This window comes from Pseudoalteromonas sp. MSK9-3 (genome assembly GCF_003590335.1).
Taxonomy (GTDB): Bacteria; Pseudomonadota; Gammaproteobacteria; order Enterobacterales; family Alteromonadaceae; genus Pseudoalteromonas.
On the sequence record NZ_MIET01000032.1, the window covers coordinates 57,672 to 173,014 of the forward strand.

Here is a 115,343-nt window from a genome sequence, read left to right on the forward strand (position 1 = left end):
TAAACCCAATAAACCTGAACCGCGCTTTAAACGCAGTAAAAATGTTTCCAGCTGATCATCCGCATGCTGGCCCAACACTAACAAAGCATCAGTGTCAGCCATTTGATCTAACGCTTGATACCTTAATTCTCGGGCTTGTGCTTCAATACTATGCCGAGGCTTATGCTCAATAACGACACGCTGTGACTGAAAAGGCACAGCAAGGCGTTCACATAACGCTTGGCAAAACTGTAGCCAATCACTGGCATGCTCTGACAAGCCATGATTAATATACACCGCAGAAAGTGCTATTTCAGGGTGTGAACTACGCAATGTAGCACATAAATGCAACAGTACAACGGAGTCAATGCCACCAGAGAGCGCCACACACAAAGGGCGTTGTGTAGGGTTAAGTTGCTCAATAGCCGTTTCAAACTGCTTGTATAAAAAACTAGATTTCATAATAATTAAAACGCAAAAAAGCCGCTAATGCGGCTTTTTACGCTAATTTTTCATACTTAGCAATAACCGAAAGACATAAGCCTTTGGTAACGCTGTTCAAGCATGTCTTCAGTGCTTAAAGCTTGAAGATCTGACAAATCGCGTTTTAATTGTGCTTTAAGGTTTTTAGCCATCACATCATAGTTTCGATGTGCACCACCTAACGGCTCATCAACAATGCTATTGATTAAATCAAGCTCTTTAACACGTGTAGCAGATACACCCATCGCTTCAGCAGCTAGCGGTGCTTTATCAGCACTTTTCCAAAGAATTGACGCACAGCCTTCTGGCGAGATCACTGAGTAAGTGCTGTATTGCAGCATATTTACTCTGTCACCTACACCAATCGCTAACGCACCACCAGATCCTCCTTCACCGATGACAGTACAGATAGTTGGTACTTTAAGTGCTGCCATAACTTTTAAGTTACGCGCTATAGCTTCACTTTGACCACGCTCTTCTGCACCAACACCAGGGTATGCCCCAGGTGTGTCAATGAAGGTGATAACTGGCATTTTAAAACGCTCAGCCATTTCCATTAAGCGTAATGCTTTACGGTAACCTTCAGGTTTTGGCATACCAAAGTTGCGCTTGATCTTCTCAGCAGTATCACGACCTTTTTGCTGGCCAATTATCATTACTGGCTGACCTTCAAAACGTGCCACACCACCAAGAATAGCAGGGTCATTTGCGAACGTACGATCGCCTGCAAACTCATCAAATTCAGTAAATATACGTTCAATGTAATCGCGAGTATATGGGCGCAGAGGATGACGCGCTAACTGAGAAACCTGCCAAGCACCTAAACCAGAAAAAATCTTCTGTGTTTGCTCAACATTTTTTTCTTTTAGACGACTAATTTCATCTTCCAAGCTCAGATCCAAACTACCTGAACGGCTAACATTTTGTAATTCTTTAATCTTTGCTTCCAATTCTGCAATTGGAAGTTCAAAGTCAAGATAATTGAGACTCATGCTCTAAACTACCTATTAATTAAAATTCGAGTTCTATTTCTTGCGCCGCCATTTGCGACAACCGAGTTAATAAGTCGTCAGTTGGCGTCACACACCATTCGGTCCCTAGTGTTAGCTCAGCTAACGCATCTGGACGCTGGTACATGATCTTTATCGGACATGTACCAAATTTATACGGTTCTAACACTTTTCGTAAATTATCGAAGAAGTTTTCGTCCATTTGCACCATGTTTAGTGTCATTTTAATTGCTCGAACTCGCTTTTCACGCGCTTGAGCTATGGTACAGACATCTCTGGCAGTCATTGTAATGCCACCAGAGAAGTTATCAAAGCTGACCTGTCCTGATATTACCAAGATTTGGTTAATTTGCAGCAATTCTTGGTATATTTCAAACTGTTCAGGGAATAAGCGTACATCAATTCGGGCGCTTTTGTCATCTAAAGTTATTAACCCCCAACGATTGCCTTTTTTATTTATTAACGTACGTGCATTAATCACTAAACCTGCAGCAGTTGATTGCACATCACGATTCGTTGGCTGCAAATCAACTAATTTACCCGATGTATAGTGCCTGAGTTCACGTCGATATTGATTTATTGGATGACCTGTTAAATAAAGGCCCAGTGTTTCTTTCTCGCCATCTAACCATTCGTTATCGGTAAGAGGCCTTGCCGGCACAAACGCTTGCTCAACTTCTTCAGGCTCTACGGCTAGTAAACCAAATAAATCTGATTGGCCAATCGCCTCCGCTTTATGGTGTTGTTCGGCCGACTTCATTGCATCTTTCACACTAGCGAGAAGTATTGCACGCCCTGCTTGCGTGCCATCAGGGCCAAGTCTATCTAATGCACCAGCGTAAATGAGCTTTTCTAAGACCCGTTTATTGAGGCGTTTTAAATCAACACGTGCACAAAAGTCGAATAAATCTTTAAACTCTCCCCCCTTTTCACGACATTCTAAAATAGTGTCAACAGGGGCTTCACCTACGCCCTTGATTGCCCCTATTCCATAGACGATCTCACCTTGCAAATTTACAGTAAATTTATATTCGCCAGCATTCACATCTGGGGGTAACAGCGTCAACTTCATGTTTTCACATTCATCGACCAGAATAACGATCTTTTCTGTGTTATCCATATCTGCCGACATTACCGCCGCCATAAATTCAGCCGGAAAGTGCGTTTTCATCCACAAGGTTTGATACGACACCAAGGCATAAGCTGCTGAGTGAGATTTGTTAAAGCCATATCCAGCGAATTTCTCTACCAAGTCGAAGATTTTCATCGCCAACTCGCCATCAACGCCGTTATTTACCGAGCCCTCTTCAAACGTCGAGCGCTGCTTGGCCATTTCTTCTGGCTTTTTCTTACCCATAGCCCGACGTAACATATCTGCGCCACCAAGCGTGTAACCGGCGAGAACCTGCGCAATCTGCATTACCTGCTCTTGATATAAGATAATACCGTAGGTCGGTTCTAAGATAGGGATAAGGCTATCGTGTTGCCACTGTACATCTGGGTATGATAGCTCTTCTCGGCCATGTTTACGGTCGATAAAGTTATCTACCATACCTGACTGAAGTGGACCAGGACGAAATAGTGCAACGAGGGCGATCATGTCTTCGAAGCAGTCAGGTTTCAGCCGTCGAACCAAGTCTTTCATACCACGAGATTCTAGCTGGAATACCGCGGTTGTTTCAGCGCGTAACAACAACTCAAAGCTCTTGCGGTCATCCAGTGGAATGGCTGCAATATCAACATGCTCTTTGCCTTCACGCGTAAGCCGCTCATTAGCCATATCGAGCGCCCACTGCAAGATAGTAAGCGTTCTCAAACCTAAGAAGTCAAATTTAACCAACCCTGCCGTTTCAACATCGTTCTTATCGAATTGGGTAACAGGAAATTTACCCTCATCATCACAATACAAAGCAGCAAAATCAGTAATGGTGGTCGGTGAAATAACAACACCACCGGCATGCTTACCTGCGTTTCGAGTACAGCCTTCCAAAATACGACACATATCGATGAGATCTCTCACTTCCTCATCACTGTCGTATACCTCAGGTAAACGCGGTTCTACATCAAATGCCTTGGCAAGCGTCATGCCCGGATCACCGGGCACTAATTTAGAGATCCGGTCAACAAAACCATACGGGTGACCTAATACTCGGCCAACATCACGAATTACCGCCTTTGCCGCCATAGTACCAAAGGTAATGATCTGAGATACGGCATCACGGCCATAAAGCATGGCCACATGGTCAATTACTTCATCACGCCTATCCATACAAAAGTCGACATCAAAGTCGGGCATTGATACCCGCTCTGGGTTCAAAAATCGCTCAAAAAGCAAATCAAATTCAAGAGGGTCTAAATCAGTAATTTTTAAGGCATATGCCACCAAGGAACCAGCACCAGATCCCCGCCCAGGCCCTACTGGAATATTGTTATCCTTACTCCACTGAATAAACTCCATTACGATCAAAAAGTAACCCGGAAAACCCATTTGGTTGATTACATCTAGCTCTAGCTGTAGACGGTCATCATACTCAACCCGTTTTACTTTTCGATCTTCTTCTTCTGGAAACAGAAATTGTAAACGCTCTTCTAATCCATCCCGTGAGACTTTAACTAAAAAGTCTTCAATATTTAGGTCGCCTGTTGGGTAATCTGGCAAAAAGTAAGTGCCTAACTGCACGGTCACATTACAACGCTTAGCGATTTCAACCGTATTTTGTAATGCTTCTGGTATGTCGCTGAACAGCGTTTGCATCTGCTCTGGCGTTTTTAAATATTGCTCTTTTGAAAAGCGTTTAGGTCGGCGTTTATCTTCTAGCGTATAGCCATCAAAAATAGCAACGCGGATTTCATGGGCATCAAAATCTTTTTCGTGTAAAAAGACCACTTCATTAGTTGCGACAACCGGTAAATTACGTTGTTGTGCAATCTCTACTGCTGCATGTAAATACGATTCTTCGTCAGCTCTGCCTGTGCGTATTAGTTCAAGGTAGAAGTTATCTGCAAAATGCTCTTCATAAAATTGCAGCGTATCTAATACGAGTTGTGGATTACCTTTTAATAACGCTTTACCCACATCGCCATCTTTGCCTGCAGACAGTAAAATAAGCCCTTCTTTATGCTGGGCTAACCACTGTTTATCAACCACTGGGCGGTGAAACACATGCCCTCGTTGATAGGCTTCAGAGATCAATAAAGTCAGGTTTTTATAGCCTGTATTATCTTTCGCTAGCACCACTAAACGACAAGGTTCGTCTGGAAACTGATCGCTTTTAAGCCAAATATCCGCTCCCACAATCGGCTTCATGCCAGCACCATGGGCCGTCCCATAAAACCGAACCAGACCACAGAAGTTCATTTGGTCTGTAATAGCAAGTGCGGGTAACGCTAACTCTTGTGCTCTAGCGACGATAGGCTTAGTTTTAGCTAAACCATCAACCATAGAAAAGTCACTGTGTACTCTTAAGTGAACAAAACTCGGCTCTGCCATTGTTATACCTTACCTGCAATAATACGTTGTACTGGCTTAAATGTGGTTCTATGATGTGGTGTTACACCATGTTCTTCTAATGCTGCAAAGTGCGCCTTTGTTGGATAACCTTTATGTGCTGCAAAACCATACTGCGGAAACTCGGTATCTAATGCGAGCATTTCAGCATCTCTGGTCACTTTTGCTAAAATAGACGCCGCACTGATCTCTGCAACTAAGCTATCTCCTTTAACCACACTTTGTGCATTCATCGATAATTTAGGTAAACGATTACCATCAACAAACACAAAATCTGGCTGAATGGATAACCCTTCAACAGCTCGGCTCATCGCCAGCATCGTTGCATGTAAAATATTAAGCTCGTCTATTTCTACTACCGATGAACGCGCCACAAAATAACACAAAGCTTTTTCTTTTATTTCTGCCGCAAGCGCAAGGCGTTTTTTCTCGGTTAGCTTTTTTGAGTCGGCCAATCCTGAAATCGGGTTATTAGGGTCTAAAATCACGGCTGCGGTCACAACATCACCAACTAAAGGCCCACGACCCACTTCATCTACACCTGCGATATACTGCACATCAGGACGTTCAACTTGCATCTATTAACTCCGCTATGGCTTTAGCAGCCTGCTTACTTGCATCTAATCTAATATTTTCGTGTATTTCATAAAAACGTTTTATTAACGTATCACTCTCACCGCGTAACATGGGTAATAGTGCATCAACCAAAGCATCAGCGTTACACTCTTGCTGCAAAAACTCAGGGACCAATGGCGCATCAGCGAGTAAATTTGGTAAAGAGAAATATTTAATATTAAACGTGAAAAAGTTTTTAAATATCCAGTAACTTGAAGGCTTAAATTTATAACCAACAACCATGGGTTTTTTATATAACATAGCTTCTAGCGTGGCGGTACCTGACGCCAATAACACTGCATTGGCAGCCAGCATCGCTTCACTTGACTGACCTTCTAATAAAATAGGTCTTAAATTAGGCGCTACATCCGCGAGCACAGCTTCAAATTGTGTCTTTCTTTTGTCATTAACCAATGGGACAACAATTTTCAGTTTTGGGAGTTTTTCTTTTAATAGTTTCGCCGTTTGTATGTATGTGCTACTTAACAAACCAACTTCAGACCCTCTGCTACCGGGCAACAAAGCCAAAACTAAATCATCAGCTTCCAAACCTAAGGTAGCTCTTGCCTCATTTGAGTCCATTTCAAGTGGAATTTCATCGGCTAATGTATGACCTACAAACGTACAAGGTACATCATGCTTATCGTAAAATGCCTTTTCGAAAGGGAGTAATGACAACACTAAATTGGTGGCTTCTGCAATAGTGAATATTCGTTTTTGACGCCAAGCCCAAACAGATGGACTAACATATTGTACCGTCTTTATTCCTGCTTGTTTTAATGGTTTTTCCACTCTTAAATTAAAATCGGGTGCATCTATGCCAATATAAACATCAGGCGGGTTGTCAATAAAGTACTGTACTAATTTCTTTCGAATTTTTAATAAACGAGGTAAGCGCCCGAGCACTTCGACCAGCCCCATCACTGCCAGCTCTTCCATATCAAATAATGTGCGGCACCCCGCTTGCTGCATTTTAGGCCCAGCAATGCCAACAAACTCTGCATGAGGATAATGTTGTTTCAATGCTTGGATAAGGCCTGCACCCAAAATGTCTCCTGACAGCTCTCCAGCCACAACACCTATGGTTAATTTTTTTTCATTCATCATGTTTATTATCTGAGTTTGTATAAATAAAAACGCCATACAAAATAACCTGTATGGCGTTCATCATAGTCTTTATTACACGGGCTGACTAACGAATAATACCGCGATCTGACGTATCTAAAAAGTCGATCATTTGTTTCACCGCACCAAACTGTTTAGCATCTTCCTCTAACGACAGAACGGCTTCTTCAAGGCTATAACCTTTACGATAAAACGCCTTGTATGCACGTCTCACAGCCATTATTTCATCGCTATCAAAACCTCGGCGTTTCATGCCTTCGGTATTAATTGCAGCCGGCTTAGCAGGGGTGCCTGTGGTTGTAACAAACGGTGGGACATCTTTATTAACGCCTGAGTACATACCAATAAATGCATGATCACCAATCTTGCAAAATTGATGAACCCCAGTATTACCAGCTAAAATCACCCAATCACCCACATGCACGTGCCCTGCAACACTGGCGCCATTGGCAAAAATAACATTACTACCAATTACAGCATCATGCGCAACATGCGTATATGCCATAAATAGGTTGTTACTGCCGATGCGAGTAATACCTTGATCTTGAATTGTGCCTCGATGAATCGTCGCACATTCTCGAATAACGTTATTATCACCAATAATTAGTTGTGTCGGCTCATCCTTGTACTTTTTATCTTGGCAAGCTTCACCCACTGAAGCAAACTGAAAAATATGATTGCCCGCTCCAATGGTCGATGGTCCTTTTATCACAACATGAGACTCGATAATACAATTATCACCTAGCACAACATCATGACCAATATAACTATATGGGCCAACTTTTACGTTGTTACCCAGCTTTGCACCCGATTCAATAATCGCAGTAGGATGGATCACTGTTATAACTCTCTTCTCGCACACATTAGCTCGGCGCTGCACACTACTTTGCCGTCTACCTTTGCTTCACCGTGAAACTTCCATATGTTTCGGCGCTCTTTCACAAAATCAATATGCAAATGCATGGTATCACCAGGTAAAACTGGTTGCTTAAATCGTGCATTATCGATTGCTGCAAATAAGTATAGTTCACCTTCGCTACGATGCTCTACGGTTTTAAAACCGAGTAACCCCGTGGCCTGTGCCATAGCTTCTAAAATCATCACACCAGGAAAGATAGGCTGTCCTGGAAAATGCCCGGTAAAAATAGGCTCATTTACTGTGACATTCTTAATTGCATGTAAATACTCACCAGCTTTATAGTCGATCACTTTGTCGACTAACAACATTGGGTAACGATGAGGTAATAGCTTTAATATCTCTTGTGTATCAAAGCTGTTTAATTCGTTTGCCAAAGTAGCATCCTTTTAATCATCAATGTTTTGTAGTTGCTCAGTCAGTGTTTCTAACGACTTCAAACGCTGCTTGAACTCTGATAAATTGCGAAAATGAGCGATATTACGACGCCATTCTTTATTCGCTGAGTGTGGTATTCCAGATGAATATACTCCAGATTCGGTAATCGCTTTAGTGACCATGGTCATACCCGTGATGATAACACCATCACAGATGTCTATATGACCATTGATACCAACTAAACCTGCAATTTGGCAATGTTTGCCAATCGTCGAGCTACCAGCGATAACCGTTGCTCCGGCTATCGCAGTACCTTCACCAATCTCAACGTTATGTGCAATTTGGATCAAGTTATCTAAAATTACATTGTCATGAATAACCGTATCATCCAGTGCACCTCGGTCAATAACCGTATTCGCACCAACTTCAACGCTATTGCCAATATTGACACTGCCAACTTGAGGGATTTTGATCCACTTTCCAGCTTCATTCGCGTAGCCAAAACCATCGCTACCAATAACAGCCCCTGATTGGAACAAGCAATTATCACCAATTACAACATCATGATAAACCGTTACATTGGCCCATAGCTTGGTATTGTTACCAATTTTGGTATTGCACCCAACAAAGCAACCAGGACCAATTTGAACGTTGTCGCCCAAAATAGCGCCCGCTTCAATCACCGCATTTGCACCGACACTCACACTGTCACTTAATTGAACGCTACCATGAATTACAGCAGAAGAATGTACATTCGACGCAGACGCAGGTGTCGTATCCATCATTTGAGCTAAGTGAGCATAGGCAATATAGGCATTCTTCACGACAATTTTATTACCTGAAAAATGCGCAGCCTCTTCTTGTGAAACAATCACCGCACCGGCACCTGTTTGCTCAAGTTGATTGCGATATTTTTTATTCGCTAAAAAGGCGATCTCTGTTGGGCCAGCCTTAGATAGTGTGGCAATTCTGTCAATTACATAATCACTATCACCAACTACGGACGCATCAATATGCGCCGCTAGTTGCCCCAAGGTATACTGCTTGGTCATTATTTTTTGCTTACCGCGTCAACAATTTTGCTTGAAAGGTCCGTTACTTTATCAGGATTGAAGTAAATAGTGGTATCTTTAACTCGTACTTCGTCAAACTTTCCTTTTTTGGCAACAGTTTGAATTGTGCTAATGATCACTTCCTGAACCTTTGCAAGCTCTTGGTTTTGTCTAACTTTAATCTCTTGCTCTAAAGGGCGGCCCTTTTCAGTCAACGTCTTTTGCATACCTTGAATTTTTTCACGTAGGGCTGCTTTTTGGTCGTCACTCATGGTCGCGCTTTCACGCTTGAACTTTTCAGCTTCAAAACGAATGTCGCCTTGGATTTTTTCAAGCTCTTGACGGCGCTCTGCAAACTCAGTTTGCAATTGCTGCTCAATTTTAGCCATTTGTGGAATTTGCTTGTAGACCTGTTGCATATCTACAATACCCACTTTATGAGCAAGTGCGCTCGCAGAAGTACCCATAATTAGTGCAGCCATTACTGTTACTGCTGTCGTTTTAAATAGTTTGTTCACAAATTAACTCCTTAGAATGTATTACTGATATTAAAGCTGATAGCTTTTGTTTCATCGTCTTCTTCTTGTCTTAACGGATGAGCAAAACTAATCAACATTGGTCCCATCGGTGAAATCCACTGAATGGATAAACCAGCTGAGACCCTCAATCTATTTGGATCAGAGTAATCATCAAGTTGATTAAACTGATGTTCAGGTAAATGCATGTAGCGATCTATATCAAACTCAGTGTCCCACACGTTCGCAGCATCCACAAAAAAGCTAGTTCGAACCGAACTGGTATTATCTTCATCTAAAAATGGCGTAGGTACAATCATTTCAATACCCGCAACAACCTTGGCATTACCACCAATTCGACCCCCTTGAATAAGTTGGTCAAATTCAGGGTTGCCACCAATATTTCCGCTTGGAGAGCCATCAGGTAATGTTGAACCTGGTAAAGGAAGTGGAGAGCGCTGTAACGCTCGAGGTAAGATAGTATTTCTATCAAAACCACGTAGTTCCATTTCGGTAATTTTAAAAAACTCTTGGAATGGTAATATTTGCTCAAAGCCGTTTGTCTCCCCATAGCCATTACCATAGCCAAGTGCCGCACGAGCAGAGAATACCCACCGGTGATCATTACTGATAGGCCAGTAAAAGCGCGAGTCGTAATTGATTTTAAAGTAGTTTAAGTCAGAGTTAGGTGTTGTCGCAGTTAAGCTCAATGATTGACGTGAGCCATCGGTTGGGAACATACCACGGTTAACCGTAACTCGAGACCAGCCTAGGCTTAATTCATACTTAGTAAAATCAAAATCTGCACCTGGGTTTTCTTCGTCAAGGAAACTCAATCGTAAAATTCGGGTCTGTTCATATTCAGCGATATCTGACAGAGACTCTTCTATCCAACGACCACTCAGGTTAATTCTATTAACCGCGTCAATAGGAAAACCAAAGCTCGTCCCTAAACCATAATTACGTTGTTTATAGTCAATTAAACTGTATTTGCTCGCATCTAAATTGCTGAAGAAAATACTACTACCTTGCGATACCCCATCCGGTGTAAAGTAAGGGTTTGTATAAGAAACACTGTAGCGGTCTGAACCTTTTGACGTATTAATATTAAACGCTACTTGGTTACCTGTACCCAAGAAGTTAGATTCGCTGACACCCACATTAAATTGCATGCCTCCATATGAACCATATGCAACACCTGCCTGAAAACTGCCTGCTGGTTGCTCTTTCACATCAAAATCAATATCAACCTGATCATCAATACCTGAAATTGGCTTAATATCAAACTCAACACTTTCCATGTAAGGTAAACGCTGGATTTGCAGTTTTGAGCGCTCTAAATTTCGGTTAGATAACCAAGCACCCTCTAGTTGTGTCATCTCACGGCGTACCACTTCGTCAGCTGTCACCTGGTTACCATTGACCATAATACGACGTACATAGACGCGCTTGCCTGGATTAACCGATAAGGTTAATTTAACTTCTTTGTTTTCATCATCAATTTCGGGGATAGTACGAACTTCAGCATTCGCATAACCAAACCGAGCTAAATAGCTCTTAATAAACTCTTCAGAGGAAGTAACGACTGAGCCATTATAGAGCTCACCCGCGCGTAATGGGATCACACTTTTAACAAGCTCTTCTCTGCCGAGTAAGTCACCGATAAAATCAAAGCTTTTAACCGAATACTTTTCACCTTCAGTCAAGTTAGCCGTAACATAAACAGACTCTCGCTCAGGGCTTACAGATACTTGTGTTGAGTCAATATTAAAGCGTAAATAGCCACGGTCTAAATAAAAGCTGCGGATCTTCTCAAGATCGCCTTCAACTGTTTGCTTTTGGTAACGGTCATTTGACATAAACTGCCACCAAGGTAAGTCTTGCTGAGACTCAGCAAGTTTAAGCAGCTCTTCATCAGAGAATAGCTCATTACCAACAAGGTTTATTTGTCGAATAGAGGCTGCATCCCCTTCGTCAAACTCTAATTTCAATCGTACTCGGTTACGCGGTAAATCGATAATACTCACATCAATTTTCGCATTATATTTACCAATACTGTGAAAGAACTCAATCAGTCCTTTTTCGATATTATCTAGCACCGTTTTATCTAGCGGCTCTCCAGCACGAATATCTTGACCTTCTAGACTTTCATTCAGTTGTTCATCTTTAATGTCTTTATTGCCATCAAATTCGATAGACGCGATCGTTGGCCTTTCACGCACTTTAAAAATAACTTGATTGCCATCGCGTAATACAGCTATGTCATCAAAATGTCCTGACTTATAAAGCGCTTTAATGGTTCTAGATATCGTGTATTCATCTACCGAATCCCCCACATTAATGGGGATATGAGTTAAAGCGGCACCCAACGCTACGCGCTGTAGCCCTTCAACTTTTAAATCTTCTACGATAAAGGAATTTTGCCCCAAAGCGGCAAAACTTGCGCCCAGTAAGCTGGTTACTGCGAGATGTTTTTTTATAGGCATTTTATTATCTTTATCCTTTACAACAATTAGCGTCATTACGCTTTGACGGGTGTTGTATACACCAATTCGAGCTACAGTCTCGATACATCATTTAATAAAGCAAAACATGTTAGAGCGATTAATAGCAAAGCACCAACCTTAAACCCTAACTCTTGTGTCTTTTCAGAGACTGGTTTTTTACGGATTAGTTCAATTAAGTAATACATTAAATGCCCACCATCTAAGACTGGCAGCGGCAATAAATTAAAAACACCTAAGTTAACACTAATCAGAGCTAAAAAGCCCAAAAAGGCAACAATACCATAGCTTACGCTATTGCCTGCTCCTACAGCGATACCTACTGGTCCACTTAAATTTTTGACGGATACTTGACCTGTAATTAGGTTGCCAATCATATCAAAACTAAGGCTAATTAGCTCATACGTCTTTTTTATGCCCAGCACCATACTATCCAATGGGCCATATTGTCTAGTTTCTATGTACCCTAGCGGCCATTCAGCTAGCTGAGGCACAACCCCTAAGTACCCAACCGTCTCGCCACTTTTCAGTGTATTAGCCCCTGGAATGACAGTTAAACTGATTTCTTCTTGAGCGCGCATAACCATAATACGTAACGGTTGTTTTGCTGACGCCTTCACTTTATCAACCAAGGACTGCCAACTTTGTACCGGTTCAGAATCAATTGAACGTATTGTATCGCCAACTTGTAAACCCGCTTTTTCTGCTGCGGAACCAGTTTGAACATGTGCCAGTGTTAACGTGATCTCTGGGCGAAAAGGCTGTATTCCTACAGATTGAAGGGGGGCTTCATCTTGTTTATCCAGCTTCCAATTGTTTAATGGTAAAGTTCTTAAGCGGATCTGCTGCTGCGCATCCTGAACCTTAACAACAACCTGCTCTTCACCCAAATTACTCATTAAACCAAACGTGACCTCTTGCCATGATGACACTGACTTATCACCCAGCTGTAATATGTGATCACCTACTTGTAAATTTGCAGTCGCAGCTCTGCTTTGTTCAGTAACACCACCCACCACAGGTTTTATATTTTGTACGCCAATCATATACATAGCGGCTAGAACAATAATAGCGAATAAAAAGTTAGCAATGGGACCAGCAGCCACGACGGCTATTTTTGATAATACGGGTTTACTATCGAAAGCGAGATGACGCTTATGTTCTGGCACCTCGTCAACTCTCCCATCCAACATTTTGACATAGCCGCCAAGTGGGATAAGGGCAATAACATACTCAGTGCCAAGCTTATCGTGCCATTTTAATAACGGTTTTCCAAAACCAATAGAGAAACGCTGTACTTCTACAGAGCACTTTCTTGCCACCCAGAAGTGGCCATATTCATGGACGGTTACTAATATGCCTAGCGCTACAATAAACGAACCGAGATTCCATAAAAACTCAAACATAGTTAATTCAACTCACTAATACACTGTCTTGCGATCGCACGTGCTTGTGCATCTTGTTCCATAATTGCTTGTACCGAGTTTAATGAGTTTAATGTCGACTTAGCAAGCACCTCTGAATTAATTCTGTAAATGTCACAAAAACCAATTTCATTGGCTAAAAATGCCGCCACCGATATTTCATTGGCAGCATTAATGGTTGTGGTTGCCGCTTGACCTGAACGACATGCCTCTATAGCTAACGCTAAGTTAGGATAACGCGTAAAGTCAGGCTTAGAGAAGGTAAAGTTAGCGATAGTAGAAAAGTCTAACGGTGCAACCCCAGCGTTTATCCGACCTGGATAAGCAAGGCCATACGCAATTGGTGTGCGCATATCTGGTTGCCCCATTTGGGCGATAACGGAACCATCTTTATATTGCACCATAGAGTGGATCATACTTTGTGGATGAATAACCACTTCAATGTCATCTACCGCACAATTAAATAGCCACTTAGCCTCTATAAACTCTAATCCTTTATTCATCATAGTCGCTGAGTCTACTGAGATTTTTTGACCCATTGACCAATTTGGATGAGCGACCGCTTCTTTGACCGTCACATGAGGTAATGTTTTTAGATCACGTGTTAAAAATGGGCCACCAGAACCAGTCAGTAGAATCTTGTTGATCCCTTGGCTATCCAGCCCAAGGTCTGTGTTTTGTTGCAATGTATAAGGCAAACATTGATAAATTGCATTATGTTCGCTGTCAATTGGCAATAAAGTGGCACCATATTTTGCTACTTTATCCATAAATAGCTGCCCTGACATTACAAGTGACTCTTTATTGGCCAACAATACCTTTTTACCTGCCTCTACCGCAGCAAGCGTTGGTAATAACCCCGCAGCGCCAACAATGGCTGACATTACAGTATCAACGTCGCTGTGAGCAGCAAGGTCACACATCGCCTGCGTTCCGCTCAACACTTCTATATGAGTGTGCTTGAGTGCTTCTTTAAGCTGTTTTGCAGCCACTTCACAGTGCATAACAGCATACTTAGGCTGATGTGTTACGCAAAGCTTTTGCATGCTCTCAACATTACTGCCCGCTGCCAAAGCAAAGATAGAATAACGCGCTTGATTTCTTTGAATCACATCAAGTGTTGATAAGCCAATAGAGCCCGTCGCACCGAGTATGACCACATTACTTTTCATACTCATAGAGTGACTGTCCATGCATAACACAAGGCAAAAATAGGCGCTGCAGCTGTTAAGCTATCGATCCTATCTAATATGCCACCGTGGCCCGGTAATATTGAACCTGAGTCCTTTAAACCTGCTTCACGCTTAAACATACTTTCAAGTAAGTCGCCAATGGCTGAAAATAATGCAATCACCACCGTTAGCCCACCAAATAACAGCCATTGCTTTGGCTCTACGTCGGCAAAGTAACAAAATATTAAAACAAAAATAACGGAGGTAAGTACGCCACCCAACAAGCCTTCAATGGTTTTATTCGGGCTCACTCTTGGCATCAGTTTGCGCTTACCAAAGTTTTTACCCGCAAAATATGCTCCAATATCAGCACTCCATACAATACCCAGTACCACCATGATAAGTGTTGAACCATATTGTTGAGCTTGCACATATTCGGCACTGCGCATCACATTTAGCGCTAACCACAGTGGGATCAATGTCAAGACACCCGCAATGGCTCTCATCACGATACCGTCGCTCCAAGCGCGACTCATGGAGGGGTATTTGAATATTAGAAAAGTAGCGACTAGCCACCAAGCAAAAGACAAGGTAAAAATATAGTTCGCATCAGCGACTAACTTGCCCTGTTGCCAGAGTGATTCTATGGGCCAATGTACATGCAATATGGAGATAATAATGCCCATAAGCCCCACAACACACAAGCGTTGACGGTTTTTAGCTAACCCCATGAAGGCAGACCATTCCCAGGCACCGAGTAATACAATAGCGGCCGCGATAAAACTAAATAAAGCCAGTGGCGTATAAAACACCAAAAGTAGAGCCAGCGGTGCAAGCACCACTGAAGTCAAGATTCGTTGTTTAAGCAAATTAATTACCTTTAACTTGTTACTTTAGACACAGCGAGTAGTTCTTTTATTTGATCGCCCGTGCAGCCAAAACGTCGCTCTCTAGATACATAACATGCAATCGCCTCTGCAAACGCCTCTTCATTAAAATCAGGCCAGAGTGTATCTGTGAAATAGAGTTCAGCATATGCTGCTTGCCAAAGCAAAAAATTACTTATACGACAGTCTCCACCAGTTCGTATTAGCAAATCTAGTTCGCTTTGATGTGCCATTGAAAGCTGTTTTGTTATTGCTTCTTCCGTGATATCACTTGGCTGAATTTTTCCTTCACTCGCCTGCATTGCAAGTTTTTGTGCCGCTTGCGTTATATCCCAACGACCACCATAGTTTGCTGCAATATTTAATTGTAAGCCGGTGTTATTCTCTGTTAACGCATGGGCTGCCTGCACCCGCTCTTGCAAAGAGCTTGGAAAACGAGATATTTCACCAATAACGTTTAATTTAACATTATTTTTATGAAGCTTTTTCACTTCTTTGGTCAGTACAAAAAGAAATAACTCCATTAATGTACTTACTTCATCTTCAGGTCGACGCCAATTTTCGCTACTAAATGCAAATAAAGTTAATGACTCTATTTTTAGCTTTGAACAAAATTGAACTGCGGAACGAACCGCATCAACGCCTTTTTTATGACCATATGTTCGTGGACGATTGCGAGATTGCGCCCACCGCCCATTGCCATCCATAATAATTGCGATGTGTTTTGGCAATGACTGCTGCGAAATTGTGTCAGCGTTTAAACTCATAAATCCCGATTTATATAAAAAAAAACGCCGCCTAGTATACCCCAGACAGCGTTGCAAAACTAATAATTTTGAATTGCTTAGATTTCCATCAACTCAGCTTCTTTTGCGCTCAATTGTGTATCCATTTCTTTAACAAACTTGTCAGTAAGCTTCTGAACTTCATCTTCAGCTTGACGTGCTTCATCTTCAGAAATGTCTTTATCTTTTAACAAAGACTTAACATCACCATTGGCATCACGACGAATATTACGAATAGCAACACGGCCACCCTCAACTTCACCACGAACAATTTTGATTAAGTCTTTACGACGCTCTTCAGTTAGCGGCGGTAATGGCACGCGAATTATAGTACCTGCTGACATTGGGTTCAAACCTAAGTCAGAAGACATAATTGCTTTTTCAACAGCTTGAGCCAAAGATTTATCGAATACACTAATTGTTAGTGTACGAGAGTCTTCTGTTGATACATTTGCAACCTGGTTTAACGGTGTATCAGCACCGTAATAAGATACCATGATGCCGTCTAGCAATGCAGGGTGTGCACGGCCAGTACGAATTTTAGAAAGTTGGCTAGCTAGGGCTGCCACACTTTTTTGCATGCGCTCTTGCGCGTCTTTTTTAATATCGTTAATCACAATTCAATCCTAGTCTTGTTTGATTATTCAGAAGGTGCTGAAGAGATAAGAGTGCCCTCTTCTTCGCCCATAATGACACGTTTTAACGCGCCAGGTTTATTCATGTTAAATACGCTTAAAGGCATATTATGGTCACGTGCTAGCGTAAATGCCGCTAAGTCCATCACCTTTAATTCTTGATCAATGATCTCATTGTACGTCAAATGACGATACAAGGTTGCGTCAGGGTTCTTAACTGGGTCATCACTAAATACGCCATCAACTTTTGTCGCTTTGATCACAGTATCGGCTTCAATTTCAATACCACGCAGACATGCAGCTGAATCAGTTGTGAAAAATGGATTACCCGTACCCGCTGAGAAAATAACAACTCGGCCAGACTTTAACAAGCTAATTGCTTCAGCCCAGTTGTACGCGTCACATACGCCGTTCAGTGGAATTGCCGACATTAAACGACAGTTTACAAACGCACGGTGCAGTGCGTCACGCATTGCTAAACCGTTCATCACGGTTGCAAGCATGCCCATGTGGTCGCCGACTACGCGGTTCATACCCGCTTCAGCCAATGAACCACCTCGTAAGAAGTTACCGCCCCCGATAACTAAACCCACTTCTACGTCGAGCTCTACTAATTCTTTTATTTCTTGTGCCATACGATCCAATACTTTTGGATCAATGCCAAAGCCTTCATCTCCCATTAAAGCTTCACCGCTTAGTTTGAGAAGAACGCGTCTAAAAACAGGTTTTCGATTGATAGTCATAGTTTCCGGGCCATTTGTAAAAGTGAGATAAAAAATAACCGCGCTTATGAAAGTCATAAATGCGCGGTTATTTTAAAGAATTTTCAGCGTTGAAGCAAAAGCAAATCCGCCATTACGACCTCATTGCTTTTTTTGCTGAGAAAAGAGAGATTACTCGCCTTTTGCAGCTGCGATTTGAGCAGCAACTTCAGCAGCGAAATCTTCTTCTTTCTTCTCGATACCTTCGCCAACTTCTAAACGTACGAAGTTAGATACTGTTGCGCCTTTTTCTTTAAGGATATCGCCAACAGATTTTTTAGGTTCCATGATGAACGCTTGACCAGTAAGAGAGATCTCACCAGTGAACTTCTTCATACGACCAACAACCATTTTCTCAGCGATTTCAGCAGGCTTGCCTTCGTTCATCGCGATGTCGATTTGAACCGCTTTTTCTTTTTCAACTACGTCTGCAGGTACGTCTTCAGGGTTTACGTACTCAGGCTTAGATGCAGCAACGTGCATAGCTACGTGCTTAAGCGTTTCCGCATCAGCTTCACCAGCAACAACAACACCGATACGCTCACCGTGACGGTATGTAGAAAGGCTTGCACCGTCGATGTACTCAACGCGACGAACGTTGATGTTTTCACCGATTTTAGCAACTAATGCAACACGTGCTTCTTCAAACTGTGCTTGAAGCTCAGCAACAGCAACTTTAGAAGTTGCAGCAACGTCTAGTACAGAGTTAGCGAACGCAAGGAAGCTCTCATCTTTAGCAACGAAGTCTGTTTGACAGTTAACTTCTAGAAGTGCAGCAAAACCTGCGCCTTCTTTGATAAGGATTGTGCCTTCAGCAGCAATGTTACCTGCTTTCTTAGCAGCCTTTGCAGCACCGCTCTTACGCATGTTTTCAATTGCTAGTTCAATGTCACCAGCAGTTTCAGTTAGCGCTTTTTTACAATCCATCATGCCAGCGCCAGTACGCTCGCGTAATTCTTTAACTAGGGCAGCAGTTACAGCCATTAGTATATCCTCAGATCTGAATATGTTTAGGGAAGCGGGATGACCGCTCTTCAAGAATATCAAGTCTTCATCACGAATTGATGAAGACTTGATGACAGCTAATTACTCAGCTTCAACGAAATCGTCGTTCTCTGCTTGAGCAACGATATTGCTTTCACGGCCTTCAGTGATAGCAGTTGCAACAGCGCCAGTGTAAAGCTGGATAGCACGGATTGCATCGTCGTTACCTGGGATGATGAAATCAACACCATCTGGGTTCGAGTTAGTATCAACTACTGATACTACTGGAATACCTAGGTTGTTAGCTTCGCGAATTGCAATGTGCTCGTGATCTGCATCGATAACGAAGATAGCGTCTGGAAGACCGCCCATATCTTTGATACCGCCAAGGCTCTTTTCAAGCTTTTCCATTTCACGAGTAAGCATTAACGCTTCTTTTTTAGTTAGCTTCTCGAAAGTACCGTCTTGGCTTTGAGTTTCAAGGTCTTTAAGACGCTTGATTGATTGACGAACTGTTTTCCAGTTAGTCAACATACCACCTAACCAACGGTGATTTACGTAGAACTGCTCACTTTGAAGAGCTGACTCTTTAACTGCTTCGCTTGCAGCGCGCTTAGTACCTACGAAAAGAATTTTACCTTTGTTAGAAGCAGCGTTCTGTAAGAACTTAAGTGCGTCGTTGAACATTGGTACAGTTTTTTCAAGGTTGATGATATGTACACGGTTACGAGCGCCGAAGATGAAAGGCTTCATCTTTGGGTTCCAGTAACGTGCTTGGTGACCGAAGTGAACACCAGCTTGAAGCATATCGCGCATTGAAACGTTTGCCATTTTAATTTCCTCTAAGTTAGTTAGGGTTAAGCCTCCACATATCCCATAGCACCAACATGTTCAGTATTTTACTAAGACATGCACCCAAGTGTATGTGTCGATATGTGTGTGTGTTAAAATAAAATTGTGGTTGCCTTAAATACAAACATCTCTAAGATAAATTTGTAAAAAGACGGCGCGCTTTATACCATATAAAATAACAGAACTCAACAATCAGTATAAAAATTGTGCGTTGTAACTAACTTAAAATAACCGACTTGGAGTCTGAATGAGTGCAGTGATTAAAACCCCTGAAGAAATCGAAAAAATGCGTATTGCCGGGCGTTTAGCCGCGGAAGTATTAGAAATGATTGAGCCGCATGTGAAGCCAGGGGTCACAACAGACGAGCTAAATACAATTTGTCATGATTACATTGTAAATAAGCAACAAGGCATACCTGCTCCGCTTAATTACCATGGTTTTCCAAAGTCGATTTGTACGTCCGTTAATCACGTAATTTGTCATGGTATTCCCAATGACAAAGCATTAAAAGATGGCGACAGTGTCAATATTGATATTACCGTCATCAAAGATGGCTACCACGGCGATACATCTAAAATGTTCCATGTAGGGACGCCAAATATTCAAGGCAAACGCCTTGCTGAAATTACCCAAGAAAGCCTTTACCTTGCCATTAAAATGGTTAAACCAGGTGCGCGTTTAGGTGACATTGGTGCAGCAATTCAAAAGTATGCTGAAGGTTTTAATTATTCAATCGTACGCGAATACTGCGGCCATGGTATTGGCGCTGAATTCCACGAAGAACCTCAAGTTATGCATTACGGTAAACCAGGCACGGGTGAAACATTAAAAGCGGGCATGTGTTTAACCATTGAACCTATGGTCAACGCAGGTAAGCGTCAATGTAAAGTGCTCAAAGACAACTGGACTGTCGTGACAAAAGACCGCAGCTTGTCTGCTCAGTGGGAGCACACTTTATTGGTTACAGACAATGGTGTGGAGATCTTAACGCACCGTAATGACGATACCATCGATAGAGTAATAGAGCACACAGCATAACAACCATGGTTCACTGCGAGTCATTCGTATTAACCATAATTTAGCGAAAAGTGAGTGAAGACTGGTCGGTACTTTACTCACTTCGCTCATATCTCAATAAAAAATGCGCTTCAAGCGTTGCCCTTTGTGCGCAAGTCAGTAAGCTAAGTAATACCTTTGCAAATGTATCGGGCCTGTATACATTACTGTGCTCACCATAACCGATAGCATAAACCTAAATAAGACGGATCAGGGGGCCTTAAGTGGCATTGCCTAATAAAGTAAAAACGCTGCTCGACAACGCGCAGCACCTTGGCGATTTAAAAGATTGTGCAAACTATTTTTATAAATGGTTAAGCAATGAGTTTTCCAAACAGCCAGTTCGTAATCTCATTAATTCTCGCGCTGAATTTATAGACCGATTGTTGATAAAGTTATTCAACGACACTGGTTTAGCCCATTACCCAGAATTGGCCCTTATTGCAGTTGGTGGATATGGTCGAGGTGAGTTACACCCTTATTCTGATATTGACTTCTTACTGCTGGTTAACGACACCCCCAACGCTGAAATGACCTCTGCACTTGAAGAATTTGTGACACTTCTGTGGGACCTAAACCTAGAAATTGGTCACAGCGTTCGTACCCATGATCAAGTATTAGAACAAAAACAAGAAGATGTACATTTCACCACCTGTTTACTCGAAAGTAGACTTATCTGTGGTAATCATGTCGAGTTTGAGCGATTGAGAAGTCATATTGTAGAAACCCCCATTTGGAAATCTGATGACTTTTTCATTGCCAAAACCAATGAGCAGCAAGTAAGGCATCGAAAGTGCCATGGCACCGCTTATAATTTAGAACCCAATATCAAAGAAAACCCTGGTGGCCTCAGAGATGTGCAAACTATTTTTTGGGTTGCTAAAAAGCATTTCCATGCTGAAACACTTGAAGAATTAATCAACCATGGTTACCTCACTCACGAGGAATATCAAGAACTATTAGAGTGCTTAGAAAACCTTTGGAATATACGATTTGCACTGCACTTGGCAGCGGGACGATGTGAAAACCGACTGTTGTTCGACTATCAACCCCATGCAGCTGAAATACTCGGGTTTGGGTCTGAAGGTAAAGCCTCTGTAGAGCGAATGATGAAGCGCTTATTCCGGATCATGAGCCGTGTACGTGAAATGAACCAAATGCTGTTGTCGTATTTTGAACAAAGCATTTTACCTGACCAAAGCGAGCAAAGCGCAGTTTCGTTAGACGACAACTTTGAACGTATTGGTAATAAAATCAGCGTTAAAAATCCTTCGGTCTTTTTTCGCAGAGAACAACTTCTGGTGTTATTCGAGCATATTGCCGACCACCCTGAAATCACCAATATCGAGCCCAGTACAATAAGAACAATGCGCCAAGTTCGTCGCCGGTTGCTCGGTGATTTGCAAGACTATGCCGGTTGTCGGGATGCTTTCTTACGGTTGCTAAAACATCCAAATGGCATGGGCAGAGCATTTACTTTGATGCATAAACATGGCTTAATCGCGGCGTATTTACCGCAATGGCGTAATATTTTTGGTCAAATGCAATTTGATTTATTCCACGCCTACACCGTAGATGAACACACTCATAAGCTGATCAACAATATTTATCTATATACCGATAAAGAGCGAAAAAAAGAATTCCCTTTATGCAGTGAAATCATCACCCGTATGGATAAGCCTGAGTTGCTTTATTTAGCCGCTATCTTCCATGATATTGCCAAAGGTCGTGGTGGCGATCACTCAGAGCTTGGCGCCGTTGATGCGCTCGCCTTCTGCAAAGTACATGGGTTCACTAATTCTGATGCTCGCTTAGTCTCTTGGCTGGTTGAGAATCACTTGTTGATGTCTGTCACCGCGCAGCGCAAAGATATTAACGACCCAGATGTCATCGCCGAATTTGCTTCTATTGTAAAAAATGAACGTCAACTTGATTACTTGTATTGCTTAACTGTGGCCGATATTCGCGCAACCAATGACAACCTCTGGAATGATTGGAAAAACACGCTCCTACGAGAGCTATACTTACACTCTCAACATGCATTACGTTTGGGTCTAGAAAACCCAATGGATATGCGCGACCAAATTCGAGACAAAAAAAAGCAAGCAAAACAACGGCTCATTAATTTAGAATTTGATGAAGAAAAGATTGATGCTATTTGGTCACGTTTAAAGGCCAACTACTTCACCGCATTCAGTGAACAGCAAATCTCATGGCATAGTGAACACTTACTTAAAATAAACGACTTAAACGCACCTTGCGTTGTTGTGGGTGAACAAGCCATGCATGGCGGCACACAAGTATTTGTGTATAGTCCATATAATGCCAATTTATTCTCAAAACTACTCACCGTCATCGGCTCCAAAAAAGCTCAAATACAGCACGCTCAAGTCATGACAACCAAAGATAACTCGGTGGTGTACAACTTCGTGATCTTAGAAGTAAGTGGCAACCCGATGAGCAGTAGCCGAGCTAAGTCGATACGCCGTGGCTTAGAAGTCATTTTAAAAGATCCTAAAAAGAAAATTCGTACCAAGAAAAATCGCTCGCAACGTTTTAAAGACTTTAATATTAAACCTAAAGTCATTGTACGGCCCCATGCCCGTGCGGATAGAAATTTAATTGAAATTCAAGCCATTGATATACCTGGACTGTTAACAAAAATTGCCGAGGTCTTTCAAGCGAATTCATTGCACATTCACGCCGCTAGAATTACAACTGTTGGCGAACGAGCAGAAGACTTTTTTGTAATATCAAATACTGATTATCAAGCGCTTGCAGAAGAGCATAAAGCTGCGCTACAACGCGATCTGATGAAAAAATTAAATGCAGAAACAGAGTAAAGAGGAAACTATGTCTGATTTAAAAAGCATTATTGAACAAGCTTGGGAGCAGAGAGACGGGATCTCACCTAACCAAGTAACGGATGAAGTATATAACGCTATCACCCAGTCTCTTGCCTTATTAGATTCGGGTGCTGCACGTGTAGCAGAAAAAATAAGTGGAGAGTGGGTTGTTCATCAATGGCTAAAAAAAGCCGTTTTACTGTCATTCAGAATTCGTGACAATCAGCCGATGAGTGATGGCGTCAATCAATTCTACGATAAAGTTCCGTTAAAGTTCAGCGATTATACGCCTGAGCAGTTTCAACAAGGGGGCATGCGTGTTGTACCAAACGCCGTTGCACGCCAAGGCAGCTTTGTTGGTAAAAATGTGGTCCTTATGCCGTCATATGTCAATATTGGTGCCTATGTTGATGAAGGCACGATGGTCGATACCTGGGCAACGGTTGGTTCATGTGCGCAAATAGGTAAGAATGTTCACCTATCAGGCGGTGTTGGCATCGGTGGGGTTTTAGAGCCTTTACAAGCGAATCCGACAATCATCGAAGATAACTGTTTCATTGGTGCACGTTCTGAAATTGTTGAAGGTGTAATTGTTGAAGAAGGCGCAGTCATTTCAATGGGTGTCTATATTTCTCAAAGCACCCGTATTTACGACCGTGAAACAGGCGAAGTCCATTACGGGCGAGTACCAGCCGGTGCCGTCGTTGTACCAGGCTCTTTGCCAAGTAAAGATGGCTCTCATAGCCTTTACGCTGCCATTATTGTGAAAAAAGTAGATCAGCAAACACGTGAAAAGGTTGGGATCAATGCCTTGTTACGTTCTATAGACGATTGATAATTTAGATTTTAAATACGTTTATAAAAAAGCACCTTATGAATTATTCAGTTACTGAAGTCCTTCATAAGGCGCTTTTTAAACTTACCTAATCGGTAAGCTGCTCAATAATTATAATGCAGCAAACACGTTGTCTGTTTTTGCGGCACAAACAAAATCATTTTTGTGCAGGCCTTTGATAGAGTGACTCCACCAAGTAACCGTTACTTTGCCCCATTCAGTCAACAAACCTGGGTGATGGCCTTCATCTTCCGCCATTGCGCCCACTTTATTGGTAAACTCTAATGCTAGCTTGAAGTTTTTAAATTTAAAAACGCGCTCTAATTGCATGATCCCATCGCGTACCTCAGGTACCCAGTCCGGAATTTGCTTTATCAATACTGCTAACTCTTCATCTGACACTTTAGGCGCATCAGCACGACACGCTTCACATTTTTGTGCACTTAAATCAGACATTTAAAATCCTTAACTTGCTAGTTTTTGTTTCGGTGGAAATTTTGGCTCAAATAAGCCTAATTCTTTTGCTTGGGCAACCAACGCCATAATATCCATTTGTGAGATATCAAATAAATCATTGATAGAGTTTATGGTGTAGTAGATTGGTTGCATAATATCAATTCGGTAAGGTGTGCGTAATACATCAATCACATTTAACGGCTGTATCTCAGGTTTATCTGAATACACATATTGTGTTTCACCCGGGCTTGATAACACCCCACCACCATAAATGCGCAGGCCGTCTTCAGTTTGCATCAAACCAAATTCAACCGTAAACCAATATAGACGCGCTAGGTAACCACGATCTTTCTTTTCGGCTGCATAGCCTAATTGACCATATTTATGGGTAAACTCTGCAAAAGCAGGGTTTGTTAACATGGCGCAATGACCAAATATCTCATGAAAAACATCAGGCTCTTGTAGATAGTCAAATTCTTCACGCGAACGAATAAACGTTGCCACAGGGAACTGCTTGTTTGCTAGCAGTCGAAAGAACTCATCAAAATCAATCAACGCGGGTACAGGGGCTACTTGCCAACCTGTTTCACGAGCGAGTACTTCGTTTAGCTCAGCAAGCTGTGGGATACGGTCATGCGGTAGGTTTATTTTTTTTAGCCCTTCCATGTACTCGTCACATGCTTTGCCTTCAATGCATTGCAGCTGGCGCGCCACTAGCTCAGACCAAATTTTATTTTCTTCATCGCTCCACGCAATAACCCCGTTTTCATCGGGTTGCTTAGAGGTGTACTTGCTCGATTTAGCCATAGAAACCTTCATTGTTACCTGCCACGAATGAACTTCAATCGTGTTTCAACTTGTGACAACGATACTATGTAAAAGTAAGCGAAAGTTTAATAGCAAAGCCTAATTACGGCTTTGCCATAAAACCAAAAAACGTAAAGATTAAAATACACCGAAGTAAACAAAAGATTACACCACTTAAATCAAAGGTATTCACCCCGCCGAAATGCACACTTAAGTTTACACTAAAAGGCTTTAAATGCAGATTCTAAATCAGCAATAATATCCTCCGCCGCCTCCAATCCTACCGAGATGCGGATCAGGCTATCGGAGATCCCAGCGGCTTGACGCTCTTCAGGCGTATACGGTGAGTGTGTCATCGATGCTGGATGCTGAATTAGCGTTTCAGGATCACCTAAACTCACGGCTAATGTGCATAGTTCGGTGGCATTAATAAACGCCTCACCTTGCGCTAATGTCCCTGCAATTTCAAAGGCTATGACACCTCCAGCCCCTTTCATTTGCTCACCCAAGTATTTATATCCAGGATGAGATGGTAATCCTGGATAAAATACCTGAGAGACCTTTGGGTGTTTTTCTAAAAACTCCGCTACTTTTTGCGCACTTTCACAATGCCTCGCCATACGCACAGCCAGCGTTTTTAATCCGCGATTAATAAGCCATGCATCATGTGGGCTAATGGTTGCACCAATGTCTTTTAATACCGTAAGCTTTATCAATTCAATATGTTCTGCACAACCACATACTAAACCCGCAACAACATCGCCATGTCCATTTAGATACTTGGTCGCACTGTGCACAACAATATCGATGCCAAACTGTTTTGGCTTTTGTAATAGCGGTGTCAAAAATGTATTGTCGATCACACTGAGCAATTTATGCTGCTTAGCAAAGCGCCCAATCATTGATAAATCAAGTACCGTCATGTTTGGGTTAATTGGCGTTTCAGCAAAAACCATTTTGGTCTTTGGCGTAACAGCAGCTTGGAGCTGAGCTTCATCGGTCATATCAACAAACGTGACGTCGATGCCAAACTTAGGCAGCATATGAGAAAATAACGCAAAGCTACAACCGTACAATGCACTGGATGCAATGAGATGATCGCCCTGTTCTAAGAAGCTTAACACAGAAGCAGATACAGCCCCCATCCCTGTTGCTGTTGCAGCTGCATCGTCCATTCCTTCAAGGGCCGCCACTTTTTGTTCCAGTTCGCGCGTTGTCGGGTTGCCTAATCGAGTATAGATATAACCAGGCTCTTCGCCGGCAAAACGCGCAGCTCCCTGCGCCGCGTCTTTAAACTTAAATGTGGAGGTTTGATACAGAGGTGCCGTTAATGCACCATGTGGGTCATCAAAATGGGCTGGGCCGTGGATACATTGCGTGTTGTCATCATACTTCTTCATAAAATAGCCTGTTAAATTGTTATTCTTAAATTTATTTACCTAATAAATAAATCAACGAATAATAATTCACAAGCACCCCAGATGGTAAGATGGCTAGCTTAATAGGATTAACTTTAACAGCTTGTATACAATTGTTGTCACTCGCTTTATTTGCTGCGACTCAATAACGCTTTAAATATCTGCTCAATCGACCCCTGCAATAAATTAGGCTTATTTGCTAATTTAGGTAATGGACGACATAATTCCATCGCTTTATAACCTAACCGAGCAGTAAATACACCGGCGCTCAGCCCTTGAGCAGCCCTAGCCGAAAGTTTACTAAGTAACTCGGCTCCCATGCTCGTTGCCGCTAAATCAGACACCAACTCCGCAGCTCCAGCAAATACCATTTGCTTTAATAGTAATTTATATAACGTAATACGACTGCGATATCCTAAGCGAATACCATAGTGCTGACTCAGCTTCTCAACAAGGTGCACGCCGCGCCATAGTACAGCTAACATATCCAACAGCGCCATAGGGCTTAAAGCCACCAGCATGGCACTGGTTGTTGCATGCGCATTAATGATCGCTTTAGCTTGCTGGTCTTGCGTATTCAATAGGGTATTTTGATAAAGCTCTAGTACTTCCCTATCGGTATGATGTGCTTTAATGGTCGCTTTAAACTCTTGCACACCATCAGGGTTATGCTGCTCAAGTAAAGGCGCTAACCATTGCTGAGCTTCGCCTATTTGTGTGCTACTCAATAAACGCTGTGCGTCACTTTGCATATGCTCACGTGTTGATAACGACTTAAGTGCACGGTATTCACTGAACAAAAAGCGTATCAGTGCCACCAAACCCAGTGACAATACCAAAATATATAAGCCACCTAACAGCCACGATTGCGTAATGGCTTCTATCACACCGTAAATAGCTTCGGCGGCAACTAAAACAACCAAGCTGAACAGCAGTAATTTTTTCACCGTTAGCAATGTACGGTTTGGCTTAAAAGTATGCTCAAGTTCTTGTTCTAATGCATCACTATTATTGAATACACCTTGATCGCCATCAGAACTTGAATTTTCCTGTGTCTGCTCGATGCGCTTTCCAGCCTCCATAGACTGGGGCACTGCTTGATGAAGTTCATCAGTGCTAATGCGCCTGCCTGCGCGCAAATTCTGTGGGTCGCTCATCGTAGCTTATCTCCTAATAAAAATTGCAGGACGTGATCTAATCGAACATGGCTCAAACAACCCTCTTGCGCAGGTAATGGTGCAAAAGATAAAAAGTCGAAGCCCTGTGCTGGCCACTGAGCGCGACTTAATCGATGTGATGGTGGCTCTGGGGGTAAAAATGTAATCGTGTGCTGTTCGTTATTGGGTTTACCTTGAATGCAATTGAGTGATTTCCCAGCTTCAACAACTTGCTTTTGTTGCGTACTTTGTACCGCTGAAATCGCCATAGTGTCTATCTCAACCCCTGCAAAGCGTAAATCATTACTTTGCTCATGTAACATGCTATGGAGCAGCTTTGCCAATAACGGTTGCTGCTCATAGCTTACGTGGTCACACTTATTTGCAGCAAATAAAACCTTATCTATCTTCGGATAAAACAGCCGCTTGAGTAACCCTGAGCGGCCATAATCAAATACTTGCACAATATTGCGCAGTGCATCTTCTTGCTCTTTTAATGTGTCGGGCCCATCTGATAAAGCACTTAATACATCAACCAACACTATCTGCCTATCAAACTGACAAAAATGTTGCTTATAAAATGGCGTTACCACTTGCTGTTTATAGGCATTAAAACGGCTCTGTAAATGACTATATTGACTATCATTCGAATGTTCGCCAGCACTAAAAAAAGGGAAAAACAAGAGCACTGGAGCCCCTGCTAAATCTCCAGGAATAAGCATTCTTCCGGGCTGTAACTGAGCTATGTTTGTCTGTGCTTTTAAAGTTACGAGTAATTGCTGATAGTGCTGAGATAGCTGCTTTAAAATAGACTCGTCAACCGGTGCATCACCATCAAAGCTTGCTAACATGTCTAAAAACTCTTTCGCATAATCCCGATACTGCGGTTGCTTTAATACATTAAGAACAGCTTGACTCCATGCCTGATAGTCTTGATTTAACATGGGTAAATCAACTAACCATTCACCAGGATAATCAATCAGTTCTAAATAGACGGTACTCACCGGTGATAAATGCTGTTTTAGTACATGCCGTGATTCAAATTTAAGTGCAAGGGTTAACGTATTTATACGCTGTGTTGATGACGGCCATGTTGGTGTTTCATTTAACAAGCAACCCACTGCACTGGCATAATCAAAAGTAGGAATGTCCAAAGCACGTTGTGGTATTTGCTTTACTGCTATTAAGCGCTGCTCTCTTATTACGTCAAAAAATGGCAGATTTGTTTTATTAGTTTGAGATGTTAAATGCTTGATAAGTGCAGTGATAAAAGCCGTCTTTCCGCTACCACTAAACCCAGTGACGGCAAGCTTTATATGTTGGTCAAGACTTCTATGTAAGGTCTTTTGTGCTGTATTTTTAAATTTATCGAACGTGTCTTTGCTAAAACGTTTAGTATTCATATAAGGGGCACACCTCCCGAGCAACATATTTACATGGATATTTATAGCGGTGGCGCAGAATACGCCACATAACGTTCAAAAAATTATAATTTATTAATTTCCCTACTGATTGTAAATTCGCTTGATGTTACGTACGTTTCCATACTTTGTACTCTGCCATCTAAACGATTTAAACGCTCTTTTAAATCAAACAAAGCTTGTCTGGGCGGCTCACCTTTTTGCCAAACTTTAAACTTTACTGAAATAGGATCTGCATCGTGATTGACTGACTGCTTGGTTTCATAATCGCTTTTCTTGTCTAAAATAAACCAACATGCGATATAAACAACAACGAATAAGGGCCCACCAGATAGCAACACTGCCGTAATGAACAGGATCCTGACCAACCACAATTCCATATTGAAGTAATCACTCAACCCAGCACATACACCTGCAAGCTTCCCTCTTTTTGGATCCCTGTAAAGTTCTCTTTTTATATTACTCATACTTTACGTCTCCACTCTGGTGCCTCTTGATCAAGTATTGCCTCTAGTGTGTCAACACGGTCAGCCATACTTTCAGCCTTACTTGCCAATTCCATAAGCTGACGATGTTCATGCTCGCTTAGGCCCTGGCTTACCTGCTTCTTACTGCGATAGTGAAGTACAAGCCATAATGGCGCCACTACCAACATAAAAATAATGATCGGTGCTACTAATACTTCAAGATCCATAACCCTATACTCCTGCGACTTGATTGTTCTGTTACCTAACACCCACTGCTTGGTCAGCGGGTGCAATTATTATATTTATTTGCCCGAAAGCTTTTTCTTAAGCTCTGCAAGCTCATCATCTACTTTTTCGTTCTTTTGTAAATCCGCAATTTCATCTGCTAAGGTCTTTTTCCCTAAGTCATATGACTCAACTTGCGACTCTAGTCCGTCAATCTTAGATTCATAACGCTCAAAACGATTTAAAGCATCTTCTACTTTTGAACTGTCTAATGCCTTTTTCACCTCTAAACGAGACTCAGCAGAACGCTGACGCAGCACAATGGCTTTTTGACGCGCTTTGGCATCAGCCAGCTTCTCTTGTAGTGTCGCAACTTCTTGTTGCAATTTCTCGATATGCGACTCTACATGCGTCAATTCACTTTGCACACTGGCAGCTGCATCCGCTGACTTTTGCTTTTCAAGTAACGCTGAACGTGCTAAATCTTCGCGCTCTTTGGTTAAAGCTAGCTCGGCTTTACTTTGCCACTGCGCAACTTCTTCATTTAATTGCTCAACACGACGTGTTAATTCTTTTTTCTCTGCTAACGTTTTTGCTGAAGTTGAACGTACTTCAACAAGCGTATCTTCCATTTCTTGGATGATAAGACGAACCATTTTTTCTGGGTCTTCAGCTTTATCTAAAATAGCATTGATATTAGAGTTAACGATATCTGCAAAACGTGAGAAAATTCCCATAATCTTTACCTCTTTGGTTTCTAAGTTTAAGTTGCTTGTATTAATAGTATCAATAAACTTGCCAACTTTTCTAAAAGATAAAAGCCTATAAATATCAATATATTAAACCATATCAGAAATTACTTTCGTTTGCATTAATTATCAAATACACTAAGTGTTAGCAAAAATAACTAAGAGTTAGCCAATATGAGCCAATTCCGCCAACAGGACAATTTACTCGGTCAATCTGACAGCTTTTTAACCGTGCTTGATAAGGTGTCGCAACTCGCGCCTTTAGAGAAACCAGTATTGATTATTGGTGAGCGTGGTACGGGTAAAGAGCTTATCGCTGCACGATTACACTTTCTTTCTGAGCGATGGGAACAAAACTACGTAAAACTCAATTGCGCCGCCCTAAATGAAAACTTGTTAGAGAGTGAGCTATTTGGTCATGAAAGTGGTGCATTTACTGGCGCCAGTAAACGCCATGAAGGTCGATTTGAACGGGCTAATGGCGGCACACTATTTCTTGATGAACTGGCCAATACCTCTGCCATGGTGCAAGAAAAGCTATTACGTGTGATTGAATATGGCGAATTTGAACGGGTCGGCGGTAAAAGTACGGTAAAAGTCGATACACGTTTAGTCTGCGCAACCAATGAAGATTTGCCATCTTTGGCTGACAGCGGTGAGTTTAGACACGATTTATTAGACCGACTGGCATTTGATGTGATCACATTGCCCCCATTACGAGCTCGCCAAGAAGACATCATGTTATTAGCGGAACAATTTGCAATCAACATGGCACGAGATTTAAGTTGGTCACTGTTCAGTGGTTTTACGCGAAAAGCCACTGAGGTACTATTGAGTTACGATTGGCCTGGTAATATTCGTGAACTCAAAAATACCGTAGAAAGAAGCTTATATCGTCATGGCAACGAGCACTTACCCGTGCACGAAATCATTCTCAACCCATTTGAGAGCCCATTTAGACCGACACAACGGGTAAAAGCCCGTGCAGCAATACAGCCTGAAGTAGCCCAACCATCTAGCCATGCCCCTGTGACGGAAGCTTCTAGCAACCATGCCTCACTCTCACCAGCGCAGCCCAACATTGCGTTTCCTTGTGACTTGAAAGAGCTCTCTAATGACTTTGAAATTGAGTTACTCAAAAAAGCGCTCGAGCAGAGTCAATTTAATCAAAAGAAAACTGCACAAATGCTCGGATTGACGTATCATCAACTTCGTGGTTATTTGAAAAAATACAACCTGTTAGAGTCAGGTCAAAAACAAGAGGCGTAAGGCGTGCGGAATCTAGTACTAGGTGCTTTATGTACCTATTTACTTGGCTGTGTTGATGCAAGCCAACAGCAAGCGAACGAAAAATCTCAGGGCTTAGTGTACTGCGCTGAAGCGAACCCGGTATCTTTTAACCCTCAAGTCACAACGACCGGATCCACCATAGACCTTATTGCCAGCCAGTTATACGATACGTTAATAAGTATTGACCCTGAAACCGCAGAATTTAAACCAGAACTGGCTACTAGCTGGGCAGTGAGCGACGAGGGTAAATCCATTACGTTCACATTGCGACAAGGTGTCGCGTTTCACAGCACTGACTACTTTCGCCCAAGCCGCACACTCAATGCTGATGACGTGGTTTTTTCATTTAGCCGCTTATTCGACGTGTATAACCCATATCATTTTGTCGGCGATGCTGAATACCCCTACTTTCAAAGCGTGGGTATTGACCAGCTCATTCGCAAAGTAGTTAAAGTTGATGAATATACGGTAAGGTTTGAGCTTTTCAACGCTGAAAGTAGCTTTCTATCGAATATTGCGACCGATTTTGCGGTTATCCTCTCACAAGAATATGCCCAGCAGCTTATCGCGCAAAAGAATAAACCTGCTTTTGATAACCTTCCGATTGGCACAGGTCCGTACAAATATAAAAATTTTTTACGCGATAACCTCATTCGTTACCACCGCAATGAGCAGTACTGGAAATATCCAGTCCCGATGCAGCAACTGGTTTTCGATATCACCACCAACGGCACCAGTCGTATTGCTAAGATGCTGACTAAAGAATGTGACATCACAGCACATCCCAGTGCAACACAACTGAGCGTACTCAAAGACCGTGAAGATATTCGCGTCGACAAAGCGGCAAACCTAAACATTGGCTATTGGGCATTTAATACCGAACGTCCTCCATTTGATAGCCTTTTGGTTCGCAAAGCCCTTGCGCACTCCGTTGATTTCGATAAAATAATGCAAGCGGTATATTACGGGAATGGCATTTTAGCGCGTTCGCACCTTCCCCCTTCATCTTGGGCCTTTCAAGCACAAGACAATATACCTCGCTATAACCCCGAATTAGCGAAACAGTTTTTAAAGGAAGCAGGTTATGAGAATGGGTTTAATATGACGCTATGGGCCATGCCGGTATCGCGTATATATAACCCCAATGCACGAAAAATGGCTGAGCTGATCCAAAGTGATTTAAAAGCCATAGGGATCTCTGCACAAATTATTGAATATGAATGGAACACGTTTGTTGAACGGATCGGAAAGCATGAACATGATAGTGTTTTACTCGGCTGGGCTGCTGATACACCAGATCCTGATAACTTTTTTAGTCCATTATTAAGCTGTACCGCGACATTTAGTGGTAAAAATCCGGCTAATTGGTGTCACCCTGAATTTGATTTATTACTCACTCAAGCTTTAGACACCACCGATATTGCACTGCGTAAAACTTACTATTATCAAGCACAGCAAATGCTTATCGATCAGCTACCGCTGATCCCCATCGCTCATGGGGTGCGATTTCAAGCAACCAGTAATGACGTGACAGGCGTTACCTTACGCCCATTTGGTGGTATCTCTCTTGGCCAAGTGAGGCGCAACTAATGTTATTTGAATACTTACTACGCCGCATTAGTTTACTGGTTTTTATGGTATTCACTTTAACGGTGTTCACCTTCTCTCTTAATTACCTCTTTCCTGGCGACTTGCTGACGAACTTCAGTGGCCAAGTTAACTCCAATTACAGCCAAACCCAAATCTTGGCCCAGAAGTACCATATAAACGAAAACCTACTTATGCAATATGGTGCTTTTTTAGTGCGTATCGCCAGTGGAGATTGGGGGGTGTCACTTTCCTCTGGACAAAGCGTCTTTGAACATGTTAGTCGGCTCTTTCCTGCAACGTTAGAGCTCTGTGTTTATGCGTTAGGGGTTGCCGTTTTACTTGGGATCCCCGCCGGGATTGTGGCATCCGCATATCATCGTCGCTGGCCTGACAGAGTTATCAACTCTCTGACTTTAATGGGGTTTTCTATACCTATTTTTTGGCTTGCGTTACTGCTTATAATGGTGTTCTGCCTGTCTTTTGGGCTATTCCCCATGTCAGGACGTATCGGCCTATTATACGAAATAGAACCAATCAGCAACTTTATTCTAATCGATATTGCTATCCAAGGTTTCCCGTATCACGGCCTCGCATTTTTTGACGCTCTACGACATTTGGCGTTACCCACAGTGGTCTTGGCTATGTACCCCACCACTGTGCTTGTGCGCTTCACCCGAGACTCAATGCTGCATGTCCTAGAACAAAACTATATTAAAACAGCCCGCGCAAAAGGCTTAAATCGCCGTCAGCTGATTTTACATCACGCACTACGTAATGCCTTACTCCCCGTCATAAAGCAGATTGGTTTACAATTTAGTACCCTGATCACACTGGCGATGGTGACAGAAGTCATATTCTCTTGGCCTGGTATAGGGCGGTGGCTCATCGACAGTATTTATCAACGTGACTACCCCGCAATACAGGGCGGACTACTGGCTGTTTCTATGTTTGTTATATTAGCAAATATGCTGGCTGAATTTAGCCACTCTCTTTTTGACCCTTTGTCACGGAATCAAGCCTATGGCAAAGTTTAGTTTATTCAGCGAAGAGTCTAACCGCTCTCCCCTTTCGCGGTTATGGCGAAAGTTTAAAAGTAACCACCCGGCGTTAGTCGCTCTGTGGGTGTTTATTGCGTTAACACTACTCGCTATGACAGCACCATTTATCGCGCCATATGGCATTAATCAACAGCATAGCGATGCATTACTGCTGCCTCCTTCCTGGCATGATTTAGGGGATGTCAGGTTTATTTTAGGCACTGATGATTTAGGCCGCGATGTCTTATCTCGACTCATGAACGGGGCTACATTTACCTTTGGGCTCTCAATCATCGCCGCCTTGATCACCACCCTAGTGGGGGTGTTTTTAGGGACTTTAGCGGGGGTAAGCCATGGCTTTCGTTCGAGTGCATTAAATCATTTATTGGATATTACGCTCTCGATCCCATCGTTATTATTAGCCATTATTATTATCGCTATACTCGGGCCTGGCTTGCTCAATACCGTATGGGCAATTATCTTTGCGTTATTACCCCAATACGTCCACTCAATTCGCAATTTGGTTGTTGATGAACTAAATAAAGACTATATCAGTGCCTTTCGTCTTGATGGCGCGTCTCAATGGCAATTATTAACCCGAGGTGTTTTGCCCAATATATACGAGCATATCGTGGTTATTTTTACTATGGCACTGTCCACAGCCATTCTAGACATTGCTGCACTGGGCTTTTTGAAACTTGGAGCCCAGCCGCCTACAACAGAATGGGGCGCTATTTTAGCCGAAAACTTAGGGCTAATTTATTTAGCTCCCTGGACGGTTGGCTTACCAGGAGTACTGCTGTTTATTGCGGTACTTTCTACCAACCTCGTTGGAGATGGCTTAAGACAAGTACTCAAAGAGCGTAAGGCTGATTAATGCAATTACTCGACATCCGTAACTTAACCATAGAGCTGCGCACTGAAGACGGTGTGATAAGAGCGGTTGATAAAGTTAACCTCAGCCTGAAAGAAGGTGAAGTACATGCATTGGTTGGCGAGTCGGGCTCGGGGAAAAGCCTAATTGCCAAAGCCATCGTAGGCGTTTTAAATTCTCGCTGGACCGTGACTGCAGATCGTATGCATTGGCAAGGTGTTGATCTAATGCGCTTAAGCCCTGAAAAACGCAGAAAGATAGTCAGCAGAGATATGGCTATGATCTATCAAGAACCCAGTCGTAGCCTAGACCCTACCGCTAAAATATTTGAACAAGTGGCTGAGTCATTACCCGATGATACCTTTAAAAAAGGGTTTTTCCGTCGTAATACAGAGCGTAAAGAAAAGGTCAAAGCACTCCTGCATAAAGTGGGGATCCGAGAACATATTCGGGTTGCTAGCAGCTACCCTCATGAACTTTCTGAAGGGGTATGCCAAAAGGTCATGATTGCCATGGCCATTGCCAGAAACCCTAAACTTTTAATCGCCGATGAGCCGACGACAGCATTAGAAAGCACCACGCGCGCACAAATTTTTCGTTTACTGAAAAGCTTAAACCAACTTAAGAACATGTCTGTGCTAATGATCTCCCATGAACTAGAAGAGATCACACACTGGTCTCATGCTATGCACGTTTTATACTGTGGGCAAATGGTTGAAGCAGGTCCAACGCAAAAGGTTTTTTATGAACCTCTACACCCTTACACACAAGCTTTAGTAAAAAGTTTACCTGATTACGCACAAGGCCTTGCGCACAAAGAACCTTTTTATGCACTAAAGGGCACCATTCCGCCTTTGCAGCATTTACCAATAGGCTGTCGGTTAGGACCACGCTGCCCGCAAGCACAAAAACAATGTGTCGTTACACCTAATCAAAGTAAAAGTCACGGCCATGCTTATGCATGTCATTTCCCTCTAATAAAGGAAAAGTCCAAATGCAACCCGTCTTAAAAGTTCAAGCTTTAAGCAAGTCTTTTCAAAGTAGAGCGGGCATTTTTAAACGTAAGCATATTGCTGTGCTAAGAGATATCTCATTCGCTGTGGGCCCAGGTGAAACATTGGCCGTTATTGGGGAGACGGGGTCAGGTAAAAGTACCCTTGCAAAATTACTCGCTGGTGCCGATGCTGCTGATTGTGGACAAATTCTATTAGACGGAAAAACCATTGAAGACAATGGGGTAAGAAAAAATCAGTGTCGTCATATTCGTATGATTTTTCAAGATCCTACCCGCTCGTTAAACCCAGGTTTAACCATCGGTGACATGCTGGATGACTGCTTGAAATACAATACAGATTTAACGTCCTCGCAGCGTGACAAAAAAATCAAACTCACTTTAAGCCGCGTTGGGTTACTTGGTGAGCATTATCAATACTACCCACATATGTTTAGTGGGGGCCAACTACAACGGGTTGCATTAGCCAGAGCACTCATTTTAGACCCTAAAGTCGTTGTACTCGACGAAGCACTCTCGTCTTTAGACCCATCAGTCAGAGCGCAAACCGTTAACTTATTATTGAAGCTACAAAAAGACTCAGGACTGAGCTTTATTCTCATCACACATCACTTAAGTTTAGTGAAACATATGAGCGATCAGCTGTTGGTGCTCAGTAGAGGAAAAATTGTAGAATACGGTAATACCGCGGCTATTTTTGCAAAGCCACAATCAAAAGTAACGCAACGCCTGCTTAATGTATAAGGTGCTCAGTTACACATTGTCTGTAATGAAAAGCCCCACTAAATAGTGGGGCGTGCTTTTAACGTACTAATTACTCTTCAAAATACAATTTAGCGCGAGGTTTTTTACCCACCTCTTGCATAGTCGCGGCATTAAACAACCGCCCATTGATCATAGTATAAGAGACTTTATCAGTATCACGAATGTTCTTTAATGGATCGCCATCAACCACCACTAAATCGGCAAGCTTACCCACTTCAATCGACCCTATATGCTGATCTAAACCAACATACTTAGCCGGATCCAGAGTTGCGGCACGAATTGCTTGAAGCGGTGACATTCCCCCTTGGGCGAACATCCAAATCTCCCAATGTGCAGCAAGTCCTTCACGTTGACCATGTGCTCCTAAGTTCACTAGCACACCTAAATCTTGTAGCTCTTTGGCAACGCGGGCATTATTAAAGTGATTATAGTGATGATCTGGTGATTTTATACGACGCATAGAACGCGGCAATAATTGGTTCTTTGGCACAAATTTACTCAGGCGTGGATGATTCCATACATCGGTTTTATCATACCAATAGTTTTCCCCCCAAATACCTCCATAAGCAACACCCAGCGTCGGGGTATAACCCACATCACTTTGTGACCAAAGCTGTTCAATATCATCATAAATGTTCGCCACGGGAATTGAGTGCTCAACCCCCGTATGACCGTCAACAACCATGGTTAGATTATGCTGTAACAATGAGCCACCTTCAGGCACCACCATCATACCTAGCTCTCTGCCCGCTTCGACCACTTGTTGACGTTGTTCTCGGCGAGGTTGATTGTATGATTTAACCGAAAAAGCGCCGACTTTCTGTAAGCGTTCTAAATGAAATTTCGCATCTTCGTAAGAGTCTATATGTGATGTATAGCCTGCAACATTTGCTCCGTATAAGATGGTCCCTGTAGAGAAGATCCTCGGTGCAACGATTTTACCCGCTTTTTGCAACTCACTGGCCGCAAACACTTCGGTGGTGTCATTTGACGGATCATGAATGGTGGTTACCCCGAGCGCTAAACCAGCTAGGTTCTTCCAGTTTTGCTGCGGAATAATTTCGTTACTGCCCTGTGATGTATGCGCATGAGCATCAACAAGGCCAGGCATAATGGTTTGTCCTGTAACATCGATGATTTCAGCCCCCTTTGGAATACTTACTTCATCGCTGCTACCCACGGCTTTGATATGCTTACCATCGGTCAATACCACGCCACCGTTAATCACTTTATCACCTTGCATGGTAATAATCGTTGCACCGACTAGCGCAGTTAACCCTTTAGGTTCTGCCATATCATGTTTAAAACCAATCGACTCACCACTTTTGGCTTTAAAGTCTGCGCCTTCGACTTTATTAATATCAAACATGCCATCTAAGCTCGCATGATAAAGCTCAGGCCCTAAACTCCAGTACAGAGTATCACTTGCTGCACTCCAGCTAATATTCTCTCCAGCACGTTGTGATAACTGCTCAATCGGGAATTTTTTGTCCGAAGGCGAAATGGCAATCGGTTTACCGCTTTCTACAAAGGGTGTGACAAATACTTTAAATCGTTCAGCAAATGCCAAGTATTTTCCATTCGGCGAGACTCTGAATTCAGTCGCGTGATTTGAGTTATAAAGCACTTTACTTTTTTTACTCTCAAGATCAACGGCCAATAATTGTGGCTTTGGTGCTTCATTCATCAAGAAGATACGGTTGTTATCATCTCCAAACTGCGGTTGGAAGCCTTGCTCTGTGATCAATTCAGCATCACCGCCTTTGGCCGATATTTTGTAAACACCCGCTTTTAAAGACCACTCACGAGCTAATAAGCTACTACCTAACACCTTTCGGTAAACCACCGTTTTACCATCAGGGCTAAATGTCGGCTCAACATACTTACCCACTTGCGAGGTGATCGCTTTGCCTTTACCACTTCTCGTTGATACAACTCGCACGCTACCTTGCTTTTTGTCATCCCACGTGACGTACACTATTTTTTTACCGTCTCTAGAAAACTGTGGGAACAATTCAAAGTGTTCGCTCTGACGCGTCAATCGCTTCACTTTACCAGACGAAAGGTCTCGTTTATAAATATGACCTAGCGCTTCAAAAATGGCAGTCTCACCATTGGGCGACACCTGAACATTACGCAGCATTTTTATATCAAAGGTTTCTTGGTCAATATTTTGTGCAAAACGCAGTGCTTTTTGGATTTTCTTTGTTGTGGTTACTTGAAAAGCAATTTCGTGATGCTTTTTACTCTCTACATCTACTTTATGCAGCTTACCCCCGGCCCAAAAAACAAGTTCTTCATTGTCTGGCGTCCATGCAATCGTCGGATAAACACCATGAATGGCCCATGTTTCCTGCATATCGCGCTCTAAGTTGCCATATACCTTGGTTTCTTTACCTGACGCTAAGTCGTATATATACAAACTTGATTGAAAGTCGTCACGCTTTACATAGGCTAAATGCTTGCCATCAGGAGACGGCGTTGGGCGAATAGCGCCTCCCATACCAGATAAAATTACCTTAATCTCACCCGTTTCTCTGTCTAGTTGTTTGATTTTGTATATGCCAGCAACAGAGTCTTTTGAGTAATGAAAGGTTTTGCCAGGTGTTGCATCTTGTGAAAAGTAAACATATCGACCATCTGGCGAAAATGCTGGTTCACCTAAATCTTTTTGATCGTTATCACGAGACGTTAAAGGCACGCCACTGCCACCCGCTTTGTGGTAAAGCCACACTTCACCCGCCCCCAAAGAGCGCGTGCCGGTGAAATGCTTACGCGCAGCAATAAAGTCACCGTCAGGGCTCCAAGTCGGGCTATTTAACAAACGGAAGGTTTCATTTGTGACTGCCGTTTGCTCTGAGCCATCAATATTCATAACCCAAATATTATCGCCACCACCTTGATCGGAGGTGAAAGCAATAGAACGTCCATCAGGACTAAAGCGAGGCTGCATTTGCCAGCCAATGTCACTGGTTAACTGCGTTGCTTGACCACCCGAGATAGGCATAATGTATATATCACCCAGTAAATCAAAAACCAGTGATGTACCATCAGGGCTGACATCAACGTTCATCCATGTGCCCTGTTCTACCGATATTTTAGCGTCTATAAACTCACCCGGCGGTGTATCAACTTGCCATTGAGTAGGTTTATTAACTGTTTCAGCCTGTACCGTGCTGGCAAGCGAGACCCCAAGCGCAAGTGCGCTTAATAAATACTGCTTCATGATTCTTAACCCTGTTATTTTGTTGCACCTATATCAACAAAATAACGCAAATATTGCCAGAAAAATGCCACCAACACCCAAAATTTGCACCTACCTAAGCCCGTTCAAAGGACTTAGCCCAATCGCTAGGATTAAACTGATAGTACTGGCATAGTAACGTGAAAAGCTCAGGATCGTAGCTTTTAAGTTCAGCGGGTTTTTCAATGAATGTTTCTGTTACTACCGCAAAAAACTCCGCTTCATTGGTTGCACCATAACTGTGGATCACATGTGGCATTTGATACGCAACATGACTTTTTAAATTACTATACGCGCGCTGAAACACCTTCGCCCAATGTGTGTACTGTTCACGACTGATGAGTGCGGGCGTGCCGTTAGTTTGGCCCGTTTGTTGATCTAACTGGTGAGCAAATTCATGAAAGACCAAATTATGGCCATCACCAGGTAAACGGTTTCCCTCCAAAACATCATGCCAGCTCAATACTAAAGTTCCGCCAGGCCAAGACTCGCCTTGTCGTACTGAGGTATGGTAGTTCACTAACCCTGCACCATCTTTGCTTGTTTGAGGAACGTAATAACTGCTGGGGTAAAGTAGTACCTCTTTGACATTTGGATATAATGGCCATGGTTTATTGAGTACCAGTAAACACGCATCCGCCGCAACCACCAACTCCATTGCCCGATTTACTTTCAGTCCATCACGACCAAGAATACGCTTTTCACCTAAAAACCATACAATATGGCGCTCTAATGAAGCCCTGTCTTTATCCGTCATATGTCGATAAATCGACATATACTTAAGTAGCACGGCTTTATCATTACGTGATAAACCCTGCGCTATATATTTTCTCTTCCATATATGGTGTTGGATCATACTCCAACGCCAATAAATCAGCACAAACAACACCAATGCGAGCAATAAAACACTGTTAATTATCATATTGAATACTTATTCACCTTTTTAAATTAAGTTGGTGCGAACTGCGGTGTTTTCAATATGTATTTGCTAAAATCGCGCACACTCACGATTGAAGTAATAAAAGACATACCATGACTCACTTGCCTATTGAAGCGATAAAACCGGAATTTTTGAGCACCATTACCCACTCAGATGTCATTGTGAGTGCAGCAACGGGTTCAGGAAAATCAACCTGCTTGCCCTTGTGGGCCAGTCAATCTGGTAGAGTCCTCGTCATTGAACCAAGGCGCATAGCATGTACGTCTTTGGCTGAATATTTAGCCCAGCAAAGTTCACAGCCCATTGGCGAAAGAATTGGCTATGCCATCCGCTTTGAAACACATTTTACTGCTCAAACTGAAATCGTTTTTGTTACACCGGGTGTGGCCCTTCGCTGGTTTTACGAAAGTAAACTCTCTGATTACAACGTGGTCATGATCGATGAGTTCCACGAACGACGTTGGGATATGGACTTAATCCTAGCAATGCTGAAGCAACATAATAAACACAGAATAATTGTCACGTCCGCTACCCTTAAAACGAATGTGCTACAAAATTACCTAAATGCAAAATTACTGCATAGTGAAGGGCGGGTCTATCCTGTAGAAGAAGTTTTTCAAGCTCACTCGGCAAACGCAATGCCAACCAAAGATCAGCTTTCTGAGCGTGTCATCGCGGCCTGTCAACAGGCACTCGCAAACACCCCAGGGGATATCTTAGTCTTTTTACCTGGTAAAGCAGAAATTCAAGCCGCTGCAGCCGCCGCAAAAAAACTAAACAAACTCATCGTTGAGTTATATGGTGGTTGCGCTAGGCAACAACAAGAATTAGCGCTAAAAGTACAAACTGAACAACGTATTATTTTTGCCACTAATGTTGCAGAAACATCACTCACTATACCTAATATCAGCTGTGTTATTGACTCAGGTTTAGAGCGTCGAACCCATTTACGAGGCGATAAAACCGTACTCGCTTTAGATACTATCGGCCGAGATTCCGCAAAACAACGCTTAGGTCGGGCTGGCCGAACGCAGAAAGGGTTATGTATTCGTCTATATGGAAAACATGCCCCACTAATTGACCGTACACCGCCTGAAATTACGCGAGAAAACCTTACTGAACTCGTACTTGCTGCGGCCTGCTCAAGTGACGGTATTGATTCCTTGAAATTTATTGAAACCCTGCCAGAAAAATCTAAATACACTGCAATAAATTCATTACAACGCATTGGTGCTATTGATGAACACAACAAAGCCACCAACTTAGGAAAAAAGTTATACCCACTGCCAGTAGAGGCAGAACTAGCACACCTTATTCACGGGATGCCTAATAACACGTTACGACAAGCTATGATCGATATTACGGCCCTATTAACTGTGCCAGCCAAAGTCTATCAGCTTCCAAAACAGTTCGAATCTCGCGAGCGTTTAGATAAACAGTATCCTAATTATTGTGACTTAGAATTAGCTACAGCTATCGTTCGTGGACAAACGCATGATATTCGGGTTGAGCCTGAAGCATTGCGTGAAGCAAGACAATTTAGTGAATTATTACGTGACGCGTTTTCCCTGCCCGAACTAAAATATGCAGCGAGCTATAAGCGAACTGAGTTGATTGATGCGATAGCAGTGTTAAAGCCAACATCTGTATTCATAAAAAGACAAAACAAACGCGGCGCATATGGCAATGGCACACTTGAAGTCGTACCTGCTAAAGAGTCTCGTATAAGCGAACAGTGCCAAGCTATGATCGTTTTAGATACTTACGCACTCGCGGGTAAAGGAAGTAAGCAAGCCGTTACACTAGCAACCCTTAATGCCCCCATTTCACACGCTACTATCAGTCGGTTGGATTTAGGAGAACATAAGCTTCTCAGTGCTGAGCTATGTGGCGATACCATCATGGTGAATTCTGCATATCAATACGCAGGGGTTACATTACATGAACAAAAAGTAGTCCCAAATAAAGCACTATTAGTTAAAGCCAGCAGTGAACTTATTCTCAACGATACACTGCTGCCTGGTGTCGGAAAGCAAATACAAGATGACCTTGCCTTAACCGCACTTTACTATCAAGCACATAATATAAACGAAACCCAGCCTTTGCCTTTTGATTATCTTTGCCAGCGCCTCATTCAACTCGGTGTCACAGAGCAATCAGACATCGAATTAATTGAAGCGAGCGATTTACATTACACCAAAATAGAAGCATGGGAACTCGATCCTTTTCGTGAGAAATATCCGCTACAAATTCAACTCAATGACTTATTTATGGATGTAGAGTACCACTTTAATGCAAGACGAATTACGTTACATCATATAAAAGGAGGGAGAAAAGAAACACCTAAACGGTGGGAACTGCCCGCATGGTCAGGCTTTAATATTCAATATAAAAAAGCGAGCCGTGTAATTGCAGTCAAAAGTTAATACTGAAATTTAACAAAAACTTATAAATAAGACATGTTTATAAATATTGGCGTTACGATATAAAAGAAGAGTTACCTGTATTGTTATTTTAGGGTATTTAAAGTTGAGGGTAACTCCATAGTTTATAATAGTGATAAATTAGTTAACTATAATAATACTCTAGCCCTTACCTGCTTTATGCCCACTCAAAACGCCCTGACGCTGTGAGTTTCTTAATGTATCTTGCCCGCGCTCTTTTAACTCATCGCGTTGTTTTTTTGTCGAGCAAAATCTCTTCGGAATACTGGTTCCTAGGGTTTTTATTTTCTCACACTTATAGCCATCATTATTTGCTAATTGCTCATTATCTGTCATATTACAACCGCTTAATATCACAGCTGAAAATAGTGTTATAATTATTTTTTTCATTATATATCCTTATTTACTTAGCGAGATTTACAAAAAGAGCCGCATAAAGCGGCTCATAATTTCAGTGATTAGAAGCTGTAATCGACACTTAGATAGTAAGTACGAAGGAACTGGTCATAATAACGTCCTTCATATCCAACTAAGTGACCTTCTGCATCACCAAGAGTCAGTGGTGGTGCTTTATCAAACAAGTTCTTCACACCAGCACTAATGACTACATCTTCAATGCCGTAATAATCAAACTTATAGCTCACAGTTGAATGAGATGGAACCTTAAGCTGTACAGAGCGAGTGTCTAATACATCAACTAAATCACCGTCTGCGTTATACTCTTGTACTGTCGCAGGGTTCGCGATAGTACCAGCTTGAACACTAGTGACTGCATCTCTATAGCTTGAACGGTAATTTAAACGCAATGTATGAGCAAAATCACCATGAGTTAAAGTCGTTTGAGCATTGATAACATTTCTAAAAATCACCTCTTCATCAGTACCGTAACGGCCTAAACTACTCGTCCAAACATCTGCTGTGCCTGGCTCAGTAAAGTCAGACTTCATCATGTACGCGCCTTGTACTGAAGACTTCAAAGTACCAAAGCTTAGTTCATTAACTAGACTTAATTTCCAGTCAATACCTGAGTTTCTGCTCACACCAATATTTACTGGCGTTCTCACACCGTGTATCAATTGACGGCTGGCATCATTTGGATCTGGTGCTAGGATAAATTGGTCATTATAGATTGTTGTTGCGTTGGCAAACATATATGGCTGACTTGGTCTTGAAACTTGGTTTTCAATATTTACTGACCAGTAATCCATTTCGAATGTAAATTCATTTGAAGGCGAATACACGAAACCAAATGACGTTTGCTCTGATGTTTCAGGTACTAAGCCTGCATTACCTTCATTAAATAAGTTGTACTGTAATTCAGTTAGGTGACAACCTGCAGCACGTGGATCAGGGCGCTGAATCGGACATGGGTAAGCTGCACCTGTAACACCGAAGCGTACTCTAGGTTCTGCAATCTGACGCAGTGTTGCCGCACGGAAACCTGTACCTACAGAACCACGAATTACAAAGTCATCATTTAGCGTGTAACGAAGGCTTACTTTATATGTAACGTCACTTTCATCATCGTTTGCTTTTTGGCCAATTGAATTGTCTTTTACGCCACCAATTTCGTCATAACGTACAGCTGTTGATAAACTTAGATCGTCAAGAAGAGGTACTTGAAATTCAACAAATGCACCCATAGTGCTTCTTTCTAGGTCGTAGTCACGTGTACCACCACCGTCACCCCAACGGTTGTTTTTCTTGTTCTCGTCAGATTCGGTTACTTTATAAGTATTTACACGGTAATCTAAACCATAACCTACATATACATCACCAGCAGGTAATTCAAATACCGGTTGAGATGCACGAAGATCCCAGCTAAGTGACTCTGTTTCTGTTGTAGCTTGAAGGCCTATCCACTTTGTTGCATTTAATGCTTGTAAGCTTTCGTCTGAAAATTCATCAGGTGTAGTAAATACATCAACAACACCAGAAGAAATTGCTTCTCTAAAGCTGTCACGATAAAAGTGTCCATCTAAGAAAGACTGCTCACGCTCAGTTGTTGAATATACAACAGCTGTGTTGAAGTCAATATTGTCAAATACAACACCTTCAAAACCAAATGTGCTGTTTAAACTGCCTGTATTCCATTCTTCAGTACGGTTTCCACCTGGTAGTGCACGCCAAGTTGCACGGAAATCAGTAACTTCAGCTGCTTCTGCATCTGTTAAATGTGGTAATACATATTTGTTGTATAAATCACCACCTACCTCTAGTGAAATACCACCAGTTGGGTTTGGAGCAATACGCGTAGTCATTGTGAAGTCTGTCATGCTCAAAGTCGCAAATGCGCCAATATCATCATTCACTTCATACTGACCGTGTACCATGAATGACAAACGCTCGCTTTCAGGTACTATTTCCAGGGTACTGGTATAGTCAAACATACACTGGTCACTAGTTGGACTTTTTGCATTATCTACAGCACAGCTACCACCAGCTTTGTAATACGGATTGAAGCCTAAGCCTCGAGCAGTTTCCCCTTCACCTAAAGTCAATATCGCATTAGCTGGAATTGCATTTGGTGAACCAGCTATGTTATAGAACTGCTGACCATCATGTTCAAATTCTAATAAACCAGTTTTCGCAAACTCACGGTCTTTAGAACGAAGACTCTCTTGTACGTCAAGACTTAAAGACGCAACTAAGCTAAAGCCATCACTATCAATATCACCGTAACCTGTTGTTACTGAGTAGTTGAATGTTTCACCGCCGTCACTTGGTTGGTCTGTACGGAATGAAAGTGTAGTTTGGTCAACTTCTTTTTTCAGAATGAAGTTAATTACACCTGCGATAGCATCAGAACCATATAACGCTGAAGCACCATCTGTTAAAACTTCTACACGTTGAATTGATGCTAAAGGAATGCTGTTCAAATCTACAGCACCTGAATCAAAAGCTGATGCTAAACGACGGCCATTTAACAACACAAGTGTATATTGATCACCTAAACCACGTAAACTTGCAGTCGCAATACCACCACCACCACCACCAACAGATGATGTTGGAGTCGTGAAGCCCTGCATTGAAGGAATTTGAGAAATTAAGTCAGGAACAGATGTTACACCTGTCTTTTTGATATCATCAGCACTAATAACATCAACTGGAAGAGCACCAGCTAGATCAGTACCTTTGATACTTGATCCTGTTACTTCAATACGCTCAACTTGATCATTTTCTGCAGCAATTGTATTTGCAGAAAATGCGACAGTAGAAGCTGCGCCAAACGCGAACGCTAAGCGAACCGCTTTTGAAACTTTGCTATTTAACATTTTATTTCTCCCTGGATCAATGAAAATTAAACCATTGATTTATATGATTTTTATTTTTTTGTTGAAACATGAAATTACTATTTCTTATATTTCAACTGACCGACATACTAATGCTTCAAAAAAGGCTTGGTCAATACCTATTTCCCTCAAGGAGATACAAACGGCCACTCAATAATCCTAATTAACGGGATTGTTGGGTAGGTAAAAGTTAAAACAAAAACATCAAGATTAAAAAACAAAAAACCAAGGCTTTGAAATTAATATAAAAAAAGCAAAAAAAAATTAAGTTCAAGATTAATAAAAAACACAACAATTGCATTTTATCGAAGTAAAAAAAATGCAATAGTTTCGTTTGTAGATACAGAGTAATGGGTGATTTTGTAACTAAAAGAGTGAAATTTTGATTTTCAGTAAATATATAAAAAAAAAACCTCACTAATGTGAGGTTTTTATACAATTAGCCAATCTAGCTGTTAAATAATTAACGATTGCTTAGAAAGTGTAATCAGCTTGAACATAGAAAGTACGTCCGTATGCATCAGCATAACGAGGATCGTAACCCACTTGGTGTCCAGCAGAGCCATTGAATGTCAATGGAGGCTCTTTATCGAATAAGTTCTTAATACCGAAAGTGAAGTTTGCATTGTCGCCATATGCATACCCTAAACGGTAATCAAACAATGTGTATACAGGAACTTGCTTTTGAATTAAGTTACCATCAACTGTTTTAGTTACGTCGTCAGCTTCAGACACTCGGAACGCTACACCTACAGCCGCATCTCTGTAACCACTGCGTGAACGAATGTTCAAGCTATGAGTAAAATCACCATGCGTTAAAGTATTGTTCACACTAATAATGTTACGGAATGCAACTTGTTCATCAGGTCCAACTTGCCCAAGGCTTGTATCCCACTCATCAGTAGTACCTACTTTCAAGCTCTCATCTTCAATTAAGTATGTACCTTGAACTGATGTTTTCAATGTACCAAATGAAAATTCATTTGTTAAATCAAAATGCCAGTCAATACCTGAAGTATTCGACTTACCTACGTTTTGAGCTGAACGTATGATCGCAAGTACTGTATCACCTGTACCATTGTCAATCTTTGTAACAAACTTATCTGCATACGTTGCTGAATCAAACCAAATCTGGTTTGCTTCCAAGCGATTCACCTGGTTTGTCATTTCAATGCTCCAGTAGTCAATACCGAAGCTTGTTCCTGAATCACCAGCCCATACAAAACCAGCAGAGAACTGCTCTGATTCTTCAGGAGATAGTTCAGCATTACCTTCACGGTATACATCATACTGAATTTTTTCTGGATTACAGTACTGTTTTAGTGGGTGATTAGTCGCACCCAATAGTGCATTACAATCATAAGCAGTTGATGTTACACCAAACTCTAAACGAGGTGCACCAATCTGACGCATTGTTGGTGCCTTAAAACCAGTACCATATGATGCACGAACTAGTAGCTCGTCCGTTGGACGGTAAGAGGCGCTGATCTTATACGTTGTATCATTTACGTCATCACTTACGCTTGTGTTACCAGTGCGCATTGAATCAGTAACACCGCCAATGCTATCGTAACGGATTGAACCTGTAACTTCTAAGTTCTCAAGTACAGGTACGATAATTTCTGCAAATGCACCGTAGCCATCACGGTCTAAATCAAATTCAGTACCAGCTGATTCAAACAGTACGATTTCATCGTTTTGACCTTTACCATTGGTAAGAGAATACTCTGATTGGCGATAGTCAAAACCAACACCTAAATAAACTGTACCAGCGTCCAGATCTGCAATTGCGCCTGACAATTTACCTTCAAGTGCTAGCATCGACGTATCAGTTGTATCCCACAAGCCACTGAACATTGTGTCAGCAACCATTTGACGTTGCTCATCAGACAGGTTTTCCGGTGCATCAAAGATATCAACGGCACCTGACGTCACAAGCTCCATAAACGGGGCAGTTAAAGGATAACCTGTTATACGTGTATTCTCTTGCTTTGAATCACCCGCTGTTAGAGCGATATCATAAGACCATTCTTCAATCTCACCACGTAAACCAGCAACGAAGTGACTAGTTTGAGTACTGCGTTCGTCTGTACGATTGCCACCTGGCAGCGTACGCCAGCGTGCAGCAACACGTGTCATATCAGCTAACACGTCAGCTGGTAGATGAGGAATAACATTAGTTTGCACAACACCAGAGTCTGTCGGCAGTGTAAATGTGCCTGTTGGGTAAGGTGCAATACGTGAAGTCAATGCAAAATCGGTATACGAGAATGAAGAGTATACTTCTGTCGTATCGTTAAGCTCAGCTACACCGCTTAGGAAGAAGCTTGTGCGCTCTGATTCCGGCTGAATTTGTAACGTACTTGTGTAGTCGAACTGACAAGCTGTGCCCGACGGTGCGCTTGTTTCGTGACATGTGTCATTATTATTTTTTGCATATGGGTTAAAAGAATGCGTTGCCGTAACGTTTCTCTTGTTCCCATCAGCATCAAGAATGAATTCGCCTGTATCTGAATCTGTTTGGTATACAAGGTTTCCGTCTGCATCACGCGTGTTATACGTTACATAAGCATTACCAGGGATCGCATTTACAGAACCTGCGGCAGCTAAATAATTTTGTCCACCATGTTCAAAATTGATGAAGCCTGTCTTAGCAAAATCACGGTCTACTGACTGTAGGTTATCCTGTTCTTCATAGCTGATTGACGCCAGGATATTAAAACCATCTGAACTTAAGTCACCAAAACCAGTCGTTAGTGAAATACTTGAGCTTGACGTATCTTTTGGTTTATCAAATCGAGCACTAACTGTCGTATCCTGTACGTCATCTTTTAAGATGAAGTTCACAACACCCGCGATAGCATCAGAACCATAAAGCGCAGATGCGCCATCTTTGAGGATCTCAACACGCTTAATTGCGGCCAAAGGAATGTTATTCAAGTTAATTGTGCCACCTGAATCTGCTGAAGGCATGCGGCGACCGTTAAGAAGTACTAGTGTATATTCTGCACCTAAATTTCTTAAAGAAGCAGATTGAATACCACCACCACCACCACCAACTGACTCACCAGCAGTTGTAAAACCCTGCATTGAAGGCAGTGTTGCGATCAGGTCAGGTACACTTGTCACACCTGTTTTTGCGATATCAGCAGCACTGATAACATCAATTGGTAACGCGCCTTCTAAATCTGTACGCTTGATTGCTGAACCAGTAACTTCAATACGTTCAACTTTTTCATCACCTTCTGCTGCAATCGTATTTGCAGAAAAAGCGGCTGTCGAAGCAGCACCAAATGCGATAGCTAAACGCACCGCCTTTGCAACTTTTTGATTTAACATTTGTATCTCCCAGGACCACTTGTTAGTAGCTTGTAATTTTTCGGGCTTAAGCCTCTATATTTAATTGCACAAAAGCAACATTCACCATGAATATTAAACAAGGCGTGACGTAAGCGTCAACACTAATTATTTAATAATTCACAATTACCCAAATTAAATACAAACAAAAAAACAACAAAAAGACAACAAACCAATGATATTAAAAAGAAAAACCACCCTGAACTGTTAACTTAAAAAAAACATCATCACATTGAGGAAGCATACGTAAAATAGGGTAAATCTGTTTATTTATGTAATGATCATAGTCTATCTCACAGCCTAAACAATCAACACGAGGCCCCTCCACTGTCACAACGTAGTTCACTTTTTGTCCTTTCCGGTACTTAATTGATGGGTTTTTCATCATGTGTTTTCGGGCAGCTTTAACATGCGGCGGGATATTTTTTGTATACATTTCGATCTCCCTCCCTAATCGTTTCGAATAGAGCAACAAACTATCAACTTTCCCTGATTTAATCCTCTCAACACAATGTTCCGTTATTTGCAGCAAGTCTTGATTTTGAAAAAAAGCTGTAAACAAATCTTGTTGATATTGCTGTGCTATCTTAGTCCAGTCACTCCTGACGGTCTCCATGCCTTTGTAAATCAACTCCTGTTTGCCCTCTTTCTCTATTTGTCCAACATAGCGTTTTTTAGAGCCTTTTTGCTCCCCTCTAAGTGTTGGTAAAAAGAAAGGGCTATAGTAAGTTTCAAATTCAATTTCTAAATGACTCTCTAAATCAAAATGTGCTCTACAATATACTTGCCAAGCATTATTTATAAGGTTGGTAAGGCGCTTACCGGCCTCATTACACCGACTAGCATTCCAATCAGGCGGTAAACAAACAAACGTTGAGTCCGTGTCGCCATAAATTACATCGTAGCCTTGCTCTTCAATCCAACTCTTCGTTTGCTGCATAATTTCATGACCGCGCAATGTTATAGAGCTAGCAAGCCTGGGATCATAAAAGCGGCACCCTGTAGAGCCTAAAACGCCGTAAAAGCTATTCATTATGATTTTTATCGCTTGAGATAGCATAGGGTCATTAGCTGACTTTGCTGTTTGACGAGAAAATAAGAGGTCTTCAACCAAACCAGGTAAGTGATGTTCTGTACGAGAAAAAACCCCGCCATTAAATCCAGTAATCGAGTTACCTGAGTCAGTTAACCCTTTAATTAAACCTAAAGGATCTACTAAAAATGTACGTATTATTGAGGGATATAAGCTCTTAAAATCAAGCACAATGACATTATTGAATAACCCAGGGGTTGATTCCATCACATACCCCCCAGGGCTATCAAAACTCAATCCATGTTCACCTAAATTTGGGGCTACGTACCCACTACGGTGTAATAATGGTAAATATAAATTTGTGAAAGCGGCGACAGAGCCACCCATTCGCTCAAGTTCTAAGCCCGTCAACCTCGTACGTGCTAATGCAAAGTCTAACAACTTTAACTTGTCGAATATGTCTAATACGAGTCGGCAATCTTGTAAATTGTATTCAGCCAAGCTTTGTTTATCTTCGTTAAACTGCCGAACTATTTCTTCCAATCTGTCGCCTTGGTCTATTAATTTACTCTGCCCTAAAACCTGTTTAGATACTTCAGATAAACGAAAACTATCGAAATGGTAAGTCGCATTTTTTAAGGTGTCTATTCCATCAATTACGACCCTTCCTGATATCAATACACGAACATAGTTACCTTTATAGATATGAATTGATTGTTCGTCTCGTCCTAAAATGAGCTCAATACCCAGTGCAAGGGCACGCTCAGCAAGCACGACACAATCAAACTCAATAATATTCCAACCAATAATGATATCTGGGTCTAACGCTTTCACTTTTGCCATTAAACTCACTAACAGCGCAACTTCATCCTCTACCCATTCGATATAATCAGGGCCTTCTTGAGGTTGTCCAATCATCACAACCCATTGCGTTGTTTCTGTGACTAAACCAACAGAAAACAACACTCCGTCACCGCTACACTCAATATCAAGAGACAATACCGACAACTTTGGAACATAATATTCATTTGCTTTAAACTGAGCATTTGAAACCTCTATATACCCGCTTTTTTGCGTCGTAATACCTTTTACCCATACACTCCCTTTTATGAAGCGCTCCATCAGGAATCGGTCACAATGTCGGATATCATCTTCATACAAAGGCATCGTTGTTTTTAAAAGCTGCTTAGCAAGAAAAAGTTGATGAGAGCTTGTGAAGTAACATGCGTACATGCTTTCTGAGTCAAAATGCTGCAGACAGACTTGGCGAATATCAACAGGGAGCTTATTTTCCTGTAATAAATTACTCGCTGCAGTAATGTCCCTCGCCCGAATAAAAAATAAAGTGTGCTCTCCCATTACAGTTACTTTACAGACACCTCTGTCTGTTTTAACCCAATAGCATAATTGAAGTTGACCTTTATGATTATTCTGTTGGCGTGATAATATAAACCCTGGGTAGACAGCTTGTGTCAAACCAATTCCCCATCTAGAATAACGCTCGATACTGTAAGTATATACATATATATAAATTTAGGCGATTAACATGCTCTCAGATGCATTGAAGAAAACAATTCGGCAAACTCATCAACATATAGCCGATAATTTAGAGGGCTATCACCCTCGCAGTAGCCAAAATTATCTTGTGGCTGAAATCGCTAAAACATTAGCTGGTGAATATCATAAATCACAAAGAATATGCGTTATTGAGGCCGGCACTGGTACAGGTAAATCACTTGCCTACTGCCTAAGTGCTTTACCTCTCGCGCTGGCTAAGAAAAAAAAGTTAATTATTTCAACTGCAACTGTCGCGCTACAAGAACAGTTAATAGAAAAAGAGCTCCCTTTTTTTAAAGAGCATTCAGGGCTCGATTTTAAATTTGATCTGGTTAAAGGCCGACAACGTTATGTGTGCGTACAAAAACTCAATGCTGCGCTTAACGAAGACATGGTGCAAGTGTCCATGCTACCAACTTTGTCATCACCTCTATCAGATATGGAGCAGAAATGTTTAAGAGACTTACAAAGCGCCTATCAAAATAAAAAATGGCAAGGCGATAGAGATAGTTGGGCAGATACCATCCCAGATAAAGTTTGGAACATCATTGCGTGTGACAAACATGCCTGCCAACGCCAAATGAAATCTCACCACTTATGCCCATTCCATTTGGCACGACAAAAAATGGCGCAAATGGACGTACTCGTCATAAACCATGCGTTATTACTCGCCGATTTAGAGCTTGGAGGCGGAAAAATACTGCCCGAATTGGATGAGTCATTCTATGTGATTGATGAGGCACATCACCTACCACATATTACACGAGACTTTTCATCTGCTGCGGCAACCATAAAAGGCACAATAGACTGGCTAGATAAGCTATTAAAATTTAGTGGCAAAATGGCCAATGTTATTGTTTCACAAAAAGCCATTGGCCAAAATTTTAAACTTAATGACGCTGCCAATGATGCCAATAAAGACTTAAGAGTCGTCAGAGACATCTTAGACAAAGCTGACTTTAATTATAACGACGACGATACGTTCCGATTTGAACATGGCGTCGTGCCTGAGTCGCTCACAGATAAGGCCAAAGACATCAGCGACGCAACGCTTGATGCATTGCGTGCACTGTCAAAAATGCATGATGCACTCACACTTGATGTCAGTGATGGAGATGTAAAGCCCTATCTTGCCGACCCGCTTTTAACTGAGAGTGGTCTATACATAAACCGGCTAGAGCAGTTAAACAAGTTGTGGTTTAGCTATGCGAGTAAGGGAGAAAGTACGCCTCACGCGCGCTGGATAAAGCGCTTAGAATATAAACATCATCATGACCACTTACTATGCGATTGCCCTATTGAAGTCGGTTATTATTTGAAAGATAAACTCTGGCAAGAGTGTGCCGGGGCTGTACTATGTTCTGCAACGCTCAGTGCGATGGGCACGTTTGACCATTTCTCCAAAGAAAGTGGGTTACGAAATGAACCGGGTGTAAAATACATCAAAGCCAATTCGCCATTTGATTACCTCAATCAAGCAACCTTACATTTGCCAGTAACTGAAAAAGATCCGACTGACAAAACATTTAGTGACTACTTGGCAAGTATACTGCCTACTTATCTAAATAAGGAGGCAGCTAATCTAGTGCTCTTTGCTTCTTATTGGCAAATGGACCATGTTGTAAAAATATTAAGAGCAAATCACTGGAAGATACTTGTTCAAGGTGAACAATCTCGCGATAGCCTCTTAAAAGCACATAAAAGTCACATAGACTCAGGTAAAGGCAGCGTTCTCTTTGGCACGCAGAGTTTATCTGAAGGTCTAGATCTGCCAGGCCATTACTTAGAAAATTTAATTATAACTAAGATCCCTTTTGCAGTACCAACCTCCCCAATTGAAGAGGCTCAGGCTGAGTTTGTACAAAGCAAAGGGGGAAATCCGTTTTTATCAATCACCGTGCCCGATGCTGCAAAGAAATTAGTCCAAAGCTGTGGTAGACTGCTGCGCAAAGAGTCAGATTCTGGCCGTATAACAGTGCTCGACAGACGCTTAGTCACAAAACGATACGGCAAAGCCATGCTGGATACTCTACCACCCTTTAAGAGACAAATTGATTGATCTATGTTTGAACTCGCACTTGACCCCATGACATGGGGATTATTATGTCTAGTCGCGCTTGCGGCCGGGTTTATAGACGCTGTCGCAGGCGGCGGTGGCATGCTCACCGTGCCCGCATTACTTACAGCTGGTTTACCTCCTCACTTAACACTCGGTACCAATAAGCTTGCGGCGAGCTTTGGCTCTATTACCGCAAGTATTACCTACTACAAAAAGCAATTATTTAACCCTAAGTTTTGGGCCGCTTCAGTTCTGGCAACAGCCATAGGTTCCATACTCGGCACCTTATTAGTGGATAAGTTAAGTATCGACTTTTTAAACAAACTGCTACCAATCATTATCATCTGTGTTGCTTGTTATAGTCTCTTTGGAAGTTTAAGCCCAACTGAGTCACATACGTTACCAGCCAAAAATAATGCGTTAAGAGTTAAGCAGTGGTTGCAGGGGTTATGCCTTGGCTTTTTCGACGGTTTGGCCGGCCCTGGAACTGGTACTTTTTGGACAGCATCCAATAGCTTACTTTATAAAATGAGTCTATTACTGAATTGTGGCTTAGCTCGCTCAATGAATTTTGTATCGAACTTTATCTCGCTGATCACCTTTGTCGCATTAGGCCATGTGAACTTCATACTGGGCGTTACCATGGGCATCTTTTTAATGTTCGGTGCCTGGTTAGGCGCTCATTCTGCTATCAAATTTGGCAGTAAGCTCATAAAACCTTTATTTAATACCATAGTGATAATTTTGGCAGGTAAGCTGATCGTCGAGGCATATTTAACATGACGACTGCTTTATCAAAACTACACCACCAAGTGGATTATTTAGCGCAGCAAGCTGAACAATTTGATAATGCTAAGTGGTTTGCAAAAAACCGCTATATTCAAGCTCAACCGAGCTTGTTCGACAGAACGGTGTTTGCAACCAAAAGCTTACAGTTAACTGATTACGTTGATGAAATAAAAGTAACACTCACAGCTTTACCTGAACCACAAAAAAGACACGCATATGCCTTCGCCCTTGAGAAAATTGCCACTCAAATAGAAGCAGTCATCAAAGTATTAAAATCTACCTCTGTGTGGGCAAAAGAAAATAAAGCCCATTACCCTAAAAAGGCCAAGGCATATCGCACCGCAGTAAAAAAAGTGATACAGAGCTCTCAAGAACTCTATCAAGAACTCTCTCAAAACCATGAATTTGAGCGTAGGTTAATAGAAATGGTAGAACTGAGAAAGGCTCAGTTAAATAGCGCAAACCCAACGCAAACACATGCACTTAATCAAGAAATCTTAACACTTCATGCAAGGCTCGGCCGATGTCGAAAAGCAATCTCAGCCACCGAAGAAAAAATCCAACTAGCTGAAAAACAACAAACACGTTGATTTAAGCAGAATCGCTAAGCCTGACTTACCCTAAGCTAGGCCTATTAGGTTTTTATTGTGTTAGTCGATAAGCACGTTATTATGGTATAAACTTAACCTAATTAACCCAGTCAGGCGGCGCAATGAAACTACATGATGATGTACATAATTATTATGAAAAAATTATGCTCGACCTACTTATTGAACGTGGGTTAAGTGCACAATATAGTGATGAAATAATGGCGGATTTTTGCTGCACCATTTTAAACCAATTACCAGCTAGATATATTCGCTATGATGTAGACATGGCATTTTATTTACCCCAGCACGAACGTATACAAATGGAACAACGCGTTAATATTGCAATCGATGTTGCCATAAGCCAAGTCGCCAAAAAACGGAAAACAGTTGAATGAGCAATACATTAGAAGCCGCTCCACCCCATATCAAATTAGCTGTTGACCTCATCATGTTGCTTGAACAACATGAACTACCCGCAGATCAAGTACTCGCAGCATTAGACATTGTAAAGTCTGATTATCAACAGAAATTATCAAATTGCGACACAGCAAAAAGTAGTACTTAACCTCAGGTTTGGATAAAGGTTTTGGAATAGAAAATGTTGTTGAAAACAAACTTAACTACAATCCAATAATGATATTTTGCTCAATATCAAGGCGTTTTTATGTAGTAATAGCGGGCTATTACAAATGAAAGCAATGCAGAGAGTGAGAGAAATAGCTTTATTGGGCAAATTCGCTTATCCAGAGCTGAGGTTATTTAGCCGCAGTGCGCTCGTCATATTAACCACATAAAAAGTTCATGCCTGAAAAGTACGATAGTGGTTTTGTGAGATACATATGACAACACGCTATAAACTCCCCATCTTCTTATGCACAACTTCACTCGTTACGGTTAGCCAAACTTCATTAGCAAATGATTTTGTTGCCTTAGATCAGGCGTTACCTGCAAACTTTATTATTAACAACACTGAGCCTGTTTTCGATTTCGATGGCGACGGCTGCCTCCCCAGTGCAGGGATTAGTCGCCAAGGACGACAAAACTCTGGACAATCTACATCCAGTAATTTAGGTGCAAAGTGTCGAGATAATAGATTCTTAGAAAGCTCGAATACTTTTCATCGTTATGCTTGCCACACTAACGGTGATGGTCAATTCTGCGGTCACTTTTACGCATTATATTTTAAAAAAGACCAAATATTTCCATATTTTGGTGGCGGACATCGCCATGACTGGGAGTATGCTGCCATTTGGACACATGATGGGGTTGTCACCCATGGCAGTGCCAGTGCTCATGGTGATTTAATTACCAAATCAGCCACAGAGCTGCCATTTTACAATGGTCACTTAAAAGTGGTTTATCACAAAGATGGTTTACTAACACACGCATTTCGCTTTGCTAAAAGCAATGAGTACGCCGAAAATGCTTACAACCGCTTTATAACACCAGTTATCGTTAGTTGGTATGAGATGCAAGGTGACGACGTTGATAATAACACTCTTAGAGAAAAGCTAAATCGCTATAACTACGGCTCAGCCACGTTACCAATAAAAGACAGCCGCTTTTTGATAAACTTAAACAAATTCAAACCTCACACCTACCCTGTGTTTTTAACGACTGATATCACGAGATAAAATGGATATTGCTAGACAAAAAAGAGAGGCTAACCACTCTCTTTTATCTTGTTTTCACTCAACTTATAACGTGTAAAGAAATGACTGTCGGTTTCAGAATAATCAGGACAGATAAAATATCCAACATCACTCCTCACCGCACAAGGCTGTTTATGATGCCCATCTTCCCAATACAGTACCGCATGACGTATAAATTCCGAAAAATATGAATGGTCCCACTCATAGTGGCAATAGCCATGGTGATCAGATAAATAAGGAGAGTAGTTCTCAACAGTTTCGTCTTGCTGTGTATTCTTATAATGCGCGAATACTTTGGCATCTTGCTCTGCGGTTTTTTCATCCACAAAATAAGCAATATCTCGCCGAGGAGGCAAAGCTTGCGGCAACCCAAACTTTTCAGTCACGGACGAACACTCAACAACAAGCCAAGATACAAAGTGTGCACCTATTTGATGATCCCACTTCAGTGCAATATACATAATTATTCCTTTATTAAAATAACGCGCACCAAAATAATGCGCGACTAAAATTTTTACGCTGTGAATATTACAAGAAAATTATAATAAACCTAACTCAATACTCTTTATTATAAAGAATATTTTATATTTACTTGTTTCAACTCATAAATTACGAACTTTTAATTCAGAAATATTAGATACACAGTAAATTTGTTACAAAACATTACACCAGCATGTTCAAATTACGATAAATCACGATAAGTGACAAGCCGATGAGTTTTTATATTTTTCAAACTAGTCAATAGCACAAATTTATTTAATAATTAAACTGCAACTGAATAATGGATATCGCGATGAACTTAACACGCAGTTCGCTAAAAAACCCAGCGAGTGTAATTGTCATATTGGTACTGATCATGCTTTTTGGCACCATCAGTATTTTTAAACTCCCTCTACAATTAACTCCTGACATTGAGCAACCTCAAATCACAATATTCTCAGGATGGCGGCAAGCGGCGCCTGAAGAGGTTGAATCAATGATCATTGAACCCATTGAAAATGCGGTAAAAAACACCCCCGGTGCATTAGAAGTTAGTACAAATATCAGTCGAGGTTCTGGCTTTATTACACTTACCTTTGCTGTTGATGCGAACATGCAACAAGCCATGCTAGATGTGCTTACTAGCCTGAATCAGGCCCCTCCTCTGCCGCTTGATGCGATAGACCCGGTTGTAACTGCTGGTGGAAATGGAGGCGCTGGCTCTGGCGGATCCACCGCAGCAAGTTTAATGGTTGTGCCTTTGGCTTATAGTTCAGAGTCACTCGACATGGCGCAATACCAAAAGCAAATAGAAGATATCATTGAGCCACGGCTTTCCCGTATTCCAGGGGTCTCTCATGTAAATATGTCAGGCGAGCGCCCTCGGGAGCTTAGGGTTACTTTTGATCCTTTCAAAGCAGCCTCTTTAGGTATTAGTTTAACAAATATTCAGCGCACTCTTTCTAGCTCGACTGACGTCTCTGGGGGTATCGCCGATGTAGGTCGGCGACAGTACACAGTTCGATTTACTGGTAAATACAATGCTGATACGCTCAGTGAAATGCGTGTAGGCTATTCAAATGAACGACCTATTTATTTAAAAGATATCGCCACAGTCGAAGATACCTTAACCGATAGGCGCTCAATGGCGCTACGTAATGGTAAACCTTCTTATTATCTAACGGTGTCAAGAAATAATGACGCGAACACCGTTGCGGTGCTTGATGAAATAAATCGCGCTATCGATGAATTAAATAACGGCGCTTTGTTAGAAGCAGGGTTAGCGCTTGAGCTAAGTTTTGACTCCTCAGTACACATTCGCAATGCCTTACAACTCGTAAAAGGCAATTTAGGACTCGGTGTTTTATTTGCATGTGGCATTATGTGGCTGTTTTTCAGAGGGTTAAAAACCACCTTAATTATTGCCGCAACGATCCCTGTATCATTAATGGTCGCTTTCTTTTCCCTCAATATTTTTGACCGTAGCTTAAATGTCATTTCACTGGCAGGCTTAGCGTTTGCGGTTGGCCTAGTGCTGGATGCAGCCATTATTGTTCAAGAGAATATTTCTCGATTACGCACGTTAGGTGAAAACCAACGTAAAGCGGTACTAAAAGGGGCAACACAAGTAGCAGGCGCATTATTTGCTTCAACAGCAACCAGTGTTGCCATTTTCTTACCCATTATGTTCATGGCGGGAATTGAAGGGCAATTATTTTCAGACCTCGCGCTCACCTTATCCATCGCCGTGATCAGCTCATTAGTATGCGCATTGACCATTATCCCGATTGCCAACCAATTTTGGCCAGAAAAAAAGCCGGCCGTTGACCCATTCGACACCTATTGGTCAACGCTGACTGCATTTATAAAAAAGATTACAAATACCAGGATAAAACAATGTAGTTGGGTTGTAGGGCTACTGGGTGGATCACTGTTAGCAACATTCACATTATTACCAAAAACTGACTTTATGCCTCGCGCTCCCACTGACGGATTCTTCTATTCTTTAAATATTCCACCAGGTGCAAACCTCGGCTTTCTGGAGCAAGAAATAGGGCAGAGAATAAAAGAGCGCCTGAAGCCATATCACGAAGGAACAAAACTACCAAAAGTGAAAGATTACAACTTTTACATTGCAGGCTCTAACGGCGGTGGATTTATTTATTCAGATGACCCTAAACGCGTTGAAGAGTTAATGGAAGTCGCTCGAAATGAAATTTTTCAAGACCTACCTGATACTCACGTATTCCTATTCAGAGGGTCAATGATCCAAGTCTCAAATGGTGGAGATGGTCGAGCGCTCAATATCGACTTAACAGGCCCTAACATGGATGAACTCATTAGTGGAGCTAAAAAAGTATTAGAGAAAGTGAAGAGTGAACTCCCCAACGCAACCGCACAACCTCAACCAAGCTTAGATATGGCTGAACCTGAACTTCGCCTTCATCCTAATGACAGACGTATTACCCAAGCTGGCTTGACTCGTGACGAAGTTGCACGTGCTGTACAAGCGTTTACAGGTGGGTTATTTATCAATGAATACTTCAATGGCAATGAGCGGATGAATGTAATTTTGCGCTCTGAACCTTGGTCATCACCTGAGCAACTAGAGGCGCTTCCTATTGTTACGCCAATGTCGGGGACGCAAACACTGGGCGAATTAGTAACCATAGAACGCACTGTTGGCCCGAGCCAGTTACGCAGAGTCAATGGCAAACGAACAGTATCTGTGATGATCACGCCGCCAGAAACAATGAGTTTGCAGGAGGCGCAATCGATACTCATGACTCAAGTCATGCCACATATAAAAACCTCAGTACCAGACAGTGTGAGCGTCTTACTGGCAGGTAATGCAACTAAAATGAGCTCAGCAATTGAAGAAATGACGCTGAACTTCCTACTTGCATTATTCATTTTATTTTTACTAATGACTGCGCTATTTAGGTCGGCTAAAGATAGTCTGTTAGTACTTTTGGTCATGCCGCTGGCTGTCGCCGGTGGAGTTATCGCCTTGTACATACTAAACTTGTTTGCTTTTCAATCTCTTGATTTACTTACCATGATTGGTTTTATTATTTTACTCGGACTAGTAGTAAATAATGCCATTCTTTTAGTTGACCAAACTCGCAGTGGCGAGCGCCAAGGCCTTGAGCGCAAAGATGCTGTAGAGCAAGCAATTCGCTTAAGGGCCAGACCTGTCTATTTGAGCACATTAACCAGTTTGTTTGGTATGTTACCCCTTATGCTTGTGCCCGGTGTTGGCTCAGAAATTTATCGTGGCTTAGCAACTGTTATAGTCGGAGGCATGGCGATTAGCGCTCTATTTACGTTAATCTTAATGCCTAGCTTATTGCTATTGGGCCGCTCCAAATACCCTAGCATGTCAGACCAAGTTTCAAAAGAAGCCCAAGTTGTAGACTTGGTTGCTAATAAATAAAGAGGCGCATGATGCATCATACTCAACAATCTCATTTATCCCCATTAACTCGCCTCGCTAAAGCAGCCTTGTTAACTACGGGCTTATTTTGCACGGCAGTCAATGCGGCGGCACCTGTTGCTGTCGAACGTATTACTCAAGCGAATTTACAGAGCCAATTTACCGTACACGGGACTCTCTATGGCAAACAAGATGTGCGATTAACAGCCGGTGTCAATGGCCTGCTAACGTATGTGGCCGAACCAGGTAGCTTAGTACATAAAGGGGATATATTAGCGAAAATAGACACTCTACCTTTAGAGTTTCAACACGCTACTCAACGAGAAATGCTCACGAGAGCAAAAATTAACTTACGTTTTCACAAGCAAGAATTAAGTCGCTTGAAAAAACTCGCTCAGTCTAGTAGTGCCGCGGCAAGTCAAGTTGACCAAATCCAGAATAAACACGACTTAGCACAATCAGATATCGCACTTGCAGAAATTGCCCTGCAGAGAATAGCCGACCAAATTAACAGAGCCACCTTAACAGCACCGTTTTCAGGTGTTGTCAGTGAGCGTTTTATACAGTCTGGTGCAGATGTCAATCGTGCGGATAAGCTCATTAAGTTAATCGACATCAACAATTTAGAAGCTCGGATCTACATTCCCATAAAATATTTGAACTACATACAGCAAGGGCAATCTCTTCCCATTACAACCACTGATAGCACACCAAGTCAGCCTACCAATTATGCAAAAATCACTGCAATTATTCCTGCCACAGATCCACGCTCACAGTCATTTGAGATACGCGCAACCCTTGAAAAAGACACCGACTCACTTTGGGCTGTAGGGCAATTAGTTAATATCTCCGTACCTTTAAAAACAGATAATACGTCTTGGCTAGTCAATCGAGATGCATTGATTTTACGTAAAGACGGCGTACATATTGTAAAGATAGACGACCAAAACACCGCTCAAAAGGTCCCTGTTCAAGTAGGTAAAGGTAAAGGTAAGTTAGTGGCTATTACCCCACTCAGCGCAGGTTCATTATCAGTTAACGATACTGTTGTTGTTTTAGGTGCTGAGCGATTGCAAGCAGGTCAAGAAGTAGAAGTACAACAGCGAGCGAAAAACAGCAGCTAAATACTTATTAAGTAAAGTTACTAGCCCAATGAGTAAGTGCTCCCCATCAGCCTTACTCATTTTCATTATAAATTAAAGCTCATATAATCAGATGATTAAAAATAATTAACCGTCCCCATATTGTTATTTAATCGTTTTTAATTAGCTCTTTTTCAACCAGCACATTAAAAATAAAAGCCCGAAAAAAATAAAATAAATTAAAGGCTTTTAATGATGTATAAAACACTTTCTATCACCAGTATGTGCTTGCTTGGATCGCTGCACCTATGTGGGAGCGCTGCGCAGCTATCGCCGGCAGAGCAACCTTCTCGTCAATTTATGTTTGATGACTTTAACTATCAGAGCTTTAATCAGGCGCAAAAAAATGGCTGGATGGTACGCACAGAAACCGGACACCCAGGTATCAAAGGGGCGCATTGGTGGAAAGAAGGCGTGACTTTTCACCCTGACGAATTAAACCATGCTAATTTTGTAATGCGCTTAACGTCAAAAACCGATGGCACAGCGATCAATACCCGGCAAACGCAGGTTTGCCATAAACGTAAATACCGAGAAGGCACCTATGCCGCACGCGTTTATTTCAATGACCAGCCTCAATACGGCCCAGATGGTGACGGGATAGTAGAAACATTCTATGCCATTAGCCCACTCAAAGCGCCAATGGATAAGAATTACAGTGAGATGGACTTTGAATATCTCGCAAATGGTGGCTGGGGTGAAGGAAACCACGCATTATTTGCCACTTCATGGGAAACATTCCAACTTAAGCCTTGGACTAAGGTCAACCAATACGACGCTGTACGCAATAGCCTGCAAGGCTGGAATTTATTAGTTCTACACGCCAAAGGCGACACCCTCAGTTACTACATTAATGGCGAACTGTTTGCGCAACACGGACCTGAAGTATTTCCTGAAGTCCCTATGTCTATCAATTTCAATTTATGGTTTATACAAGAGCAATTAGTAAAAAATCCAGCGATGCGCCAGTATTATCAAGATGTTGATTGGGTATACTTTTCGAAAGATACCCAACTCACTAGCCAGCAAGTTATTGAGCAAGTCACGCACTTACGTAAGAATAATGTCACGCATCACGATACAGTGCCCGACTGGTCACCGAAACAAGATGACTACTGCAGTTTATAACGATTAAGTTAATTTACACTGTACACAGAAGTGTGGTTAAACCACGCTTCAACTCGACTTATCAATAATTGATTATCATTATGCTGCGCAATCTTTTTAGCTTGCAAAGCATACTGCTTCGCTTTGTCTTCATTCAATTGGCTACGTGCAATATCGGCTTTGGCTAAATACACCCACACTAAGTTAGCTTGCGCATTACTGCGCTCTGCAATAGTCAGTGCTTGGTTTAGGTAACGCGTACTTTCATCAAGCTCTAATTGCTCAGCCGCAACTTTTGCCAGCTCAATCAGCGCGGCTGTTTGCCCGTAGGTGCTATTAAACTCTTGATGATAGCTCAAAGCCAAGGTCAATAACCGTATGGCTTGTACATACTGACCTTGCAACCTTTTTATTTTCCCAAGTTCCTCGTAAGAATACGCAATAAATAGCTTATCCTGTTGCTGTTCAGCCAACTGTTTAGCAAGGGCTATATGCTCAGAAGCCTGTTGTAATTCACCCTCTCTATCATCGGCGTGTGGCCAGTTAATTTTTAAATACCCAATCATGAGATACGCTCTGATCAACTCGCGGTTTTGCTGTGTACCTGCCAGTTGTATATTTTCTTTGAGTAAGGCTATGGCCTCATCTTGGCGAGATGTATTGGCATAACTTGCCGCTAGGTATCGTCGAGCAGCTAATAATTCATGATTGCCTTGCAACGCACTTGCGAACAGCGGTGTAGCCTGCTCAAATTCATTTTTTAAATACAGCTCAACACCACGTGCAAAGGCTTCATTACTAAACACATTCTCATGAAATTGAAAATTGTTTGGTTGATAAGAACCAAATCGTTTAGCGACTATTTCTATAAGTTCATCAAAAGCAACGTTAACCGTTTCTGCATTAATAACGCCTCGCTCGACACTATGCTCTGTATGAATAAAATAATGAAGCTGATAATCGAGTGGGAACCCGGTTAAACGTGTTTTCACCAATAAATCGGCCTCTAACTTCGCCCTTAACGGGTAAATATTGCCGCCTGAAAATACATGTCGCTTATCAATCTCTAATCGCTCTAATGCATAGAGAACATGGCCACTGCCAATCACATCAAGTTCACTCGTTTGTGCCAACCTTTGATTTAAATATTCAAGGCCTTGCACTGATACCCAATTATGTTCTTTATCTTGCATTGCGTTATCCACTGGCAATAATGCGATCGTCAGCTTTTGGGAGGTAAACATACTTGTAAAAAGAGCCGAAAATACAAGGATAATAGCGGCAACAATACCAACCTGAAAAAATGGCTTTTTATAAACTGGACGGGATGTTGAATCACTATACGACGCCAGCTCTGCTACCCATTGGTAACCATTGCGCGGGAAGGTTTTTATAATATCGCTACCAAATATATCTCGGAGTTCTTTCACCGACTGAGCGAGTACTTGTTCTTGCACGATGACATCATGCCAAATATCGTCAAGCAGCTCTTGCTTGCTCACAATACGGTCACGCAGGTCAATCAGTTTCACCAACACTTGCAGCGTTTTGCTACGAATGACAATACGCTCTGAACTGGTTAAAACCACACCGGTTTTTAAATCAACGGATAAGCCATTAATATTGTGTCGCATGCCAAAAATATTCAAGAATTATAATAAGATGAGTATTACAAAAAAGGGGGGAAACAGGAACTACTATTACACTTTCGCGATAAACTTACTGCAAACCAAATAGAGTGTGATAAACACTCTATTTGGTATATGACATATTGTAAGGTTATTTTTTGATCCACTTACCCTTTACTTTTATAAAGTGCCCTGACGCCGTTTTTTCTACCGCCTTTTTTCCAGCAAGTGTTTCAACTTGCGCTAAGCTCAAGTTGTTTTTTTGTGCTAACTGCTGATATTTACTTTTTCTTTTTGCATTCACAGATTTAATCAATGCCTTTGCTTGAGCATTTTGACTAACCAGCGCTAAATACCCACTTGAAGTTTCGCCGACAAGACCTTGTGACTTTGCACTATTTAAAGTCAGCGCAAACGCGGAAAAGGTCATTCCTAACGCAATCAATGCCAATACCATACTGTTCATTTTCATTATGCTCTCCTTTAAAATAATTCGCTGTCATCGCTAAATAAGTCATCTAACTCTTTATCAACTTTCACACGTATTTCATGATCGACTTTCACATTTAAGTTGATTGTAATTGGCTCTTTCGTTTCAACCTGTACTTTGTGAGTACACGCCGATAACATCAGCACACTCATTAACGCTATCATCCATTTCATTTAAGTTACTCCGATTTAGTTAGTGCTTGTTCTACTCGTTGCGTTATCTCATCACTTAATCGCAATGCCCGAAACAAAGTAAATATATTTTCAGAATGGGTATAATTAAAATTAACAGGCTGCGCTTGCGCTTCATTTTCACCGGTTATTTTAACCCCCAAAGTAAGCCACCCATCTGGGGTCAGATTTACATCACTCATTAGCGTGTTAACCGTTAGATTATCAAGTAGTCCAATGACGGTTTCCAAGCTAGGCTGCTGTGCTTTTAATGCGTCGACAGACGCATTATTCTGAACCAACAACTGACCAACATCAACATTATATAATTGGCCATTTTGAATACTGACAGCCCCATTGTTAAGCAATATTGGAAGTTTCCCCGATACCTTACCAGACAAAGCTATACCTGCATCACGACCGGCTTCAGCAAGCATGCCTAAATCTAAATTAGACAATAGCACCTCTAAATCTTGCTGCTCTGAAAACAAAGCAAACTGCGGCAAAAACACTTGACCATTAAATACATTCGCCTTGATATTGCTGACTATTGCGCCCTGTGCATTTAGCATATAGTCTGCACTGAGGTTCGACAGAACAGCACCTGAGCGTACCTGCTCAATCTCTAGTTTAGAATTAATTATGTTAATCTCACCTGAACTCAACTCACCTGAAAACGCGGTAATAATATTTTCTACATAGTGACTGTCATACAAGACTGACGCATCGCTCAATTCTGCGCTAAAGCTCGCGTCTTGAGTGTGTATATCACCATGAATTTTCCCATTTATTGTGCCTGACGAAAGCTGTAACTTAGGCGCTATGCCTATTAACAAAGGCTGTAAGCTTTGAATGGGCTGTTCTGCAACTGTTATGGTAAATGGGTGACGCTGTGATAGTAATTGATGCTCTAACAATACCGATAAATCAGCATATTCAACAATGTGCTCTAGTGACAAAGTACGATTAAAGTGACCTTGAGTCTCTACCTTTATATTGTCAGCTCGAATGCCACCCAACAGTAAAGCATCAATACGTGTGTTGCCGTTAATCTCTATTGATAAATCGCCACTTTTAAGCTCATCAATATCAAACTGTGAACGTAATGCAAACTGCTGCTTAATGGTATCTATTTGACCCGCGGGCAAGTGCAACTGAGCAGCAGATGAGCGCACTGATATATCAAGTTGCTGCTGCGCATCTATGGATAGACCAGCTTCAATCACGAGATCATCTAGCTGGTTATCTTGAACCGTGATCGCATCACTTATTAAGGTGAAGTTTGCTTCTAACTGATACTGTTCAGCATAAGCCCCGGAAAAATCAAACGCCAAATTGACAGCATCAAATTGTGAGTCGACCTGACTCACTCTATTACTATGTGCTTCACCTGATCCAGATATATTAACCCTATCAAACACTAAATCGCTGGCAGCCGTAAACTTAGCTTTGAATGTATTTTCATGAAACACCCTATTATTGACCGCTACTTGCGGTGCTTGAAGCCTAATTTGATGCTCAGATGTAAACTGCCTGTCTTGCACTTTTACCGTGACATCATTTGTCAACTGGCCGAGTGTATTGGAGTGATGATGCCAACGCCCCACAAAGTCGAGATCCATGCTTGCCAATTGCATTTGAAAATTTTGAATGATGATCTCATCAGAACTTGCATTCGTGGCTATGACTTTTGGCACTGTCATTGTAGAGGGTGTCATCACTAACTGATTTGGCAATGTTATGATATAGGGTTTATCCAAAGTACTTTGCACATAGTCAATATACGCTTCAGGCACCCCACTTTGACATTCATTAAGCGTTACTTTGGTTTGCATTTGGCTCAGGTCGATTAAAGCTAAAGGTGTTTGCAAATCAATCTCAGCAGATAAACTACCGCTCACTTGGGTGTTTGCGCGACACTGCGGCTTTAAATACGCGCTAACAGCCTGTATATCTGCATTAATTTGGGCAGACATACCATCATAAGTAAGCAGTAACTTACCTTTCAGACTATTTAAATAAGGCGCAGAGTAACGCTGTACCAACGGGCTTATTAATTCAATTGAAGTCGTCATAGAGCTACCAGCTAGTGATAATTGCGCGTGAATATCCCCAGCTAATAAAAATTCATTCAGCGCGGTTTCCTGTAAGCTAAATGATAGTGGGTCAGCTAAGGCTTCACTTATTACGCTGATATTATCAATATTAAGCAGTGGCCTGTTTGCCAGCAACGGAATGTTTAGCGGGCGTGCTTGAAACCCTCCTGAAGCGCTAGCCTTACGCCTGTGCTTAATCTCCATTTTGGTTACATTTATCTCGCTCACCGACGCAATGACATCACTTATCCTCACGGAGAATTCATCATGTTCAACACAGAGCTGGGTAATTTCAATTTTATTAAACGCGTTAAACGACCACGATAAGCACGTTATAGAAAAGGCTGGTGGAAGTACAAATTGATTAACGGCTGCACGCACTAAAGCATGCTTGTACCCATACAAACATGAGAGCGTAAGTAAACTCACCCCCACCCACATATGCCAACGTTTTAATCCCATACCCAAAGCTCTCTGGTTCCAATACTCAGCCTGATCTCACTGTGCATCTTACGACACTTTAGTAGCGAAGTATTCGAGATAATGTAAGAAGTTGTAGTAAATACAGAAAATTAAATGAAGTAGGATGATGTATTGCAGGTGAGAGAGTCGCGTTAATCATGAGTGTGTTGACTGAACACTCGCCATTAAAATATTCACTAAAAACGCTTTATTTCAGAATGAAAAATGCCAGTGTAAAGATCACACTGGCTAACATTACTTAAGGTACAAACTTGGGAGAAATATGTACTAATAAAAAGGTTATAGAAAAGTTTATTTGTCTTCGAGTAGCTTCCCTTTACCAATGGTAATCTTTTGCGGCTTTAACGCCTCTGGGATCTCTCTTTCTAAATCAATAACCAATAAACCATTATCTAATTGTGCTGAGATCACCTTCACATGATCACCTAACTGAAACTTGCGCTCAAAGTTACGCTCAGCAATGCCTTGATGAATAAATCTTCTTTCTGATTGCCCGGCCTTATCAACTTTAACGCCCGACACTTTCAGTGTATTGTTTTCTGACTCAATGCTTAGCTCTTGCTCTGCAAAACCTGCAACAGCCATCGTAATTTGGTATTTATCTTGATCCAGTGCCTCTATATTATAAGGCGGAAAACTCGGCTGCTTATCGGTGCGCGCCGCGGCATCCATTAACGATGCTAAATGATCAAAACCGATGAATGAACGATAAAGTGGTGATAAATCTACTGTACGCATAATGCTATCCTCTAAATTAAGCGATAAATGATGTTTTTCTTCATAAAGAACCAAAAACAACAAAATAAAAATATAAAAATCATTAAGTTAAACAAGGACCCTACTTGAGCCGCCCTCATAACTCTATCTATGGTCGCTTACAATTTTTTCAAGCAAAAAGCGTAAAAACATTTTTAAAGTTTAGTATCAAGCACAAAAAACTCTTTTAAAACATTACTATATATGTCCTCTATTTTTTCTAGATCAGCCACTGAAACATGCTCATTTACCTGATGGATCGAATAATTACGTACACCACACTCAACCACTTGCGTATTATCACCAGAAAAAAATCGACCATCTGACGTTCCACCCGACGTGCTTAAAGTCGGATATTGTGATGTCACACTGGCAACAGCCTTTTCAACCAATGATAAAAAACACTGTGTAGATTTCGTTCCAGTATAATAAGGCTCGCAGGGCCGTTCCCAAGCGATATCAATATACTTACCCCACTTACCCAAAAACGACTGCACTAAATCTTGTACTTGGCATGAGTTATATGCATGGCTATACCGCACATTAAAAGTAATCTCACAGTCACTGGGCACCAAATTATCAACAATATTGGGCACCGAGATCCCCGTTACTTGTAAATGTGTTTTTGATCCAGCCTCGTCTTTCCACCAAGTCATATTGGCCAATGCTGCGACAATTTCACCCGCTAAATGTGCTGCATTTGTGGTGTTTTCAGGGTAAGCAACATGTCCTGCTTTACCACGCACTGAAATACGAGCAGATAATGCACCACGTCGCCCGTTTTTTATGGTATCCCCGACAGATAAATCTGAAGTTGGCTCGCCAACTAAACAGCCATCTAATCGAATATTCTGCTCCCTTAAGTACGCCGCGATACGTTTAGAGCCATGCTCCGCTTCACCCTCTTCATCAGATGTGATCAGCCAATAAAATGTGCCTGTCGCTTTTTTTGCTTGTTGGCATAAGCTTTTCGTGGCACTGAGCATCGCAGCAATGCCCCCTTTCATATCAGCAGCACCACGCCCATAAACACAACCATCAATGATATCTGCACTGAACGGCTCAACAATCCATCCTTTAGGATCCGCAGGAACCACATCGACATGACCTGCAAACGCCATCGTTGGCCCAGGACCAAAACAGCACTTTGCAATCACATTTTTCACCCCATATTGTTCGGGTAAAAAGTGAATATCAAAACCGAGCAGTGCTAATTCATTAGCAATCGCGTCTAATAGGCCCGCATCTGACGGGGTAATGGAAGGTGCTTGAATCAATGACTGTAATGTTTCTACAACACACCGTTCTTGTGAACTTTGTAACGCATTTTGCTGAGCCATGGTTGTTAATCGCCGAAGACTAAATACTGGACCCATTACAACCCTGATTTATTGCAATTTCATGGCCTTTTTACGGCACAACTATGACAAATACATATGAAGAATAAGCGCCAGAATCCGTTTGGAGTGGCATCCACCTAGTGCACATCACGCTAAAATGGCCTCAAAAACTTAATCTAAATCAAACTTTCAGAAATTTCTGAAAGTTTGCGTTGTGAAAATTGATCTAGAACAGTTTTATAAAATAATTCAGCCCTATGATAAGCCCAACAAAGCAAATTACCTTGCAGACGTTCAGGAGATGAAGATGAAAAAACTTAGCGCAGTATTACTATCAACGCTTTTAGTTGCAACCCCATTTGCTCAAGCAAAATTAAGCGTGAACGTAGGTGCTATAAACGTAAACCCAACCAGTACGGCCTCTGCCATAGATCAAAATACAGCCCTTGGTTTGGTTGCTGACTCAGATACTCAACTCGGTATCACGTTTGACTATCAATACTCTGACAACATCGTATTTGAATTAATCGCAGCAACGCCATTTTCACATACCGTAGATGGTGCTGGAGGCCTTCAGGGCGCTGAAATAGCAAAAGTTAAACATTTACCACCGACGCTATTAGCACAGTACCACTTCCTCGATGCTGGAGCTAAATTTAGACCTTTTGTTGGCATAGGTTTGAACTATACCGTGTTTTTCGATGAAGAGCCTACCGCTGCACTGAAAGCAACTTTAGGAACAGATGATGTGAAAGTTGACCTCGACAACTCTTTTGGTTTAGCAGTACAAGCAGGGTTTAACTACCAATTAAACGATAAGTGGGGCCTTCACGCTATGCTATCTAAAATGGATATCGACACCGATGCCACCGTTTATGCCAATGGTCAAAAAGCCCTAACATCAGATGTCGAAATTGACCCGGTCGTTGCTATGTTTGGTGTTAAATACGTTTTTTAATCTAGATTTTTTACAGTACTTTTCTCAATCGCAAGGCCACGTCTGTGGCCTTTTATTTTGCTAAATTATTGTTTTTCTTTTCTTCCAGCATTGCTTTCCAATGCACAATCTCTGCCGGCATAGTAGGAGCGTCCCCTTCATAACCTGCTACCTCTAGCATTTCTTCGATCGCTACAATGCCTTTCTTATGACGAAATACGCCTCGAACAAACGCAATGGCATGCAACCCCCTCTCTGAATGAAATTTCTGTTCAATATAAAAGTACTTATGATCCCAACCAACCAACTGAGTCGTTACAGTAAATTTTTGAAAAGGTTTAATGTCGCGTATGTAGGTGATTGCTGTTGCGTTGACGATAGGAAACCAGCGACGCTTCATAACTTCACTAAACAAGCCCATTCTCTCAGTCATCCACGTGCGCGCTAAATCCATAAACGCGAGGTATCTAGAGTTCGTTAGGTGTAAATTAATATCACAATCACTCGGCATCACCTTAAAGTCTATATCTACTGGGTCAAGCACAGACTGAGTGTGGTGGTTTTTTCTGATCCGCCAAAGGAGTAACAACAAACGAAAATAGAGGTTCATAAAGTGGTCTTACCAATAAAAAATAGTGGGCAATATTAGCATAGACTGTTGCACTAACAAGTATTACTTGATCCCGATAAAACACTCTACTAATCTTAACTGAACAATATAACAATCTGATCATAAGGAAAAACATGCAAAAGTTGACACACTTATTAGCTGCTGTGTTCCTAACAATTTCGCCTTTGAGTTATGCCGACTTTGACTTTAAAGGACCTGGAGAGTTGCGCTTTCCCACGGGTGTGTCTGATGGATTTTACTTTGGGTTTGGTTGGGACGAGGCCGCAAAAAAATTTCGAATTGGGCCAAAGCAGTACACCATGTCAGATATACCAGACTCGTATTCGATCGCCATAACCCTAAGTAAAGACGGCAGTAACGTATGGATCCAAGAGTTTTATCAAGGCTTTATTGAAGAGTTTCAGTGGCAGTTAGGTAACAACAAACTCACGCTTAAAAAGGGAGATTTTGGTAAAAGCGTGAAAGGCAATTACGTCCTCACCCTCAATGGCACAGAATACTTTTTTGAACGCAACAATATCAGTATTGATGTGGTATTCGATAACGCTGATATCAAACACATTAAACTAGAGGGGGTAATAAAAAATATGGGGACTAAATAGTGCCAATTGCATTAAATCCTGAACTGTTGGCGCAACAGACCACAGGCTTAGTAAGCAGGTATAAATGTCTTATGTAGGTATCCTACACACATGACTTTTAGTCCTGCTTACCAGCCTTTAGCACACTCACATTTTTAGCATACTAGTACTTTTAGTATGCTAGCAAGGTTACCTTTTTAATAAATTGAACACCTTTGTTCAATTTATTAAGCTTATTACACTTTCACGGTCTTTCTGTTAATGCCATATTCTCTGAGCTTGTTCGCAACCGCGGTATGGCTTAAACCCAAACGCTTCGCCAGTTGACGTGAACTCGGGTAGGCCGGATACAATTTGCGTAACAGCGTTGCTTCAAAACGTTTAACAGCTTGCTCTAAAGACCCTTCAAAATCAGACTCTAAATAACCTAAGTCATGGGTAAATGTCGGTAATTGCATATGCTCAACACGCAGCTGTTTATCATCTAACAGTGATACCGCACGATAAATTGAGTTTTCTAACTGTCGGATATTACCTGGCCACGGATACTGCTCTAAAAACTCTAAGCAATCTCCATCTAAAGAAGGCGCGACTTGGCCATTTTGTTGCGCATACTTTTGGATAAAATGTTCTGCTAACGGTCCAACATCGGCTTTTCTATCACGTAAAGGCGCAATTTCTAAAGTCAGTACATTGATCCGATAATATAAGTCTTCTCGAAAGCTCCCTTCTTGTACCATCGCGGGTAAGTCTTTTTGCGTGGCAGCGACAATACGCACATTGACTTTCACTTCATTTTCGTCGCCCACCTTTCTAAAGGTGCCATCTTGTAAAAAGCGCAGTAACTTGGTTTGTAACTGGCGCGACATTTCACCCACTTCATCAAGGAATACGGTTCCGCCATCGGCTTGTTCCAACACACCACGTTTTGGTGCCGCGTTATCTTCGTACCCTGCGTAACCAAATAATTCCGACTCAGCAACGTCATCAGGTAACGACGCACAAGATAGCGCTATAAACGGTTTAAGTGAGCGATTTGAAGCATAGTGACATGCTCTGGCAAGTAGTTCCTTACCTGTACCAGTTTCACCCGTAATCAAGATTGGGGCTTCAAGCTGTGCCATTTTTCTCGCTTCGCGTACCACACGGCGCATAGCTGTGCTGTGATTATGAATTGTCGCAAAGCTTTCTTGCCCATAACGCCTAAATGCACTCACTTGCTGCCCTAAACGGCTTTGTGACTTTATATTGATCACAGCTCCCGCAAGCACATCCCCTTCAGGCCCTTGGGGCACTGCAATAGGTAATATATCAGCAATAAAGTCTTCACCACCGACTTCTACACGCGTGGTTTGACCGAGCACTTCTTTACCTTCCAGCCAGCGCGTAAAATTAAACCCTTTGAGCAAATTATTGATGTTTTCACCAATAATCTCTGCATCGGGTAAATTGAGATCTTTACTGGCGGCATCATTGCAATGCCTTACCCACCCTTTTGCATCAATTGAAATTACGCCATCAGGCAGTGCACTCAATAATGTATTCAGCTCATTATGCTCACGCTCTGAGGGTAAAAAAGCGGTTGTTCGAACATCTTCTACTCCATCAATCAGGCGGATCTCAGGCATAATTTTTTGAAACTGTTCAAACTCAATCGGTGGAAAGCTAACGTACATTCTGCAATTAACAGAGTCCACTTCAATACCTTTCAAATCAACATGATAATTGACTAATATATTGAGTATTTCCTGAGCGATACCTATCCGGTCTGCACAATGAATTTCAAGACGCATTCGTTCCTCAAAAGGGGGTGTTATCAATTTAGCGCGATCATACTCTAAGAATAGTCACTGGACTAGAAAAATGTAAACTATTTTGCACAACACAGTCTATACTGATAAAAGTTATTGACGTCGTTGGTTATTGTTATCCCGACTTTTGCTCGTAACCCTATTGCCTAAAAGGGTGCATTAAGAATATTTGTTCGATGCCCCTGTTGTTATAGTAATAATTAAATTACAATACAAAAGGATGGATTTATGTATTAATAATGTTTTATTTTTAGGTCCGAGGTTGCATGCATAGAATTAAAGTATGGTTATTTAATGTCATTTTGGTGCTTGGTTTGACTGGCCTTGCGGCTTGTTCAGTCGAAGACGCCTATGAAACACCACCAACAGAGCAACAGCAGCAAGAACAGCAGCAACAAGATCAACAGACACAAAAAACAGCTAACCTCACAATACGTATTGTCGACTCAGCCAATAACCCCATTGCGAATGCAACCGTTGATGTATCGGGAAACAAAACCACAACCAATGATAATGGCCAAGCGCTCTTTCCTGAGATCAAGTTAGGCAATTACACGGTTGTAGTTGAAGGCATTGGTTATACTTCCTCTATTGAGATCACTCGTATTACAGAAAGCACACAAGAGCATACTGTAGCGCTTAGACGCCAATCTTCACAACAAGCAACCCTTATGTTTGGTGGCGATACCATGTTTGGTCGTCGGTTTATGGACCCAAATTTAACCACCATGACTAACAATGTGCCCAATGTCAGTGACGCGCTTATTAATGAAGCTTCGGCGGCAAGCAGTTCAACCGCCATTGCGCAATATATAAAGCCGCTGTTTCGTATCGCTGATTTCAGTTCAGTCAATTTAGAGTCGCCAGTCCTGTCTAACCCAACCAGCGTTCACCCGACTAAAGAGTTTTCATTTTTTTCACTTCCCGCCACACTCGAAAGCTTAAAAGACATTGGCATCGACTATGTTGCGCTCGGTAATAACCATGTTTATGACTATTTAGCACCTGGGTTAACCGACACATTAAAATACGTGAACGAAGCCGGATTTCTTCATAGTGGCGCGGGTAACAATGCAACACAAGCATACCAACCGTTGAGTACACAAATAAATGGCATCAGTGTGGGCTTGGTTTCAGCAACCTCTATTACAGGTAATGCTAATCCCATTAACTACATTGCAGAAGTAGATAAAGGCGGAGCAGCTGATTTAACCAATGATGAACAATTAAACGACGCTCTAACCGAAGCTGCTGCAAACCATGATTTTTCAATAGTACAAATGCATGGCGGTGATGAATACTCATTTTCGCCCACTCGATATATCACAAATCGGTTTGAATTTGCTTCTCGTCGTGCAGCCGATCTCGCAATTGCACATCACCCGCATGTTGCACAAGGCTTTGGAGTATATGGCTCAACACCCGCTATTTTAGGGTTGGGTAATTTAATATTTGATCAAAACCGATTAGAAACTTTGTTAGGTGTCGCAGTCTCTGTCAATATCGATGGCAATGCCGCAGATAAAATCAAATACGCGAAAGCTTACCCTATTTATATTGAAGATTATCAACCGCGTTTAGTGAGCGGTTTTTTAAGTCACTACTTATCAAGGCGATTGGCGGAATTTTCTGATGATAACGTCACGGTCATACCCAAGTCAGGGTATGCTCACGTTACCTTTCAAGGCGCGCAAGTTGCCCCTATTGCCCTAACCAAAACCGTCACTATCCAAGCTGGTACTCAGGTGGTTGACTTACGTAATTACGCCCCTAGCGACGCCTTTTTAGCACAGGTAACGAGCAGTACAGCAACCACAACACAATTCACACTTGGTAGAGATATCATGGTTTTTGGTGACTTTGAAGATTGGGATAACGATGATGACTTCGGAGAAACACTTCGTTGGAACCATGACGATGATGATGCGATGCCCTGCATTACCGGTGCGTACCGCCACCAGCAAGGTATGTGCCTGACTAGAACGCAATTTGACAATACGCCATTGAAGTTACCGTTTAGGCAAACAATACGAACCATGCCTGTCACACCTGCTGAAAGTGTCGCTGACGCTTATCATGAGTTAACACTCTTTGGCTATGCCAAAGGAGATAATGCGGGCACTGTTAATGCTGAAATTGCCATCACGACCGCAGAAGATGGCTTTGAGTTTTCATCAAGTCGCATCCCTTTGTTTGAAGCCGCAAGTTACGACTGGACACCTTTTACATATCATTTTGAGTTGCCTGACGATAGCCAAGTATTAGGCCCTGAAAACTTACCCGCAAGAGGCGTAAATTTAACATTTACCCATGCGCCACCAAATGAAGGGGAAGCCACACTGAACTTAGATGAGCTCGCGCTTATTTCATGGCAAAAGCCTTTAACGTTAACACAATTGCAGTGGTCTAGTAGTAAAATGCATGGTTTAGACTTCTTGCGCGTAAACACGGACGAACCAATAACACTCACACTGTCTTTTCGCAGATTTTAAGCATTAAGAGCGAGAAGTAGTATGTCGATAAAACAACAATACTTTATCATCCGGCGTCAAAAAACATTCTGGCTAATGCTCAGTTTAGTTGCTTGTTTACTCGCGCTGGAGTTAAGTGGTGTTTTAGAAAAATTGAACGCGCCAATCTACCATTTTTTAAATGCCGTACAATCAGAGCAAAACACCAATATTGTGGTCATTGAAAGTGCCAATTTACAAGGCGAGCACAACGCGTTAATAGAAACTATTCGCAGCCACTCTCCTAAGGCGATTATTGTTTTCTCTAATACTATTTTAAACAGTACCGGTGATGAGAGCGATACCGTCTTATATCCGCACAAGCAAACGAAACAATGCTTACCCCCCGTTAGCAGTTGGGTCGGTTACAATATTGTCTTTGATAACCTCAGTGTGAATGACTGTGATAATATTTGGCGTATAATATTCCCGTCTAAGCAGTTACCAGACAAAGCCTTAGTCAATTTTTCATTGCAGCCCCATGCGTTACCAAAGTTTGAAAGCAGCCGATTACTCTCTGGCGACATATTACACGCGCAAATCGAAGATAAAATTGTCTTTTTAACCCAGCATTCCCATGGCTATGGGATGGCGTTAAAGGCCCCAAAACTCAGTCGTTTTCAAGACCCGGTTTATTTACATGCCTATGTGGCTCATAGCATTGAGCAAAATATCTTAGTGACCCTCTTTGATGGTTGGCCATCACTGTCCGTGCAACTGGGTGTCATTTTAATACTTGTGGTGCTGTATCAAAAATTTAGCATCAATACTGATTTAGCCATTGCCAGTGGCCTCAATATCATTTGGCTAGTGAGTGCCTACTTAGTGTTGCGCTATTTATATATATTGATCCCTGTAGGGCAGCTAATAACCTATACCATAGTCACGTTAGCCTGGATGTTTTTTGCTAAAAAGTGGGTTGAAGAAGACGACCTACAAAGAATTATTAACAACATACATCAACGTATGCTTGGCCGCTATTTACCTAAATCATTCGTTGAACAAAGCAACCCATGGGATGCCATCATTGAATTAGTTAAACAGCAACTCGATTTAGACCGCAGTATTTTCCTAGCCCGTCAGGAGGGCGACCATAGGTTATATGAAATTCGTGCGATCAATTGCCAACTGTCTAATATCCATGAAATGCGTCGAGACTATGAACGCGCACCTTATTCAGATGCCATAAAACAGTTTGGTGCGGTAAGCATCACACGCCCCTTCTTTGACAACATTACCGAAGAAGAAACCCAGTATATTGTTCCATTAATGTATGCGGGTGATATTCGAGGCTTTTGGGCGATGACCGTCAGTGCAAGTGAGCATTTTAATGAAGCTGCTTTTTTAAAAAACGTTAACCGCTTCGCCAACCAAATTGGTGAACTGTTATTTCATTATCGTATTTTTAGTGCCGAAGATAGTGCCAGCAATAACGTGCTCACACGCACGCTTACATTAAATTTAGAAAAACCCTTGAGTCAAAAAATTAAGCTCTCTATCAATGAAATGGAACAAAAGCTTTCAACACTTGAACACGTATTCAACCAAGTTGGTTCAGCCACCATTTTGTTTAATTTATTTGGCCAAGTGATCCAAACCAATCAAGCGCTAGAAAGCTTGGCGCGCCAACAAGGGTTGGCCATTTTTGATATGACAGCGTTAGACTTACTGTCGAAAGTCGGCCAACTAGAACATGATATAGCCAAAGGTAAACTACGCTACCTCACACTGCACAAAGGCGAACTCTATCAGCCCGTGGTGTTTGGTGAGCAAGTTTATATTCTCGCAGTGCGTACTCTAGGTGCATCTGAAATAAAAAACAGTGCTGGCGACCCCTTTGAAGTAGGCGGTATTTTATTTGAGTTTATTAATATCTCTGACTTGGTGGGGCATTTAGATGACCCTAGCCTGTTACTTTCACAATTATCTACCTTGACCCAACAACAAGAAATACAAAAACAGTCTGAGTGGATATCTGATTGATGGAGTGGATATTAAATATATTCCCAAGTGGAGGCGGCCTCGGACAATCAGTAATTACCACAGTGTGGGTTGGTATTGGGGTGGTTTGCTTTTTAAACCTGCGTTTTGGTTTTCCGCTGACAGGCTTAGTCGTACCCGGGTACTTAGTTCCCCTTTTTATCGTTAGCCCTACATCAGCCATTGTTATTCTTATCGAAGCCGTCATTGTCTATGTGGTGATGAAACTCTCTGCTAAAACACTAATGGAACGCTTTGGCTTTGCTGAAATGTTTGGCCGCGATCGCTTTTTTGCCATCATTTTGATAAGTATCTTAGTGCGAGTCACGATGGATACCTTATTTTGGCCATCTATTGCCGGTGTATTTTCGCAATGGGATATTACCTTTGATTATGCGTCACAGCTTTATAGTTTAGGGCTTGTGATCATCGCGCTTACCGCCAATGTCATGTGGAATGGGGGCTTTCGTTATGGTACAAAAGTAACGCTTATTCAGCTGTTACTGACCTACCTGATCGTCCGTTTTGTGCTGATGCCGTATAGCAACTTCAGTATCGCCAATTTAGCTATCATGTATGAAGCGGTTGCAGCATCTATCATCGCCGCCCCCAAAGCCTACATCATTTTAGTCATTACTGCCTTTATCGCATCGCGCGCCAATATAAAATATGGCTGGGAATTTAATGGCATCATGCTGCCCGCTTTATTGGCTCTGCAATTAATGCAGCCGAGCAAACTCATTACGTCATTTGCAGAAACTGCCGTTATTTTAATTATGGGCAGTGCGCTATTACACTTTACCCGTTTGCGTCATGCGAATTTTGAGGGAGCTCGTTTATTACTTTTTTTCTTTAACATTGGCTTTATATACAAGCTTATTCTCAATTATGTCGTGATCCAATATTACCCCAGTTTAAAAGTGACAGACACATTTGCATTTGGCTACATGCTGTCTACTTTGTTGGCCTTAAAAATATATCAAAAAAGTGCATTAGGCTTGGTTATTCGTGCCACATTTCAAACATCCGTTGTAGGCGGGTTTATCGCGATAGCCATTGGCTTCGTCATTATGTTTGTCCCCTCATTATTTGGCTCTGCCCACATAAAAGAGCTACAAGCACAAAACGAGGTGAGTGGCCTTACCCATATGATCAGTGAATACAAAAGCTATTTATATACTGATCAAAAAAATCAAATTGAAATTAGCCAATATCAACAAGGTCAACAGTTACAGCAGTTTCAATCTGCAATACGGGTATTAAATAGAGATAGGCAAAGCCCTCAGGTATTTAAAGAAGTACGAGCGATGCTTATGAAACTCGATTTTTTACTGCGCCAAGATGAGCAATACATTTATATTCAAGACGCTCGAAAGCTCTCGCTACGAGGCTTATTTATCATGGCCAAACAACCCGCATCTGAGCTTTTAATAACCATACCCCACCCCTCTTCAGAACGCCTTGCAAGTGATGCTGCGGGTCTACTTTTCTCGCATCTTGAAAGTGGCTCGTTGCTTTTTGGTACACAACAAACTCAATCATTGAGTGCCAGTTCTTCTAGCCAACAAAGTAAATATTACCAAGCGTTTATTAATGCGCTCGATGCCGAACAAATTCTGCAGGTCAGAGAAATTAATAACCGCAGTCAAAGCGTATTAAATAACAGCCCGTTCGTGCATCAATGTCAGCTTTGGGCATATAACCAACTGCCTAATGCGATTAGCCAAAAAGAGTTGCGGGAATTACTCAGTTGTAATAATAGTGCGTTTGGTTTAGCTAGCGCGTTTGGTTTGCCGAGCGGACAGTTTGCAGGGCAGTTCTTAGAAGTGTTTTTAACCACTGCCAATTATACGTCTTTAATGTCAAAAGTGGCGCTAGCCAATGGCCAAATAAACCAAACGCCCATCAGCACCTCTAATGAGTCATTAGAAAGTGCCATTGAGCGCTATATTCCTCACATCAGTGCAAAAGGCAGTGGCCATTTTCAATTACTGTCAAATAATGAGGCCGCACTGTGGGAGTTTGAAATATTACGTCCGCTCTACATTTTAACTGACGGGTTAAACACGCGGGTGCTTAACGACAACATAAGAAACCGACTAAACCAAATCAATAATATCGCAAAGATGGTGGGCTATGAACTGACCTTAATGAACTCTCAACAAGGTCGCTATCTTATGCTTTCTCCTATCCCAGAGCAGCAGTTTTTTGAACGGGGTCAAGGCATTTACTTTATCAATTTAAATCCAGCTGAGTCGTTAAATGTGCAAGTACCTCGCCCTTTATTTGAAAGTAATACATTAAAGTTTTCTGCTAAATTATTTGCCCATATGCAAGGCAAAGTCCTGTCTGTGGCGGGCGCTCACCCCTATGCGAACCCAACTTCCAATGTCATGACCCCTGCCAATGTAAAATCTTTATTTAACATTGTGCATCAAAGTGCATTAAGGCATGACTTTGACAAAGGCATTATGAACTTACAAATACGTAGCCATAGTGCGCCTTCTCACATTAGACCCAGCGCCATTGCATTCCAATTTACACATCCTCATGCAAGACAAAATCATACACTCCGAGATTTGCGTAAATCTCTAACGCAACTCGGTGTAGAACATCAAGTGGTCGCAGGACAAGTCGCAACCCGAGGTCTAGAACTTGGTACCTCTCCGCAGACCGGCTATCAGCTGTTCGCGCCCAATAGCGAGTTGGCAACATTATGGCTTGCATCAGACTTTAAACAACATTTTTCCATTTCTGAACAAGCGCTCCTACAAAGGTTATTAGCGATTTCTGAGGTCGCTCAATTACCCGACTTAACCCTGGCCACACTGGGGCCTGATGATTGGGTGAGCTTACCCCAAGACGACCTGACTCAGCTGCGCCAAACAACGAGTGAATATGCTATATCGCAGCATTTGCCGCTCCTGACACATTACTGCCAAGTTGATAATCGCTGCACCATACAAGCCGTACGATTTAAGCCTGAAAATGAACTAGCCATCGCATTCAAAAAAAATAATGCGCTGATAGCGCTGTATTTACCGACCAGAAATAAGCTCATTGACCAAGCCATGTATCGAGCCGCCGTAATAGGAGGTAAGCATGTTTTACATTAAGTGGTTGCTGAGGATCAGCGCATGGCTGCTAGTGCTTATTGCCATAGCATGGTTTGGCGTTCGTTTTTCTTTATGGCTGCAATCAGCAGAACCTATGGCACAGCGCTCAGATAAAGAAACACGCTCTAACGTACACTGGTTACAGCAAGATAAGCCGCTAATTTATAATTTTTCTCCGTCGAGAACCTATAATTTGCGCGTATTATCCAATGCGATTTTTGCTCAAAAAGTCGCGTTCGATAAGCCAATCAATTACGCCATAGAATATACCTTGTTCGACCAAAATAATGTCGAACTCACCAGTAAAGTGTACCATCATGCATCTAAGCTAGCGCTAGATGCAGATCAGCAACAAGTTAAACAGATCATTGAAAATAAAGCGGCACTATCAGTGTCTTCTGGGCAGTCTTTTTATATCAGTAGCGAGCAACTGACACATGCTAGCCGCATTGCATTACGTGTGATCCCAGAAGACCCAGCTTTAAAAGGCGTCGTTGTCAGGCTCCATGCCAAAACCCCCACAGATACCGAAGATATGAACAGAGCTTGGCTCAAGCTCCCTGTTGAATGGCGTGAGCGCACCATTGCGTATCACACCATAGGTGTCAATGCGATCACCACCCAAGAAATACACAATGCTGTTACCTTTGATTGGCTTAAACTGGCTCCTCAGGGAGTACCTGATATAGATTTCAAAGCCGATACGTTATATGAAACATTACCCTATCATGTACTCACTTATGACTTTGGTGCACAACAACTCGACCTTGATAGCTTTTACACTGATGACAGATTATCAGCGTCTTTTAGGGTCTATGAACCGGGTGATATTACGGCACGAATAATCGGCAATAGTGACGATGTGAGCATTACCTGGTACGACTTAAAACAACAACAAGCACCAAAATCGTTATCGTTTAGTAAACTCGCACTCGCGGATACATACCGGTTTTCAGATGTAGCACCCGGGCTCATCGTGATCACATCAGCAACATCCGTGCAATCAAGTTGGTTTTTGGCCGATTCTACGCCCGTATCACCATTACACAGCTATTATTACCAAGTTGATGAAAGCCTATCTGCACATTATCTCGTGACCCCAAATAGCGATGTTAATCTACAATTTAGAGGTGCACCAAACAGCCATGTTTCTGTTTCTTTATATAACAAAGATAAACAACTTATCACCACCCACACAATACAACTTAAAGGCGAACACGCGTTATTTGACCGCGTAATAACCCCCGACACACTGCGAAATATTACAACCGATGCAGAGCGGTTTTATTTACGTATACCAAAAGGCAGTGCATTTTTATCCATTCACAGCAAGCATGCTATAGGTGTAAAACTACAATCTCGAGATCAGCAATTTCATTATCAAGTTGCACTGTGTAACACGCTTTGCCAAATAGATTCGAGCATTTTTACCGAGGTAGGCGCTTGGTTCTCACAACAAGCAGAAAATGATTTTAGTTTCACAGAACAGCAAAGGCTGTTAAATGTGCGCTTATTCGAGTCACCCCCAGAGACTGACATTGAACAAACGTATTACTATGGTACTGATCTCACAGCCATACTCCCCCGTTCCAATACGGCGTTAGTAAAAAGTGAGCCTAAATACTTTCAACCAGCTGAGCCACCAAAAGATTTTCATTTTTCAGCCATCACAAGCCTAAAAGACATAATATTACCTGAGGCTTCTCTGTTAGCTAAATCTCGTCTGGTTATTATCTCTGACACGCCGCCTTTCTATAGTGAATACCCCCTTGAGCAACTCGCTCAAAACGTAAAAATCACAAGTCAGGCCATGAATGCGCAACTCTATACAAACCTTGGAAGCCATAGAGAATGGGCAAAGCAACGCCTATTTCGACTAAAAAAGGGAACCCCTCTCACGCTGCGCTTTAGTGAACGGCCCGAATCTGTGGTGATCAAAACCTATTTAGATAAAGCACAATCAGACCCAGTAACGATTAATACCAGTTTGCAGGGCATATTGTCGACCCAAGTCACCGATGAATATACCATTTTACAAAAGCGCTACGCGTTAATCGATGCGAATAAAGACTCAGGGTTTTTACTTCACCCTGCCCAAACCACACTTTTCAGCTATCCTTCAATGACAGTACCGATTAATAACGATTTAAAAGTATTAGAAAAATTAACGATACAAGCAGAACAAGACATTTGGATCAGCGTATTAGAAGAAACAACAGAACAACAAAAACAAGCAAAATGGTGGTTATATGAAACCAATTAGTCTTTACCTAATGAGTATTTTATTCTCAAGCTGTGCATTTAGTCACTATACGCAACCACTGTATAAAGACATGCTCTCGTGGTTCAAAACGCCCACAGACATTGCTCCGTGGCAACTTCAGCAGTCAGGTCAACAATGGATATTGCGCGCTACCACAATGCAAGATGGCGGTGGGCATGTCTTTTTTAACCCATTAAACCAGCGCTGTATTGTCTCTGTGCCTCATAAATTTTACGACATGGGCACTTTACCCATTGGCCAATTCATTTACGATACGCTTTGCCAAGTCATGGTGAGTAATTCTCATCAACGCTATGTAAAAAGCCCTGATACTTACCCTATGGACTTCTCAAAGCGACCTTATAATATCCACAATGCCGCATTAATTGCGTATCAAACCCATAATATCAATGCAAAAGTGTTTCAAATCCATGGTTTCAGCAATAAAAAGCGCCGCACTAAACAGGGAAAAACCGCAGATGTTATTATCAGCCAAGGAAAAACCTCTAATTTAACTGGGCAACAGCTTACTAGCTGTTTGAGTCAATTAGGCTTAACGACATTTTTATATGGCACATCAATAAAGGAACTCGGAGGTACCAAAAATATTGTCCATAAACTTGGTCTGCAGCCCCATTCATTTATCCATATAGAATTAAGCAAACCGACCCGAACACGGTTACGTCAAGAATCATCACTATTGAAAAAGTTTACGACATGTTTAAGCCGTATTATTTAAGCCTACTTGTTTTATTTTGGGCTCTGCAAGCGCACAGCTCTGCGACACCATTAAAAACTGCACCTATTTGGTTACAGCTACCAAACGCGCAGCAACTTTCAACGCCTTCACAATACCTTAGGCTCAATGCGTACGCTCAGCAGGTTACATTGGTTAGCCAAGGTCAATGGCTTGATATACCCGCTAAGCTATTAAAAGCCGTTGAAGTGTGGCAAGGTCCGACGCGCTTGATGATGCGAAAAATGACCTTGCAAGAATTTACTTGCCATAAAGCACGCTGCCAATTGCCTGTTATGCATACGGATCAACTCATCAAGTTTCGTAATCCCAGCGAAACACAGCATAAGTATCAAGTTTGGTTAGGCCAATACCATTCACATGCTTCTGCGTTTAGGCGCAGCCTTAAATTGCCACTGAACACCACCAGATTAACGCTTGCGCAAGATCATGAAACCTACTATCAGCTACCTCATAACGAGCGAGTTACCACGTATTTCTCTGAGGCAAAAAAATTAAAAGTCACGGTAAGAAAAGACCTTACCTCTTTAATAGACAATGGCAGTGTGAGCCTTTACATCAATCAGCACCCTGTCAGTATTATTAATATTGGTGATCAACAAGCCAATGAATATATACAGCACAAGGTCAGCACTGCCAATACCGACTACATTGCTGTACCAAAAGACAGCTATTTGACGGTAAAAAGTCATGGTCCTACACTGATAAAATTAGAGCAAATGCACCGAGGAATTAACGATACATCTGCCGCACAAAAATACCATGAGCGTGTGTTTAACCCATACTGGATCAATAACCTCAACGAGACGCTATCGCATGTTTATATAGATGCTCAATTTGATGATTTTTTGAATTTTAATTTTGCCAAAGCGAACCCTATTGAAAAAAGGCGTCACCAAGACTTGCTTGGGACCATCAGCACGAAAAAGTTTATATGGCCTAAAACCCACACTTCGACAGTAAAAACACACTCTGTTGTGAAGCCAGTCACTGTAAAACAAGCACCAAGAAAAGTACTTAACCGTTTATATTCGAGCACATTGAAACAAGATGCATTGATACACACGCTCAATGAAACACTGACTTTTGATTGGGCAAATTTGAACCGAGTGAGAAATTATATCACTCTGTTAGCTCGAACTTCTGAAGATACGCGATTAACAGCCATCACCCCCGAGCAGCAATTTACCGTGCAGCTAACAGCGAACCAACACTTTACTAAAATTACGCTACCACTTGCGTTTAATATAAATACCATACGTTTTGTAACGGATAATAAAACCATTGAACTGGCTGTACAGGTTGATGACCTATTACCCTTGCCCAATAACGAATTACTTTATGTACAAAAAGGCACCTTACAAGAAAAAGTTCCCGCATTATATGCACACTTAAATACCTTAAACCAACGTACTGCCAATGCGTACCTCAATAGCATCACGCCTTACATAGAAGGCAGTCCGAGCCTATCACTGACGAGTGACTCACAACTCAACCACGTAAATGAGCATCGCCTGCTCGGCAATGCATTACAGTATTTGAACAGCAATCCTGTTGAAGCCCTGCCTATTCTTAAACAACTGGTGTCGAGCCCTAATTTTGCCGTTAAGAAAAATGCTTGGCAGCTAAGAGTCAAAGCATTAGAACGCTTAAATCAGCAGCGCCTAGCGCAAAGCTATTTAGAGGGTTTATTACAATCTTTTGACCCTCGTTTGAGAGTATTTGCAGCTACACAATTAATAACGCTTTATCAAAACAATAATAATAGCTACCAACTTCAAGGGCTCTGCGCAGTATTTATCGCTGAGCTAGCGCAGTGCACCACAATTTCTGAGCAGCAATTTTTGTTACAGCAAAAATATTTAGCTGCATTATGGTCAGTACACGACTCACAAGGTGTTTTGTCGTTAGACCCAACCCCGCTGCAAGTCAGCAATTACCGCAGCTTAACGGATCCACAGCCGCAACAAAAAGACCATTATCAAATCACACACTTTGGGACCGATAACGTTCTGGGTGAAACCAGCCAATATAAAGCCTTTTCCGTTTCAAAAGGAAAAGGCGTCACATTAAAAGCCACCAGCGATATCAAATTGCAATTTAGAGCCAGAGCTCTTTGGCAAGAATCTGCGACAAGTGGCACACAGTGGTTGCATATCGATACTCGGACAAAACAGGCTATCATGCCGCTGTATTCAGACATCGCCTCAACAGCCCAAATACCGACACTCAGCGCTCGTCTCTCAGTTGCCAGTGAGGGTATTATTAACCTAAAGAAAGGGCAAACCATCTACATACATAGTGATTCTGATAGCTTTGTGAGTATTAGAGCATTACACAAAAGCCAGACAGACACACCACAACCACACACGGACGCCGTCGACTTTTTATTTTCTACACCATTTAATGAACTCATTAATACCCCCTCTATTTCGTTACAAACACTACTCACCAATGTACTGTGGCGCTTAGAGAATGAACACTTACTTGAGCATGAATTCATTGCACTCTTTGCTAGAATGGCGAATGAAAAGTTACCCGCGGACCTCGCCACGCTGATGAGCCGCGTAGAGCATTTTGGTCATTGGCAAGCGAGTAAAGATTACAGTGATTATGCTGGGACCCAATTAGTAGATTCTGACGCTATTTTGAAACGCAGTTTGGCCGAACAGATTAGCCGCCACTCAAGTAAAAACATCCAACTTGATGGCGTATTATTACGCGCGAACCATACTCTACACCTTGATGTAAGCGAACTTCACGCTTTGCCAATTAAACTCAAATTTACGTTTGCACCAACAGAGCTGCAACCCAATCAGTATGCCAATGTGTTGATCGAAGTGGCAAACCAACACGTCGTTTGGCCCGTGACCCCCCATAGCCCCGTGGAGTATGCATTAACAGAAGATCAAAGAGCGCACTCTCACATTAGTTTAAATTGGATAAACCCTTATGTGTCTCAGTTGCTCAATGTCAGCATCATGGTGTTTCAGCAAGGCCAATGGCAAAACATTGACCTTGATACTAAACAGTTATTTTATTTTGCGACACAACAGCAACCCACGGTAATGCAATTACAAAAAGACCAAGTATTAAAAATTGAAACTATTAATGAAATGCAGCGTGCTGAGCAAGTCATTTTTCACCCGGCTGGAAAGTTAGTTTTACCAAGCTCGCACTCAAAACTGTCACGCGTATTTAGTTGGCAACTTAAACCAAATACCCACAAACTCTCAGTGTCACCACCCGTTACGCCTCTTATTGCCCAGCAGCCAAAGTTAATACAACAACCGATGGCACAAACGTTTATAGACAATACGTTGGCTATGGATGGCAACTTAACCCACATAGAAGGGTTTATGCGCTATGGTCGCTCAGGTATATTCGAAACCAGCGAGCCCTTACCAGCGAACCATAGCTTAGACTTTGGTATTCGCTTGCGTAATAACAATAAGCAGCATTGGTATCGAATTGAGGCGGCTTATTCATTAAATAACCACAATTACGACACCTATGCAGTCAACGCCATTCACAATTGGCAAGACAACAATAGCCATTGGTTTACTGAAGCTGCTTTGTTTAATCGTTGGCAAGATAGTAGTGCCCTATCACAAAGCCAATATGCAGGCTTAGCACGTTTTCGTATCGGAGAGAGTTGGCGTAATGATAAAAGTCATCGGCATCAATGGTGGTGGCAACCATTTTATTATTACACCAGTGTCAGTACACAAGAGTACCTTGATGATTTAAAAATCAATCCCAGTATTTTTGGGTTCTACCGTCAAGATCATATGCATGGCTGGCAAGCTGAATATGAATATAGATATCAACCTTGGGTCGATAACCAAGTGAGCTTAGGTATGGGAGGAATTGCTAACCAAGATTGGCAATCATTTGATAATGTCTATTTTAACGCAACGGTTGATCAGTACTATCAAGGCCAAATATTCAGCGCTCAGCTACAGAGTATATACAAGTTCGAAGATGAGAATCGGCCTAATGACACTTGGCAGTATTTAACCCAATTAAGCTGGCAAACACTGTATGACTTTAGTGACAACACTGCGGGGTGGGTTAAGCTCAGTTGGACTCAAGACTGGTTTAATAATCAACATGCCATTGGTTTTGAAGTCAACTTAGGCAATTTACAAAATACCGGCTTTGCGCCATTTGCACACGACGAGATTTTATTTAAGTCACTCCAGCTTTCACACTTTGCTGAACAAGATATTTATGGCCACTGAAAAATTACAACAACACCTTGAAACCTTACTCTTTGCTGATACTGAAAAGTTTTGGTTAAACTTGTACCATCACAAGTATCAAACTTTGGTAGATGAATTGGCCAATTGGGAGCTGATCAAACACAAACCAGAGGCTGAACACCAAATTGACTGGTTACAACTGCAAACTATTGCTTTTTTACGTCATAAAATTGAACAGCTCCATGTCAGTTTACAAAGCCTTGAAGCAGGATATAAAAACTTCATAGAACGGTTAGCAAAAGCAGATTTCGATGCCGAAAAAGAACTTCATGTCCTCAACTACGCAGAAGAGCTCGGTGCCACAGCAGAACAACTAAAAGCAGATAAAGCCGCGTTTTCTCGCTGGTTTGATGAAGGCGCAGTGATTAGTCGCTATCAAAGCCAGGTGGCAGACATTGAGCAAAGCCTAAAATTTTTGATCTCAAAGCTGGGGGCTATTACAAAGCGATATCTAAAAAGCAACGAGGCATTATTAACCCAAACTTGGGAAAAACTTGATTTACAACCCTTCTTTTTACGGCTGCTAGAAGCCAGCCCGAATGCGCATGTTCGCCATGGCATGATCAGAGCATTAGTAAATCAAGTCGCTTTAATTCACGAATGCAACGTTGATCCAGAGTTAGACTCTGAACTTATAGCAAAGCTCATTGAACAACTTGAAAATACAAATACGCCCTACCTAGCCACCATTGATATTTTAGAGATCTTAATTCACCAAAGACCGACTTTTATTCGCAGTCATATGTGGGCGTTGCTCGATGAGTCGGTTAATAGTTACCCCCATCAAGCAAAAGACAATGACCAACTTTTCATTCTCAGTGCAATACCCAAAGTGCTATGTCGTCAAAGCATACTGAGTGTGCAAGATGAGCGTTTAATCATTCAATGCGCTCAGCATCCGTACCCGCGAGTACGCCAAGCGCTCATTGAACAAATCAATCATTTCTCAGACCAATTAGCTAAAAACCTGTTACAAACGCGCTTTGTTGAAGAAAGCTGCGATGCTGTGAGGTTTACCATCATTAAGCAGCTCTCTGCAGCACGCTTTTGTGAAGGTTTTCTGTCTTTTGAACTTTGGTGCAAAGTGATTGATGGCCCAGATAGTATGGCTATTAAACGTATTGCGTTGGAACAAAGCGCCCGCATCATGCTGAATATGCAATTAGAGAGTGATGAACCGGATACAATTTTTCACCAATTTATAGAACAGCTCAATACCGCACTCTTAGCATCGCACGATATTGCCATTAAACGTTCTATTACACGCACAAGAGAGCAACTCTCGAGCTTTTACCAACAAACACTCATCGCAGAACTAGATACACAAATTGCGGCTGGAGTGGCGATTAAATTCCCCACAGATACACCGCATGAAGCATTGGGCAGAGCTCTGAGCTACCGAGCACAGCAGCAACATGCCTTTAACGGCAAAACCCGTGGTAATTCATGGTCGATTCGTATCGGATATAGAATGGGGCGACGGGTTTGGCGTGTTTGGCATGAGTTTTTTCATCCTAGTACAGACAAAAGGCAAAGCTTCAGTCATGTGCTAGCCAAAAAGCCGAATGCCGAATTACATGTGCCAAGCTGTACCGTAGCAGAAATCAGCGAGACCAATGTACCGGGCGAACCTCTTTATCATTTATCTGAGCTTAGCGCGCGACCACATTTACCATTACTCGACTATTTACTGTCTATTTTAAGCCAAGACAACCTGACAGCCCCAGCAAAGAGCTACACGCCAGATGGCTTTTTAGAAATATCAAAACCCACCTCATTGTGGCAACGTGCCAAAGCTTACTGGTACCTCTCTTATCACTTTAAAACCTTAGACAAGCTCAGAAAAGGGAATGAATTAGAACAACAACGCTTTATTGAGCACCTCAATACCCTCGGCTTCACTTTAACATTTAAAGCATATGGCAGTTTAGCTGGTGCGAGTTTTCCTGTTGAACCCGGAATTAAAAAGCTATTCGAACGACTCACTTTATCAGCCCCGTTACTCAATATTTGGCTTAGCTTTAAAGAATATCTGTACTCGATTTATCAAAATACACTCTCTCAACTGGTGTTCTTTGTGGTTGGCTTTATTGGGTATTTTTGGGGGCGGCATATTTTTATTAGTCGTAAAATAATGAACAATCGTAAACATATCCCTGTCAGCATTGGTGGCTGGGGCACCCGTGGAAAGTCAGGCACCGAACGTTTAAAAGCGGCACTATTTAGTAGCCTTGCACTGCGAGTTATTACCAAAACAACCGGCTGCGAGGCCATGATGATTTATTCAAAAAGCTCTGGTGAGCAATGTGAGATCCCACTATTTAGGCCTTTTGATAAAGCCAGTATATGGGAGCAAAGCGATGTCCTCGCGTTTGCAACCTCAGTAAAAGCAGATGTGTTTTTATGGGAATGTATGGGATTAACACCCAGATATGTGAAAATTTTGCGCCGCTGGATGCAAGACAACTTTGCGACCATCACCAACGCTTACCCAGATCACGAAGACATACTCGGCCCAACAGGCATTGATGTGGCACGTGAGATGTCTGCATTTATTGGCGAAAATACGCAGGTGTTTACGTCTGAGCAAACCATGATGCCCATACTCAATGAAGCGGCGGCAAAAAATGACACCACATTAATTCAAGTACATTGGGGCGATGGCTTTCAAATTACCCCCGATATACGGGCGCTTTATCCATATGATGAGCACCCTGACAATATAGCGCTGGTGGTAAAAATGGCACAATATATTGGCATTGAAAAAGACTTTGTTTTTAAAGAGACAGCTGAGCGTATTGTTCCAGATATTGGCGTATTACAACATTTTGATGCCGCACCAATTGGCACGATAAAACAATCTTTCGTTAACAGTATGTCAGCCAATGAGCGCTTGGCCACATTAGAAAATTGGCGACGCTTGAGTTTGTTTGATATGAATGACCTCCCTCATATTCAAACCATTGCCCTCATTAATAACCGCAATGACAGGGTGGCCCGTTCTAAAGTGTTTGCGCAAATCGTCATTGAAGACTTGAGCTTTGATTATGTCGTGGTCGTCGGAAGTAACGTTGATGGTTTTTATGCCTATTTAGAACAAGCATTACAAGCACGAATAGCGCGTATAATCAGCAACCAAGACTATGCAGATTTAAAACGCCTCATAAAACAATTTAATATCGCAACTGACATACCCGAGTGGCTAGACAAAGCCAATATCTCCTTCCCTGACGATCCGCTGATTCATGATGACTTAAAAAACAGTAATACATTAAAAAATGCATTGGCTAATAAGCTCGATAATGACCAAAGACAAATTGATCTATTAATACTCAGCTTTGCTCACTTTACACTATTGCAACCCTTATTCGAGCTAGAAACACAGACAATCACCGCTTCTGAATTGAAACCGCTAATCACATTGTTTAGTCAGCGCTGTGTCATGATTGATAACCCGCACATCACACCCGATGCGCTTACTATTGAAATCAGCCACCTCGCTTGTCACAACCAACATCAGCTTATTGTGGGTATGCAAAACATAAAAGGGGCCGGGTTAAATTATGTTTACGCGTGGCAAAAATATCAAAAAACCCACCAGCTGTGTAAAAAGCTTTTAAACAAGCAAATAAATCAGGCTGAATTTCGCGCGCTCTTGATGCAATTTGCCCAACAAGACCGATTTAGTGTCTTAGAAACCGACTACCTTGATAACGCATTAATTAGCATCGCGGCGCTCTCACACGCACAAAATGAATTTAGCCAAGCTGAAATTACCCATATAAAGGAAAAGCTAACCCATGCGCATACGGTGATCGACAATGACACACACACGGCGCGCCGCTCAAAGCTGGTCACGTTTATTCTTCAAGTTATTGAGTCATTTTTAGATGCGGGGGCTGCGGTAAAAAGAAAGAAAACCGCACAACAAGTTTATGTCGATATTGCGCAGCAACGTATCACCATTGAAAAAGCGATTTCAGTTTTAGCCAAGCTAAACCGGGGACAGAAACCGGGTTGGTTATCATTACCAAAAGAAAAATAACCCGAAAGGATTAGAAATAGTTTATTCCAACAAATAGGAATAATATCATCGTGCGTTTTTTTGTCGTTTAATTGACCATGACATAAAAAAATACGACAATAAGATTAGAAATTTATACTTTGACGCTTTATATCTTACAGTTTCTTGCTTTTGGAGTCTTATATGAAACTATCTTTTCTTACTTTGAGCTTGGCATCACTTGTTTCGCTTAATACGGCTTTTGCGAATAATTTGGTGGCGAATGGTTCATTTGAACAGGATGTTGTTTCTCAGAAATGGACTCTACTTGATAACATGACGGGCTGGCAACGTGATGGTGCTCGGTTTGAGATTCAAACCAATACCCTGGGGATCATTGCACCGCAAGAAGGCAACCAATACATAGAACTCGACTCAACGGCCAACTATAGCGTAATGCAAACCTTGTCTACACAGGCTAACCAAACCTATACTTTAAGCTTTTACTATTCTCCCCGTGTTGCCAACAACAGTGACACAAACCAAGCAAAAGTGTATTGGGATGGTGCAGAAGTTGCGAGTTTAAACGGCACAGCTAAAGGTTGGCAGCATATATCTGTTAATGTGACTGCCAGTTCAGCAGCCACAGAGCTAAAGTTCACCGGCACTGGTACATCGGACTCCTACGGTGGCTTCATCGATAATGTATCAGTTACTGGTATTGCGAACCGCGCCTGTTTAACTGGGCTGTTTGGTATTAACGACTTTGGCTCAGACCAAGAAGGCTATGTGTATTTCTTTGACGTTAATAACGGCACGTATAGTAAATTAACTGGCGTTTCTCACACCGCATCAAACATTGCCAGTAAAGATGGCGTGTTGTATTTCATGGAACAGCAAGATAAAAGCACGAAAGCTTCTAAACTGTGGACGCTAGACTTGGCGAGCAACACCGAAAGTGAAACTGCCGATGCAACCTCATACCCAATTTACCGTTCAGCTGTGACACCTGATGGCCAGTCACTACGTTCAACCAGTAAAACGTACATGTACGACTTTAATTTACAAACGGGTGCGAAAACAGTTTTAGGTAAAATGACCTTTTCTGGTGACGACTTTAAACATGGTGACATAGCCTACTCTGCTGACAACAACACATTATATGTTTTAACAGGCCAGTCTCTTTATACGATTGATGATGGTGACATGAGCCTTGATAAAATTGGCGACCACGGTATCAACTGGGCAGCAGGCTTAGCCATAGGCGACGATGGTACCTTGTATGTTTCTGGTCGTAATGCGGGTGAAAATGCAAAAATTTACTCAGTGAATCCGGCTACGGCGGTATCAACCTACTTAATGGACGCAGCAGCACACGTTAATGATTTAACGTTTGTGGATGATTACTGTAATTAAGCTTGGTTAGTCTTCACTTATCTTAAAGCCAGTCAATTGACTGGCTTTTTTATTGCCTATTTAAAGGTACAAAGCCTCTAAAGCCTTCCCCAAATGCAAGCTGCTCGGTATACTAACGCACCTTTTTTGCATAGTTAGTCGTTATGTTCGTCATAACTAGCGGAAATACATAAAAAACTAGGCCACACCCGTTCAAGTACGTAAATTTGCGTCATGATAATTATAAGGCCACACAACACATTTGATTTAATTAGGAAGTATTTATGAGTTCATTACCTAAAGCAGGTGAGTTTTTAGGGCACCCTAAAGGCTTATTCTTGCTATTCGGCACAGAGATGTGGGAACGTTTTGGCTACTATGGTATGCGTGCCATATTGGTTTTATATCTTGTTGCAATGACCCAAGATGGCGGATTTGGTTGGTCAAACGCCGATGCGCTTAGCCTCTATGGTACTTTTACCATGGCCGTATACTTAACCCCACTATTTGGTGGCTGGTTAGCAGATAATGTATTAGGTCAGCGTAAAGCTATTATTATTGGTGGTATCTTAATGGCGCTTGGTCACTTCATTATGGGTATACCACACAGCGCAGTAGCCGGTATGCAAGAGAATGTGTTTTATCTGGGCCTTGCACTGCTGTGTTTAGGTAACGGTTTGTTCAAACCAAACATCTCAACTATGGTTGGTGATTTATATAATGAAGGTGATAAACGCCGTGACGGTGCATTTACTATCTTCTATATGGGTATCAACATTGGTGGTGCGCTAGGTCCATTAGTGGCAGGTTACGTTGCTGCTGTGGTTAACTGGCAAGCAGGCTTTATTGCAGCGGGTGTTGGTATGGTTATCTCCGTGATCATGCAAATGCTATTAAGTAAAAAATACTTAGGCGATATTGGAGTTGTACCTGCCGCTAAGCTTTCTCAGGCACAATCAGCCACCGGCACCAAAGAGCCTCTAACACGCATTGAAAAAGACAGAATTAAAGTTATCTTCACCATGAGTGTATTCAGTATCATTTTCTGGATGGGCTTTGAGCAAGCGGGTGGTTTGATGAACTTATTCGCCAATGACTATACTGACCGTATGCTAATGGGCTTTGAAATTCCAGCCTCTTGGTTTCAGTCTTTGAACTCTTTATTTATTATTATCTTTGCGCCTCTTGTGGCGATGATTTGGCTCAAGCTAGATAAGCGTGAGCCAAACTCTCCTGTTAAATTTGCTATGGCTTTGGTTTTTCTAGCACTCGGTTTCCTAACCATGATGCTAGCATTGATCACTGAAGGGTCTGGAGAAGGGTCACTACAGATCAGCATGATGTGGTTAGTCCTGTTTTATTTATTCCACACCCTGGGTGAACTATGTTTATCACCAATTGGGCTGTCTATGGTAAGTAAGTTGGCACCGCTACGTTTAGCGTCTCTACTTATGGGGATTTGGTTCTTATGTACAGCGATTGCAAACAAAATTGCTGGGTTCGTTGGCTCTTTCCTAGGTGAAGGCCAAGAAGCAATGAATAATGCCATGAGCATCTTTATTGGTTTAGGTGCTACCGCGCTAATTTCAGCTGCTGCAATGTATATGCTGAGTGACCGTCTCGTTGAATGGATGCACGGTGCTGAAGGCAACCACGAACCACATACACAAGAACATATATTAGCTGAAGAGCTAGAAATCTCTGCTACTAAGCAGTAATTCGATACTTTATATATCAAAAAAACCACGCCCTATTGGCGTGGTTTTTTGTCAATACGAACCTCTCCCCCATCAAAGTGTATTTAATTCTTTACACTCAAATATAACAAGCGTCCTATCTCTCACACTTTATCGATAATCTACTTTTTGAATCATATAATACTAAGAAATTAAAAATTCTATAATTAACAATGGCTAAAGTGAAAAATAAGCCAGAATACAAACTATTTAGTAACCCAACACGTAAAAAATTACACGACTTTTAATTTCATTCATTCGGTGTGTCAGAATCACTATCGCTTTAAAGAGGCTTTGTGCAAGTAAATTTACAAAGAGCATCATAGCGAAATCATCTCCAAACCTTCCCCTTTGCCTCATTTTGATTAATTATCCACTCAACGAGAATAAATCTAACAAGCAATCTAACGTGCTTAATTGCTGGAGCAAGACAATGAGTGAAGAAAATAACCCACTAAATTTGGTTGGTATTGAGTTTACTGAATACGCAACACCTGATGCTGATTATATGGATAAAGTCTTTACTGACTTTGGTTTTTCAAAACTAAAGACATTCAAAGACCAAGATATCACTTACTATAATCAAAACGACATTCACTTCTTACTGAATAATGAGCGTGAAGGGTTCTCTGCTGAGTTTGCAAAAAGCCACGGCCCAGCAATATGCTCTATGGGTTGGAGAGTAAAAGACGCACAAAAAGCATTTGAAGTTGCTGTTGAACGTGGTGCAAAACCAGCCACTGATTCAACACACAAAAACTTACCTTACCCAGCAATTTACGGTATTGGTGACAGCCTGATTTACTTCATCGACGTATTTGGTGACAAAGGCTCTATCTACAACAATGATTTTGTTGATTTAGAAGAGCAACGCATTGTTAAAGATAAAGGGTTTATTCGTATCGATCACCTGACTAACAATGTTTATAAAGGCACGATGGAAACATGGGCTAACTTTTATAAAGACGTATTTGGTTTCACTGAGGTGCGTTACTTTGATATCAAAGGTCAAAAAACCGCGCTTATCTCATACGCGCTTAAGTCACCTTGTGGTACTTTCTCGATTCCAATCAATGAAGGTAAAGGCAACGACAACAACCAAATCGATGAATATCTAAATGAATACAATGGTCCTGGTGTACAGCACCTTGCATTCTTAACTGATGACTTAGTTGGTTCACTTGATCAACTTGATCAATCAACCATTGCAACACTAGATATCATCCCTGAATACTACGACACCATTTTTGACCGTGTTCCTTGGGTAAAAGAAGACAAAGACAAAATCCGTGAACACCAGATCTTAGTCGATAGTCAAAGTGAAAACTGTTATTTGCTACAGATTTTCTCTAAGAACCTATTTGGACCAATTTTCATCGAAATGATCCAACGTGTTGATGACGGTGGTTTTGGTGAAGGTAACTTCCAAGCGTTATTCGAATCAATTGAACGTGACCAAGAGCGTCGCGGCGTACTTTAACGCTCGCTTAAAGCAACTATGTACAAGCAGCTTACTTATTTCTAAGTAAGCTGCTTTTCTATTTAAGTTAAGGCAAAATAGCCCTAACTTTAGTTAAACAGGAAAGATGATGTCTTTTATTAACGAAACACACGATAATAGCTTAACTAGCTGGGTTGCAAGCGCAAACCAATCAGGTACCGATTTCCCTATTCAAAACTTACCTTTTGCCATTTTTCGCCGTGCTAATAGCAGCGAAGAGTTTCGCGGTGGCGTTGCCATTGGCGACCAAGTTTTAGACTTAGCCGTTGTTGCTGAAGCGGGTATTTTCTCTGGTGAAGCACACAGTGCTGTTACAGCAGCTAACGCCGCTGCATTAAATGAATTTATGGGCATGGGCCAATCATACTGGTCTGCACTTCGCCTTGCGCTTTCACGTGCGCTGCGTGAAGGTTCTGAGCACCAAAATACACTTGAAGGTGCGTTGGTTCCACAATCTGACGTTGAATATTCAATGCCATGTCATATTGGCGATTATACTGACTTTTATACCTCAATTTATCATGCGACTGCTGTAGGTAGCTTATTCCGCCCTGATAATCCACTTTTACCTAACTACAAGTGGGTACCAATTGGTTATCACGGCCGTTCATCATCGATTGATGTATCTGGTCAAGCGTTCCCTCGTCCAAAAGGACAAACTAAAGCGCCTGACGCTGATGCGCCATCTTTTGGTCCATGTAAGCGTTTAGATTACGAATTAGAATTAGGTATTTACCTAGGTAAGGGCAACGAGCTAGGTGAGCACATTGCAATTGAAAACGCAGAAAACCATGTGTTTGGTTTCTGTTTATTTAATGACTGGTCAGCGCGTGACTTACAGGCTTGGGAATATCAACCTCTAGGTCCATTCTTAGCTAAAAACTTTGCATCAACCGTTTCACCTTGGATTGTAACAACCGAAGCTCTAGCGCCGTATCGTACACAATGGACACGTGATGAAAACGATCCTCAACCGCTTGAGTATTTAGAGTCAGCACAAAACCGTGAATCAGGGTCATTCGACATTCAAATGGATGTAGCTATTGAAACACAAAAAATGCGTGCCGATAACCATGCGCCTAGCAAAGTGTCAGAGTCAAGCTTCAAGCATAGCTACTGGACCGTTGCACAAATGGTCACTCACCATACTGTAAATGGTTGTAACTTCTTACCGGGTGATATGCTAGGTTCAGGCACACAGTCTGGCCCAGATCACGAAGAAGCGGGTTCATTGCTTGAGCTTTCTCGTGGTGGTAAAGAAAGTATTACCTTAACTAATGGTGAAGAGCGTAAGTTCCTAGAAGATGGTGACACCGTGATCATGCGTGGTTGGTGTGAAGCTGAAGGCTTCAACCGTATCGGGTTTGGTTCTGTAGAAGGGACTATTTTGCCTGCAAAATAATCCAAATTAAAAGTTTATAAAAATCAAAGGCGTGCATAAGTACGCCTTTTTTTAGACTTTTACACTGGCTTTTTGTATAAAAATTGTTAAAGTGAGACGTTAATTTTAATTTTATATGTGTATGCTGAACTCTATAAACACCCTATTTAATCGGTTATTTCAAAAGCGTCAGTTGCTACTTCGCCAAAATGGTGAAGTGGGTATGATCACGCTTTCTAGCTGGTTACAGTTAATGGCTGTTATAAGCTTAGTGGCATTAATTATATGGCTAATTATTGTAAGTAACGCATTTTTCGCTCAAAAGAACGTCATCACGACTCTCAATGTTGCTAACGAAGCACAACAACATCAATGGCTTCAAGAAAAGACACAACTACAACAACAACTACAGCAACAACAAGATAAGCTCAGTGAGTTGACAGACAAACAGCTTGCGTTACAAAGCTTAATTGAGGCATTGCCGCCCTCACGAGACGATAACACCGTACAAGCTGAGCAAGAACACAATGCACCTCAAGCATCATTTCAAGTAAAAAGCCAACAAGTGCATCAACTTCAAGAACAACTTATTGCTGCGCTTGACCATACTATTGAGACTCGGACGCTGTCTATCAACCAGCTATTAGATGAAGCAGGCGTGGTATTTCGTAGCAATGACACTTTGGCACAAGGTGGACCTTATCACTCCTTAGTGCTTGAGCAATTACCCACACATTATATCAACACCATTGATAAATTAGTCGAACTCAGTGAGTTAGAGCAGCTCATAACGCATTTACCCTCTGAGATGCCGGTAGCAAAAGACGATTATTATATCTCCAGTCCATTTGGGTTTCGTAAAGACCCAATGACAGGGAGGCGTGCTTTTCATAAAGGGGTTGACCTTGCAGGCTGGCATAAAACAGCCATTGTCGCGCCGGCAGCTGGTACCGTATTACGCGCTGGCACGAATGGCGGCTATGGTAAATTCATAGAAATACAACACAAAAACGGCATCACCACCCGCTTTGGTCACCTCAACACAATTAAAGTAACTAAAGGCCAAGCGGTAAAAAAATCTGACACCATCGCACTTATGGGCAGTACTGGACGCAGTACCAGTACTCATCTACACTACGAAGTACTGCAAAATAATAAGCAGATCAATCCAGTAAAGCTCGCCAAGGTGATTAATCGTGTTCAGTAAAAGTAAAAAAAAGCCGCTTGAAACCACATCAGGGATCCCAGCCTTGATCTCTCCAAACACGCATGTAGAAGGTAATATTACCTGTGAAGGAGAGTTACAGATCGATGGTAAAGTGACAGGAGATCTGATGGTCAACGTACTTATTGTTGGCCAGCATGGGGTGATCGTAGGGAACATCAAAGCACATCAAGTACTTATAAAAGGCACTGTCGATGGCTGTATTGATGCAGACCAAGTCATGTTAGAAGAAACAGCCAAAGTACATGGAGACGTACTGCACGACACATTAAGTATTGAGGCAGGTGCACTCATTGAGGGTAAACTGGCCCATAAGACTGAGGTGACCAATATTACCCCAATTTCTGAGCACTCTAGCGCACAATAATTAACGCTGTGTAATATACATATTAATGTCTGCATGGAACACTTTTGTACCATGCAGATCGAACACTTCTACAGGCACAATTAAATCTTCTTTATCTTGCCACTCCCTAGGTAGAATAATTTTTGCTTCAGCACGGATGTCTGTTTCCGCTTTTTTTAAGTACTGTACCGTCATGCCTTTGGGGATCCAGCGATGCGTCTTATGGGGCACTGTCGCATCGACCATCACACCTGCACAAAGCTCAGCTAAATTACATTGTGCAATGGCATGAATAGTTCCGATGTGATTAAACACCGCCTTACGCTTGGGAACCGTGGCTCGACATAGACCCGGCTCTAGATGTGTTATGGCGGGCTTAATTGAAGCAAAGTATGGCGCTTTTCTACATACAGCTTTGCTAAACAGCCATTGGCCAAATGGTAACCATTTCATTTTTTTATATATTTTAAGAAGTGGAGCAGTCATTCTATATTCCTTCGCAAATTCATACTTCCAAACTAACACATCAGACCAGATGATAAAACAACCGCCACGTTCAATAGAATAAAATATTTCATGAGATCGGCGTTATGTCCTGTTCTTTTTTACTATGATGATTAAAATAGCGCGGTAACGGACTCCCAAAAGAAGTGATCATGACTCAGCCACGCAGTAAATCTCTTATATTTATACTCGCCTTACTCGTTATTTTTTGTCCATTAGGGATTGATATCTATTTGCCCGCATTTGTTGCTATGCAGCAAGGTTTAAATGTTTCTGAAGGGCATATTCAACAAACTATCAGTGTATATATGCTCACGGTTGGTTTAGGGCAGCTTATTGCAGGGCCACTCGCGGATCGATTTGGCCGCAAGCCAGTCGCGATGGCAGGAATATTACTGTTCATGTTAGGCGCAGCCGTCGCCGTTTTATCACCGAATTGGGAAGTAGTCATGCTCGCACGGGCATTACAAGGGTTTGGTGCTTGTGCCACATTCGTCGCTGCATTTGCGATTGTCAGAGATAGCTTTGGTCACAAAGGGAGTGGGCAAATGATCACTTATTTAAATGGTATCGTTTGTTTTATACCCGCACTCGCGCCTCTTTTAGGCGCTTGGCTAACCGTTGAGTTTGGCTGGCGTAGTAATTTTACTTTTTTAACCGGTTTTGCAATCTTTGGGCTGCTGCTCACACAGCTGCTATTTCGTGAAACAAAGCCAAAAGACACAGTATATCAAGGGCACATTTTAGATTTAAGACGCTTTTTACCTATGCTCAAAAACACTGAATTTATGTTTAACGCGGCACTTACTATGGTCGCAATGGCTGCGATGTTAGTCTTTGTTACCACGACTCCAGGTTGGATCATGAACGAATTACATGGCTCTGTCAGTACATTTACGTTGTGGTTTACTATAAATGCAGTCCTTAGTATTGCTGCTTGCTTTGTGGCGCCCCTATTTATCAAAAAGAATTCTCAAAAAGCACTCACACTAGGGCTATCACTGTTTGCCTTAGGTGCACTACTCATGCTTGTATGCGCTGACATTCGCCACCCTGGCGCAATTATGCTCCCGATGTATATTGCCTCAATCGGGTTTGCATTTACATTAGGATCTGCTGCCGGAAAAGCGCTATCTGGCTTTCCTAAACAAGCTGGCACTGCCTCTGCACTGATAGGCGTTATGCAAATGAGTGGCGCTGGCTTTTTAGCGCTCTGTACCCAACAGTTAGCACTGAGCGCGCCAATTCAGCTCGCTATGCATTTGTTATTTTCGGTTCCTTTTTTAATCGTATTACTGAGTAAATCAAAACACCTTGTACACAGTAGTGACTGTTAATTAACCTCAGGTTTGGATAAAGGTTTTGGAATAGAAAATGTTTTGAAAACAAACTTAACTACAATCCAATGATGATATTTCGCTCGATATCAAGGCGCTTTTATGCAGTAATAGCGGGCTATTACAAATGAAAGCAACGCCGAGAGTGCGAAAAACAGCTTTATTGGGCAAATTCGCTTATCCAGAGCTGAGGTTAATTATTGTGCCTATCAGTCATACAACTGTCATAGTCCTGCTGTTTAATAGTGTGTGACAGATATGGATATGCGCAAATTTACAATCGCAATTTGATTTGCATTCGCTCAGCTCAGATCATGTCCCAACCCAACCTAATTGTGAGCGGGCACCTAGCCCGCTTTTGTTGCATATTCACTTATTCTGATTGCAATAGTTACTGTATTTATTAATGTAAATTATTATACTGTTCAATTAAAAATAATAATTAGAATATCCATGCTCAATCCAGACTCTTTACTGTCATTTATCATTGCAAGTACAATTATTGCTGTCGCACCTGGGCCATCCAATGCATTTTTAATGGCGCAAACATTTACCAATGGGCGCACAGCGGGCATGCAAAGTGCGCTGGGGTTTGCGATGGGGGGAGTAATACATACCGTTTTTGCTGTTGTAGGCCTATCAGCATTATTAAAAGCATCGCCCATTGCTTATTCAACGGTGCAATATTTAGGGGCTGCATACCTAGGCTATTTAGGGATCATGACCATAAAATCAAGCCTACAGCACCAAGAGCCTGTGAAGGATAAACCGCACGTCAGCACCAAAAAAACCAGCAACGTTTTTTTTCAAGCCATGATGACTGAGGTACTCAACCCGAAGGTTGCGTTATTTTTTATCGCATTTATCCCTCAGTTCGTTGACCCGAGCCTTTCATCAACCACTTTACAACTGGCTATATTAGGCCTGCTGTACCCTATTATGGCCTTTCCCATTGATTGTGCTTATATTTATGCTGGAGACAAAATTGCCAATTACTTCCGTAAACACCCTCAAGCTCCACTATGGATAGATAGAGTCTCTGGGCTTATTTTCATTGCCTTAGCAATTAATCTTCTGCTGTAATAAAGCATCCATACAGAGCAGGGCTTTAACTGGAGTTAAAGCCCAATTAAGATGGCAACAAAAAACGCCCGACATGATCAACGAAAGATTTGTTCAGCCCACTTAGTTAAACCTGCAGTGACACTGCCAAAGTTATCGCCATTTAGCATCGGTATATCACCCAAAGCTTGCTGCAACTTCGCCTTTAATAATGGTGACTGTGCGCTGCCCCCTGTTAAATAAATTACATCTGGTTGGGTATTGGCATCACTAATAGCTTGTTTTGCTAAAGCGCAAATTTGTATTAGGCTGTCATCAATAGACTCAGCTAATTCATTTACAGACACTGTTTGATTCAAGCCCTGTTCAATAAAGCTTAAATTTGCTGCAATTTGCGCTTCTTGCGAAAGTGAAATTTTACCCAATTCACCCTGTCGAACAATTTGGTGGCCTAGCTTTTGCTGCTGCACCGTGATCAAACGAGCTAGCTTGTGCGGTTCACCAACATCCCTAAGCATAGACTCTAGTGCTCTGCTGTTTGAGCTGCTATAAAAGTCGGTTTGTAAATGTAGATCGTTAATTTTACACGCTTGCCAAAAAGGCTGATTTGGCATAGGCAACCCTGATTTTAACTGGCTACCCAATCCACATAATGGCATTAATTTATGATACGACAATGCGATATCTAAATCGTTACCGCCAATACGCTTACCGCTATGCGATAAAAAGTCTTGCTCTCTAACACTTTTGCCTCGGTAGCTCGGCCCCATTTGTACAAATGAGCAATCACTGGTGCCTCCACCAATGTCCACAACCAACACTTTTTTGTCTTCACTCAGAGATGTTTCATAATCAATACCAGCGGCAAGCGGCTCAAATAAGAAGTCTACTTCCTGAAAACCAGCGCGCTTTGCTGCGACGGTCAAAATATCCGTCGCTTGTTGGTTACTTTGTTCGCCACCTATGGCTTGGAAGTTAACCGGGCGACCAATGACGGTATGCGTTAACGCTTGCCCTAGTTGGTGTTCAGCACGCTGCTTAATTTGCATTATCATTGCTGTGGCAATGTCTTCAAAAAAAGCGATCTGTTGGGCTTTTAAACCAACAGCCCCAAAGAAAGATTTAGGAGACTTAACAAAATAACCTTCTTCAGGAAAATCAATATATTCAGAGATAGCTGCTGAACCGATGGCTAACCCTGACTCAGACTGACTTAAACCTAAATCACGACGGATCGCTGGCAGTGAGTTTAAAGTGTTAGCCCGCGACTCACAGTACCGAGCAGCTTCTGTGGCATTGCGGTTTTGAAGTTGCTTAGCAACATAATCAACAACCAGCGCATTGTGTTGTGCGTATAGTGTAGAAGGTAAGTAAGTGCATTCTGCTTCTAAGTTAATTAATTTTACGCCCTGTTCGTCCATGACGCCCATTGCACAATTAGAACTTCCATAATCAAAACCAACTATCATACGACCTCACAACACAAAAAAAGGTCGCGCAGAGTAACACACTTAGCGAGTGATTAAAATGTCGTTTTCGGCCCTAAAAAAACCGCAAAACGAGGTTTGCCATACTTAGTAAAACCTTGATGACGAAACGACACTATAGAGCCGATTTCGGGCGGTGTATCACGCTCCTTATCACTCAACCCTGAGCCAATTTTAAATTCAATACCAGACTCGTTTTTCACGAGCAAAGCACCCGTTTTACCACTATAACGTCCTTTACCTGGTAAATGTGCAATCACTTTCGCTTCAGCATCCTGATAGGGCTTATATTTAAGTAAATTCTTTGTTCTCCCCCCTACATGCTTTGCACTGCTTAAATGCAGCATCACACCTTCCCCGCCTTTTTTAACAACAGTATTAAAAAAGCGCTCTAGTTGTCGGTGGTTTTCAAAACGATGCTGAACAACGGGTTTCACATGGGGTAACGCAACTTTTGATAAAGTCTGATGATATAGCTGATACCTTTGGCTAAAAGGCTGAGTACTGTCTGGTGCATCAAAGACCATATAACTTACTTGTTGCCAGTTCTTGTTATTAGGCACTCTGCGCCTCGCTAACGAGCTAACATAAGCAAAGTTATTGTAGCCTGCCCATAACTCGCCATCTAACCACTGGTTTGGTAATTTATCAGTAAACCATGCCGGTGCATGGATCACATTCCCCGTGCGGGTTTTAAGCTGTTTACCATCCCAAATGGCTCGGACGCCGTCATATTTTTCGCTCACATGGTAAAAACTAACGGGGAGTTCTGCCTGATAACGTTTCGCCAGTTGAACCGAATAAGACAATGGCTCTGCTATCGCAAAATTAGCGAATGAAAATAATAATGTGGCCCATAAGATCCATCTAATACTCATGTTAGGCTCCTTGCACTTAATGAGAATAAAGTTGAGACTGAAGTGTAGCTTAATTTGAAATTAATTGTGTAATATGCTGCCACGCAGCCTTTAAGTCTTGAGCTATAACACTTGCACCTGTGGCGTCTTGGTCTTTTGAATGTGCATTGGGTACCAAAATTGTTTGCACGCCTGCAGCACAAGCCGAGCATAATCCGGTATACGTATCTTCAATAGCCACCGCCTGCTGTGGTGATTTTTCAATCAACGACAACGCATGCGTATATGGCTCAGGGTGAGGTTTAGGCTGAGTAATATCATCTTTACACACCACCACAGCAAAATACTGTAACAAGTCGTAATGACGCAACACAGGTATAGCCTCTGCACGCGTACTGCCAGTAACCAATGCTAACTGAAACTCTCTACTGGCCAAAAGTAATACCTCTTGGGCAAAAGGCATTAAAGAAGGGATAGACGTCGCCGCGGTATCAACAAAATAACGATTTTTACTGTCAGCAAGAGAAGCCGCACTTTGCGTAAGACTATGGCGCTCTTTTAATACCGCAGCCGAATGTAATGTCGGTACACCAGAAAATTCATCACAAAATGCGCTCTCGCTATAACTTACTCCAAATGGTGCAAGAACTTTCAGCCAACTTCTGTAATGTAACGCTTCAGAATTAACCAAAGTTCCATCAAAATCAAATAGTAGTGCTTTAATATCCATTCATGCTCCTTGCATCATTTGGGGTAATATTTTATTGGCTCAAACCTGCTGGTGGCTCTGCACTGGCGGGCAAGCCGGTTTCAACTTCCACAAGTTCATATCCGCGTTCTTTGCGCGCAACTTTAAGCACAGGCTTATCAAACGCTGACTTCAATCGCTCAGAATCCGCCTGCAGTTCATCCATAGAACGACCAAAAGGCGCCGCGCCTGTTTCTGACCAATTACTAACTTTACCATTTAAGTTATATTCAACCTCATGGATTTGATATAACGCAGGTTCATCTTTTGTTGTATCACAAAAAATCACCCGATAATTCCAAAAACCAGCCATACATATTCTCTCTCTATTGCAATGTTTGTGACTTTATCAGCTCTTAAGCTTTTTTTCATTACAGATACAAAAAAACCCGCACTGTGTGCGAGTTTTACATTAAATACTTTGCTAAACGACGGGTTTAGAAAAAGCGTACCTTAAACTCAGCACCAACAAAGCGCTCTTCATTTAACATACCGGTGTTGTTGTTGAAATCAACGCCACCAATCACTGTTTGCTCATCGAATAAGTTACGCACGAATACCGACGCTTCATACTCATTATCACCTTCGGCCCATGCATATCCTGCACGAACACCGGTTTCAAACAAAGCATCGCCTTTAAACTCTACCGATTCATATAAGAAAAAGTTAATTTCACTACGATACGAAACATCACCATATACAAAGAACTCACCACCTTCTAACTCTTTTGAATAACGTAACGTTGCATTCGTAATCCACTCAGGTGCATGTGGTAAACTATTACCATCTAGAATTGCACGAGGCTCAGGACCATTAGGACCTTGCACCATATAAGTCGGATCTGTCACTGTACATTGACTACAAACCGCTACAGCTAAATCATTGTCACTTAACTCAGTATTATTGTAGCTCAAGTTAAATGTCGCATTGAGTTCATCCGTTAGCACCCATTCAGTATCAAGCTCGAAGCCATAGCCTGTAGTTTTATCGGCATTGATTAAGCGGTTAAAGTTAGCCCCACCACCAACAGCCGTTAACTGCTGATCATTCATTTGGAAGTAAAATACAGTGGCATTAACACGGCCTTGGCCATCTAATACATCTGACTTTATACCAGCCTCGATCGAATTAATCGTTTCAGACTCAGCCACAGTCACTTCGTCACCAAATAAAATACGGCCCTGAACACTTGGCGCTCTAAAACCATTGGCAATACGTGCAAACAAGTTAATGTCATCACTGTACTTATATGCCGCACTTAAGTCCCAGCTTACATGGCTATCACTTGGGTTAGCACTGCCTTCTTTAAAATCTGATGCACCAGTAAATGGCACTGGCGTTTTAGTACGCTTAGCGTAAAACTCTTTGTCATCATCTGAATAACGAAGACCAGCTGTAATTTTCAGATCATCTGTTAATGTGTAATCTAAAGAACCAAATACGGCCCAAGCTGAAGTACTTTGATCTTGCACTGCATAACCGTTTTGTAAACCAAAGTTACTATTAGCAGCATCGTAAGCACCCGTATCAAAGCTATAGCTTTCAATCGTTAGGTCTTCATCAAATAAGAAAACACCAACCTGGTAATTCACATCACCAGAGAAATTACTTGATAAACGAAGCTCTTGAGTTAGCTGGTCATGATCAGGGATAACATCGGCAGTTTCTGATGAAAATGGAATAACACCTGGTCCCATTGATGGTGCAAATGCATTACCGTAACCACCATCCACATCAGCTCTAGAATAAATCTCAGCACTTTCCCATGCGGTAATAGACGTTACTGTATGCTCTTTTAAGTCCCATTCAAGCTTTAAACTAAGACCTTGTGTGTCAACCTGCTGTGTTGCACGAGAAGCCGCATCATGATAAACCACATCATTATCATAAAGTGGGTTAATGTTGTTTGTACCCGCTTCAATTAAGTTAGCGCGAAATGCGATTGGACGACCGTCTAAATCACGTACGTGATAGTTTAATAAACCAGTGAAGTCGTCGCCTTCATATAAAAACTGTACACGCGCTGCTTTTTCGCTGTAACCACCTAATGAGTTTTCTTTTTCAAACCCTGGCGCTTTAACATCAATGTAATCTTCTTTATCTTGCCACAACACAGAAACGCGTGTTGAAATACGATCTGTCAAACCAGTGCCAAATGCACCTTCAAAATCTGTAGACCCTTTACTGCCGTATGACAATGCACCATATGCATCGAACTCTTGGCTCGGCTTTACAGAATCAAACTTAACAAGGCCTGCAGGTGTATTACGACCAAAAAGCGTGCCTTGAGGCCCTCTTAATACTTCAACTCGTTCGATATCAAAAACAGGAAAACCTTTTAAAATTGGGTTTTCTTGTACAACATCATCAACAACCAAAGATACAGGCTGTGAGGCATTTAGATCGAAATCTGTATTACCTAAACCACGAACATAAAAACGTGGGAATGTACGACCGAATGAAGATTCAACCGATAAACTCGGGATCTTTGCATTCATAAAACGAATATCCATACCCGCAGAGCTGTAAGCATCTAAGTTATCGCCTTGTAAGGCAGAAACAGATACAGGCACTTCTTGTGCATTTTCAACACGCTTACGCGCAGTGATTTGAATAACTTCTAATTGATTACTTTTCGCACTTGTGTCGTTTTCAGCTGCGATAGAAGAAAATGAAGTACCTGCTACAGCAGAGAACAACGTTGCATTAATCAGGGTAGCTAACGTAGATCTTTTCATTGCTTTCATGTTGGGTTTTAACCTTTAAATATGCACTCTTATTGTTCAACGGTTTGTATGGGCGCCGTATCACGGTGGCGTGGTGCATTCAATTTTTCGCGAGTTTATATTAAACGCGGACCTCAAATCCGAGAGTGCAAAGCGGGTCTATGAGGCTGAATGCGACGGACATAATTATAACAGCTATTTACAAATTTGCTGTAATTTACATCAATATAATAGAAGTTTTTTTGCAATTATCGCAACACAGATACAGACGTTAGCAACATTTAGCAACAAAAAGACCCTTAATGCGGACATATGTCCTTACAATATTCAGGTGGGTGTGATCAACAATCCCGTTTTTCGGGCTAAATAGGAATAGTTAACATGTTGCGCAGTTTTAAGGAGGCCATGCGAGTATATAAAAATTCTCTTTTTTGAGAACAATAAATATGACCCAACTTTCATTCTACCATTAGAGACTTTAAATAAGAGCGGACACCTGTCCGCCTTTTTTGGTTTTTACTTTGAAGGTGCCTGCATTTTTAAAAAACAGCCCCGATGAGTCACTTCATCATACTCTATCACCGCAACAGCAGCCGTATTAAAAATTGGCATTTTTCCTGGGCTCAATTGATCAACCAAATAACTGACGATTGGCATATGTGCAACCACCAGCCACGTCTTATATTGTGGGTGTAAACTGATCAAGGTTTCTAAGTAGTCTACGGCAAATGCGGCATCACCACTTGGGATGATATCCTTACAGGTTTCGTTAAACTCAACTGGGTTTAACGCTAACACTTGCTCTGCGGTTTGCTGAGCACGCAAGTATGGACTCACTAATACCGCATCTGGGGCATAATGGCTTTTTAGCCACCATCCCATTTCATTAGCTTGTGCTTGTCCTTTTTGGGTTAGGGCACGCATTTCATCCTTTGCCTGCATTGGTACAGCTTCCCCATGTCGCATTATCAATATTGTTTTCATGACACTCCTGGGTATACACATTAAAATTTGTCTAACGACGTAGTAGCTAAATACCTCGTTTGTTCGCTATATTAAAACAAACCTTAGATAAACTTGAAATGAATTCGAGTTCAAAGTTCCTAAATCTGGACTTTACTTACTATTACTCTGGCGGCACACACTTGAAAATAAGCAGCAATGATAATCGCACCTATAAAAGCCTAACATTAAACAATGGTCTAAAAGTACTGTTAGCCCATGATATAAGCAGTGATAAAGCGGCCGCATCATTAACTGTCAATACAGGTCACTTTGACGATCCAAAAGATCGTCAAGGTATGGCCCACTTTCTAGAACACATGCTCTTTTTAGGTACTGAGAGTATGCCTGAGCCAGGGTATTTCTCACAATTTATTAATCAAGCTGGTGGTCAGAGCAACGCATGGACTGGCACGGAGCATAGCTGCTATTTCTTTGATTGCCACCAGCAACATTTGTTTAAAGCATTGGAATTATTTAGTGACTTTTTTATTTCCCCTCTATTAGATGCTTCACAAACAGAAAATGAGCGCAATGCCATCGATGCCGAGTTTAAAATGAAAATTAAAGACGATGGCCGGCGTATTTATCAAGTTCATAAAGAAACCACAAACCCACAACACCCATTCACCAAATTCTCAGTTGGCAATCAAGATACATTAGCTAACAAAGATGACTGTATTGCTGAAGAAGTTCGAGCCTTTTTTAACCATAATTATCTCGCACAATGGATGACCCTCGTTATAGTCGGTCCCCAATCACTAGATGAACTCGAGATATGGGCTGAACGCCTTTTTTCTCACATTAAAGGTAGCTCTGCGCCCAAGCCTCCACTGACAGCTCCCCTATATCGAAAGCAAGATCTTGGGCTGTTATTACAAATAACACCAAGAAAGCATATGCAAAAACTGATCATCAGTTTCGCAATGCCCTGTATTAAGGGGTTGTATAAACATAAAAGTCTGAGTTTTCTAGCACATTTACTCGGGTACGAAGGCGAAGGCTCGCTTTACTCTATATTGAAAGCACAGGGTTGGATAAACGCACTTTCAGCAGGTGGGGGCGTGAGTGGCAGTAACTTCAAAGACTTCAATATTAGCTTTGCACTCACCGACGAAGGTATCAATTACTATGAAGATGTAGTAGAAATGGCATTTGAGTATATTGCACTTGTGAAGTCTCAATTGCACAACCTGGCCATATTGTACAAAGACAAAAAAACCTTGCTTGATATCGCATTTGATAACCAAGAGCCTAGCCGGTTACTTGATTGGGCAAGTAGCGTTAGCGTAAACATGCACCATTATGAGCCTCAATATTATTTATACGGCGACTACATAATGACAGAGTTTAATCCGACGATATTTGAGCAGCTGTGTAACTTCTTAACCCCTCATAATATGCGCCTGGTGTTGATCCACCCAGAAGTCACCCCTGAGCATACGGCAAAGTGGTATAACACCCCATATAATGTCGAAGAGTTACCCCGAGATTGGTTAAATGCATTAGCACAGATTGACTCTGCACTACCTGAAATGAGATTGCCAACCATCAACCCTTACCTACAGGTAGAAAATACGTTATTTGATATTGAGCCAGCCACAAATAAGCCTGAGCTATTAAAAGATAAGCCTGGTTTTTCTTTTTGGTTTAAACAAGATGCGACCTTTCGTGTCACTAAAGGCCATTTTTATATAGAGATTGACTCCCCGGTTGCAGTTGAAAGTACTAAAAGTATGGCGTTGACTCGCCTTTTTGCCGACCTATTGATGGACGGTATGGCCGAGCAATTTTACCCAGCGGAGCTCGCAGGGTTAAATTACCATATAAGCTCTCATCAAGGCGGACTAACATTGCACACGGCAGGCCTATCAGGTAATCAGTCGGTACTTGCTATGGAATTACTGACTGCGATTTTAAAACAACCGATTAGTGCGACCCGTTTCGCCGAATATAAAAAGCAACTGATCCGGCATTGGCAAAACCACAGCCACAATAAACCTGTCAGCGAACTATTTGGCTTGCTTGGTGCGCACCTTATGCCTTGGAATCCGGACCCAGTTGCACTCGCATCAGCGTTGAAAACAACGTGCTTTAATGAGTTTAGACGCTTTAGAGAGGTGTTTTTCAACTCAATTTACATCAAAGCGTTCTTACACGGTAATTGGCAGAAACACCATGCCTTAACGATGCAAAAAGAAATCAGAGTACTATTTAGCGCCAGTGAAATTTTAGAGGATTTGAAACGGCCTTTAAATGTATTAAGTACATCACAACACATAGAAATAACTCAGCCTGATGCAGATCACGCCATTGTTGAGTACTTCCAAGCACTCAATGGCAGCGTGGTTGAAAAAGTCTCGTTAATGATGCTTAATCAAATGATCAGTCAAGATTACTTCGACAAGCTCCGTACTGAATTGCAGTTAGGTTACCTTGTTGGCTGTGGCTATGCGCCTTTTAATACCCGTGCGGGTGTTGCGTTTTATATCCAGTCCCCAGACAATAAGCCTGAGACTTTACGTAAACATCACCATGCGTTTATTCTCTCCTTTAGCAAAAACATTACACAGCTAACTGATAGCCAGTGGTTAGAAGCGAAACAAGCATTGCGGCTACAAGTCGCAGAAAAAGACAAAAACCTGCGCTTGAGAGCACAACGATTTTGGATTGCCATTACCAATGATGATTTTGAGTTTAGTATGCAAAAACGGCTCATTGCCGAGCTAGATAATTTAGAAAAACAAGACTTTATAGCATTTATTCAGCGTATTTTTGCAAACGAATATCCGCATGTTACATTGCGCTGTAATTAACAATAAACATAGCTGAGCCCTGCGATTGATACGATATTTTTGACTCTACCGCCCGCTTCTATTAGATTAGCAGTGTGATAATAGTTAATGCATCTATGATAAAACAAATAAAAAAAATATCCGTAGTCATGATGCTGTTAAATGCCGTGTATAGTCAGCCGGCTTTTGCATTAAACTTCGATGAACTCCACAACACCTTCAGTCCCTTAATGGCTGGGGTTTTTGTTGTGTTTTTTTTTATTACGCTTGGTCAATACCTTTACAATAAAAAGCTCAAACGCGCACATCAAACACTGTCATTGTCAGAACACCGATTAAAAAGCACTGTAGAAGGCAGTGGTGATACCTTATGGGATTGGAACATCGCAACGGGTGAGATAATCCGCATCAATGACAAATATATGATGCATAAAAGTGCCGCAGGAGAATTTATCCCTAATGCAAATCGTATTCACCCACAGGATATCACCTTAGTTGATCGACTCCTCAAGCAACACATTGCTGAAAAAACGGCATTTTTTGAAGCCAGTTACAGAATAAAAGATAGCTTAGATCAATACCACTGGGTGTTAGACAGGGGCAAAATAATAGAGAAAGACAATAACCTTAACCCTTTGAGGATGACCGGCACAGTCAGAGATATTAGTCATTTAAAAAGTACAGAAGAACGTCTCAACTTATTTGCAAAG

86 protein-coding genes (2 of these 86 cut by a window edge) are annotated in these 115,343 nt (G+C 41.8%); 38 read left to right on the plus strand and 48 right to left on the minus strand.

Translation table 11 applies throughout. The features are described from left to right. From tilS to rpsB, 18 genes are all read right to left on the minus strand, one after another. Window positions 1-441, minus strand: partial view of a tRNA lysidine(34) synthetase TilS gene (gene tilS / locus BGP78_RS14425; protein WP_119862030.1) — the 5' end (the start) only. Its footprint begins 885 nt before the window's first position; the window shows 441 of its 1,326 coding nt (coding positions 1-441); the start codon lies at window positions 439-441; the stop codon falls past the left edge of the window. Window positions 442-497: 56 nt separating this feature from the next. Beyond that, complete coding sequence (gene accA, locus BGP78_RS14430; RefSeq protein ID WP_119862031.1) at window positions 498-1,454, minus strand: acetyl-CoA carboxylase carboxyl transferase subunit alpha; 957 nt, start codon at window positions 1,452-1,454, stop codon at window positions 498-500. 19 nt (window positions 1,455-1,473) lie between these two features. Then, entirely contained in the window at window positions 1,474-4,962 is a 3,489-nt protein-coding gene (gene dnaE / locus BGP78_RS14435; protein WP_119862032.1) for a DNA polymerase III subunit alpha, read from the minus strand. A gap of 2 nt (window positions 4,963-4,964) precedes the next feature. Continuing rightward, window positions 4,965-5,558 carry a ribonuclease HII gene (gene rnhB, locus BGP78_RS14440; RefSeq protein ID WP_119862033.1) on the minus strand — a complete coding sequence of 198 codons (594 nt, stop codon included), beginning with the start codon at window positions 5,556-5,558 and terminating at the stop codon, window positions 4,965-4,967. Next, on the minus strand, window positions 5,548-6,702 hold the full coding sequence (gene lpxB, locus BGP78_RS14445) for a lipid-A-disaccharide synthase (RefSeq protein WP_182912292.1): 1,155 nt from the start codon (window positions 6,700-6,702) through the stop codon (window positions 5,548-5,550). Before lpxB ends, rnhB begins: the two co-directional genes overlap by 11 nt. 85 nt (window positions 6,703-6,787) lie before the next feature. Beyond that, window positions 6,788-7,558: an acyl-ACP--UDP-N-acetylglucosamine O-acyltransferase gene (gene lpxA, locus BGP78_RS14450; protein ID WP_119862034.1), complete on the minus strand. Its 771-nt coding sequence runs from the start codon at window positions 7,556-7,558 to the stop codon at window positions 6,788-6,790. 2 nt (window positions 7,559-7,560) lie between these two features. Then, entirely contained in the window at window positions 7,561-8,013 is a 453-nt protein-coding gene (gene fabZ / locus BGP78_RS14455) for a 3-hydroxyacyl-ACP dehydratase FabZ (protein ID WP_010361634.1), read from the minus strand. A 12-nt stretch (window positions 8,014-8,025) separates the two neighbouring features. After that, a complete protein-coding gene (gene lpxD / locus BGP78_RS14460) occupies window positions 8,026-9,066 on the minus strand; it encodes a UDP-3-O-(3-hydroxymyristoyl)glucosamine N-acyltransferase (protein ID WP_119862035.1) in 1,041 nt (346 codons plus the stop codon). Then, complete coding sequence (locus BGP78_RS14465) at window positions 9,066-9,584, minus strand: OmpH family outer membrane protein (protein WP_119862036.1); 519 nt, start codon at window positions 9,582-9,584, stop codon at window positions 9,066-9,068. Before BGP78_RS14465 ends, lpxD begins: the two co-directional genes overlap by 1 nt. A gap of 11 nt (window positions 9,585-9,595) precedes the next feature. Then, window positions 9,596-12,067: an outer membrane protein assembly factor BamA gene (gene bamA / locus BGP78_RS14470; RefSeq protein WP_119862166.1), complete on the minus strand. Its 2,472-nt coding sequence runs from the start codon at window positions 12,065-12,067 to the stop codon at window positions 9,596-9,598. Between the two features lie 71 nt (window positions 12,068-12,138). After that, the gene (gene rseP, locus BGP78_RS14475; protein ID WP_119862037.1) at window positions 12,139-13,491 is read right to left on the minus strand and encodes a sigma E protease regulator RseP; all 1,353 of its coding nucleotides are present in this window, start codon (window positions 13,489-13,491) and stop codon (window positions 12,139-12,141) included. Window positions 13,492-13,493: 2 nt separating this feature from the next. Beyond that, window positions 13,494-14,687 carry a 1-deoxy-D-xylulose-5-phosphate reductoisomerase gene (gene ispC / locus BGP78_RS14480; protein ID WP_119862038.1) on the minus strand — a complete coding sequence of 398 codons (1,194 nt, stop codon included), beginning with the start codon at window positions 14,685-14,687 and terminating at the stop codon, window positions 13,494-13,496. Continuing rightward, complete coding sequence (locus BGP78_RS14485; RefSeq protein ID WP_119862039.1) at window positions 14,684-15,550, minus strand: phosphatidate cytidylyltransferase; 867 nt, start codon at window positions 15,548-15,550, stop codon at window positions 14,684-14,686. The genes ispC and BGP78_RS14485 overlap by 4 nt, the downstream gene beginning before the upstream one ends. 11 nt (window positions 15,551-15,561) lie before the next feature. Beyond that, on the minus strand, window positions 15,562-16,335 hold the full coding sequence (locus BGP78_RS14490; protein WP_119862040.1) for an isoprenyl transferase: 774 nt from the start codon (window positions 16,333-16,335) through the stop codon (window positions 15,562-15,564). 77 nt (window positions 16,336-16,412) lie between these two features. Then, the gene (gene frr / locus BGP78_RS14495; protein WP_119862041.1) at window positions 16,413-16,970 is read right to left on the minus strand and encodes a ribosome recycling factor; all 558 of its coding nucleotides are present in this window, start codon (window positions 16,968-16,970) and stop codon (window positions 16,413-16,415) included. A 23-nt stretch (window positions 16,971-16,993) separates the two neighbouring features. Continuing rightward, window positions 16,994-17,731: a UMP kinase gene (gene pyrH, locus BGP78_RS14500; protein WP_119862042.1), complete on the minus strand. Its 738-nt coding sequence runs from the start codon at window positions 17,729-17,731 to the stop codon at window positions 16,994-16,996. Window positions 17,732-17,881: 150 nt separating this feature from the next. Then, a complete protein-coding gene (tsf, locus tag BGP78_RS14505) occupies window positions 17,882-18,733 on the minus strand; it encodes a translation elongation factor Ts (RefSeq protein WP_010361624.1) in 852 nt (283 codons plus the stop codon). Between the two features lie 102 nt (window positions 18,734-18,835). After that, the gene (rpsB, locus tag BGP78_RS14510) at window positions 18,836-19,564 is read right to left on the minus strand and encodes a 30S ribosomal protein S2 (RefSeq protein WP_010361623.1); all 729 of its coding nucleotides are present in this window, start codon (window positions 19,562-19,564) and stop codon (window positions 18,836-18,838) included. Between the two features lie 268 nt (window positions 19,565-19,832). On the opposite strand from rpsB, the gene map reads away from it, so the two are divergent. The 3 genes from map to dapD all read left to right on the plus strand — a co-directional run bounded on the left by map (window position 19,833) and on the right by dapD (window position 24,323). Further along, complete coding sequence (map, locus tag BGP78_RS14515; protein ID WP_119862043.1) at window positions 19,833-20,624, plus strand: type I methionyl aminopeptidase; 792 nt, start codon at window positions 19,833-19,835, stop codon at window positions 20,622-20,624. Window positions 20,625-20,866: 242 nt separating this feature from the next. Next, window positions 20,867-23,485, plus strand: coding sequence for a [protein-PII] uridylyltransferase (gene glnD, locus BGP78_RS14520; RefSeq protein WP_119862044.1), 2,619 nt, complete (start codon window positions 20,867-20,869; stop codon window positions 23,483-23,485). 10 nt (window positions 23,486-23,495) lie between these two features. Continuing rightward, window positions 23,496-24,323 carry a 2,3,4,5-tetrahydropyridine-2,6-dicarboxylate N-succinyltransferase gene (gene dapD, locus BGP78_RS14525; protein WP_119862045.1) on the plus strand — a complete coding sequence of 276 codons (828 nt, stop codon included), beginning with the start codon at window positions 23,496-23,498 and terminating at the stop codon, window positions 24,321-24,323. A gap of 111 nt (window positions 24,324-24,434) precedes the next feature. Here the strand turns inward: dapD and BGP78_RS14530 are convergent, their stop codons facing one another. From BGP78_RS14530 to pspA, 8 genes are all read right to left on the minus strand, one after another. After that, the gene (locus BGP78_RS14530; RefSeq protein ID WP_119862046.1) at window positions 24,435-24,779 is read right to left on the minus strand and encodes a 4a-hydroxytetrahydrobiopterin dehydratase; all 345 of its coding nucleotides are present in this window, start codon (window positions 24,777-24,779) and stop codon (window positions 24,435-24,437) included. Window positions 24,780-24,788: 9 nt separating this feature from the next. After that, window positions 24,789-25,586, minus strand: a complete 798-nt coding sequence (phhA, locus tag BGP78_RS14535) for a phenylalanine 4-monooxygenase (protein ID WP_010361618.1) — start codon at window positions 25,584-25,586, stop codon at window positions 24,789-24,791. A gap of 221 nt (window positions 25,587-25,807) precedes the next feature. Further along, window positions 25,808-26,986: a PLP-dependent aspartate aminotransferase family protein gene (locus BGP78_RS14540; protein WP_119862047.1), complete on the minus strand. Its 1,179-nt coding sequence runs from the start codon at window positions 26,984-26,986 to the stop codon at window positions 25,808-25,810. A gap of 146 nt (window positions 26,987-27,132) precedes the next feature. After that, window positions 27,133-28,161: a TIGR01620 family protein gene (locus BGP78_RS14545; RefSeq protein WP_119862048.1), complete on the minus strand. Its 1,029-nt coding sequence runs from the start codon at window positions 28,159-28,161 to the stop codon at window positions 27,133-27,135. Continuing rightward, window positions 28,158-29,564 (minus strand): YcjX family protein, encoded by a 1,407-nt coding sequence (locus tag BGP78_RS14550; RefSeq protein WP_119862049.1) that lies wholly within the window; start codon window positions 29,562-29,564, stop codon window positions 28,158-28,160. The genes BGP78_RS14545 and BGP78_RS14550 overlap by 4 nt, the downstream gene beginning before the upstream one ends. An 83-nt stretch (window positions 29,565-29,647) precedes the next feature. Then, window positions 29,648-30,049, minus strand: coding sequence for an envelope stress response membrane protein PspC (gene pspC, locus BGP78_RS14555; protein ID WP_010361614.1), 402 nt, complete (start codon window positions 30,047-30,049; stop codon window positions 29,648-29,650). After that, on the minus strand, window positions 30,046-30,276 hold the full coding sequence (gene pspB / locus BGP78_RS14560) for an envelope stress response membrane protein PspB (protein ID WP_010361613.1): 231 nt from the start codon (window positions 30,274-30,276) through the stop codon (window positions 30,046-30,048). The genes pspC and pspB overlap by 4 nt, the downstream gene beginning before the upstream one ends. Before the next feature lie 75 nt (window positions 30,277-30,351). Continuing rightward, window positions 30,352-31,011: a phage shock protein PspA gene (pspA, locus tag BGP78_RS14565; RefSeq protein ID WP_119862050.1), complete on the minus strand. Its 660-nt coding sequence runs from the start codon at window positions 31,009-31,011 to the stop codon at window positions 30,352-30,354. A gap of 186 nt (window positions 31,012-31,197) precedes the next feature. Between pspA and pspF the strand changes: the two genes are divergently transcribed. From pspF to BGP78_RS14595, 6 genes are read left to right on the plus strand one after another with little or no spacing between them, the layout of a single operon-like run. Next, window positions 31,198-32,292 (plus strand): phage shock protein operon transcriptional activator, encoded by a 1,095-nt coding sequence (gene pspF / locus BGP78_RS14570; protein WP_119862051.1) that lies wholly within the window; start codon window positions 31,198-31,200, stop codon window positions 32,290-32,292. A 3-nt stretch (window positions 32,293-32,295) separates the two neighbouring features. After that, on the plus strand, window positions 32,296-33,903 hold the full coding sequence (locus BGP78_RS14575; protein WP_119862052.1) for an ABC transporter substrate-binding protein: 1,608 nt from the start codon (window positions 32,296-32,298) through the stop codon (window positions 33,901-33,903). Next, a complete protein-coding gene (locus BGP78_RS14580; RefSeq protein WP_119862053.1) occupies window positions 33,903-34,937 on the plus strand; it encodes an ABC transporter permease subunit in 1,035 nt (344 codons plus the stop codon). The genes BGP78_RS14575 and BGP78_RS14580 overlap by 1 nt, the downstream gene beginning before the upstream one ends. Continuing rightward, entirely contained in the window at window positions 34,924-35,817 is an 894-nt protein-coding gene (locus BGP78_RS14585) for an ABC transporter permease subunit (protein WP_119862054.1), read from the plus strand. The genes BGP78_RS14580 and BGP78_RS14585 overlap by 14 nt, the downstream gene beginning before the upstream one ends. Continuing rightward, a complete protein-coding gene (locus BGP78_RS14590) occupies window positions 35,817-36,824 on the plus strand; it encodes an oligopeptide/dipeptide ABC transporter ATP-binding protein (protein ID WP_119862055.1) in 1,008 nt (335 codons plus the stop codon). Before BGP78_RS14585 ends, BGP78_RS14590 begins: the two co-directional genes overlap by 1 nt. Continuing rightward, complete coding sequence (locus BGP78_RS14595; protein ID WP_119862056.1) at window positions 36,809-37,570, plus strand: ATP-binding cassette domain-containing protein; 762 nt, start codon at window positions 36,809-36,811, stop codon at window positions 37,568-37,570. The genes BGP78_RS14590 and BGP78_RS14595 overlap by 16 nt, the downstream gene beginning before the upstream one ends. Window positions 37,571-37,640: 70 nt before the next feature. Here BGP78_RS14595 and BGP78_RS14600 read toward each other — a convergent pair whose 3' ends face one another. Together BGP78_RS14600 and BGP78_RS14605 are read right to left on the minus strand one after the other, a co-directional pair. After that, entirely contained in the window at window positions 37,641-40,817 is a 3,177-nt protein-coding gene (locus tag BGP78_RS14600) for an amidohydrolase family protein (protein WP_119862057.1), read from the minus strand. 94 nt (window positions 40,818-40,911) lie between these two features. Next, window positions 40,912-41,754 (minus strand): M90 family metallopeptidase, encoded by an 843-nt coding sequence (locus tag BGP78_RS14605; protein WP_119862167.1) that lies wholly within the window; start codon window positions 41,752-41,754, stop codon window positions 40,912-40,914. 113 nt (window positions 41,755-41,867) lie between these two features. Here BGP78_RS14605 and BGP78_RS14610 point away from each other — a divergent pair, with 113 nt between their 5' ends. Then, window positions 41,868-44,201, plus strand: a complete 2,334-nt coding sequence (locus tag BGP78_RS14610; protein ID WP_119862058.1) for a DEAD/DEAH box helicase — start codon at window positions 41,868-41,870, stop codon at window positions 44,199-44,201. A gap of 159 nt (window positions 44,202-44,360) precedes the next feature. Here the strand turns inward: BGP78_RS14610 and BGP78_RS14615 are convergent, their stop codons facing one another. The 4 genes from BGP78_RS14615 to BGP78_RS14630 all read right to left on the minus strand — a co-directional run bounded on the left by BGP78_RS14615 (window position 44,361) and on the right by BGP78_RS14630 (window position 53,378). Further along, on the minus strand, window positions 44,361-44,609 hold the full coding sequence (locus BGP78_RS14615) for a membrane lipoprotein lipid attachment site-containing protein (RefSeq protein WP_119862059.1): 249 nt from the start codon (window positions 44,607-44,609) through the stop codon (window positions 44,361-44,363). 68 nt (window positions 44,610-44,677) lie between these two features. Then, window positions 44,678-47,494 (minus strand): TonB-dependent siderophore receptor, encoded by a 2,817-nt coding sequence (locus BGP78_RS14620; RefSeq protein ID WP_119862060.1) that lies wholly within the window; start codon window positions 47,492-47,494, stop codon window positions 44,678-44,680. Between the two features lie 492 nt (window positions 47,495-47,986). After that, window positions 47,987-50,851 carry a TonB-dependent receptor gene (locus BGP78_RS14625; RefSeq protein ID WP_119862061.1) on the minus strand — a complete coding sequence of 955 codons (2,865 nt, stop codon included), beginning with the start codon at window positions 50,849-50,851 and terminating at the stop codon, window positions 47,987-47,989. Window positions 50,852-51,050: 199 nt separating this feature from the next. Then, a complete protein-coding gene (locus BGP78_RS14630; RefSeq protein WP_119862062.1) occupies window positions 51,051-53,378 on the minus strand; it encodes a DNA polymerase II in 2,328 nt (775 codons plus the stop codon). A gap of 70 nt (window positions 53,379-53,448) precedes the next feature. On the opposite strand from BGP78_RS14630, the gene dinG reads away from it, so the two are divergent. From dinG to BGP78_RS14660, 6 genes are all read left to right on the plus strand, one after another. After that, window positions 53,449-55,518 carry an ATP-dependent DNA helicase DinG gene (gene dinG / locus BGP78_RS14635; protein WP_119862063.1) on the plus strand — a complete coding sequence of 690 codons (2,070 nt, stop codon included), beginning with the start codon at window positions 53,449-53,451 and terminating at the stop codon, window positions 55,516-55,518. A gap of 3 nt (window positions 55,519-55,521) precedes the next feature. Then, window positions 55,522-56,301 (plus strand): TSUP family transporter, encoded by a 780-nt coding sequence (locus BGP78_RS14640; RefSeq protein WP_119862064.1) that lies wholly within the window; start codon window positions 55,522-55,524, stop codon window positions 56,299-56,301. Next, entirely contained in the window at window positions 56,298-56,897 is a 600-nt protein-coding gene (locus BGP78_RS14645; RefSeq protein ID WP_119862065.1) for a primosomal replication protein, read from the plus strand. Before BGP78_RS14640 ends, BGP78_RS14645 begins: the two co-directional genes overlap by 4 nt. 122 nt (window positions 56,898-57,019) lie before the next feature. After that, the gene (locus tag BGP78_RS14650) at window positions 57,020-57,292 is read left to right on the plus strand and encodes a late competence development ComFB family protein (RefSeq protein WP_119862066.1); all 273 of its coding nucleotides are present in this window, start codon (window positions 57,020-57,022) and stop codon (window positions 57,290-57,292) included. Next, complete coding sequence (locus BGP78_RS14655; protein ID WP_119862067.1) at window positions 57,289-57,462, plus strand: DUF2496 domain-containing protein; 174 nt, start codon at window positions 57,289-57,291, stop codon at window positions 57,460-57,462. Before BGP78_RS14650 ends, BGP78_RS14655 begins: the two co-directional genes overlap by 4 nt. A gap of 274 nt (window positions 57,463-57,736) precedes the next feature. Then, on the plus strand, window positions 57,737-58,531 hold the full coding sequence (locus tag BGP78_RS14660; protein WP_119862068.1) for an NPP1 family protein: 795 nt from the start codon (window positions 57,737-57,739) through the stop codon (window positions 58,529-58,531). A gap of 29 nt (window positions 58,532-58,560) precedes the next feature. Here the strand turns inward: BGP78_RS14660 and BGP78_RS14665 are convergent, their stop codons facing one another. Then, a complete protein-coding gene (locus tag BGP78_RS14665; RefSeq protein WP_119862069.1) occupies window positions 58,561-59,010 on the minus strand; it encodes a hypothetical protein in 450 nt (149 codons plus the stop codon). 332 nt (window positions 59,011-59,342) lie between these two features. Here BGP78_RS14665 and BGP78_RS14670 point away from each other — a divergent pair, with 332 nt between their 5' ends. From BGP78_RS14670 to BGP78_RS14680, 3 genes are all read left to right on the plus strand, one after another. Then, window positions 59,343-62,465 carry an efflux RND transporter permease subunit gene (locus BGP78_RS14670; RefSeq protein WP_119862070.1) on the plus strand — a complete coding sequence of 1,041 codons (3,123 nt, stop codon included), beginning with the start codon at window positions 59,343-59,345 and terminating at the stop codon, window positions 62,463-62,465. An 8-nt stretch (window positions 62,466-62,473) separates the two neighbouring features. Beyond that, window positions 62,474-63,589, plus strand: a complete 1,116-nt coding sequence (locus BGP78_RS14675) for an efflux RND transporter periplasmic adaptor subunit (RefSeq protein WP_259386321.1) — start codon at window positions 62,474-62,476, stop codon at window positions 63,587-63,589. Window positions 63,590-63,799: 210 nt separating this feature from the next. Continuing rightward, a complete protein-coding gene (locus BGP78_RS14680; RefSeq protein ID WP_259386323.1) occupies window positions 63,800-64,735 on the plus strand; it encodes a glycoside hydrolase family 16 protein in 936 nt (311 codons plus the stop codon). A gap of 8 nt (window positions 64,736-64,743) precedes the next feature. Here the strand turns inward: BGP78_RS14680 and BGP78_RS14685 are convergent, their stop codons facing one another. From BGP78_RS14685 to dapE, 6 genes are all read right to left on the minus strand, one after another. Beyond that, on the minus strand, window positions 64,744-66,348 hold the full coding sequence (locus BGP78_RS14685) for a winged helix-turn-helix domain-containing protein (protein WP_119862073.1): 1,605 nt from the start codon (window positions 66,346-66,348) through the stop codon (window positions 64,744-64,746). 145 nt (window positions 66,349-66,493) lie between these two features. Then, the gene (locus tag BGP78_RS14690; protein WP_119862074.1) at window positions 66,494-66,814 is read right to left on the minus strand and encodes a YdbL family protein; all 321 of its coding nucleotides are present in this window, start codon (window positions 66,812-66,814) and stop codon (window positions 66,494-66,496) included. A gap of 11 nt (window positions 66,815-66,825) precedes the next feature. Further along, the gene (locus tag BGP78_RS14695) at window positions 66,826-67,005 is read right to left on the minus strand and encodes a YnbE family lipoprotein (RefSeq protein WP_010361581.1); all 180 of its coding nucleotides are present in this window, start codon (window positions 67,003-67,005) and stop codon (window positions 66,826-66,828) included. A gap of 5 nt (window positions 67,006-67,010) precedes the next feature. Beyond that, complete coding sequence (locus BGP78_RS14700) at window positions 67,011-69,560, minus strand: YdbH domain-containing protein (protein WP_119862075.1); 2,550 nt, start codon at window positions 69,558-69,560, stop codon at window positions 67,011-67,013. A gap of 312 nt (window positions 69,561-69,872) precedes the next feature. Beyond that, window positions 69,873-70,319, minus strand: a complete 447-nt coding sequence (locus BGP78_RS14705) for an Hsp20 family protein (RefSeq protein WP_119862076.1) — start codon at window positions 70,317-70,319, stop codon at window positions 69,873-69,875. 173 nt (window positions 70,320-70,492) lie between these two features. Next, window positions 70,493-71,677, minus strand: coding sequence for a succinyl-diaminopimelate desuccinylase (dapE, locus tag BGP78_RS14710; RefSeq protein WP_119862077.1), 1,185 nt, complete (start codon window positions 71,675-71,677; stop codon window positions 70,493-70,495). A gap of 307 nt (window positions 71,678-71,984) precedes the next feature. On the opposite strand from dapE, the gene BGP78_RS14715 reads away from it, so the two are divergent. After that, window positions 71,985-72,635 carry an OmpW family protein gene (locus BGP78_RS14715; protein WP_119862078.1) on the plus strand — a complete coding sequence of 217 codons (651 nt, stop codon included), beginning with the start codon at window positions 71,985-71,987 and terminating at the stop codon, window positions 72,633-72,635. 52 nt (window positions 72,636-72,687) lie between these two features. Here the strand turns inward: BGP78_RS14715 and BGP78_RS14720 are convergent, their stop codons facing one another. Beyond that, the gene (locus BGP78_RS14720) at window positions 72,688-73,224 is read right to left on the minus strand and encodes a thioesterase family protein (protein WP_119862079.1); all 537 of its coding nucleotides are present in this window, start codon (window positions 73,222-73,224) and stop codon (window positions 72,688-72,690) included. A 134-nt stretch (window positions 73,225-73,358) separates the two neighbouring features. Here BGP78_RS14720 and BGP78_RS14725 point away from each other — a divergent pair, with 134 nt between their 5' ends. Then, entirely contained in the window at window positions 73,359-73,847 is a 489-nt protein-coding gene (locus tag BGP78_RS14725) for a hypothetical protein (protein ID WP_119862080.1), read from the plus strand. Between the two features lie 215 nt (window positions 73,848-74,062). Here BGP78_RS14725 and tyrR read toward each other — a convergent pair whose 3' ends face one another. Continuing rightward, window positions 74,063-75,619 carry a transcriptional regulator TyrR gene (gene tyrR / locus BGP78_RS14730; protein ID WP_010361573.1) on the minus strand — a complete coding sequence of 519 codons (1,557 nt, stop codon included), beginning with the start codon at window positions 75,617-75,619 and terminating at the stop codon, window positions 74,063-74,065. A 284-nt stretch (window positions 75,620-75,903) separates the two neighbouring features. On the opposite strand from tyrR, the gene BGP78_RS14735 reads away from it, so the two are divergent. The 13 genes from BGP78_RS14735 (at window position 75,904) to BGP78_RS14795 (ending at window position 102,136) form a co-directional block, all read left to right on the plus strand. After that, window positions 75,904-78,129: a CapA family protein gene (locus BGP78_RS14735; protein WP_119862081.1), complete on the plus strand. Its 2,226-nt coding sequence runs from the start codon at window positions 75,904-75,906 to the stop codon at window positions 78,127-78,129. Window positions 78,130-78,150: 21 nt separating this feature from the next. Continuing rightward, window positions 78,151-80,130 (plus strand): hypothetical protein, encoded by a 1,980-nt coding sequence (locus BGP78_RS14740; RefSeq protein WP_119862082.1) that lies wholly within the window; start codon window positions 78,151-78,153, stop codon window positions 80,128-80,130. Beyond that, the gene (locus BGP78_RS14745; protein WP_119862083.1) at window positions 80,130-83,243 is read left to right on the plus strand and encodes a poly-gamma-glutamate biosynthesis protein PgsC/CapC; all 3,114 of its coding nucleotides are present in this window, start codon (window positions 80,130-80,132) and stop codon (window positions 83,241-83,243) included. The genes BGP78_RS14740 and BGP78_RS14745 overlap by 1 nt, the downstream gene beginning before the upstream one ends. Continuing rightward, window positions 83,230-85,506: a hypothetical protein gene (locus BGP78_RS14750; protein WP_119862084.1), complete on the plus strand. Its 2,277-nt coding sequence runs from the start codon at window positions 83,230-83,232 to the stop codon at window positions 85,504-85,506. Before BGP78_RS14745 ends, BGP78_RS14750 begins: the two co-directional genes overlap by 14 nt. Continuing rightward, a complete protein-coding gene (locus BGP78_RS14755; RefSeq protein ID WP_119862085.1) occupies window positions 85,493-86,245 on the plus strand; it encodes a hypothetical protein in 753 nt (250 codons plus the stop codon). The genes BGP78_RS14750 and BGP78_RS14755 overlap by 14 nt, the downstream gene beginning before the upstream one ends. Beyond that, window positions 86,224-90,507 (plus strand): hypothetical protein, encoded by a 4,284-nt coding sequence (locus BGP78_RS14760; RefSeq protein WP_119862086.1) that lies wholly within the window; start codon window positions 86,224-86,226, stop codon window positions 90,505-90,507. Before BGP78_RS14755 ends, BGP78_RS14760 begins: the two co-directional genes overlap by 22 nt. Then, a complete protein-coding gene (locus BGP78_RS14765; protein WP_119862087.1) occupies window positions 90,497-94,573 on the plus strand; it encodes a poly-gamma-glutamate synthase PgsB in 4,077 nt (1,358 codons plus the stop codon). The genes BGP78_RS14760 and BGP78_RS14765 overlap by 11 nt, the downstream gene beginning before the upstream one ends. A 162-nt stretch (window positions 94,574-94,735) precedes the next feature. Beyond that, window positions 94,736-95,947 carry a DUF642 domain-containing protein gene (locus tag BGP78_RS14770; RefSeq protein WP_119862088.1) on the plus strand — a complete coding sequence of 404 codons (1,212 nt, stop codon included), beginning with the start codon at window positions 94,736-94,738 and terminating at the stop codon, window positions 95,945-95,947. A gap of 263 nt (window positions 95,948-96,210) precedes the next feature. Then, window positions 96,211-97,644, plus strand: coding sequence for a peptide MFS transporter (locus BGP78_RS14775; RefSeq protein ID WP_119862089.1), 1,434 nt, complete (start codon window positions 96,211-96,213; stop codon window positions 97,642-97,644). A gap of 451 nt (window positions 97,645-98,095) precedes the next feature. Next, window positions 98,096-99,142: a 4-hydroxyphenylpyruvate dioxygenase gene (hppD, locus tag BGP78_RS14780; RefSeq protein WP_119862090.1), complete on the plus strand. Its 1,047-nt coding sequence runs from the start codon at window positions 98,096-98,098 to the stop codon at window positions 99,140-99,142. A gap of 109 nt (window positions 99,143-99,251) precedes the next feature. Continuing rightward, the gene (fahA, locus tag BGP78_RS14785; protein WP_119862091.1) at window positions 99,252-100,565 is read left to right on the plus strand and encodes a fumarylacetoacetase; all 1,314 of its coding nucleotides are present in this window, start codon (window positions 99,252-99,254) and stop codon (window positions 100,563-100,565) included. A gap of 121 nt (window positions 100,566-100,686) precedes the next feature. Next, the gene (locus BGP78_RS14790) at window positions 100,687-101,751 is read left to right on the plus strand and encodes a M23 family metallopeptidase (protein WP_119862092.1); all 1,065 of its coding nucleotides are present in this window, start codon (window positions 100,687-100,689) and stop codon (window positions 101,749-101,751) included. After that, entirely contained in the window at window positions 101,741-102,136 is a 396-nt protein-coding gene (locus tag BGP78_RS14795; protein ID WP_119862093.1) for a polymer-forming cytoskeletal protein, read from the plus strand. Before BGP78_RS14790 ends, BGP78_RS14795 begins: the two co-directional genes overlap by 11 nt. On the opposite strand, the gene BGP78_RS14800 is transcribed toward BGP78_RS14795, so the two are convergent. Then, complete coding sequence (locus BGP78_RS14800) at window positions 102,137-102,601, minus strand: hotdog fold domain-containing protein (protein ID WP_119862094.1); 465 nt, start codon at window positions 102,599-102,601, stop codon at window positions 102,137-102,139. It abuts the gene before it with no gap. Window positions 102,602-102,771: 170 nt separating this feature from the next. On the opposite strand from BGP78_RS14800, the gene BGP78_RS14805 reads away from it, so the two are divergent. Next, window positions 102,772-103,956, plus strand: coding sequence for a multidrug effflux MFS transporter (locus BGP78_RS14805; RefSeq protein WP_119862095.1), 1,185 nt, complete (start codon window positions 102,772-102,774; stop codon window positions 103,954-103,956). 453 nt (window positions 103,957-104,409) lie between these two features. After that, window positions 104,410-105,039 carry a LysE family translocator gene (locus tag BGP78_RS14810; RefSeq protein ID WP_119862096.1) on the plus strand — a complete coding sequence of 210 codons (630 nt, stop codon included), beginning with the start codon at window positions 104,410-104,412 and terminating at the stop codon, window positions 105,037-105,039. A 77-nt stretch (window positions 105,040-105,116) separates the two neighbouring features. Here BGP78_RS14810 and yegD read toward each other — a convergent pair whose 3' ends face one another. The 6 genes from yegD to sixA form a co-directional block, all read right to left on the minus strand. Continuing rightward, window positions 105,117-106,487 (minus strand): molecular chaperone, encoded by a 1,371-nt coding sequence (gene yegD / locus BGP78_RS14815; protein ID WP_119862097.1) that lies wholly within the window; start codon window positions 106,485-106,487, stop codon window positions 105,117-105,119. Window positions 106,488-106,540: 53 nt separating this feature from the next. Next, a complete protein-coding gene (locus tag BGP78_RS14820; protein WP_119862098.1) occupies window positions 106,541-107,383 on the minus strand; it encodes a DNA ligase in 843 nt (280 codons plus the stop codon). 49 nt (window positions 107,384-107,432) lie between these two features. Further along, the gene (locus tag BGP78_RS14825) at window positions 107,433-108,092 is read right to left on the minus strand and encodes an HAD family phosphatase (RefSeq protein WP_119862099.1); all 660 of its coding nucleotides are present in this window, start codon (window positions 108,090-108,092) and stop codon (window positions 107,433-107,435) included. A 31-nt stretch (window positions 108,093-108,123) separates the two neighbouring features. Then, window positions 108,124-108,423: a hypothetical protein gene (locus tag BGP78_RS14830; RefSeq protein ID WP_119862100.1), complete on the minus strand. Its 300-nt coding sequence runs from the start codon at window positions 108,421-108,423 to the stop codon at window positions 108,124-108,126. 124 nt (window positions 108,424-108,547) lie between these two features. Beyond that, window positions 108,548-110,857, minus strand: coding sequence for a TonB-dependent receptor (locus BGP78_RS14835; protein WP_119862101.1), 2,310 nt, complete (start codon window positions 110,855-110,857; stop codon window positions 108,548-108,550). 495 nt (window positions 110,858-111,352) lie between these two features. Beyond that, window positions 111,353-111,820, minus strand: a complete 468-nt coding sequence (gene sixA / locus BGP78_RS14840) for a phosphohistidine phosphatase SixA (RefSeq protein ID WP_119862102.1) — start codon at window positions 111,818-111,820, stop codon at window positions 111,353-111,355. A 161-nt stretch (window positions 111,821-111,981) separates the two neighbouring features. Here sixA and BGP78_RS14845 point away from each other — a divergent pair, with 161 nt between their 5' ends. Together BGP78_RS14845 and BGP78_RS14850 are read left to right on the plus strand one after the other, a co-directional pair. After that, the gene (locus BGP78_RS14845; protein WP_259386333.1) at window positions 111,982-114,654 is read left to right on the plus strand and encodes an insulinase family protein; all 2,673 of its coding nucleotides are present in this window, start codon (window positions 111,982-111,984) and stop codon (window positions 114,652-114,654) included. 209 nt (window positions 114,655-114,863) lie between these two features. Next, window positions 114,864-115,343 carry the start of a putative bifunctional diguanylate cyclase/phosphodiesterase gene (locus tag BGP78_RS14850; RefSeq protein WP_404936051.1) on the plus strand. Its footprint extends 1,659 nt past the window's final position, so the window shows 480 of its 2,139 coding nt (coding positions 1-480); the start codon lies at window positions 114,864-114,866; the stop codon falls past the right edge of the window.

Excerpts from the sequence above, each read along its gene's own strand:
- accA (WP_119862031.1), bottom strand. The coding sequence starts at position 1,454 with ATGAGTCTCAATTATCTTGACTTTGAACTTCCAATTGCAGAATTGGAA.
- dnaE (WP_119862032.1), bottom strand. The coding sequence starts at position 4,962 with ATGGCAGAGCCGAGTTTTGTTCACTTAAGAGTACACAGTGACTTTTCT.
- rnhB (WP_119862033.1), bottom strand. The coding sequence starts at position 5,558 with ATGCAAGTTGAACGTCCTGATGTGCAGTATATCGCAGGTGTAGATGAA.
- lpxB (WP_182912292.1), bottom strand. The coding sequence starts at position 6,702 with ATGATGAATGAAAAAAAATTAACCATAGGTGTTGTGGCTGGAGAGCTG.
- lpxD (WP_119862035.1), bottom strand. The coding sequence starts at position 9,066 with ATGACCAAGCAGTATACCTTGGGGCAACTAGCGGCGCATATTGATGCG.
- bamA (WP_119862166.1), bottom strand. The coding sequence starts at position 12,067 with ATGCCTATAAAAAAACATCTCGCAGTAACCAGCTTACTGGGCGCAAGT.
- rseP (WP_119862037.1), bottom strand. The coding sequence starts at position 13,491 with ATGTTTGAGTTTTTATGGAATCTCGGTTCGTTTATTGTAGCGCTAGGC.
- ispC (WP_119862038.1), bottom strand. The coding sequence starts at position 14,687 with ATGAGTATGAAAAGTAATGTGGTCATACTCGGTGCGACGGGCTCTATT.
- BGP78_RS14490 (WP_119862040.1), bottom strand. The coding sequence starts at position 16,335 with ATGAGTTTAAACGCTGACACAATTTCGCAGCAGTCATTGCCAAAACAC.
- pyrH (WP_119862042.1), bottom strand. The coding sequence starts at position 17,731 with ATGACTATCAATCGAAAACCTGTTTTTAGACGCGTTCTTCTCAAACTA.
- tsf (WP_010361624.1), bottom strand. The coding sequence starts at position 18,733 with ATGGCTGTAACTGCTGCCCTAGTTAAAGAATTACGCGAGCGTACTGGC.
- rpsB (WP_010361623.1), bottom strand. The coding sequence starts at position 19,564 with ATGGCAAACGTTTCAATGCGCGATATGCTTCAAGCTGGTGTTCACTTC.
- map (WP_119862043.1), top strand. The coding sequence starts at position 19,833 with ATGAGTGCAGTGATTAAAACCCCTGAAGAAATCGAAAAAATGCGTATT.
- dapD (WP_119862045.1), top strand. The coding sequence starts at position 23,496 with ATGTCTGATTTAAAAAGCATTATTGAACAAGCTTGGGAGCAGAGAGAC.
- BGP78_RS14530 (WP_119862046.1), bottom strand. The coding sequence starts at position 24,779 with ATGTCTGATTTAAGTGCACAAAAATGTGAAGCGTGTCGTGCTGATGCG.
- phhA (WP_010361618.1), bottom strand. The coding sequence starts at position 25,586 with ATGGCTAAATCGAGCAAGTACACCTCTAAGCAACCCGATGAAAACGGG.
- BGP78_RS14540 (WP_119862047.1), bottom strand. The coding sequence starts at position 26,986 with ATGAAGAAGTATGATGACAACACGCAATGTATCCACGGCCCAGCCCAT.
- BGP78_RS14545 (WP_119862048.1), bottom strand. The coding sequence starts at position 28,161 with ATGAGCGACCCACAGAATTTGCGCGCAGGCAGGCGCATTAGCACTGAT.
- BGP78_RS14550 (WP_119862049.1), bottom strand. The coding sequence starts at position 29,564 with ATGAATACTAAACGTTTTAGCAAAGACACGTTCGATAAATTTAAAAAT.
- pspC (WP_010361614.1), bottom strand. The coding sequence starts at position 30,049 with ATGAGTAATATAAAAAGAGAACTTTACAGGGATCCAAAAAGAGGGAAG.
- pspB (WP_010361613.1), bottom strand. The coding sequence starts at position 30,276 with ATGGATCTTGAAGTATTAGTAGCACCGATCATTATTTTTATGTTGGTA.
- pspA (WP_119862050.1), bottom strand. The coding sequence starts at position 31,011 with ATGGGAATTTTCTCACGTTTTGCAGATATCGTTAACTCTAATATCAAT.
- pspF (WP_119862051.1), top strand. The coding sequence starts at position 31,198 with ATGAGCCAATTCCGCCAACAGGACAATTTACTCGGTCAATCTGACAGC.
- BGP78_RS14580 (WP_119862053.1), top strand. The coding sequence starts at position 33,903 with ATGTTATTTGAATACTTACTACGCCGCATTAGTTTACTGGTTTTTATG.
- BGP78_RS14585 (WP_119862054.1), top strand. The coding sequence starts at position 34,924 with ATGGCAAAGTTTAGTTTATTCAGCGAAGAGTCTAACCGCTCTCCCCTT.
- BGP78_RS14590 (WP_119862055.1), top strand. The coding sequence starts at position 35,817 with ATGCAATTACTCGACATCCGTAACTTAACCATAGAGCTGCGCACTGAA.
- BGP78_RS14595 (WP_119862056.1), top strand. The coding sequence starts at position 36,809 with ATGCAACCCGTCTTAAAAGTTCAAGCTTTAAGCAAGTCTTTTCAAAGT.
- BGP78_RS14600 (WP_119862057.1), bottom strand. The coding sequence starts at position 40,817 with ATGAAGCAGTATTTATTAAGCGCACTTGCGCTTGGGGTCTCGCTTGCC.
- BGP78_RS14610 (WP_119862058.1), top strand. The coding sequence starts at position 41,868 with ATGACTCACTTGCCTATTGAAGCGATAAAACCGGAATTTTTGAGCACC.
- BGP78_RS14615 (WP_119862059.1), bottom strand. The coding sequence starts at position 44,609 with ATGAAAAAAATAATTATAACACTATTTTCAGCTGTGATATTAAGCGGT.
- BGP78_RS14620 (WP_119862060.1), bottom strand. The coding sequence starts at position 47,494 with ATGTTAAATAGCAAAGTTTCAAAAGCGGTTCGCTTAGCGTTCGCGTTT.
- BGP78_RS14625 (WP_119862061.1), bottom strand. The coding sequence starts at position 50,851 with ATGTTAAATCAAAAAGTTGCAAAGGCGGTGCGTTTAGCTATCGCATTT.
- dinG (WP_119862063.1), top strand. The coding sequence starts at position 53,449 with ATGCTCTCAGATGCATTGAAGAAAACAATTCGGCAAACTCATCAACAT.
- BGP78_RS14640 (WP_119862064.1), top strand. The coding sequence starts at position 55,522 with ATGTTTGAACTCGCACTTGACCCCATGACATGGGGATTATTATGTCTA.
- BGP78_RS14645 (WP_119862065.1), top strand. The coding sequence starts at position 56,298 with ATGACGACTGCTTTATCAAAACTACACCACCAAGTGGATTATTTAGCG.
- BGP78_RS14650 (WP_119862066.1), top strand. The coding sequence starts at position 57,020 with ATGAAACTACATGATGATGTACATAATTATTATGAAAAAATTATGCTC.
- BGP78_RS14655 (WP_119862067.1), top strand. The coding sequence starts at position 57,289 with ATGAGCAATACATTAGAAGCCGCTCCACCCCATATCAAATTAGCTGTT.
- BGP78_RS14660 (WP_119862068.1), top strand. The coding sequence starts at position 57,737 with ATGACAACACGCTATAAACTCCCCATCTTCTTATGCACAACTTCACTC.
- BGP78_RS14665 (WP_119862069.1), bottom strand. The coding sequence starts at position 59,010 with ATGTATATTGCACTGAAGTGGGATCATCAAATAGGTGCACACTTTGTA.
- BGP78_RS14670 (WP_119862070.1), top strand. The coding sequence starts at position 59,343 with ATGAACTTAACACGCAGTTCGCTAAAAAACCCAGCGAGTGTAATTGTC.
- BGP78_RS14675 (WP_259386321.1), top strand. The coding sequence starts at position 62,474 with ATGATGCATCATACTCAACAATCTCATTTATCCCCATTAACTCGCCTC.
- BGP78_RS14680 (WP_259386323.1), top strand. The coding sequence starts at position 63,800 with ATGATGTATAAAACACTTTCTATCACCAGTATGTGCTTGCTTGGATCG.
- BGP78_RS14685 (WP_119862073.1), bottom strand. The coding sequence starts at position 66,348 with ATGCGACACAATATTAATGGCTTATCCGTTGATTTAAAAACCGGTGTG.
- BGP78_RS14690 (WP_119862074.1), bottom strand. The coding sequence starts at position 66,814 with ATGAAAATGAACAGTATGGTATTGGCATTGATTGCGTTAGGAATGACC.
- BGP78_RS14695 (WP_010361581.1), bottom strand. The coding sequence starts at position 67,005 with ATGAAATGGATGATAGCGTTAATGAGTGTGCTGATGTTATCGGCGTGT.
- BGP78_RS14700 (WP_119862075.1), bottom strand. The coding sequence starts at position 69,560 with ATGGGATTAAAACGTTGGCATATGTGGGTGGGGGTGAGTTTACTTACG.
- BGP78_RS14705 (WP_119862076.1), bottom strand. The coding sequence starts at position 70,319 with ATGCGTACAGTAGATTTATCACCACTTTATCGTTCATTCATCGGTTTT.
- dapE (WP_119862077.1), bottom strand. The coding sequence starts at position 71,677 with ATGGCTCAGCAAAATGCGTTACAAAGTTCACAAGAACGGTGTGTTGTA.
- BGP78_RS14715 (WP_119862078.1), top strand. The coding sequence starts at position 71,985 with ATGAAAAAACTTAGCGCAGTATTACTATCAACGCTTTTAGTTGCAACC.
- BGP78_RS14720 (WP_119862079.1), bottom strand. The coding sequence starts at position 73,224 with ATGAACCTCTATTTTCGTTTGTTGTTACTCCTTTGGCGGATCAGAAAA.
- BGP78_RS14725 (WP_119862080.1), top strand. The coding sequence starts at position 73,359 with ATGCAAAAGTTGACACACTTATTAGCTGCTGTGTTCCTAACAATTTCG.
- tyrR (WP_010361573.1), bottom strand. The coding sequence starts at position 75,619 with ATGCGTCTTGAAATTCATTGTGCAGACCGGATAGGTATCGCTCAGGAA.
- BGP78_RS14735 (WP_119862081.1), top strand. The coding sequence starts at position 75,904 with ATGCATAGAATTAAAGTATGGTTATTTAATGTCATTTTGGTGCTTGGT.
- BGP78_RS14740 (WP_119862082.1), top strand. The coding sequence starts at position 78,151 with ATGTCGATAAAACAACAATACTTTATCATCCGGCGTCAAAAAACATTC.
- BGP78_RS14745 (WP_119862083.1), top strand. The coding sequence starts at position 80,130 with ATGGAGTGGATATTAAATATATTCCCAAGTGGAGGCGGCCTCGGACAA.
- BGP78_RS14750 (WP_119862084.1), top strand. The coding sequence starts at position 83,230 with ATGTTTTACATTAAGTGGTTGCTGAGGATCAGCGCATGGCTGCTAGTG.
- BGP78_RS14755 (WP_119862085.1), top strand. The coding sequence starts at position 85,493 with ATGAAACCAATTAGTCTTTACCTAATGAGTATTTTATTCTCAAGCTGT.
- BGP78_RS14760 (WP_119862086.1), top strand. The coding sequence starts at position 86,224 with ATGTTTAAGCCGTATTATTTAAGCCTACTTGTTTTATTTTGGGCTCTG.
- BGP78_RS14765 (WP_119862087.1), top strand. The coding sequence starts at position 90,497 with ATGGCCACTGAAAAATTACAACAACACCTTGAAACCTTACTCTTTGCT.
- BGP78_RS14770 (WP_119862088.1), top strand. The coding sequence starts at position 94,736 with ATGAAACTATCTTTTCTTACTTTGAGCTTGGCATCACTTGTTTCGCTT.
- BGP78_RS14775 (WP_119862089.1), top strand. The coding sequence starts at position 96,211 with ATGAGTTCATTACCTAAAGCAGGTGAGTTTTTAGGGCACCCTAAAGGC.
- hppD (WP_119862090.1), top strand. The coding sequence starts at position 98,096 with ATGAGTGAAGAAAATAACCCACTAAATTTGGTTGGTATTGAGTTTACT.
- fahA (WP_119862091.1), top strand. The coding sequence starts at position 99,252 with ATGTCTTTTATTAACGAAACACACGATAATAGCTTAACTAGCTGGGTT.
- BGP78_RS14790 (WP_119862092.1), top strand. The coding sequence starts at position 100,687 with ATGCTGAACTCTATAAACACCCTATTTAATCGGTTATTTCAAAAGCGT.
- BGP78_RS14800 (WP_119862094.1), bottom strand. The coding sequence starts at position 102,601 with ATGACTGCTCCACTTCTTAAAATATATAAAAAAATGAAATGGTTACCA.
- BGP78_RS14805 (WP_119862095.1), top strand. The coding sequence starts at position 102,772 with ATGACTCAGCCACGCAGTAAATCTCTTATATTTATACTCGCCTTACTC.
- BGP78_RS14810 (WP_119862096.1), top strand. The coding sequence starts at position 104,410 with ATGCTCAATCCAGACTCTTTACTGTCATTTATCATTGCAAGTACAATT.
- yegD (WP_119862097.1), bottom strand. The coding sequence starts at position 106,487 with ATGATAGTTGGTTTTGATTATGGAAGTTCTAATTGTGCAATGGGCGTC.
- BGP78_RS14820 (WP_119862098.1), bottom strand. The coding sequence starts at position 107,383 with ATGAGTATTAGATGGATCTTATGGGCCACATTATTATTTTCATTCGCT.
- BGP78_RS14825 (WP_119862099.1), bottom strand. The coding sequence starts at position 108,092 with ATGGATATTAAAGCACTACTATTTGATTTTGATGGAACTTTGGTTAAT.
- BGP78_RS14830 (WP_119862100.1), bottom strand. The coding sequence starts at position 108,423 with ATGGCTGGTTTTTGGAATTATCGGGTGATTTTTTGTGATACAACAAAA.
- BGP78_RS14835 (WP_119862101.1), bottom strand. The coding sequence starts at position 110,857 with ATGAAAGCAATGAAAAGATCTACGTTAGCTACCCTGATTAATGCAACG.
- sixA (WP_119862102.1), bottom strand. The coding sequence starts at position 111,820 with ATGAAAACAATATTGATAATGCGACATGGGGAAGCTGTACCAATGCAG.